General features: G+C 43.7%; 97 protein-coding genes (2 of these 97 cut by a window edge). 62 read left to right on the top strand and 35 right to left on the bottom strand.

What is annotated here, in order from left to right; all coding sequences use genetic code 11:
- Both GJQ68_RS08905 and GJQ68_RS08910 read right to left on the bottom strand, forming a co-directional pair.
- On the bottom strand, positions 1 to 688 hold the 5' portion of the coding sequence (locus tag GJQ68_RS08905; protein ID WP_162416960.1) for a glycoside hydrolase family 16 protein. It extends 167 nt beyond the left edge of the window; 688 of the gene's 855 nt are visible here — the first part of the coding sequence; the start codon lies at positions 686 to 688; the stop codon falls past the left edge of the window.
- Between the two features lie 41 nt (positions 689 to 729).
- Positions 730 to 1602, bottom strand: coding sequence for a sterol desaturase family protein (locus GJQ68_RS08910; protein WP_162416961.1), 873 nt, complete (start codon positions 1600 to 1602; stop codon positions 730 to 732).
- A 324-nt stretch (positions 1603 to 1926) separates the two neighbouring features.
- On the opposite strand from GJQ68_RS08910, the gene GJQ68_RS08915 reads away from it, so the two are divergent.
- The 4 genes from GJQ68_RS08915 to GJQ68_RS08930 all read left to right on the top strand — a co-directional run bounded on the left by GJQ68_RS08915 (position 1927) and on the right by GJQ68_RS08930 (position 7997).
- Positions 1927 to 3861, top strand: a complete 1935-nt coding sequence (locus GJQ68_RS08915) for a fumarate reductase/succinate dehydrogenase flavoprotein subunit (RefSeq protein ID WP_162416962.1) — start codon at positions 1927 to 1929, stop codon at positions 3859 to 3861.
- A complete protein-coding gene (locus GJQ68_RS08920) occupies positions 3861 to 4589 on the top strand; it encodes a succinate dehydrogenase/fumarate reductase iron-sulfur subunit (protein WP_162416963.1) in 729 nt (242 codons plus the stop codon). The genes GJQ68_RS08915 and GJQ68_RS08920 overlap by 1 nt, the downstream gene beginning before the upstream one ends.
- Before the next feature lie 10 nt (positions 4590 to 4599).
- Positions 4600 to 6132, top strand: a complete 1533-nt coding sequence (locus GJQ68_RS08925; protein ID WP_162416964.1) for a Ppx/GppA phosphatase family protein — start codon at positions 4600 to 4602, stop codon at positions 6130 to 6132.
- 125 nt (positions 6133 to 6257) lie between these two features.
- A complete protein-coding gene (locus GJQ68_RS08930; protein WP_162416965.1) occupies positions 6258 to 7997 on the top strand; it encodes a SulP family inorganic anion transporter in 1740 nt (579 codons plus the stop codon).
- Positions 7998 to 8190: 193 nt separating this feature from the next.
- Here the strand turns inward: GJQ68_RS08930 and GJQ68_RS08935 are convergent, their stop codons facing one another.
- Complete coding sequence (locus GJQ68_RS08935; RefSeq protein WP_235941248.1) at positions 8191 to 8790, bottom strand: superoxide dismutase family protein; 600 nt, start codon at positions 8788 to 8790, stop codon at positions 8191 to 8193.
- Positions 8791 to 9074: 284 nt separating this feature from the next.
- Here GJQ68_RS08935 and GJQ68_RS08940 point away from each other — a divergent pair, with 284 nt between their 5' ends.
- The 3 genes from GJQ68_RS08940 to GJQ68_RS08950 all read left to right on the top strand — a co-directional run bounded on the left by GJQ68_RS08940 (position 9075) and on the right by GJQ68_RS08950 (position 11253).
- Positions 9075 to 9692 carry an ArnT family glycosyltransferase gene (locus tag GJQ68_RS08940; RefSeq protein WP_162416966.1) on the top strand — a complete coding sequence of 206 codons (618 nt, stop codon included), beginning with the start codon at positions 9075 to 9077 and terminating at the stop codon, positions 9690 to 9692.
- A gap of 482 nt (positions 9693 to 10174) precedes the next feature.
- Positions 10175 to 10822: an ureidoglycolate lyase gene (locus GJQ68_RS08945; RefSeq protein WP_202927904.1), complete on the top strand. Its 648-nt coding sequence runs from the start codon at positions 10175 to 10177 to the stop codon at positions 10820 to 10822.
- Between the two features lie 221 nt (positions 10823 to 11043).
- Positions 11044 to 11253: a hypothetical protein gene (locus GJQ68_RS08950; RefSeq protein ID WP_162416967.1), complete on the top strand. Its 210-nt coding sequence runs from the start codon at positions 11044 to 11046 to the stop codon at positions 11251 to 11253.
- 250 nt (positions 11254 to 11503) lie between these two features.
- Here the strand turns inward: GJQ68_RS08950 and GJQ68_RS08955 are convergent, their stop codons facing one another.
- The gene (locus tag GJQ68_RS08955) at positions 11504 to 11716 is read right to left on the bottom strand and encodes a hypothetical protein (protein ID WP_162416968.1); all 213 of its coding nucleotides are present in this window, start codon (positions 11714 to 11716) and stop codon (positions 11504 to 11506) included.
- A 432-nt stretch (positions 11717 to 12148) separates the two neighbouring features.
- Between GJQ68_RS08955 and GJQ68_RS08960 the strand changes: the two genes are divergently transcribed.
- From GJQ68_RS08960 to GJQ68_RS08980, 5 genes are all read left to right on the top strand, one after another.
- Complete coding sequence (locus GJQ68_RS08960; RefSeq protein WP_162416969.1) at positions 12149 to 13735, top strand: PKD domain-containing protein; 1587 nt, start codon at positions 12149 to 12151, stop codon at positions 13733 to 13735.
- Positions 13736 to 13830: 95 nt separating this feature from the next.
- Complete coding sequence (locus tag GJQ68_RS08965) at positions 13831 to 15066, top strand: M16 family metallopeptidase (RefSeq protein ID WP_162416970.1); 1236 nt, start codon at positions 13831 to 13833, stop codon at positions 15064 to 15066.
- Positions 15063 to 15704, top strand: a complete 642-nt coding sequence (locus GJQ68_RS08970) for an O-methyltransferase (protein WP_162416971.1) — start codon at positions 15063 to 15065, stop codon at positions 15702 to 15704. The genes GJQ68_RS08965 and GJQ68_RS08970 overlap by 4 nt, the downstream gene beginning before the upstream one ends.
- A 4-nt stretch (positions 15705 to 15708) precedes the next feature.
- A complete protein-coding gene (locus tag GJQ68_RS08975) occupies positions 15709 to 17283 on the top strand; it encodes a LysM peptidoglycan-binding domain-containing protein (RefSeq protein ID WP_162416972.1) in 1575 nt (524 codons plus the stop codon).
- 45 nt (positions 17284 to 17328) lie between these two features.
- On the top strand, positions 17329 to 18312 hold the full coding sequence (locus GJQ68_RS08980) for a DUF3078 domain-containing protein (RefSeq protein ID WP_162416973.1): 984 nt from the start codon (positions 17329 to 17331) through the stop codon (positions 18310 to 18312).
- On the opposite strand, the gene GJQ68_RS08985 is transcribed toward GJQ68_RS08980, so the two are convergent.
- From GJQ68_RS08985 to GJQ68_RS08995, 3 genes are all read right to left on the bottom strand, one after another.
- Positions 18309 to 18758, bottom strand: coding sequence for a DNA polymerase III subunit gamma/tau (locus GJQ68_RS08985; RefSeq protein ID WP_162416974.1), 450 nt, complete (start codon positions 18756 to 18758; stop codon positions 18309 to 18311). The two genes, GJQ68_RS08980 and GJQ68_RS08985, sit on opposite strands and share 4 nt — an antisense overlap.
- Positions 18759 to 18883: 125 nt before the next feature.
- Entirely contained in the window at positions 18884 to 20029 is a 1146-nt protein-coding gene (locus GJQ68_RS08990) for a DNA polymerase III subunit gamma/tau (RefSeq protein ID WP_162416975.1), read from the bottom strand.
- 139 nt (positions 20030 to 20168) lie between these two features.
- A complete protein-coding gene (locus GJQ68_RS08995) occupies positions 20169 to 21029 on the bottom strand; it encodes a GNAT family N-acetyltransferase (protein ID WP_162416976.1) in 861 nt (286 codons plus the stop codon).
- A 160-nt stretch (positions 21030 to 21189) separates the two neighbouring features.
- On the opposite strand from GJQ68_RS08995, the gene GJQ68_RS09000 reads away from it, so the two are divergent.
- The 4 genes from GJQ68_RS09000 (at position 21190) to GJQ68_RS09015 (ending at position 25121) form a co-directional block, all read left to right on the top strand.
- Entirely contained in the window at positions 21190 to 22656 is a 1467-nt protein-coding gene (locus tag GJQ68_RS09000) for a DUF5687 family protein (protein WP_317174420.1), read from the top strand.
- A complete protein-coding gene (locus GJQ68_RS09005) occupies positions 22653 to 23351 on the top strand; it encodes an ABC transporter ATP-binding protein (protein ID WP_162416978.1) in 699 nt (232 codons plus the stop codon). Before GJQ68_RS09000 ends, GJQ68_RS09005 begins: the two co-directional genes overlap by 4 nt.
- Positions 23352 to 23423: 72 nt before the next feature.
- Positions 23424 to 24653 (top strand): sulfite oxidase, encoded by a 1230-nt coding sequence (locus tag GJQ68_RS09010; protein WP_162416979.1) that lies wholly within the window; start codon positions 23424 to 23426, stop codon positions 24651 to 24653.
- Between the two features lie 3 nt (positions 24654 to 24656).
- Positions 24657 to 25121 (top strand): hypothetical protein, encoded by a 465-nt coding sequence (locus tag GJQ68_RS09015; protein WP_162416980.1) that lies wholly within the window; start codon positions 24657 to 24659, stop codon positions 25119 to 25121.
- A 1-nt stretch (position 25122) separates the two neighbouring features.
- Here the strand turns inward: GJQ68_RS09015 and GJQ68_RS09020 are convergent, their stop codons facing one another.
- Positions 25123 to 26385 (bottom strand): DUF3748 domain-containing protein, encoded by a 1263-nt coding sequence (locus tag GJQ68_RS09020; protein ID WP_235941250.1) that lies wholly within the window; start codon positions 26383 to 26385, stop codon positions 25123 to 25125.
- A 273-nt stretch (positions 26386 to 26658) separates the two neighbouring features.
- On the opposite strand from GJQ68_RS09020, the gene GJQ68_RS09025 reads away from it, so the two are divergent.
- The 5 genes from GJQ68_RS09025 (at position 26659) to GJQ68_RS09045 (ending at position 32958) form a co-directional block, all read left to right on the top strand.
- Positions 26659 to 28815, top strand: coding sequence for a glycoside hydrolase family 31 protein (locus GJQ68_RS09025; protein WP_162416982.1), 2157 nt, complete (start codon positions 26659 to 26661; stop codon positions 28813 to 28815).
- Positions 28816 to 28949: 134 nt separating this feature from the next.
- Positions 28950 to 29396 carry a hypothetical protein gene (locus tag GJQ68_RS09030; RefSeq protein WP_162416983.1) on the top strand — a complete coding sequence of 149 codons (447 nt, stop codon included), beginning with the start codon at positions 28950 to 28952 and terminating at the stop codon, positions 29394 to 29396.
- 250 nt (positions 29397 to 29646) lie between these two features.
- Complete coding sequence (gene typA / locus GJQ68_RS09035) at positions 29647 to 31455, top strand: translational GTPase TypA (protein WP_162416984.1); 1809 nt, start codon at positions 29647 to 29649, stop codon at positions 31453 to 31455.
- 161 nt (positions 31456 to 31616) lie between these two features.
- Complete coding sequence (gene pfkA, locus GJQ68_RS09040) at positions 31617 to 32591, top strand: 6-phosphofructokinase (RefSeq protein ID WP_162416985.1); 975 nt, start codon at positions 31617 to 31619, stop codon at positions 32589 to 32591.
- 1 nt (position 32592) lies between these two features.
- Entirely contained in the window at positions 32593 to 32958 is a 366-nt protein-coding gene (locus GJQ68_RS09045; RefSeq protein WP_162416986.1) for a hypothetical protein, read from the top strand.
- Here the strand turns inward: GJQ68_RS09045 and miaA are convergent.
- Positions 32943 to 33857: a tRNA (adenosine(37)-N6)-dimethylallyltransferase MiaA gene (miaA, locus tag GJQ68_RS09050; protein WP_162416987.1), complete on the bottom strand. Its 915-nt coding sequence runs from the start codon at positions 33855 to 33857 to the stop codon at positions 32943 to 32945. The two genes, GJQ68_RS09045 and miaA, sit on opposite strands and share 16 nt — an antisense overlap.
- 47 nt (positions 33858 to 33904) lie before the next feature.
- Between miaA and GJQ68_RS09055 the strand changes: the two genes are divergently transcribed.
- From GJQ68_RS09055 to GJQ68_RS09075, 5 genes are all read left to right on the top strand, one after another.
- Positions 33905 to 34663 carry a response regulator gene (locus GJQ68_RS09055; protein WP_162416988.1) on the top strand — a complete coding sequence of 253 codons (759 nt, stop codon included), beginning with the start codon at positions 33905 to 33907 and terminating at the stop codon, positions 34661 to 34663.
- Positions 34656 to 35036, top strand: coding sequence for a response regulator (locus GJQ68_RS09060; protein ID WP_162342229.1), 381 nt, complete (start codon positions 34656 to 34658; stop codon positions 35034 to 35036). The genes GJQ68_RS09055 and GJQ68_RS09060 overlap by 8 nt, the downstream gene beginning before the upstream one ends.
- A 1-nt stretch (position 35037) precedes the next feature.
- Positions 35038 to 35316, top strand: coding sequence for a hypothetical protein (locus GJQ68_RS09065; protein WP_162416989.1), 279 nt, complete (start codon positions 35038 to 35040; stop codon positions 35314 to 35316).
- A complete protein-coding gene (locus tag GJQ68_RS09070; RefSeq protein WP_162416990.1) occupies positions 35313 to 36074 on the top strand; it encodes an MBL fold metallo-hydrolase in 762 nt (253 codons plus the stop codon). The genes GJQ68_RS09065 and GJQ68_RS09070 overlap by 4 nt, the downstream gene beginning before the upstream one ends.
- A 109-nt stretch (positions 36075 to 36183) precedes the next feature.
- Positions 36184 to 37641 (top strand): NFACT RNA binding domain-containing protein, encoded by a 1458-nt coding sequence (locus GJQ68_RS09075; protein ID WP_317174423.1) that lies wholly within the window; start codon positions 36184 to 36186, stop codon positions 37639 to 37641.
- A 90-nt stretch (positions 37642 to 37731) separates the two neighbouring features.
- Here the strand turns inward: GJQ68_RS09075 and pyk are convergent, their stop codons facing one another.
- Both pyk and GJQ68_RS09085 read right to left on the bottom strand, forming a co-directional pair.
- On the bottom strand, positions 37732 to 39162 hold the full coding sequence (gene pyk / locus GJQ68_RS09080; RefSeq protein WP_162342225.1) for a pyruvate kinase: 1431 nt from the start codon (positions 39160 to 39162) through the stop codon (positions 37732 to 37734).
- 12 nt (positions 39163 to 39174) lie between these two features.
- Positions 39175 to 39603 (bottom strand): IPExxxVDY family protein, encoded by a 429-nt coding sequence (locus tag GJQ68_RS09085; protein WP_162342224.1) that lies wholly within the window; start codon positions 39601 to 39603, stop codon positions 39175 to 39177.
- 148 nt (positions 39604 to 39751) lie between these two features.
- Here GJQ68_RS09085 and GJQ68_RS09090 point away from each other — a divergent pair, with 148 nt between their 5' ends.
- Genes GJQ68_RS09090 through GJQ68_RS09110 form a run of 5 tightly spaced genes read left to right on the top strand, consistent with a single transcriptional unit; the run spans position 39752 to position 45031 of the window.
- Positions 39752 to 39988: an acyl carrier protein gene (locus GJQ68_RS09090; protein WP_010855324.1), complete on the top strand. Its 237-nt coding sequence runs from the start codon at positions 39752 to 39754 to the stop codon at positions 39986 to 39988.
- 19 nt (positions 39989 to 40007) lie between these two features.
- Positions 40008 to 41261, top strand: a complete 1254-nt coding sequence (gene fabF, locus GJQ68_RS09095; RefSeq protein ID WP_162416992.1) for a beta-ketoacyl-ACP synthase II — start codon at positions 40008 to 40010, stop codon at positions 41259 to 41261.
- 2 nt (positions 41262 to 41263) lie between these two features.
- On the top strand, positions 41264 to 42007 hold the full coding sequence (gene rnc, locus GJQ68_RS09100; RefSeq protein WP_162416993.1) for a ribonuclease III: 744 nt from the start codon (positions 41264 to 41266) through the stop codon (positions 42005 to 42007).
- A 39-nt stretch (positions 42008 to 42046) separates the two neighbouring features.
- Positions 42047 to 43903: an NAD(+) synthase gene (gene nadE, locus GJQ68_RS09105; RefSeq protein ID WP_162416994.1), complete on the top strand. Its 1857-nt coding sequence runs from the start codon at positions 42047 to 42049 to the stop codon at positions 43901 to 43903.
- Between the two features lie 30 nt (positions 43904 to 43933).
- Positions 43934 to 45031 (top strand): prolipoprotein diacylglyceryl transferase, encoded by a 1098-nt coding sequence (locus GJQ68_RS09110; protein ID WP_162416995.1) that lies wholly within the window; start codon positions 43934 to 43936, stop codon positions 45029 to 45031.
- A gap of 11 nt (positions 45032 to 45042) precedes the next feature.
- On the opposite strand, the gene yidD is transcribed toward GJQ68_RS09110, so the two are convergent.
- Positions 45043 to 45255 carry a membrane protein insertion efficiency factor YidD gene (yidD, locus tag GJQ68_RS09115; RefSeq protein WP_394351292.1) on the bottom strand — a complete coding sequence of 71 codons (213 nt, stop codon included), beginning with the start codon at positions 45253 to 45255 and terminating at the stop codon, positions 45043 to 45045.
- 139 nt (positions 45256 to 45394) lie between these two features.
- Between yidD and GJQ68_RS09120 the strand changes: the two genes are divergently transcribed.
- The 3 genes from GJQ68_RS09120 to GJQ68_RS09130 all read left to right on the top strand — a co-directional run bounded on the left by GJQ68_RS09120 (position 45395) and on the right by GJQ68_RS09130 (position 49806).
- Positions 45395 to 46795, top strand: coding sequence for a BamA/TamA family outer membrane protein (locus tag GJQ68_RS09120; protein WP_162416996.1), 1401 nt, complete (start codon positions 45395 to 45397; stop codon positions 46793 to 46795).
- A gap of 78 nt (positions 46796 to 46873) precedes the next feature.
- Positions 46874 to 47707 carry a PorV/PorQ family protein gene (locus tag GJQ68_RS09125; RefSeq protein ID WP_162416997.1) on the top strand — a complete coding sequence of 278 codons (834 nt, stop codon included), beginning with the start codon at positions 46874 to 46876 and terminating at the stop codon, positions 47705 to 47707.
- Positions 47704 to 49806, top strand: a complete 2103-nt coding sequence (locus tag GJQ68_RS09130) for a helix-hairpin-helix domain-containing protein (RefSeq protein ID WP_162416998.1) — start codon at positions 47704 to 47706, stop codon at positions 49804 to 49806. Before GJQ68_RS09125 ends, GJQ68_RS09130 begins: the two co-directional genes overlap by 4 nt.
- A gap of 31 nt (positions 49807 to 49837) precedes the next feature.
- On the opposite strand, the gene mscL is transcribed toward GJQ68_RS09130, so the two are convergent.
- Positions 49838 to 50263 carry a large-conductance mechanosensitive channel protein MscL gene (gene mscL / locus GJQ68_RS09135; RefSeq protein WP_162416999.1) on the bottom strand — a complete coding sequence of 142 codons (426 nt, stop codon included), beginning with the start codon at positions 50261 to 50263 and terminating at the stop codon, positions 49838 to 49840.
- Positions 50264 to 50388: 125 nt separating this feature from the next.
- Here mscL and GJQ68_RS09140 point away from each other — a divergent pair, with 125 nt between their 5' ends.
- The 6 genes from GJQ68_RS09140 to GJQ68_RS09165 all read left to right on the top strand — a co-directional run bounded on the left by GJQ68_RS09140 (position 50389) and on the right by GJQ68_RS09165 (position 58042).
- Entirely contained in the window at positions 50389 to 52455 is a 2067-nt protein-coding gene (locus tag GJQ68_RS09140) for a S9 family peptidase (RefSeq protein WP_162417000.1), read from the top strand.
- A gap of 162 nt (positions 52456 to 52617) precedes the next feature.
- Entirely contained in the window at positions 52618 to 54045 is a 1428-nt protein-coding gene (locus GJQ68_RS09145) for a circularly permuted type 2 ATP-grasp protein (protein WP_162417001.1), read from the top strand.
- A gap of 15 nt (positions 54046 to 54060) precedes the next feature.
- On the top strand, positions 54061 to 55041 hold the full coding sequence (locus GJQ68_RS09150) for an alpha-E domain-containing protein (protein ID WP_162417002.1): 981 nt from the start codon (positions 54061 to 54063) through the stop codon (positions 55039 to 55041).
- Positions 55038 to 55778: a peptidase gene (locus GJQ68_RS09155; RefSeq protein WP_162417003.1), complete on the top strand. Its 741-nt coding sequence runs from the start codon at positions 55038 to 55040 to the stop codon at positions 55776 to 55778. Before GJQ68_RS09150 ends, GJQ68_RS09155 begins: the two co-directional genes overlap by 4 nt.
- A gap of 59 nt (positions 55779 to 55837) precedes the next feature.
- The gene (locus tag GJQ68_RS09160; protein ID WP_162417004.1) at positions 55838 to 56695 is read left to right on the top strand and encodes a transglutaminase family protein; all 858 of its coding nucleotides are present in this window, start codon (positions 55838 to 55840) and stop codon (positions 56693 to 56695) included.
- Between the two features lie 90 nt (positions 56696 to 56785).
- Positions 56786 to 58042 (top strand): metallophosphoesterase, encoded by a 1257-nt coding sequence (locus GJQ68_RS09165; protein WP_162417005.1) that lies wholly within the window; start codon positions 56786 to 56788, stop codon positions 58040 to 58042.
- Between the two features lie 26 nt (positions 58043 to 58068).
- Here GJQ68_RS09165 and GJQ68_RS09170 read toward each other — a convergent pair whose 3' ends face one another.
- The 13 genes from GJQ68_RS09170 to GJQ68_RS09230 all read right to left on the bottom strand — a co-directional run bounded on the left by GJQ68_RS09170 (position 58069) and on the right by GJQ68_RS09230 (position 74604).
- Entirely contained in the window at positions 58069 to 59739 is a 1671-nt protein-coding gene (locus GJQ68_RS09170) for a capsule assembly Wzi family protein (RefSeq protein WP_162417006.1), read from the bottom strand.
- Positions 59736 to 60890, bottom strand: a complete 1155-nt coding sequence (locus tag GJQ68_RS09175) for a glycosyltransferase (RefSeq protein ID WP_162417007.1) — start codon at positions 60888 to 60890, stop codon at positions 59736 to 59738. Before GJQ68_RS09175 ends, GJQ68_RS09170 begins: the two co-directional genes overlap by 4 nt.
- A 3-nt stretch (positions 60891 to 60893) precedes the next feature.
- Positions 60894 to 61430 (bottom strand): acyltransferase, encoded by a 537-nt coding sequence (locus GJQ68_RS09180; RefSeq protein ID WP_162417008.1) that lies wholly within the window; start codon positions 61428 to 61430, stop codon positions 60894 to 60896.
- The gene (locus GJQ68_RS09185) at positions 61427 to 62617 is read right to left on the bottom strand and encodes a glycosyltransferase family 4 protein (RefSeq protein WP_162417009.1); all 1191 of its coding nucleotides are present in this window, start codon (positions 62615 to 62617) and stop codon (positions 61427 to 61429) included. Before GJQ68_RS09185 ends, GJQ68_RS09180 begins: the two co-directional genes overlap by 4 nt.
- On the bottom strand, positions 62614 to 63717 hold the full coding sequence (locus tag GJQ68_RS09190) for a glycosyltransferase (protein ID WP_162417010.1): 1104 nt from the start codon (positions 63715 to 63717) through the stop codon (positions 62614 to 62616). The genes GJQ68_RS09185 and GJQ68_RS09190 overlap by 4 nt, the downstream gene beginning before the upstream one ends.
- Positions 63686 to 64909 (bottom strand): O-antigen polysaccharide polymerase Wzy, encoded by a 1224-nt coding sequence (locus GJQ68_RS09195; RefSeq protein ID WP_162417011.1) that lies wholly within the window; start codon positions 64907 to 64909, stop codon positions 63686 to 63688. Before GJQ68_RS09195 ends, GJQ68_RS09190 begins: the two co-directional genes overlap by 32 nt.
- Before the next feature lie 343 nt (positions 64910 to 65252).
- Positions 65253 to 65771, bottom strand: coding sequence for an acyltransferase (locus GJQ68_RS09200; protein ID WP_162417012.1), 519 nt, complete (start codon positions 65769 to 65771; stop codon positions 65253 to 65255).
- Positions 65768 to 67201, bottom strand: a complete 1434-nt coding sequence (locus GJQ68_RS09205; protein WP_162417013.1) for a lipopolysaccharide biosynthesis protein — start codon at positions 67199 to 67201, stop codon at positions 65768 to 65770. Before GJQ68_RS09205 ends, GJQ68_RS09200 begins: the two co-directional genes overlap by 4 nt.
- Before the next feature lie 175 nt (positions 67202 to 67376).
- Positions 67377 to 68489 (bottom strand): Wzz/FepE/Etk N-terminal domain-containing protein, encoded by a 1113-nt coding sequence (locus GJQ68_RS09210; RefSeq protein WP_162417014.1) that lies wholly within the window; start codon positions 68487 to 68489, stop codon positions 67377 to 67379.
- A 102-nt stretch (positions 68490 to 68591) separates the two neighbouring features.
- Complete coding sequence (locus tag GJQ68_RS09215; RefSeq protein ID WP_235941252.1) at positions 68592 to 71126, bottom strand: SLBB domain-containing protein; 2535 nt, start codon at positions 71124 to 71126, stop codon at positions 68592 to 68594.
- A gap of 345 nt (positions 71127 to 71471) precedes the next feature.
- A complete protein-coding gene (gene gmd, locus GJQ68_RS09220; RefSeq protein ID WP_162417016.1) occupies positions 71472 to 72611 on the bottom strand; it encodes a GDP-mannose 4,6-dehydratase in 1140 nt (379 codons plus the stop codon).
- Positions 72612 to 72647: 36 nt separating this feature from the next.
- A complete protein-coding gene (locus GJQ68_RS09225; RefSeq protein ID WP_162417017.1) occupies positions 72648 to 73601 on the bottom strand; it encodes a GDP-L-fucose synthase family protein in 954 nt (317 codons plus the stop codon).
- Between the two features lie 7 nt (positions 73602 to 73608).
- Positions 73609 to 74604 carry a mannose-1-phosphate guanylyltransferase gene (locus GJQ68_RS09230; protein WP_162417018.1) on the bottom strand — a complete coding sequence of 332 codons (996 nt, stop codon included), beginning with the start codon at positions 74602 to 74604 and terminating at the stop codon, positions 73609 to 73611.
- A 382-nt stretch (positions 74605 to 74986) separates the two neighbouring features.
- Between GJQ68_RS09230 and GJQ68_RS09235 the strand changes: the two genes are divergently transcribed.
- Positions 74987 to 75493, top strand: coding sequence for a UpxY family transcription antiterminator (locus GJQ68_RS09235; RefSeq protein WP_162342182.1), 507 nt, complete (start codon positions 74987 to 74989; stop codon positions 75491 to 75493).
- 124 nt (positions 75494 to 75617) lie between these two features.
- Positions 75618 to 77405 (top strand): glycoside hydrolase family 15 protein, encoded by a 1788-nt coding sequence (locus GJQ68_RS09240; RefSeq protein ID WP_162417019.1) that lies wholly within the window; start codon positions 75618 to 75620, stop codon positions 77403 to 77405.
- On the opposite strand, the gene GJQ68_RS23610 is transcribed toward GJQ68_RS09240, so the two are convergent.
- Positions 77395 to 77634 carry a hypothetical protein gene (locus tag GJQ68_RS23610; RefSeq protein ID WP_317174424.1) on the bottom strand — a complete coding sequence of 80 codons (240 nt, stop codon included), beginning with the start codon at positions 77632 to 77634 and terminating at the stop codon, positions 77395 to 77397. The genes GJQ68_RS09240 and GJQ68_RS23610 overlap by 11 nt on opposite strands.
- Before the next feature lie 375 nt (positions 77635 to 78009).
- On the opposite strand from GJQ68_RS23610, the gene GJQ68_RS09250 reads away from it, so the two are divergent.
- Complete coding sequence (locus tag GJQ68_RS09250) at positions 78010 to 78354, top strand: single-stranded DNA-binding protein (RefSeq protein ID WP_162417020.1); 345 nt, start codon at positions 78010 to 78012, stop codon at positions 78352 to 78354.
- A gap of 198 nt (positions 78355 to 78552) precedes the next feature.
- Here GJQ68_RS09250 and GJQ68_RS09255 read toward each other — a convergent pair whose 3' ends face one another.
- Positions 78553 to 79539: an aldo/keto reductase gene (locus tag GJQ68_RS09255; protein ID WP_162417021.1), complete on the bottom strand. Its 987-nt coding sequence runs from the start codon at positions 79537 to 79539 to the stop codon at positions 78553 to 78555.
- A 74-nt stretch (positions 79540 to 79613) separates the two neighbouring features.
- On the opposite strand from GJQ68_RS09255, the gene GJQ68_RS09260 reads away from it, so the two are divergent.
- A complete protein-coding gene (locus GJQ68_RS09260) occupies positions 79614 to 80003 on the top strand; it encodes a Dabb family protein (protein ID WP_162417022.1) in 390 nt (129 codons plus the stop codon).
- Between the two features lie 43 nt (positions 80004 to 80046).
- Here GJQ68_RS09260 and hslV read toward each other — a convergent pair whose 3' ends face one another.
- The gene (hslV, locus tag GJQ68_RS09265; protein WP_162417023.1) at positions 80047 to 80589 is read right to left on the bottom strand and encodes an ATP-dependent protease subunit HslV; all 543 of its coding nucleotides are present in this window, start codon (positions 80587 to 80589) and stop codon (positions 80047 to 80049) included.
- 93 nt (positions 80590 to 80682) lie between these two features.
- A complete protein-coding gene (locus GJQ68_RS09270; protein ID WP_162417024.1) occupies positions 80683 to 82335 on the bottom strand; it encodes a pyruvate dehydrogenase complex dihydrolipoamide acetyltransferase in 1653 nt (550 codons plus the stop codon).
- A 121-nt stretch (positions 82336 to 82456) separates the two neighbouring features.
- Here GJQ68_RS09270 and GJQ68_RS09275 point away from each other — a divergent pair, with 121 nt between their 5' ends.
- From GJQ68_RS09275 to GJQ68_RS09330, 12 genes are all read left to right on the top strand, one after another.
- Positions 82457 to 83425 (top strand): YheT family hydrolase, encoded by a 969-nt coding sequence (locus GJQ68_RS09275; protein ID WP_162417025.1) that lies wholly within the window; start codon positions 82457 to 82459, stop codon positions 83423 to 83425.
- 35 nt (positions 83426 to 83460) lie between these two features.
- Positions 83461 to 84159, top strand: a complete 699-nt coding sequence (locus GJQ68_RS09280; RefSeq protein WP_162417026.1) for an SOS response-associated peptidase — start codon at positions 83461 to 83463, stop codon at positions 84157 to 84159.
- A complete protein-coding gene (locus GJQ68_RS09285; protein ID WP_162417027.1) occupies positions 84159 to 85061 on the top strand; it encodes an MBL fold metallo-hydrolase in 903 nt (300 codons plus the stop codon). Before GJQ68_RS09280 ends, GJQ68_RS09285 begins: the two co-directional genes overlap by 1 nt.
- A gap of 649 nt (positions 85062 to 85710) precedes the next feature.
- A complete protein-coding gene (locus GJQ68_RS09290; RefSeq protein WP_162417028.1) occupies positions 85711 to 88050 on the top strand; it encodes a GumC family protein in 2340 nt (779 codons plus the stop codon).
- 33 nt (positions 88051 to 88083) lie between these two features.
- Positions 88084 to 88992, top strand: coding sequence for a beta-1,6-N-acetylglucosaminyltransferase (locus GJQ68_RS09295; protein WP_162417029.1), 909 nt, complete (start codon positions 88084 to 88086; stop codon positions 88990 to 88992).
- Positions 88989 to 90392 (top strand): oligosaccharide flippase family protein, encoded by a 1404-nt coding sequence (locus tag GJQ68_RS09300; protein WP_162417030.1) that lies wholly within the window; start codon positions 88989 to 88991, stop codon positions 90390 to 90392. Before GJQ68_RS09295 ends, GJQ68_RS09300 begins: the two co-directional genes overlap by 4 nt.
- Entirely contained in the window at positions 90389 to 91672 is a 1284-nt protein-coding gene (locus tag GJQ68_RS09305; RefSeq protein ID WP_202927907.1) for a hypothetical protein, read from the top strand. The genes GJQ68_RS09300 and GJQ68_RS09305 overlap by 4 nt, the downstream gene beginning before the upstream one ends.
- On the top strand, positions 91669 to 92694 hold the full coding sequence (locus GJQ68_RS09310) for a glycosyltransferase family 2 protein (RefSeq protein ID WP_202927908.1): 1026 nt from the start codon (positions 91669 to 91671) through the stop codon (positions 92692 to 92694). Before GJQ68_RS09305 ends, GJQ68_RS09310 begins: the two co-directional genes overlap by 4 nt.
- Before the next feature lie 26 nt (positions 92695 to 92720).
- Positions 92721 to 93815, top strand: a complete 1095-nt coding sequence (locus GJQ68_RS09315; protein WP_162417031.1) for a glycosyltransferase — start codon at positions 92721 to 92723, stop codon at positions 93813 to 93815.
- A gap of 11 nt (positions 93816 to 93826) precedes the next feature.
- Entirely contained in the window at positions 93827 to 94843 is a 1017-nt protein-coding gene (locus tag GJQ68_RS09320) for a glycosyltransferase (RefSeq protein ID WP_162417032.1), read from the top strand.
- A gap of 590 nt (positions 94844 to 95433) precedes the next feature.
- Positions 95434 to 96279 (top strand): polysaccharide deacetylase family protein, encoded by an 846-nt coding sequence (locus GJQ68_RS09325; protein ID WP_162417033.1) that lies wholly within the window; start codon positions 95434 to 95436, stop codon positions 96277 to 96279.
- Between the two features lie 17 nt (positions 96280 to 96296).
- Positions 96297 to 97280: a beta-1,6-N-acetylglucosaminyltransferase gene (locus GJQ68_RS09330; protein ID WP_162417034.1), complete on the top strand. Its 984-nt coding sequence runs from the start codon at positions 96297 to 96299 to the stop codon at positions 97278 to 97280.
- Positions 97281 to 97304: 24 nt separating this feature from the next.
- On the opposite strand, the gene GJQ68_RS09335 is transcribed toward GJQ68_RS09330, so the two are convergent.
- The gene (locus GJQ68_RS09335) at positions 97305 to 99887 is read right to left on the bottom strand and encodes a malectin domain-containing carbohydrate-binding protein (protein ID WP_162417035.1); all 2583 of its coding nucleotides are present in this window, start codon (positions 99885 to 99887) and stop codon (positions 97305 to 97307) included.
- Between the two features lie 555 nt (positions 99888 to 100442).
- Between GJQ68_RS09335 and GJQ68_RS09340 the strand changes: the two genes are divergently transcribed.
- The 5 genes from GJQ68_RS09340 (at position 100443) to GJQ68_RS09360 (ending at position 105702) form a co-directional block, all read left to right on the top strand.
- Positions 100443 to 101441 carry a 3-oxoacyl-ACP synthase III family protein gene (locus GJQ68_RS09340; RefSeq protein ID WP_162417036.1) on the top strand — a complete coding sequence of 333 codons (999 nt, stop codon included), beginning with the start codon at positions 100443 to 100445 and terminating at the stop codon, positions 101439 to 101441.
- Between the two features lie 10 nt (positions 101442 to 101451).
- On the top strand, positions 101452 to 102030 hold the full coding sequence (locus tag GJQ68_RS09345; RefSeq protein ID WP_162417037.1) for a hypothetical protein: 579 nt from the start codon (positions 101452 to 101454) through the stop codon (positions 102028 to 102030).
- A 243-nt stretch (positions 102031 to 102273) separates the two neighbouring features.
- Positions 102274 to 103857, top strand: a complete 1584-nt coding sequence (locus GJQ68_RS09350) for a toxin-antitoxin system YwqK family antitoxin (protein ID WP_162417038.1) — start codon at positions 102274 to 102276, stop codon at positions 103855 to 103857.
- Between the two features lie 47 nt (positions 103858 to 103904).
- Positions 103905 to 104072 carry a Lacal_2735 family protein gene (locus GJQ68_RS09355; RefSeq protein WP_162417039.1) on the top strand — a complete coding sequence of 56 codons (168 nt, stop codon included), beginning with the start codon at positions 103905 to 103907 and terminating at the stop codon, positions 104070 to 104072.
- 157 nt (positions 104073 to 104229) lie between these two features.
- The gene (locus GJQ68_RS09360) at positions 104230 to 105702 is read left to right on the top strand and encodes a DUF6600 domain-containing protein (RefSeq protein WP_162417040.1); all 1473 of its coding nucleotides are present in this window, start codon (positions 104230 to 104232) and stop codon (positions 105700 to 105702) included.
- A 62-nt stretch (positions 105703 to 105764) separates the two neighbouring features.
- Here the strand turns inward: GJQ68_RS09360 and GJQ68_RS09365 are convergent, their stop codons facing one another.
- Both GJQ68_RS09365 and GJQ68_RS09370 read right to left on the bottom strand, forming a co-directional pair.
- Positions 105765 to 106691 (bottom strand): sugar phosphate isomerase/epimerase family protein, encoded by a 927-nt coding sequence (locus GJQ68_RS09365; RefSeq protein WP_162417041.1) that lies wholly within the window; start codon positions 106689 to 106691, stop codon positions 105765 to 105767.
- 190 nt (positions 106692 to 106881) lie between these two features.
- Positions 106882 to 108513, bottom strand: a complete 1632-nt coding sequence (locus GJQ68_RS09370) for an Ig-like domain-containing protein (protein ID WP_162417042.1) — start codon at positions 108511 to 108513, stop codon at positions 106882 to 106884.
- Positions 108514 to 108710: 197 nt separating this feature from the next.
- On the opposite strand from GJQ68_RS09370, the gene GJQ68_RS09375 reads away from it, so the two are divergent.
- Complete coding sequence (locus GJQ68_RS09375) at positions 108711 to 110234, top strand: hypothetical protein (RefSeq protein ID WP_162417043.1); 1524 nt, start codon at positions 108711 to 108713, stop codon at positions 110232 to 110234.
- On the opposite strand, the gene porU2 is transcribed toward GJQ68_RS09375, so the two are convergent.
- Complete coding sequence (gene porU2, locus GJQ68_RS09380) at positions 110223 to 115253, bottom strand: putative type IX secretion system sortase PorU2 (RefSeq protein ID WP_235941255.1); 5031 nt, start codon at positions 115251 to 115253, stop codon at positions 110223 to 110225. The genes GJQ68_RS09375 and porU2 overlap by 12 nt on opposite strands.
- A gap of 4 nt (positions 115254 to 115257) precedes the next feature.
- Positions 115258 to 115343, bottom strand: the 3' end of a protein-coding gene (locus GJQ68_RS09385; RefSeq protein WP_162417045.1) for a putative type IX sorting system protein PorV2. Its footprint extends 1030 nt past the window's final position; the window shows 86 of its 1116 coding nt (coding positions 1031–1116); its start codon lies off the right edge, out of view; the stop codon is at positions 115258 to 115260.

The following is a 115343-nucleotide window of genomic DNA, read 5'->3' on the forward strand; positions in this document are numbered from 1 at the left end:
CATTGATCAACGCGTCATCCAGGTAAATTTTCAGGTATTCGGCCGTCCAGTCCAACCTCCAGATATGAAATTTATCAGGCCATTCCGGATCTTGTTTTAAAAGGTCAGATAGTGGAATTTTGGCTTCATCCCAAGCAGCCCGCTTTTCCGGATGGGCCCAGGCTGCATTGGCCAGGATAGTGGGTTCTCCATCTGCCAGGTAATATTCCATCACGTCGATTTCTCCGTTTGCCGGCCAGGGTCCTTCCACGCCCAGGGTCCAGATAGCTGGCCAAAGTCCGGAGGCTGTATCTATTTTTGCCCTTACTTCCATAAGTCCGTACTGAAAGGAAAACTTTCCCCGGGTATGAATACTGGAAGAGGTGTATTGCGCATAAGGCCGGTTCTTTTTCCAGTCCCGACTTCCTTCTTCAAAACCCGGGTTTCTTACCCGCTCCCGTCTTCCCTCGATAAGTAACAAACCCTTTTCCAAACGGGCATTATCAGGCTGGTACCACTGTAGCTCCTCATTCCGTTCAAAACCATGTTCAAACGACCAAAAGCGGTGATCCGGTACGCTTTCTCCTGTAAAATCATCTGCCCAAACGAGTCGATATCCCGGCTTTTCCGGAGCTTCTGCCCCAATCTGAGCTTTTAGGTCGCCTAGGATAAGAAAAAGTGCTGTGCTACTAATCAATAGGTATTTCATCCGAACATAAGGTTAGACAGGCTGAAAGATAGCCAAAAAAATCACCTTTTTTTCTTGTAGGGATAGGTAATTTGTTCCCAAAATGTTTTTGGGAATTTTTCCATACCATCAAAGCCTAAGGGGATATCCCTTCCCTCGTGAGGTATGTATGCGGTGCCAAATAAATAATCCCAAATACTTAAGGTCAGTCCGTAATTAACCCCATAAGATCCTTTTGGAAGGGTTTTGGCATGATGCCAGATGTGCATAATGGGGTTATTTAGCAAGTATTTCAAAGGTCCATAGGTTACTCGGAGGTTGGCATGATTTAGATGGCCAATGGCCGTGGTGAAAATATGCACCAGAAAGAACTCTGTCAAGCCAAACCCAATCATGGCCAGGGGAATGTACTGGACACTTTTATAGAGAATGGTTTCCATCCAGTGAAACCTCAGGTGGGCTGCAAATCCCATTTGCTCTACGGAATGGTGTACTTTGTGAAATTCCCAAAGTGCTGGAACCCGATGCAACATGCGGTGAACGTTCCATTGAATGAAATCAGCCACGATGAATAACAAGCCAAATTGTGCCCACCTCGGCCAGGAGCTGACCTCAATAGCTACCAGGTTGGTAATCCCAAATAAGCCAAGAAAATCGTTGAAAGCCTCCACGGCCACATTGGAAATGGCATTGTAGGCAATCAACGAAAAAAGGAAAAAGTTGAAAAACATGTAAAAGCCATCCAGCCAGAAATCTTTCCGCAGTGCCGGTTGACTTTTTCTCCAGGGAAAAACCAGCTCCAGCAGCCACACTGCCAGGGAAAGACCTACCAACCACCAGAAATAATTATTCCAGGAAGGATACATGATTTCATCCAATAAGTAGGTGAAATATCCATAGTAAGCATCGGCTATTATTTTAATGTATTTTTCCATTTTTACTGCTTATCATAACAACGTTTTGTTTTGTCAAGTTTGAAACCTTTCCTTCAGCAGCAGAAAAAACTCGCTTCACAAAACAGTAAACCGCAAGGGAATCCAAGCTTCGCATACATAAACTCAAACATACCAAGAGGAGTTTATTTTTTAGAAAACTTGGATTTAATTATACAAGGTAAAATTAGTAAGGAAAATTCGTTTAATCTGTGACAGGAGTTACAGTAGCCGGAGCGTCACTAAATGCATTCGCCTGGCACTTACATTGGGAACAATGGATATAATTTAGTATTATTAACCTATTACAGCCGTAAATAAATTTTCATGTATTTCAGCACAGACACCGCAACGACCCCATTACCTAAAATTCCGGAAGGAGACTTAAAGGATAAATGGAGTAATTTCAAAACCCAGGCACGTTTGGTAAGCCCCAATAACCGGAAAAACTACCGGATTTTGGTGGTAGGCACCGGACTTTCCGGAGCTTCGGCAGCCGCTTCGCTGGCGGAACTTGGTTACCAGGTAACTACTTTTTGTTTTCAGGATTCCCCCAGAAGGGCCCATTCGGTAGCGGCCCAGGGTGGTGTAAATGCCATGAAAAATTACAAAAACGACGGTGACAGTGTTTTCAGGATGTTTTACGATACCTTGAAAGGTGGGGATTTTCGAGCCCGGGAAGCAAATGTCTATCGCCTGGCCGAATGCTCTGCCTCGCTCATTGACCAGGCAGTAGCACAGGGAGTGCCTTTTGCCAGGGAATACAGTGGGTATCTCAGCAACCGATCCTTTGGGGGAGTGCAGGTTAGCCGGACGTTCTACGCCAGAGGACAGACCGGACAGCAATTACTCCTGGGAGCCTATCAGGCCATGATGCGTCAGGTTCACTTGGGCAAGGTTACTTGTTACAGCCGGCACGAGATGTTGGATTTGGTGACGGAAAATGGTACCGCCAAAGGAATTTTGGTAAGAAATCTGGATACGGGAGAGATCAGCCGGCATGCGGCTCATGCAGTGGTGTTGGCCACCGGCGGTTTTGGGAAAATTTATTATTTGTCTACCCTGGCCATGGGTTGTAATGGATCGGCTATTTGGCGTGCCCATAAAAAAGGAGCCTGGGCTTCCTGCCCCAGTTGGACGCAGATCCATCCAACCTGCCTGCCTCAATCCGGAAATCATCAGTCCAAACTCACGCTCATGTCCGAATCCCTCCGAAACGATGGGAGGATTTGGACCCCGCGGGTTAAAAATGAAGATCGAAAACCCGTGGATATTCCCGAAGAAGACCGGGATTATTACCTGGAGCGAAGATATCCTTCTTTCGGAAACCTGGCTCCACGAGATATTGCATCCAGGGCTGCCAAGGAGCGCATTGATGCTGGCCATGGGGTGGGCCCGTTAAAAAATGCCGTTTTCCTGGATTTCAAGGATGCCATTGCCAATCAGGGAAAAGAGACCATAGTAAAAAAATACGGCAACCTTTTCAGCATGTACGAAAAAATAACCGGTATTAATGCCTACGAGCAGCCCATGATGATTTCGCCTGCGGCCCATTTTTCCATGGGGGGTCTTTGGGTAGACTATGAGCTCAGTTCCAGCATTTCCGGTTTGTATGTTATCGGAGAAGCTAATTTTTCAGACCACGGAGCCAATCGTCTTGGCGCCAATTCCCTGCTTCAGGCTTGTGTGGATGGTTACTACATTTTACCGCAAACCCTGCCCCATTACCTGGCACAGCTAGTAAAAAGTGAAAAACCGGAAACGAATACCCCTGCCTTCGAAGAAAGTGAAAACAAGGTGAGAAAGCAACTCAGTGAACTATGCCAAATAAACGGCAGCAAAACAGTGGATCACTTTCACCGGGAACTGGGGAAAATTCTCTACGACAAATGCGGGCTTTCCCGGACCGAAAAGGGCCTTACGGCCGCAATCGAAGCCATCCGCAGCCTTAGGCAGGAATTTTACCAGAATTTAAAAATTCCTCCTAACCAAAACGGTATCAACGAAGAACTGGAAAAAGCGGGCCGGGTGGCTGATTACCTGGAAATTGGCGAACTAATGTGTATTGATGCATTGAGCAGGCAAGAATCCTGTGGGGCCCATTTCAGGGAAGAGTTCCAGACCCCGGATGGGGAAGCAAAGCGAAATGATCGGGAATATGCCTTTATATCCTGCTGGAAACCTGGGAATCCAAATCCGGTCCTTATCAAAGAACCGCTACATTTTGAGTTTACAGAACCCACTGAAAGAAGCTACAAATAATGAAGTTTAAATTAAAAATCTGGAGACAGGAAAGCCCATCCGCCGAGGGGAAATTGGTTGATTATGAGGTAAAAGACATCTCGGCAGACACATCCTTTCTGGAAATGTTGGATCAATTAAACGAAACGTTAATTCTCAGAGGAGAAAATCCGGTTTCTTTTGACTATGATTGCCGGGAAGGAATCTGTGGGCAATGCAGCCTATTTATTAACGGAAGAGCGCACGGACCCCTGGACCAAACCAGCACCTGCCAATTGCACATGCGTTCCTTCAAAGACGGGCAGACGATCTATATAGAACCTTTCCGCGCATCCGCTTTCCCTATTAAAAAAGACCTTCGTATCGACCGGCAGGCACTGGACAAAATCATTGCCTCCGGCGGATACATTTCGGTATCAACCGGCCAAGCTCCGGAAGCCAATCAAACCCGCATCAGCAGTGACGAGGTGGAAAGTGCCTTTGATGCGGCTTCCTGCATTGGATGTGGTGCTTGTGTCGCCTCCTGCAAAAACGGAAGTGCCGCCCTGTTCACCGCTGCAAAAATCAGCCACTTGTTTCAATTGCCTCAGGGGAAAATCGAGCACAAAAAACGAACGCAAAACATGGTAAAAGCCATGGACCAGCTCGGCTTTGGCGCCTGTAGCAATACCGGTGCCTGTGAGGTGGAGTGCCCGCAAGGAATCTCTATTCGCCACATAGCCCTGATGAACAAGGAATATTGGAAATAACCAGGAACAAATGAATCTGGCAGCAATAGATATTGGCACCAACAGCATTCACATGATCATCGTGAAGCTGCAACCCGAAAGTCGTTTTGATATTTTAATGCAGGAAAAAAGCATGGTCAAATTGGGAGCAGGCGTTTTTGCAAATAACGAACTCAGCCCTGAAGCCCTGGATACCGGCGTGGAAACCATCAAAAGGTACGTGCAACTGGCTGATCAATACGGCGTGGATGATATCATTGTAAACGCAACCAGTGCCAGCCGTGAGGCCAAAAACGGCAGGGAATTTCTAGACAGACTAATCCATGAGGCCGGTATTTCTCCCAGATTGATTTCGGGAAAGGAGGAGTCACGCCTGATCTTTAAGGCCGTAAAAAAAGCGATCTCCATCAAAAAAGAAAAAGTACTGGTACTGGATATCGGGGGAGGGAGTACGGAGGCTGTCGTGGGCGATGAAAATCAGGTGTATTTTGGAAACTCCATGAAACTAGGGGTGCTCCGTTTGCTAGACAGGGTGGGACATCAGGATCCCTTGTCTAAAAAAGAGCAAGAGGCATTAAACCTCCACATACGACAGGCAGCTTCAAAAATAATGGGAAAGGCATTGGAAACCGGTTTTGATAAAGTCGTGGGCACCTCCGGTACCATCCGATCGCTGGCAGAAGCCTGCCTGGAAAAAAGCCAGAACCCTTCGCCGGAAAGTGTCAACGCAGAAGAAATCCACCTAAATGACCTGATCAAACTCCGGGACAAATTATCGACCGCCAGTCCAGAAGCCCGTGCCGCCATTCCCGGCATCAGTTCCAATCGGTCAGATGCGATTCACCTGGGAGCGATTTTGCTGGTAGCATTGCTCGAACTGGCAAAAACCGATAAAATCACCATTTCAGATGCCTCCCTTCGGGAAGGCATGATCCTGCAATACATCGAAAAACACAAGCTGCAAATTGGCGAAGAAAACCAGGGGAAAAACCTGAAAGAAAAAAGCTGCTTCTGGCTAGCCAACCGCTATGAAACGGAGCTGGATGCCAAAAAACACATTTCAGGTTTGGCCCTGCAGCTCTTTGACCAGCTCAAGCACCTGCATCAGGCTGGGGATATGGAACGGAGTCTTCTTTACCATGCCTCTCTTATTTTTGATGTGGGACTTTACGTAAAATTCCAGGATTACCACAAACATTCCCGATACCTTATCAACAACAGCCAGCTCCGGGGGTTTACCAACGAAGAAGTGTTGCTTTTGGGCCACCTGGCAAGATACCATCGAAAAAAAGGCCCTAAAAAGAAACACAAAAAGTTTAAAAAACTAACCTCTTCACACCGTAGACAAGTCAAGCTGCTGGCTGGAATATTAAGGATTGCGATAGGACTGGATAAGACCAAAAACCAATGGGTGCAAACCGTCTATTGCCTTCCGGAGGCCTCCAAAATCCAGATACAGGTTTTTGCAGAAGAAAATATTGCCCTCGAACTATGGGAGGCCCAGCGGTTTTCGGATACCCTGAGCAGCTATCTGAAAAAGGACATTATATTGGTACCTGGCTGACGGCATTGCTGCTTGTGATAAAGATCACTTATTTTAAAAAGGATTTGAGTCAAATTTGTGGCTCTTAGATTCTATTGCACAAAAAATGCAATTCCAGTAATAGAAGTATACAAAAGAAGACTCCAATGGAAATAAAAAAATATCTACCCTTTTTGCAATGGCTTCCTCATTACGATAAAACGTATTTTAAGGGGGATTTATCTGCCGGCATCACAGTTGGAATTATGCTAATCCCACAGGGAATGGCTTACGCCATGTTGGCGGGGCTGGAACCTATTCACGGTTTGTATGCGGTCACCATTCCGCTGCTATTATACGCAATTTTTGGTAGTTCCCGCCAACTGGCAGTAGGACCTGTAGCCATGGTCTCCCTGTTGACTGCCGCGGGCATCAGCAGCCTGGGCCCTGCATCTCCCGCCGAATATTTATTGTATGCGCTGACCCTGGCTTTTTTGGTGGGATTGATTCAGTTTTCCATGGGAGCCCTTAGGTTGGGGTTTGTTGTCAATTTTCTTTCCCACCCCGTTATCAACGGCTTTACCTCAGCAGCAGCGATTATCATTGGACTGAGTCAAATAAAGCACCTCTTTAAAATTAACCTTCCCAACAGTGAACACATTCAGGAGATGCTACTGGCCATTTACCAAAATATAGGAGACATCCATTGGCTTACCTTTGGTATTGGAATGCTGGGAATTGTGATTATCAAGTTTGGTAAAAAAATTCATCCGTCCCTTCCTGCTCCATTAATCGCAGTGGTAGTAGGAATTTTGCTGGTTTGGGGATTTGGATTAACGCAAAGCGGTATCAGAATCGTGGGAGATGTTCCCAGTGGTTTACCTGGCTTTTCCATGCCCTCTTTTGATATCAATGGCTGGTCTACCCTGCTCCCCATAGCACTCACCATCTCCCTGGTTGGTTTTGCGGAAAGTTTTGCCGTGGCAAAAACCATTCAAGCAAAACACAAAAATTACCGGCTGGATGCCAATCAGGAGCTAATGGCCTTGGGAGTGGCCAATTTTGGTGCTTCCTTCTTCCAGGGATACCCCGTTACCGGTGGTTTTTCCAGAACGGCCGTTAACAACCAGGCGGGCGCAAAAACGACCATGGCTTCCGTGATCAGTGCCTTGCTGATCCTCTTGACGCTGTTGTTTTTTACCGGTTTATTTTATTACCTACCCAGTGCCATTTTAGCGGCAGTGGTGCTGGTAGCTGTAGCAGGTCTAATCGACCTCAAAGAACCTGTCAACCTCTGGAAAAAAGATAAAACGGATTTTGCCATGCTAATCGCTACCTTTCTGATTACCCTCACCATGGGTATTGAGACGGGCATTATTGCGGGCATGGTGCTTTCCCTTTTGGTAGTCATTTACCGAGCCTCCCGGCCTCATATGGCCCAACTAGGCCGCGTGCCCGGCACCAAGATCTATCGGAATATCAGGAGGTTTTCTGATCTGGAGATTAACCAGAACCTGTTGATTGTCCGAATCGATGGCCCCATTTATTTTGCTAACGTTGAATACATTCGAGACAAAATGGGCCAATGGCTAATCGAAAGAAATCAACAAACCAAAATGATCATATTCAACATGGAAAGTGTCACCAGCATGGACAGTACCGGAGCACATGCGCTTTACGAATGGATCCAAGATTGGCGGGCCGAAAAAATAGATGTGTGCATCACCGGAACAAAAGGCCCCATTCGGGACGTGCTGAACAAATGGAACCTCATTGAATGCGTTGGCGCAGACCATATGTTTATAGACGACCATTCGGCTACGGCCTATTTTGAAAAAACGCTGGACAGCAAAAACAGAGAACACCTGGCCCCCTATGCCTTGCAAAGTAATATCGAAAAGAAATGAGGTGCGGTTAAAAGTAGTTGGTGGTAACGGTTTGAGTTAAAAAAAAATAAATCCCGATGGACGTTCCACCGGGATTTATTTTTTTGGTTTGACGAAGACAATTTATGAGGTGATAGACACGCTCTAAAATAACGGTCCTTATCGTTAAACCAAACGCTCTTCTTTTTTAGTAGGATTTTTATATCATTTGGGATTAACTCCCAGCCTGAATCACACCACAAGCAACTCTGGCCCCTGCGGCTCCGGAAGGTTGAGATGTAAAGTCATCGGCATCGGCATGGATAATAACCGCCTTATTAACGATGTCCGAACCGGAACCATCACCGATGGTCCATCCTTCCACTTCCATTTCAAGCGTACCGACACCATCGTCTCCGACTACCATATTGTCAATATCTCCACTGTGGTATCCCTCTTCACCTCTTTTGCCATGAGGATCTCCCGTAGGATTCCAGTGCCCTCCGGCAGAAGTAGCATCCGCTGCACTGCAATCGCCATTCTCATGAAGGTGCAGGGCATGTTCTCCTGGACTCAGGTTTTCCACATCCATTACGAGACGAACCTTGCCATTTTCCAGACTCGTAAAGGTGGCGGTACCGGTGACATTGCTACCACTGGCCCCGGACAGGATGGCGACGGCGGATTTGGTCTCCATCTCAGTAGCCATCATATCCCCCCTACCCATTTCGTCTTCCATAGTTGTTTCTTCTCCGGAATTATTGTTCCCTGAGCCACAGGCAAAGGCAAAACTGGCAATTCCTATAACGAATAAATAATTTACGCTTTTCATCATGATCCTTTTATTTTGATTAATTAATGGACAAGGTTAAATACAGAAAAAAATGTGCCAATTGTTACTATAACCAAATTTACTTAAAATTGATTGGGGTGGCGGCTTGAAATTTTCAATGCCCGGCTCAGATAAAAGGAATCAATAGCCAAATTGAAGTAGTTCACTACATGGCATTCAACCTGATAAACGAAAAATCACGCATTCATACTTAATGATTTTTTAATATACCTTCGAATACGTTGATTTTTTTATTCTCTACCTTCAGAATCAATTTATTGTTGCTTATGAAAAAAAGGGTATACTGGCTAATACTCGCTTCTTTTGTTATTCACTTTAGCAATATCGGAGGATATAGTATATACGCACTAGATGAGGCAAAAAATGCCACGGCAGCCATTGAAATGTGGCAATCTAACGAATGGATTTTGCCCACCTTCAATTCGGAACCCAGGTATGATAAACCTCCATTACATTATTATGCCTTTTCCCTGGCCTACTATTGGTTTGGCATCAGTCCTTTCGCCTCCAGATTTTTTCCCGCTTTACTTGGTTTTTGCTGCATTTGGCTGGTTTATGGTTTTACCAACATTGCGTTGAACAAAAATTCAGCATTTTGGGCTGCATTTGTTCTATGTTGCACCCCTCATTGGGTAATTCAATTCCACATGGCCGTGCCAGACGCTTTCTTGATATTTTTTTTAACCTGCTCTTTACTTAGTTTTTACACCTATTTGGCCAGGGAAAAGAAGCCGATCCACCTCATTCTAATGGCTTATGCTTCTCTGGGTCTGGCCGTCTTGAGCAAAGGACCGGTAGCGTTGGTACTCACAGCCGGGATAAAAGCAACACCATCACAAGAAACAAGGCTACCAAACCATCTCCCAAATTCGTCAGGATTTTAAAAAACTGATCCAAAAAAGGGGTTCGCTGGCCATTGATCCATAATTCCCAATATCCCTTTTCATGTGCTGCCAAAAAAAAAGGTAAAATAAGAAGTAATAACAGATAGCAAATCAAACAGACAGAAGAAGACGAAAGACCGCTTCTCTTCGAAAATCCAATTTTCATGATTTTAAGAATAAATTACAATATTTAAATCGCTGAAAATTAGGCAATTATTTATCCGGGTGGGTTAGGGCAAAATAATCAAATCGTTAAAATTGACTCGTGTTTCTAGTGCCAGAGCGATGGCATTTTAAAGATAAAATAATAAGCGTTTTTTGTATTTCTAAGAAAAAAATAGGCCTGCAAATCAGATCAAATCATCCTTCGATTGACCGGAAATAGATAGGGTTTATTTCTTTAACATCCTTCCGTAATTGAATGCAATTTCTTTATTTTTAGGTCCTGACAAATCAAGTTACAACCGCTCCATTCCCCTCAAATGATGAAAATTGACTATAAAAATCCACAGATCCCAGCCGGAATCAAAACCATAAAGGTACCCTTGGTTCAGGCTACCGAAGCCTCCTTGGAAGGCTTTGGCCAGCTGGTAAGCAAAGAAGAATACCAGCACTTCCCTATAGAAATTGTCCGCTGGCCTGCTTCTGGCCGGAGGAAAATAGACGAGGGTACCGGAGACGAGGCCGGAACCGTCTCCGGTGACTTTGAATTTTACTGGGAGGGCGATTTTTTCAGAGGGAAAAACCAGGCCGTAGGTTCGGAGTACCTATTTGGTTGGAGTAAGTTACCGGAAATGGCGGATGCAACCTCCACCGAAAAGCCAAAAGAGGTATTGCTGTGGCATGCCAACTACCACCCTGACGGCGGGCAGTTATTTTTCCCGCTTGATGGTAAACCGTTTATAACCGCCCTGGCACTACCGGGCGACGAGGCCAGACCGGAGGATTTTGTAGCCTTTAAGGTGACTGGAGGAAAGGGCCTGTATATTCACCCAAATGTATGGCACGAAGCCATTGTGCCCCTGGAAAAGAAAGCTGTATTCTATGACGAACAGGGGGCGATCCATGCCCGGGTAAGCATCCATTTCCCGAATGAATTTGGAGTCCTGTTACGCGTCCCCTTTGAATAACTTCCCCAGCCAAAAAACCAGGGAGAACGGCCGCAACTACACCGAAAAGGGTAGCAGGAATGTTCTAAAAACAAAGTGAAAATTACTTTGGTAAAAAATTATTTAGTAACGGAAATTTATTATTTATTGTATTTTTATCATGCAAAAGTCCTAATTAGGCATCATTTTTGAGCAATACTAACCGAATTCAACGAATAAAATTTCACCAAAATAAACCCATCATGTTTGAAACCTATTATGTAAATACAAACGCCCAACCCAATGGGGACCATGAGGTACATGTGGAAAGCTGTGATCACCTTCCGGAATCGCAAAACAGAAAAGAATTGGGTAGATACACCAGGTGCCAGGATGCAGTGAAAACGGCAAAAGAAACGTACCAACGTTCCAATGGCTGCTTCTACTGTTGCCCTGCCTGCCACACCAGCTAAATGCTGCGCTCCTCTAACGAATCTTCTTAGTGAATACCCTTTCACAAAGACGGGGTAATTCACACCGATTAACTGAAAGTTTGCCCCGATAGCTGGCCAGGGAGAAAAGAAATAATTGAGAAAAATTAATTCGGAGCACTCCGATTTTTACCAACTTTCCTGGCATTCTGTAAAAAAATACCGCCCACCTGTCCCCCTTCTTAGCGGGCAAGTGAGCGGCAACAACCGAAATATAAAACCGTTCAAAAAGTCAAGCCAGGGCTTCCTGACCTGAAGCTTTGGAAGCTTTCCAAAGCAAGTAAACAAACCCCGCCTGGGGAACCAACACCAACATAAGCTGCGGAAGCAAGGCTCCCGAACCCCAAGATAAATCCAGGTTGAACATACTGGCAACCGCTAAGATTAGGGAAACCGAAACCAGCGCAAACAGATTGGCCAACATTAATTTTGTTTGATTTTTCATAGTAAAAGAATTAAAAATTAAACCTTAAATACAGGCTATTCTCACTGCTAAAAGCCTATTTCAATGCTAAGGTCGCTTATAAAAACATAATTACCAAACCCATAAAAACAATGAAAATCAAGTCTTTAGCCTCTTTTTCATTACAAAAAATAAATAATGTAAATCGATTTAGGTAAACTGCATTTCACTTCGGAAAAATAAAATAAAAAAAATCATTTTTTTATTTCTGCTTACGATTAAAAGCGAAAATTTCTCCAAAAAAGCCACTGACATCTACCAAGAAAAGCTTCCAGCCGAAACGGTGTCAAATCCTAAAATATTTTGGAAATTGAAATTATATTCCGCATATTTACTAATTAGTGAATTCAATATGTAATTTTTAAAATTATATAGAATTTTGTACCGTTAAAAATGGTTTTGGTCAGGAAAATAATGCTTTTGGTAGTTATGATTTTGGGGTTTTCCATCCTTGGATTCTCCCAAAACCAAAGCGAGCTTCTGGACCTGAGAGATTGCGAGAAAAGTTGCAGCTCCAGCAATTACACTGTCGAATCCGTGTACCTGAGTGATTCCAGTGGAACTCCGATCACCAATTCCCTGCTCACCTGTACTCCCGGAACGGAACAAACTACTTACATATCCTTCACCTACACCACCAGTTCTACTAGTGATGCACATAATGGGCGCTTGTTTGCCGACCTGCTGGTGGGGGATTCCACCCTCTTTTTAAATTATTATTTTGGAACGATCCCTTCCGCTAAAACCACTGCCGACACCCTAACCCTTGCTGCATTCCCCCTGACCTGGACATGTGGGGAAGTAGTTACCCTTCGAAACCCACTTTTGGCATGGACCACCAGTGCCTCCGCTGACCTTTCCGAATCCTACATCTGCAACGATTATCCTACTGCCCAGTGCCAGAATACCGTGGATATCGTGGTGGATGCTCCTTTAGCGGTGCAATTTGAATACAGTGCCGCCTGTCCGGTAAGTGGCAGCTCTGAGGTTACCTTTACCAGTACCACTAATGGAGGTCGAGAAGCCTACCAATATAGCTGGACCTTTACCAATGCCAGCAGCAGTACTTCCACCGCTGCCAATCCTGTCGTTCAGTTCACTTCCCCGGGCACTGCCGAACTGACTGTTACCGATGCCAATGGGACTCAAAACACCTATAGCTCGGCAGTGGACGTTCCGGTAACTACCGATCTAACGGCCACCATCACCGACCACACCGATGATGAAAACCCAAATGGAGCCATAGACCTGACCATGCAAAGCAGTGGAACCTATACCTTTGCCTGGACCGGACCGGATGGATTTAACAGCAGCCAGCAAAACATCAGTAACCTGATCGCAGGTGATTACTCCCTGCTCGTAACCGATGAATTCGGTTGTACCAGCACCTGGGATTTCGAGGTACTGTATTTTGGAGCCTTGCCCATTACCTGGGGAAAGGTGGAAGCACAGGTCCTGCCCGATGCCTCCACCGTCAGCCTACAATGGTCGACGTTAATGGAAAGGGAATCCAGCCATTTCGAGATCCAGCGATCCATTGGGGATGTAGCTAATTTCGAAACCTTGGGAAAAGTTACCAGTAAAGGGAACAGCAGCAAACTAACTTCTTACCAATTTGAAGACCCGCTAAAAGCCGACCATGCTTCTCAGCGGGCTTATTACCGGATTTGCCAGTACAATATGGATGGATCCTTTGAATATAGCCAGACGGTAGCGGCATTTTTACCTCAAGCACCAAAAGGAAAAACGGACTGGGCCGTATACCCAAACCCTACTCGTGGAAAGCCCCTGTATCTGAATTACTTGGGAACGGACTTGCCTCTCAAAACTCCTATCCGGATAGAAATCATCGGGCCCGCCACTTCTCTTGTCGTGGAAACAGAATGGATCAGGGCTCCATTAATATTGGATCAATGGGTACAGCGTTTCCCAAGAGGCTTGCTAATAGTAGAGATCCAGTATGCTGGTAACATCCAACGGCTAAAATTGATCCGTGAATAAATGCTATCGCAACAGCTGCGCTTCGGTTCAATTTTTTATTTTCCCGGTTTCTTTCCCCATATTTGCTGTTATTTTTGTGTCTTGGAAAGCGAAGCATGGTATATCAGATTAAGGAACTAGCAAACGGAATCAGAATAGTACACCAGGAAGTAAACAGCACCCGATTGGTGCATTGCGGGTTTATTCTGGATATCGGCAGCAGGGATGAAAATAAAGAACAGGAAGGCTTGGCCCATTTTTGGGAGCACATGGCTTTCAAAGGCACGAAAAAAAGGAAAGCTTTTCATATCATCAATCGGCTGGATTCGGTAGGAGGCGAGTTGAATGCCTATACCACTAAAGAAAAAATCTGTTTTTACGCAACGGTATTGCGGCAGCACTGGACAAAGGCGGCAGAACTACTTTGTGACATCACTTTTAACAGCACCTTCCCAGCAAGACAAATCGATAAAGAAAGGCAAGTAATCTTGGAGGAAATGGCCATGTACAGGGACGCTCCGGATGATGCCATACAGGATGAATTTGATAAGTTACTTTTCCCGAACCACTCACTGGGATACAATATTCTGGGAACCGAAAACACCGTCGGTCAATTCAGCCAGAAAGACTTCCTTAATTTTGTTGGCCAACACCTGGACAGTTCCCGGATCGTCTGCTCTGTAGTGGGGAACATTAGCTTCCAAAAAGCCATTCGTACGCTGGAACCGCTGCTAAGCAGCATACCGCCTACGAAAAGTTTTGCAAAAAGGCAGCCTGTCAACGGATACGAACCATCAACAGGCATTCAATACAAGGAGATTTCCCAGACACATTGTGCTTTGGGGAAACCTGCTTTGTCTATTTTTGATGAACGACGGTTTAAACTGTATTTGCTCAACAACATTTTGGGAGGTCCCAGTATGAATTCCCGGCTTAACATGGCACTGCGGGAAAAACATGGCCTGGCCTACAGCATTGAGTCCGTTTACCAGGCTTTTACCGATACCGGGTTTATAGGAATCTACTATGGAACCGAAGAAAAAGCAGCCGCAAAAGCCAGAAAGATTGTCTTACGGGAGATTCAAAAAATTCGGGAGAAAAAACTTGGGACCATGCAATTGCATATGGGAAAAGAACAGACTATTGGACAAATGGCCATGGCCGAGGAGAATTACTCCGGCCTGATGCTGGTATACGGCAAGAGCCTGCTAGACAAGGGGAAAATTGAATCCCTGGAAGAAATTTTTAAGAAAATCAGATCCTGTACCGCGGAGGAATTGCAGGATTTGGCCAACGAAGTGTATGATGTGGACCAATTCAGTTTTCTAACCTATTTACCAAAACCGATATGATAAGCGACGATTTATGGGAATATTGCGAAGCTTACAGCAGCCCGGAAGATGAATTACTTGCTCATATTGCCCGTCAGACCCACCTGAAGGTACTGAAACCGCGCATGCTATCCGGGCCACTGCAGGGCAAATTTCTGGAAATGCTCGTCAAAATGAGTGGGGCCAGTAAGGTTCTGGAAATCGGGACATTCACCGGCTATGCCACCATCTGCATGGCCCGTGGGCTCTCCGAAAAAGGGACGATTATCACCTTGGATATCAATCGGGAACTCGAACCCATGGTACGTGAGTTTTTCTCGAAGTCGGGGTTGGAAAACAAAATTGACTATCGATTGGGAAATGCCCTGGAACTGCTAGCCAAAACCGAAGAGACTTTCGATTTCGTATTTATCGATGCCGACAAACAAAACTATACCAATTACTACGATCTGGTCGTTGACAGACTGGAACCTGGAGGCTTGATTGCAGCTGACAATATTCTTTGGTCGGGAAAAGTCCTTGCCAGGAACCGGAAAAAGCTTGATAAAGACACGGCTGCCATCATGGCTTTCAATCAAAAAGTACTGGAAGATTCGCGTGTAGAAAATGTCGTACTACCCATTCGGGATGGCATCATGCTGGCAAGAAAGCATCCGTAACACCATGAAAATAACCTTTTTCTTTGGTTTCCTCTTTACCGTTTTAAGCCTCTCGATGGCAGTGGGACAGGTGCCGCAGGTACCTAAAACCATCTACTTTGCAGGAATGACGTTACGCCTAAATAGTGCCGTTCAGAACGAGATTCAGGCAGAAGTAAATGCACAATACCGAAGCCCTTCTCATTTTCAAACGAAGCTGGACCGGGTTAATCTCTACCTGCCCATAGTCGAGCGGGTTTTGCACGAAGAAGGGGTGCCTACCGACTTCAAATACCTGGTCATCCAGGAAAGTAGCCTGATTTCCGATGCGGTCTCTACTTCCAACGCAGTTGGCTTCTGGCAATTCAAACAAGGAACGGCTGAAGAAGTATCGCTTCGTGTAGACCGGGAAATAGACGAACGAAAAAACATTGTTTCCTCCACCAGAGGGGCTGCCACTTATCTAAAAAAGCACCAGAAATACCTGGACAACTGGGCCATCACACTCGTATCCTACCAAATGGGTCTGGGCGGTGCCAATAATTACTACAAGGGGCGCTATAAAGGGCAGCGCGAAATGGACCTGGACCGAAAAACCTACTGGTACCTGAAAAAATTCCTGGCCCATAAAATAGCCTATGAAGGGCAGCTGGGTAAGACCGTAAGCAACGGTGATTATCTGCACGAATACCCCGTCAAAGGACCTACCGATTTAAAGGCGGTCGCAAGAAGTCTCGGGCTGAGTGAAAATCATCTCAGGAATTACAACAAATGGGCCATTCGAGGAAAAATTCCCGGAGATCGTACCTATGTGGTTACGTACATTCTGAATGGAATTGTTCCGGAAAGACCAGTGCTGGCCAGCAACCCACCGGTAGCTGCCACTGATGGATTGATGCCGTTGCGAAAAAATGCTCAGGGATTCCCCAGGGTAACTGGCAATACAGCAAATGCCAGGCAGCCCAAAGAAATTAAAATAAATGGCATCAGGGGAATTTTAGCAAATAGTAACAGCCAAAGCCAGCTGGCCTCCCAGGCTGGAATAAGCGAAAGAAAACTGAGACGTTCCAATGATTTAAAACCATCGGATCCGGTAACGGAAGGCAGGTACTACTATACCCGAAGGAAAAAGAGCAAAGGAGAACCGGACAAACATATTGTGCAGGTAGGCGAAACGCTTTGGGGGATATCTCAGCTTTATGGAATCCGACTTCACTCCCTTATGGCAAAGAACCGGGTCTACCGGGATGAGCAACTTTTGCCCGGAATGGTGCTGCGCCTGCGGAAGTATTACAAAAGAAATGAATCGATTGCCAGGGTAAAATTAACTCCCCCTAAACGACAGGCAACGACCCCGCCGCCGCCAGATAGAAAAGAAATCAATACCACACCCGCACCCAACCCGCCTTCGAAAGCGGCCATCCCGGAGCGGACCAAGGAACCGTCTGAACAGGTATTGGAATATTTGGTTCAGCCCGGAGACACCCTTTACGCTATATCCAGAAAATATGGTGTCACCGTGGAAGAGTTGAAAGGCTGGAATCAAATTGAGTCGGACAATATCCTCTCTGTGGGACAAAAACTGGAAATTAGAAAATAAATCAACGGAAATGACCGTATATTTGCCATTCACCTGAAAAAAACCATGTCTTACCGGATTTGTTTTACGATACTTTTGTTGTTGGTTTTCCGCTTTGGATACGGACAGGATTTGTCCAAAGCGGACACTGTCATCATTGGTGGCGACACCCTGGTCATGTTGGGAGATTCCCTCATATTTACCACGGAAGCCCCTCCCATTTATTGGAAAACCGGAGGGAATTTCAATCTCAGTCTGCAGCAGGTAAGTTTAAGTAATTGGGCTGCGGGGGGAGCCAGTTCTTTTGCGTTAAATACCGGATTACAGCTTTCGGCGAATTACAAAAAGGACAATATTATCTGGGACACCCAATTGGCCATCAACTACGGTATCAACCGGCAATCAGGCCGGGCTTTTCCTACCCGTAAATCGAACGATAACTTCAATTTCTCCAGTAAATATGGGCGGCAGCTAAGTGAAAAGATTTACCTGTCCACCCAAATAGATGCCAGAACGCAATTACTGGAAGGGTACCGGTATTTTCGGCCTTCCGGAGCAGAAAGAGACAGTAGAAATCGCATTTCTGACTTATTGAGCCCGGGTTACGTGCAATCTTCAACGGGATTAAATTACCAGACTACCTTAGAAAACAACGGGAAATTCTCGGCAATACTTTCTCCCTTTACCGGAAGGTTTACCATCGTTCTGGATGACTCCCTTAGCAGAACGGGTGCATTCGGAGTAGTCCCCGGGGAGAAGGTACGTCCGGAAGCAGGGGTATCATTGGGCACATCAGCCGACATACAACTAATGGAAAATGTCCGCTGGAAAACCGACTTAAACCTCTTTTCCAATTATGAAAAGTTAGGCAATACGGTAGTAAACTTTAATTCTGTTATAAGCCTGAAAGTAAACAAATACATCACTACCCGAATAGAATCTATCCTTATCTATGACGAAAACGTGTTTATAGAGCAGGAAGATGGCTCTTCTGCCAGGGCCGTGCAGTTTCAAAATCTAATCAATTTTGGTATAGGCATTGATTTTTAAAAATCCGTTTCCAGACCAAACCGGTTTTTTAACTCTTTCAATGCGGGAGATTTTTTCAACAGGTAGCTCAGCTTCTCACTGGAGGTATACAACGATTTTGCCGGATCCACTGCCTCTGCTTTGACCTCAAAAATCACCTCCAGGTCTGGTTGATGCAATTTTCTCCGCAGAATTCCGGTCAATTCAGGTTTGAGCTTGGGAAAAAGGTCTTCTTGCAATCCTCCCTGCAGAAAAAAAACAACCTGGTGATTTTTCACCTCAAAGGGCTGTTGCAGCAGTGCCATTTCCATGTTTTTATGGCCGACTTTAAAGTCATCTTTCACCTCCTCCAGCGCATTTTTCACCTCCTCTTCGCGGAGTATTCGTTGGGGACTTTCATTAGGACGGCTTGCAATGGCCTCCTTTGGTGCTTCCTGCTTGACCTGTTGTGCCGGTCGATCCTTCATTTGCCGTTTCACATCTCCCAAATTGGAGGGAATGGGCTGGGATTTTTTCAGCGAGGAAGGCTGCTGTTCTAAAGGAGGTACAGGGGCATTGGAGACCGCTGTCTCGGGCCCGGAGGGTTCAGATGCTACGCTTTTTTTTTTGAGGGATCTTCGGCAAGGGCAGCCAGGTTGATCGCATGGGGAAGTTTTGCCAATTTCATCAAAACCAGTTCCACATGCAGGCGTTGGTTTTTACTGCTCTTGTACGCCATGTCTGCCTGATTGCAAATGGAAAGGGATGAAAGCAAAAACGAAAGAGAGGTTTGTGCGGATTGCTCTACATACCGGTTTTTTGCCGATTCAGAAACTTGTAGCAACTGGGCCGTGTCTGGATCCTTGCAAACCATTAACTCCCGGAAATGCTCGCTGAGGCCAACCAGAAAGTTATGTCCGTCAAAACCCTTTTTTAGAATTTCATCAAATATTAACAAGGACCTGGATATACTTTCCTCCAATAAGGCTTCTGTTACTTTAAAATAATAGTCATAATCGAGTACATGGAGGTTGTTAATGGTTTCCTGATAGGTTACTTTCTTTCCGGCAGAAAAAGTAACAATCAAATCAAAAATGGAAAGGGCATCCCGAAGTGCCCCATCTGCTTTGGTAGCGATTAGCCTCAAGGCTTCTTCCTCATAATCTATCCCCTCCTCCTTTGAAATGTATTCCAGGTGTTGACTGATATCCTGGATCTGAATCCGGTTAAAATCAAAAATCTGACACCTGGATAATATCGTTGGGATGATTTTATGCTTTTCGGTAGTAGCCAGGATAAAAAGGGCATGCTTGGGCGGTTCTTCCAGCGTTTTCAAAAACGCATTGAAGGCCTGGGTGGATAACATGTGCACCTCATCTATGATGTAGATTTTGTATTCCCCCTTTTGCGGCACGTACCGCACCTGATCAACCAGGTTTCGCATATCATCCACGGAATTATTGGAAGCAGCATCCAGTTCGTGCACATTAAAGGAACTATTGGAATTAAATGCTTCGCAGGAACTGCAGGTATTGCAGGCTTCTCCGTTTTCGAGCCGTGATTCACAGTTTATCGTTTTGGCAAGAATTCGCGCACAGGTGGTTTTCCCTACCCCTCTGGGGCCACAAAATAGAAAAGCCTGGGCCAGGTGTTCGTTTTTAATCGCATTTTTCAGGGTGGTGGTTATGTGGCTTTGCCCCACCACACTTTTGAAGTCCGAGGGTCTGTACTTTCGGGCAGAAACAACAAAATTTTCCATCGCTGCAAGTTATAAAATTAATCGAACTTAAATCCCCTCCCTCCGGGATTTTAGCTATTTACCAGCGGTAACTTACTGAGAATTCGCTACTTAAAATACGCTCATTCTTTCCCCATTATACTTACCAAAATCGCTTCCCCTATCCAAACTCCGGACCGGCTATCAGGTAGTATTTTTCCGGTATCCCTGAATAGCGGTTGTCTTGTAAATACATTCGAATCAGCTCCCTCCGCTGTTCGAAGCCCCGGTTTACCAACCAAGACATCAATTCTTGCCTGCTTGCGGCTATATCCAGCACCAGCGAAGGTTCATTTAAATGCGCAAGTGCCTGGTTGATCAATCTACAGGCTACCGATTCATCCTTTGCCACCAAAGGACCTAACTGTGTGAAATTGCTCCCTTTTCTACTGAACAAAAAACCTTTTATTTCACCCCTTTCTTCCAGCATAAATGCTCCCGCCGGGAAGGCTGCCAATAAATAACGGAGGACATTATCCCTGCCGGCTCCGAACACCATTGTATCCAATTTTTCCAGACCCGGAAGATTTTCCATGGAAACCGGGCTGATTCCCTCATCCCGGTCAGGTTCCTGTCGCGAAGGGTTCGCCTTTCTGACAAATCTCCACAGGGAATATTCCTTTTTAAAACCCAGCTGCTGGTAAACAAACCGACCCTCTGGCGTTGCATCCAGTTTGATAGTGGAAAACCCTTCTAACCGATGGAGGATCTCCCGCATCAACATCTTGCTAATACCTTTTCTACGGTATTTCCGATCTACTAACATCATTCCGATCCATGCCAGCCTGCTCTGATAAGTAACTGCAGTAACCGTACCCACCGGTTTGTCTTCGGCCACTGCCACCAGACAGAGGCTGGGCTGTTGTCTTAAAAAAAACTGCCAATCCTCCCTGGTTTGGTTCCAGCCCTCGGTGTTTTTCAACGCCAAGGCCCGGTCGAGGTCCTCAGGCATCATTTGTCGAATGTAAATTTCAGCATCCATAAGCTTTTATCGATTCTCAAAGATCTACTATTTAAGAGTAAAGGGGAAATTTTTAAGGGCTGTTGCCATTTTTTTTCTATTTTAGAAAAAATATCCGCTGCCAGAACTGGCAGCACTTCTAATAAACCCGAATTTCCAAATGCTGATAACCCTTTTAAAATTGGAACTATTAAAAAGAATGCGGAGCAGTTCCTTTGCCAAAAGTCTGGCTATCGGAGTAGTGGTTTTCATTATCGGCTTTTTTTTGCTAGCCTATTTATTTCTATTCGGCCTGGTATTAAACCGATTGGTAACGGAAATTTTGGGAATCCCTGATGCGGTACATTTTATAAATAGCTGTTTACTCTATTTTTTTATGCTGGAACTTATCTACCGGTATTTTATTCAACAGTTGCCTGTGTTCAGCCTGGAAAATTTCCTACACCTGCCGCTTTCCAAATCCAGAATCATACACTTCCTATTAGGAAGCAGTTTTATTTCCCCCCTAAATTCTATTTCCCTATTGATATTCGGACCATTTGCGGTGGTGGAAATACAGCAGGCTTACGGGCTATTTGCTGCCACTACCTGGCTGGTGGCTGTGGTGCTTACCAGTTGGTCCATTCATTGGTTTATTTTATGGTTTAAACAACGGTTTGAAGATAGCCTGACCGGAACGCTTTCCGTATTTTCCGCACTGCTACTGGGAATAGGGCTTAGCTATTTTGGCTTTTTTGATCTGGGTGCTTTTTTTGAGCCGGTCTTTACCTTTGCCCTCGAAAGTCCGGTGCCGGTTATTTTGCTGCTTACCGTTCTGATTTTGAGTTACTTCTTATGTTTTGCCTACTATCGCCAAAATGCTTATTTAGAAGAGTTGAGCGAAGGAGAGCACCTGCAGTTTGCCAACAGGGACCTGGGGTTTTTATCGAAATTTGGCCTGGCGGGAGAGGTAGCTAATTTGGAATGGAAACTTATTCTCCGGCACAAGAAAAGCCGTACCTACCTCACCTTATGTCTGGTATTTCTATTGTATGGCTTGATTTTTTATAACAATCCGGCCTACCAGACAGAGACTGGTTTTAGTAGTGCCTTCATTTTTGTGGGCACTTTTATCACGGGTATTTTCATGACGCAATACGGACAGCTTTTTCTAAGCTGGAATTCGCCGGCATTCGACTTTTATGTGCACCAGCGAAACGGTTTAAGGGCACTGGTGCATGGAAAATACCTGTTGTTTATAGGGATATCCTTAATGTGCTTCGTCCTTTCACTTCCCTATGTATATTTTGGGTGGCATATTTTGCTTATCCATACCGCGACCTTTCTATTTAACATGGGCATCACCATGCATCTGGTCATTTTTCTGGCCTTATGGAAACCCAAACCCATGGATCTGAATAAAAGCTCTGTCTTTAATTATGAAGGCATGGGGCTCTCCCAGTTTTTGATCATCATTCCACTGCTGGCTGCTCCCTATGCCGTTTTTCTTCCATTCGCCTATTGGTTTAATGATTATGTAGGCTTGATTGCGCTGGGGGCGACCGGTGCGTTTGGATTAATTATTTTTCCGCGAATTTCCTCCCTGATGGCTGAAAAGGTGATCGAAATGAAATATGAAATAGCATCCGCTTTTCGTCAGGAATTATGATACAAATAACCAATTTAAAAAAAATCTACGGTGACACTACCGTTTTGGATATTCCTAGCCTCAGCATTCCTAAAGGCCAGTGTTTTGGCTTGGTTGGAAATAACGGGGCGGGTAAAACCACCCTGTTCCGCACTATTCTGGATCTGGTCCGCACCACTGAAGGTACCGTGACCATAGACGACGAGGATGTCAGCAAAGATGAGCAATGGAAAATAAAAATGGGTGCCTACCTGGATGAAAACATGCTGCTCTCCTACCTCAGCCCTGATGAATATTTCCAGACACTTCGAAAAATCTACCACCTGTCAGAGGAGGATTTGCAACTCCACCTGAGCAAATTTTCGGACTTTTTTAACGGGGAAATCGTCGGCAATAAAAAATACATCCGGGACCTCTCCAAAGGCAACATCAAAAAGGTGGGCATCGCCGCCGCCTTGCTGGGCAATCCGGAAGCGGTGCTGCTGGATGAACCGTTTGAAAACCTGGACCCCAGCTCTCAGATCCGGCTAAAAAAGTTGATCCAAAAAGAAAATAAAGACCACCTGGTCACTTTTTTACTATCAAGCCACGATCTCAGCCATGTGACAGAAATTTGCGAACGGATCGTGCTTTTGGAAAAAGGGCGGGTAATCAAGGACCTACAGGACAGGGACCTCATGCAAGAGGAACTCAACTCGTATTTCAACGTAACCTAAGATTACCAGATTTCGGGGTTGAAAAAACCTGAAAAAAAGCCTATTTTGCTGCAAAAAATAAAAGGGGAATTCATGAAGAAGTCTTTCAACAGAAGAAAGTTTATAAAAAATGCAAGTCTGGGTTCCATGGCCGCCTTGCTGGGAGCAGAAATTGTTTATGCGCTTCCCGAGGGGTACACTCCGCTTGCCCTGCAGCAAAATCAGGACCCCGGAAAACTTTTCGGAAAACACAAAGAGATGCGGGTGCTAAATGATCTGCCCTGGAATATAGAAGCACAAGCCCATTTGCTGGACGATGCGGTCACCCCGGCAGCTAACATGTTTATTCGGAATAATGGTTTAATCCCTGAAGAAATAAATCCTGAAACCTGGACGCTGACCATTAAGGGAGAGTCGGTCACTCAGGAAAAGACTTACAGCCTCGAAACCCTTAAATCCCAATTTCCTACCCATACGTACCAGCTTGTACTGGAATGTGGCGGAAACGGCCGAAGCGAATACTATCCTCCCGCAAAAGGCAATCAGTGGACCATTGGTGCCGTTTCCTGTGCCAGCTGGACCGGAATCAGGTTACGGGATATCTTGCGGGATGTAGGAGTCAATGAGGATGCGGTTTACATCGGATATTACGGAGCAGACACCCATCTGAGTAGGGATCCTGACAAAAACCCGATCTCAAGAGGGATTCCCATGAATAAGGCCATGGAAGATCAAACCCTCCTGGCTTTTGCCATGAACGGAGAGGATATCCCAGTGGCGCACGGCCACCCCCTCCGTCTGATCGCCTCCGGTTTTCCCGCTTCGGCATCGGGCAAATGGATCCATACCCTTTCCATTCGAAACAAAGTCCATGACGGAGAAAAAATGGCACCTCCCTCCTATTCCGTTCCCTGCGAACCGGTTGAACCCGGGACGGAAGTACCCAATGAAGCCATGTGTATCATCGAAAACATGCCGGTAAAATCGCTGATCACTTATCCCAAGTCAGGAGCATTGATCGGAGCAGGGCAACCCCTGTCCATTAGAGGCCATGCCTGGGCGGGAGCCAAAAAGGTTCAAACCGTGGATTATTCCATTGATTTTGGTGCTACCTGGAAGTCATGCAGCCTACAAGAACCAGTTAACCCTTTTGCCTGGCAACGTTTTGAAGCAACAATTTCTTTTCCCGAAAAGGGCTACTATGAAGTCTGGGCCAAAGCCACGGATAGCGACGGGATCAGTCAACCCATGTTGACACCCGGCTGGAATCCGAAAGGCTACCTAAACAATGCCTGCCACCGAATAGCCATTAAAATTTCCTAATCCATGCAACACTTTCCTACCAATCTGCGGCTTTTGATGGGTGCCGGCCTTTTGATTTTAGTATCGATCGGAATTGGCGTTTATTTTCAAACAGAACCATCAGAATCCGACACCATTCCCAAAGACGGGGAAATCCGAAATGCTGAAGCCCCCCTTCAAGTGGATGGGATTGAAACGCAGGTCGAAAATGGCATCCATGAACCTACAGGTTTTATTGCTGGTGAGGGGCTGAGTCTGGTTATCGCTCATTGTACAGCCTGCCATTCGGCAAAACTTGTCACCCAGAACCGGGCGGACAGGGAAGGTTGGGAAAAAATGATCCGATGGATGCAACAGACACAAAACCTCTGGGATTTGGGTGAGCAGGAAGCCGCCATTTTAGACTACCTCTCTGAAAATTACGCTCCGGTACAAACCGGCCGGCGCCCGCCGCTTACCAATATTGACTGGTACGAGTTAAAGGAATAAGTCAAGGCCTATCTGCCAGGAAAATCTGGACATACCCGTCCACATAACGATTAAAAGCCAATCGATCACCATCCCGGGAATAAACCGGTGAAAAGGGTTTGGTGTCAAAGGAAGGACTGATTTTTTTCGGAACCTCCGGTTTACCCGTACCGTCTAGCTGACACAGATACAGGGCTTGGTTGCATACATAAACAAACTCCCTTTGTTCCGGGTGCCAGCGCACCATGCTTTGTACGGAGGTATCGTGGTAACTTACCTGAAAGGGTTCTCCCCCTGTGGTAGGTACTAAAAACACCTGCACGATACCGGCATCATCTTTAGCAAGAAAACTAATATGGGATCCATCCATCGAAGAACTAACCCAATGCCGGGGTTCAGACGCCACTCCGGGAAATTTCTTGTGTTCAGTAAAAGTAAGCCGCCTAACCTTCGCTCCTTTTGGAGGCATGGGCATGGTTTTATCCGTTCCTTCAAGGGGTCCGTTTTTGCCGGGTATATGGATATTTTCCGGCACATCTACCAAAAATACTTCGGTGACTTTCGCTCCTTTCTCGCTTATCAAATCTCCTAAAAAAGCCCTCGCTCGCTGAAAGGTCCCGTCTTGGCTGGGGTACCCCTGTTTACCAACCCACCAGTCACTATAAGCACGGCTGATTTCCCCAGTTCCCGGTTGCGGGTCGGAAACTACCTTTACCAACAATACTGAAAACCAGCTCCCCTGGATGTTTTCATCGGAATGGGCAGTATCCACCTTTACAGCCGAACTTAATCGCTTGGACACCCCCAGGGTCCGCAAATCGTGAACTGCTCCTGTTTTTTCCTCCAGGGCGACCATCAAGGCATCGTTGTAGGTAAATCCTATCCAATTTCCGTCCGCACTCCATTGGTGCCGGTGTGTTCCCCCACGTAAGGCCCCGGGAGTAAAAGGCTGTATCACATCCCTGCTATCCATCCAGTAGGCGTGATCCCCCCTCGATTCATCAACTATCTTCCCCAATCGCCGGTGTCCCGCATAGGGCTTCAGGGAGTCGGAACCCGGCAGACCGTGAATGAAGACAACCTGATTTTTTAAAGGATGGTAACTCACCGCTCCCACTCCCGGCCCGAAAGCATTGGCTCCCTCCACCTGATACACGATTTTCGTGCGTCCATTTTCAACATTTACCTTTTCGATATGCTGATTCCGGGCTATTCCGGAAGGATCCGGGCGGGTGTCGTACACAATCCATTGATCATCCAGAGAGAAATTCTGGTTATGATCCAATTCATGGTTTTTCTCAGCTGCTGTCAGTTGCCTTATTTTCCATAATTCTTGGGCAGGACAGCTTATGAAGGAAAGGAGCGACAGGATTGGTAGAAGACCAAAGAGTAAGTGGCGGGATTTTATTTGCATTGCGAGAGGAAGAACTGATTTATTACTTAGAATACGATTCCATTTACGATTTGTACCACCGCTGAGAACTACCCTCCCAAAATAAAAAGTTTCAATATTCGGATTTTTTTCCCATTTTACTTTTCATTAACCAACCCAAAACCGATGAAACAATCCATTTGCTGTTTGCTCCCGCTTTTTTTACTCGTATTACCTTCCTTCTCTCAGGATATCCGTTGGGAAGCCGTTGCCCCGGGAGTGTGGAAAGGTACCACCGGCACCCCAGAAGCCTATGATTTGTGGTCTGCGGCAGAACCCAGTCCCAACATGGCGTCCCTGGAAAAATTGGGAGAAGCGGAATTTCCCTTAAGCAAAGGAGAAATCATCGGCAGGCAACAGGACGGCAACACCTACTTGAAATTCCCGCTGCAAAGAGAGGAACAATTGTTTGGTTTTGGTTTGAATTTTAAAACAATCCATCAGCGAGGGCGGATTTTAAGGCTTCATGTGGACCATTATGGTGGTGAGGACAATGGCCGCACCCATGCTCCTGTTCCGTTTTATGTTTCGGATCAGGGTTATGGCATATTTATCAACTCAGCCAGATACCTGGACGTTTATGCCGGCTCCGCTTCCCGGCTGGACAGCAAAGACCCGGCGGAGGCCAGGGACCGGAATACCGACCCAAATTGGACCGCTAGTCCTTATTCGGACGGGGTAGAAGTACTGGTCCCGGCTGAGGGTGTCACCTTTTATATTTTTGCCGGTCCCTCCCCCTTGGAAGCGATTCAGCGATTTAATTTATTAAATGGCGGCGGCCCCATGCCTCCGCGTTGGGGTTTGGGATTTACGCAACGGGTACACCGCTTATACAATCAGGAGGAAGTAATCCGGGAGGTGGATGAATTTGAACAGAAAGGCTTTCCACTGGATTTTGTAGGCCTGGAGCCGGGCTGGCAAAGCAAATCCTACCCGAATACCTTTGCCTGGGACCCTGTACGATTTCCTGACCCTGAACTGCTTACCGAAACCCTTAATGAAAAAGGAGTGAATCTAAATCTCTGGATGAACCCTTATGTTTCTCCGGAGGCCACATTTTATGATAGGCTCAAACCTTTTTATGGAAGCCATACGGTATGGGCAGGAGCGGTTCCTGATCTAAGCATGGAGAGGGCGCAGGAGATTTATTGGGCAAATTTTAAACGCGACCATGTAGAAATCGGAGTGGGCGGTTATAAAATAGACGAAGTAGACGGGTACGACCGCTGGCTGTGGCCCGATGTGGCGACCTTTCCTTCCGGCCTGGCGGCCGAACAAATGCGACAGACGTATGGGCTTCTCGTACAAAAACAGAGTACGGAGCTTTTCAGGCAACAAAATCGCAGGACCTGGGGCCTGGTAAGGGCCTCCAATGGCGGTGGGGTTTCCTTTCCCTACGTGCTTTACAACGATTATTACAATCACCGGGACTTTATCACCGCTTTAATTAACAGCGGCTATTCCGGCATTTTATGGACTCCCGAGGCGAGGGCATCGGATACGGCGGAAGAGTGGCTCCGAAGGTTTCAAACGGTGGTATTTTCGCCCATGGCCATGATCAATGCCTGGGCCAGCGGCACCAAACCCTGGACCTATCCCGAGGTGGAAGCGGAAGTAAAAGCCATGGCACTTTTACGCATGCAGATGATCCCTTATTGGTATTCCAGTTTTGCACGGTATCATTTCGAGGGGATTCCGCCCTTTCGAGGGATGAATCTGGAACCCGGGTTTAACGAGGTGGATGGATCTTCCGGTTCTTTGGAAGGGCCTACCGACCTCGAATCCAATCCCTATGCAGAAGCAGTGAGAAAAGAAATGAAGGACCAATACATGGCGGGGCCTTCCCTGTTGGTCGCTCCTCTATTTTCCGGAGAGACATCCAGAAAAGTTATCCTACCTAGAGGCAATTGGTATGATTTCTATGATGGAAGTTTTGCTGGAAATGGAGAAATCATCGACGTGCAAGCCCGGCTGGACCGTATTCCTGTTTTCGTGAAAGAGGGCAGCATCATCCCCTTGATGGAGCCACGACTCCACGCTCCGGCAAAAGGGGAGGTCGTAGACCTGGAAATCAGACATTATGGTAGGGAACCGGCTACCTATCGGTACTACGATGACGATGGGTACTCCTTCGATTTTGAAAAGGGCGCCTACACCTGGCGGGAGTTCAAAGTAGAAAAAGACGCTCAGGGGCAATGGAAAGGTTTACTAACACCCGCAGCCGAAGGCACGCCAACTACGATCGGAGCAGTCCGCTGGAAATTCATGACATCCGAAGAGTAATCATCATGTCTGCACCGTTGTTAGAAGCATGAATCCTACAAAATTGTGACGTTAAACAACTAAAATGCACGTACCTTTGTTAGGTACCTATATTGGATTTGAATCTTCGCTTATTTACTAATCTTCTATCTTTTATGAAAACCTTTCCCAATAGCACTTCATTTTCGTCGATAAGCTTTATTCTAGTTTTGGTCTTTCTCAGTTTTGCCGCTTGCTCTACGAAAATCACCTTTCCGGTTTCGCGGGTCGTTCCGGCAGCAGAGCCTGAGGCCAAAATAAGTAAAACGAAGGAGGGTACCTACGAACTATCCTTGAACGTCTCCAATCTGGCCCTTCCCGAAAGGTTGAGTCCTCCTAAAAAGTTTTATATGGTTTGGATCGATACACCAGATCAGGGTATAAAGAAGCTGGGCGAAATTGCCAATAACAGTGGGATTTTCAGAAACCGGGGAAAAGCTTCCTTCGAAGCCAGCACCCTTTATCGGCCCAATATGATCCTGGTCACTGCCGAAAATAGCTTGGAAGTTGCATATCCCGGATCTCATGTAGTATTAAAAAGCAGGCCTTTTGAGGTGAAATAAAGGTGGATCAAAAATGCTTCCTTATGGATGTAAGGAGTTTAAGAAATACCTCAAATCCGCTCCCTAATCCTATATTCAACTGATAAATTAAAGGTTAAACCTGTCAGGTTTCATCTACCCAACGTTTATTGTTGGCTGAATATCAACAAAAACCTGACAGGATTGCGGAGTTTAAGAAATAATTATCAATCCGAACATTCGATATTTTTTCGAAATATTATTCGTACTTTTGCACCTTAATTAAATTCACATGCAGAGTATCCGTAATATTGCGATCATCGCACACGTTGACCATGGAAAAACGACCCTGGTAGACAAAATCATCCACATCTCTAAAATCTTCCGGGAAAACCAACAGTTTGAAGACTTGATCCTTGATAGCAACGATTTGGAGCGTGAGAGAGGCATTACCATTCTTTCTAAGAATGTTTCGGTAAGGTACAAAGACACTAAGATAAATATCATTGACACTCCTGGCCACGCCGACTTTGGTGGGGAAGTGGAAAGGGTGTTGAAAATGGCCGACGGGGTTATCCTGTTGGTGGATGCCTTTGAAGGGCCCATGCCCCAGACCCGGTTTGTTCTTGGCAAAGCGCTTGAACTGGGGTTAACCCCCATTGTGGTAGTTAACAAAGTCGATAAAGAAAATTGCAGACCTGATGAGGTTCAGGAGGCTGTGTTCGAACTGATGTTCAATTTGGATGCCACAGAAGAACAGCTTGAGTTCCAAACCTTATATGGATCCGCTAAAAATAACTGGATGGGCCCGGATTGGAAAAATCCAACGGACAGCATTATCCCCCTGTTGGATGCCATCGTAGAGCACATCCCGGAACCAAAAATCGATGAGGGCACTACTCAGATGCAGATCACCTCATTGGACTATTCTAATTTTGTCGGCAGGATTGCCATTGGCAGGGTAAAAAGAGGCACGATTAAAGAAGGTGCCCAATATGCCCTTTGCAAGGCTGATGGGAGCACCAAACGCGTAAAAGTTAAAGAGCTGGAGGTATTTGAAGGGCTGGGAAAAGTGAAAACCCAGGAGGTTCAGGCCGGGGATATCTGTGCGATAACCGGTGTGGAAGGTTTTGACATTGGTGACACCATTGCCAATCTTGAAAATCCAGAGCCCTTGCCGCGGATTTCCATAGATGAGCCGACCATGAACATGCTTTTTACCATCAATAACTCCCCGTTTTTTGGTAAAGAGGGTAAATTTGTCACCTCTCGCCATCTCCGGGAAAGGTTGATGAAGGAAACGGAAAAAAACCTTGCCCTTAAAGTAGAATCTACCGACAGTGAGGATAAATTCCTGGTATATGGAAGAGGTATTCTCCACTTGTCGGTATTGATAGAGACGATGAGGCGGGAAGGCTATGAACTTCAGGTAGGGCAGCCTCAGGTTATTATTAAAACGATAGATGGGGTCAAACACGAACCGATTGAAACCCTGTATGTAGACGTTCCCGATGTCAGTGCCGGTAAGGTGATCGAACTGGCTACCCAACGGAAAGGCGAATTGCTGGTCATGGAGCCGAAAGGGGATTTGCAGCATCTGGAATTTAAAATTCCTTCCAGGGGATTGATCGGCCTCAGGAATAATGTCCTCACTGCTACGCAGGGCGAGGCCATTATGAATCACCGTTTTTCTGCCTATGAGCCTTTTAAAGGAACTATTCCCGGACGGATAAACGGCTCGCTTATCTCTATGGATGCCGGACAATGTACGGCTTATGCCATTGATAAACTTCAGGACAGGGGCACGTTTTTTGTGGACCCCGGCGAAGAACTGTACACCGGTCAGGTAATTGGTGAGCACTCCAGAGACAACGACATTGTCGTGAATGTTCAAAAAGGAAAACAGTTGACCAACATGAGGGCTTCCGGTTCGGATACCAATACGAAAATTGCTCCTGCAAGGAAATTTTCGTTGGAGGAATCCATGGAATACATTCAGAAGGACGAGTACCTGGAAATTACACCTAAAAGTATCCGGATGCGAAAAATCCACTTGGATGAAAACGAACGGAGTAAAGCTTCTAAAATGCAAAATGCATAAGCAAGTAATGAAAGGATGGATATTTTCCATCCTTTTTTTTATGTGATGGTATTAGATTGCGCTTATTTCTTTATTTTTATATCCCAATCCAAGTCGGTTCAGGTAGCACAGCTTTCGGCTGTCTTTTAATTGATTCACTGAATTAAAATGAGAACATACCTATGAAAAAAATTGCAGTTTTTACCTCAGGAGGAGATTCTCCCGGAATGAATGCCTGCGTTCGGGCAGTGGTCAGAACAGGCATTTACCACCACCTGGATGTATATAGCATCATGTATGGTTATGATGGGATGATCAAGGGGAATATCAAAAAGATGCAATCTCATTCAGTCAGCAATATTCTCCAAAGAGGAGGTACCATCCTGAAATCAGCCCGAAGTACTGAGTTCAGATCAAAAGAAGGAAGGCAAAAAGCATTCGAAGAGCTTAAAAAACACGGAATTGATGGCCTGGTAGCTGTCGGTGGGGATGGTACATTTACCGGAGCCAAAATTTTCTTTGAAGAATTCGGTATTCCCACGGTTGGTTGTCCGGGAACCATTGATAATGACATTTTCGGTACGGATTATACGATTGGCTTTGATACCGCGGTAAATACTGCCTTGGAAGCCATCGACAAAATCAGGGATACCGCTGCTGCTCACGATCGGATTTTCTTTATAGAAGTAATGGGGAGAGACAGCGGGTATATCGCTATCGAATGTGGTATTGGCGGAGGGGCGGAATTGGTCATGGTACCTGAAACCACCACTACCATCCATGATGTGGTGAAATCCCTGAAAGGGCTCCGGAAATCCAAAACATCCAGTATCGTTGTAGTAGCCGAAGGAGACGAAGAAGGGGGAGCTGCGGATATCATGGAAAAAGTAAAATCCGAATTCAAAGGAGAGGACAAAGAATTTAAAGTAACCACTTTAGGGCATATACAGCGGGGCGGTAGTCCGACGGCCAAAGACCGGATCCTGGGAAGTCGAAGCGGAATGGCTGCCGTGGAAGGACTCATCAATGGAAAATCTAACTGTATGGCCGGAATCATTAACGATCAGGTAGTCTACACACCCTTTGAAGAGTGTATTACAAAAAGCAAACCGCTAAAAGAAGAGTACCTGAGACTTCAGGAGCTATTAAGCATTTAATATGGGATTTGTTCCGATTTTCATTACGCTGGGAGGGTTCATCTTTTTATTTGTGTTGCTCGTTCACCAAAACATGCGGCAAAAAAAAAGCACCTTTTTGTCAGCCTGGCAGGACCTGGAAGTTCAAATCCAACAACATCCGGACACAGCCGCTGGTAAATTGGATACGGGCGACCTGGAAGCGGCGGAAAAGGCCTACCGCTCCCTTCAGAAATCTATTCCTTCAGATGCCGAACGAACAGCGGATGCTAAAAAGATCAATAAATTGCTTATACGCTCGAAAAGAGCCCGGTATGAATACAATAATCTGGTTCGCATGAAACCTTATTCGTTCGTAGCCAAGCTTTTTGGTCACCGCCCTCTCTGATTCGAAATCCATTCTAAGATTTGGTTCCAATCCTCTGGATGAAACCAGGCATAATCCAAATCTCTCCTAAACCAAGTCAATTGCCTCTTGGCATACCTCCTCGAGTTTCTTTTTAATAATCGGATGGCTTCCTGTTTATCGTAGGATCCCTCCAGGTAACCAAAAATTTCTTTATATCCTACCGTTTGCAGGGCATTAAGCTGCCGGAACGGGAAGAGACGGGTTGCCTCTTCAAAAAGACCATTGCGAATCATATCCTCCATCCGGCTGTCAATTCGATGGTAAAGCTCCTCCCGCTCCCGGTTTAAGGCTACTTTTATCGTCCGAAACGGCCTGGTTTTCTTTCGCTTCTGTCTAAAACTACTAAAGGTCCTGCCGGTGCCCAGACAGACCTCCAGTGCACGGATTAAGCGATGGGGATTGTTTCGATCTACGGTCTGATAGTATGCCGGGTCCAGCTTTTCCAATCGTTGCTGTAGCATCGAAAGCCCCTGGGATTGAAAGTCTCGGTTTAATTGCTCCCGAATATCGGAGGGTATTTCAGGCATCTCATCAAGCCCCTCCACTACTGCATCAATGTATAATCCGGAGCCACCGGTAAGGATCAACAGCTCTTTTTCAGCAAACAGTTTGGTCAGTAGGCAAAGTGCTTCCTCCTCAAATGCGCGCACATCATAGGGCTCATGGATGGATTTATTTCCAATGAAATAATGTGGTGCTTTTTCCAGGGAATCGCGGTCTGGCTTGGCTGTACCTGCATTCATTTCCCGAAAAAATTGTCTACTATCCGAGGAAATGATAGCAGTATTAAATTTTTTGGCTAAATTTATGCACAAATCAGTTTTGCCTACTGCAGTTGGACCTGCGATGACCAAAAGTATTTTATTCAAGGAAGTCACTATTTGTCAGACCTAAACGAGAATCCCGAAGTTAAGGAATTTCAACCATGAAAAACAAAAAAGTCCTGATCGTAGACGACAATGCACTGAACCGCAGGGTTTTTGAAAACGTAATCGGACATAACTATTTTTTTGATTCGGCTTCTGATGGCATAGAAGCCATCGAGATGCTAAAAAATAATAGGTACGACATTGTCCTGATGGACATTCAAATGCCCAAGCTGGACGGTATTTCCTGCCTGAAAATTATCAGGGAAGAGGAAATTACCGATATTCCGGTGATCGCCATTTCCGCTTACTCCAACCAGGGCGACCGGGATTATTTTTTATCTACCGGGTTTGATGATTTCATCGCTAAACCCGTCAAGCCCAAAGATCTACTGGAAACGATCCATTTTCACTTGCAGCCGGGAGTTAGAAGAGCCGGAATTACTGGCGTGGAAGCTGATGAAGGCTCGGACTTTAACGAAGGGGTAATTGTGCAATTACTTAAATACCACACCATAGATAACATCAAAGCGGTGTACCATGATTTTCTGGACGAGGCGGAAAACCTCACCCAAGAGATTCGAATATTGGTAGATTTGGGAAAATTTGATGAAATTGGGGAGAAACTTCATATTTTAAAGGGAAATTCCGGTACTTTAGGGGTTTTGGTGATTTACAATGCTTCGGCAGGGTTTGAGAAAAAAATCAAACAGTCCAACCTAAAAGACCTGGAAGAAGACCTGGAAAATTTGGAATCGGGGCTAAAAACCTACCAAAAAATAATTGAGAACGATAAAATTTTTGCGAAATATGAGTGAACCCAAAAAAGTATTAGTGGCGGAAGACAGCTCAGTGATTATTAACTTAACGAAGAATGTGCTGTTATTTGAAAACTTTCATATCACGGCTGTGAAGAATGGGCAACAGGTTTTAGACAAGTTGGGCAAAGAAGATTTTGATCTGATTCTGATGGATATCAACATGCCAGTGATGGATGGAATTGCCTGTACCAAAGCGATCCGCCAGCTTTCTGATCCCGCCAAATCCGAAATTCCCATCATTGCCATTACCGGGAATTACAAGAATTTCACCTTGGACGACTTCAAGAAGGCAGGGCTGAACGATTATGTTCAAAAGCCCCTGGATTATGACCTGTTACTGGCTACGGTAAAGAAGCATATTTACAAGTAACATGTACATTAAGTATACCAAAGGCTATCTGGACAAACTGGAAGATATTTTTGCTGCCTCGGATTACCACCTGCGGTATGAGAAAGGTAATTTCAAATCCGGTTACTGCATTTTGAAGGATACTAAAATCGTGATTATCAACAAGTATTTCACGATGGAAGGCAAAATCAATGCATTGCTAGATATCCTGAAGACGCTTGATTTCAATCCCAGTAGCTTTCCCAATCAAAAACAGCAGGATTTTCTTACCGAACTTAAACAAACCGAGCTGAAACTTTGAAAATCACCTTTTTAGGAACCGGAACATCTCAGGGCGTACCCGTCATCGGTTGCAATTGTGAAGTCTGCCAGTCCCTGGATTTTCGTGACAAACGTACCAGAACATCCCTTCACCTGGAGCATGAGGGAAAGAGTATCGTCATCGATACGGGGCCGGATTTCCGAATGCAGATGCTCCGGGAATCCATCAATCGGCTGGATGCGGTGGTATATACCCACGAACATAAAGACCATACCGCAGGCCTGGATGATATCCGGCCTTTTAATTTCATGCAGCAAACGGACATTCCTCTCTTTGGAACGCCCCAGGTACTCGACCAAATCAAAACGGAATTTTCGTACATTTTCTCGGCCAACAAATACCCGGGCATCCCCCGGGTACTGATCAATGAAATCGGTAATCAGCCCTTTGATGTGTTAGGGATGCCCTTTAGTCCCATTCAGGTGATGCATCACAAATTACCCGTTTTGGGTTTTAGAATAAAGGACTTTACCTACATTACCGATGCCAACTATATTGCTCCGGAGGAAATCGAAAAAATAAAAGGAACGCGAATCCTTGTGGTGAATGCGCTTCAAATCAAACCACACATCTCTCATTTCACCCTGGATGAAGCCCTGGCGTTCATCGATGAAATCGGACCTGGAATGGCCTACCTGACACATACCAGCCATCGGATGGGTATGCATCAGCGGGTTCAGGAGCACTTACCGGAGAATGTAGAATTGGCATTTGACGGGTTGAAAATCGAACTCTGACATGCACCTGAACTACCATTTTTTCCGTTTTTTATGCCCGGCTTTGGAATCAAAAATCAAGGGGGCCACCCTTGCCGCTTGCTTTTCGCAAAATAAGGAGGAATTGATAATGGAATTCTATCCCCCTGACAAGACACCCTTTTTTATCCGGGCCTTACTCCTGCCCTCGGCTACCTGCTTGAGTTTTCCCGAAGATTTCAGAAGAAGTAAAAAAAACAATGTGGACCTGTTTTCCGACCTTGTTCATCAAAAGGTACGTCGGGTTTGTTTGTTGGCTTATGAACGGGCGTTTTACCTGGAATTCGAATCTGGCGTCCTGCTGCTTTTCAAGATGCATGGCAGCCGTTCAAATATCCTCCTTTTTCCATCCAAAGAAGGAAATCCCGAAAAATTATTCCGGAAAGACCTCCGAGAGGACCAGAATATAGCTATTGCAGAGCTGGAAAAACCCCTTTTACTCAATTGGGAACGATTTGTGGCAGTGGAAGGAAACGCTTCCCAGTTCCTTCCTACCCTTGGAAAACTCCCAAGAGCCTGGCTAAAAGCGCATGGTTACCTGGATGCCGATCTGGAAGGGCGGTACCAGTTGATGCTTCAGGTACTGGACCTGTTGGATAGTCCCCTTTTTTCCATTTTCCAAGAGCAGGACCAGTACCGGTTGACCTTACTCCCCTGCGAACAGGCACTGGAAACCTCAGCAGACCCGATAATCGCTGCCAACCTGTATTACCAGAAAGCAGTCGTCCGGCAGGCATTTGAGCTGCAAAAAAACAGGCTCTTGCGTTCCCTGACAGACCAGCAACGAAAAACCGAAAACTACCTGCAAAAGACGCGGGAAAAATTGGCCGCCATGGAAGCTGATCCCGCTCCCAGTCAAATCGCCGATATTATCATGGCCAACCTGCATCAAATACCTTCTGGTGCTGAAAACGTAAATTTGTATGATTTCTATACGGATAAAACGATTGAAATAAATTTAAAACGAGGTCAAAGCCCCCAAAAACAGGCCGAGAATCTGTACCGAAAAAATAAAAATAAGAAAATAGAATTTGAGCAGGTACGCCAAAACCTTCTCGGAAAAGAACGTTTACTAAAAGTACTGGAATCAGAAAAAGCGGAATTAGAATCCGTTCAGGACTTTCGCAGCTTAAAAAAGTTTATGAAGACCGGAAACCGGACTTCCGAGACTACCAAACCAGAATCCTTGCCCTTCAAAAAGTTTGAACTATTGGGGTATGAGGTTTGGGTAGGCAAGTCTGCGCGCTCTAACGATGAATTGCTACGCAGGTATGTCTGGAAAGAAGACCTCTGGCTCCACGCTAAGGACGTGTCAGGATCCCATGTTATCATCAAGAATCAGTCTGGCAAAACACTGCCGGGTCCGGTATTGGAAAAGGCGGCTTCTCTGGCCGCCTATTATTCCAAAAGCAAAACTTCCAGTCTTGCAGCGGTCATGTACACACCCTGCAAGTATGTTCGGAAAGTCAAGGGCTCTCCTCCGGGTGCAGTAGCGGTCGATCGGGAAAAGGTCCTGATGGTTCGTCCTGAAGGACCCGGGGACTTGTAACTCCTGCAAAAAAAAGAACTGTTTGCGCAGGCACAAACAGTTCTCTTAACTTTATACAAGGTAATTTTGACTGACAAGCCAGCCAACAAATTAATCCACTACATGAATTTTTAGCATGTTGGTTCTTCCTTTGGCTTTCAGAGGCATACTGGCCGTATTGATGATAATGTCTCCTTCGCTGACATGATTTTCCTCTTTCAATTTATCTTCGATATCTTGGAAGGTCGCATCGGTAGAAACGCGATTATCGTAATAAAATGCCCTGACTCCCCACACCAGGCTCAGTTGTGTTAAGAGATTCTTATTACGGGTAAAAACGAATATGTCTGCGGAGGGGCGGTGAGATGAAATTCGAAAGGCTGTAAATCCAGAAGTGGTAATGCCCACAATCGCTTTGGCTTTTACATTCCTGGATAAACGGCTGGCCATTAGGAGCAGGTTGTTACTCAAAAAGCTCTCGGTATCCTCGGGGATTTTATAGAGGTTGTGGTAAATATCGGCGTTTACTTCGATATGATCGATAATGCTACTCATCGCTTTGACTGCTGCGACGGGGAATTTGCCGGAGGCTGTCTCGGCTGATAGCATCACGGCATCCGCACCATCCAGTACGGCTGTGGCGACATCATTGGTCTCGGCACGGGTCGGTCTGGGATTGACGATCATGCTTTCCATCATCTGCGTGGCAATGATCACTGGTTTGCAGGCGATCTTGCATTTTTCAACCATTCTTTTCTGCCAGAGGGGCACTATTTCCATAGGCACCTCCACTCCCAGGTCTCCTCGTGCCACCATGATGGCATCGGTAGCCTGGATAATGGCATCTATATTTTCCAATGCTTCCGGCTTTTCAATTTTTGCAACGATCTTGCAGCTTTTGCCAGCTTTGGTGATCCGCTCGCGCAGATCGATAATATCATCCGCGGTACGTACAAAAGAAAGCGCGATCCAGTCCACTTCATTTTCCAGACCGAACTCCAGGTCTTCCAGGTCTTTTTCCGTCAATGAGGGGGCACTGATTTTAGTGCTGGGGAGATTAATTCCCTTTCTGGATTTTAAAATTCCGCCATGTACTACGGTACAATCCACATTTTTACCATCGGTTTTCAAAACCACCAGCTCCAGGTTACCGTCGTCAATCAGAATGCGGTCACCTTGAACCACATCGTTAGGGAGGTTCTGATAGACAGTGCTAACCAGGGAGGCATTACCGACTACCGGTTCACTGGTAATGGTCAACTGATCACCTTGTTTGATGAGTACCCCGTTATTTTCCACTTCTCCTACGCGAATTTTGGGGCCCTGAAGATCCTGCAATATCCCAATATTGAAACTCATTTCTGCATTTACCTCACGGATGGTTTTGACCACATCCGCATGGATGCTGTGATCCCCATGGGAGAAGTTTAACCGAAAGATATCAGCGCCTGCCATGACCAACTCGGTAACGGTTTCCTTGGTATTGCTGGCAGGTCCGATGGTAGCTAATATTTTGGTTTTATTAAAAATAGGTACTCTCATTTCTATATGTATTTAATATGTTAACAGGTTTTCCTTTGATTTTAACTTGTTGATATCAATTTTGACGATACTCTGTATACCGCTGACCCCGGAAAGGCCGTCAATATACGTATTTAAATCCACTTCATAGGTAAAGTCCTGGCAGACTAAAAAGTAATCCATACTCCGGAGTTCGGGCACCAGGTATCTGGAGTGACCGCCGACGGGATACGACTTATTTCTTAGCAATTGAATGTAGCCATGTTCTTTTTCCAATATAAATTGAGAAATAATTAAATCCGGCTGGCGAAGAAATTCCATCTGGTAATCACCGGTTTTTTTTAAATTTAACCCCAATGAACGATTGATCAACCAAGCCATTTTATAGTCCTTTAAAGGGGCTACAAGGCCTAAAAGCTCAAAATCAAACGTGGTTTCAACATGAAGTTTGCTTTTCTTCATTCAGGAAGAATTTAAAAAAACAAAGTTAAAAATTTTATTCCAACTTCTATCCTTGAAAGAAAGTTCTTAATTTAGTTTGTCTTTTTTTTTGACATTAAGGTATTAAATAATTTTCTTTGCGGAGTGTTTAAACTAAACTGATCACAAAATGTCTGAAATTGCACAAAAAGTAAAAGCTATTATCGTTGATAAGTTAGGCGTCGAAGAATCTGAAGTTACTCCTGAAGCGAGCTTTACCAATGACCTTGGAGCCGATTCGTTAGATACTGTAGAGCTTATCATGGAATTCGAAAAAGAATTCAACATTTCCATTCCGGATGACCAGGCTGAGCAGATCGGTACGGTTGGCCAGGCGGTTAGCTACTTGGAAGCTAACGTAAAATAACCCATACTTAAAATCATTTATGAATTTAAGAAGAGTTGTAGTAACAGGTTTAGGTGCCCTTACACCCATTGGCAATACCGTCGACGATTTCTGGAACGGATTGACAACTGGTGTAAGTGGTGCTGCACCTATTACCCGTTTTGATGCCTCCAAATTCAAAACCCAATTTGCCTGCGAAATAAAAAATCTTGACATCGCGCAATTTATAGACAGAAAAGAAGCCAGAAAAATAGATCCTTACACGCAATACGCCATGATAGCTGTGGAAGAGGCCATGAACGATTCGGGAATAGACCTGGATAGTATCGACCTCACCCGATCAGGCGTGATATGGGGGTCCGGTATCGGCGGCCTGAAGACGTTTCAGGATGAAGTCACGGACTTTGTGAATGGAGATGGAACTCCCCGGTTCAATCCTTTCTTCATACCCAAAATGATTGCCGATATTGCGGCAGGATTTATATCCATAAAATATGGATTTCAGGGCCCCAATTTTGCCACGGTTTCGGCTTGCGCTTCTGCTACCAATGCGTTAATTGATGCTTTTAATTATATTCGACTGGGCAAGGCGGATGTTTTTATTTCTGGTGGCTCCGAATCAGCGGTTACAGAAGCTGGTGTCGGTGGATTCAATGCCCTAAAGGCATTATCCCAACGCAATGACGATCCGGCCACAGCCTCCCGACCCTTTGACAAGGACAGGGATGGGTTTGTGCTGGGAGAAGGTGCCGGGGCACTTATATTGGAAGAATACGAACATGCAAAAGCCCGTGGGGCAAAAATATACGCAGAACTCATCGGTGGTGGTATGACCGGTGATGCCTATCACATTACAGCCCCCCATCCCGAAGGACGTGGAGCAGCCAATGTGATGAAATTTGCCCTTGAGGATGCAGGGATTAATGTAGATGCAGTAGATTATATCAATGTTCACGGTACTTCTACTCCTCTCGGAGACTTAAGCGAAGTCAAAGCCATTCAAAAGGTTTTTGGCGACCATGCCTACAAACTGAACATCAGCAGTACCAAGTCCATGACAGGTCATTTGCTGGGAGCAGCCGGTGCGGTAGAAGCCATCGCCTCTATTTTGGCCATGAGAGATAACCTGATACCCCCCACCATCAATCATTTTACCGATGATGAAGAGGTAGATGGAAAATTGAACCTCACTTTCAATCAAGCTCAGGAGAAAGAAGTGACCATCGCCCTGAGCAACACTTTTGGATTTGGCGGGCATAACTGTTCGATCATATTCAAAAAAATTAAGGAATAAATTTGAAATTACTTCGGTTGCTCAGAGTACAAGAGCTAACTTACGATAAGAAAGAAAAAAGGCTTGCTTCCGCTATCAAAAATATAGTGGGTAGCAAGCCTTTAAATTTATCGCTATACAGGTTGGCCTTCCGGCATGTTTCAGCCTCTAAGGAAATCAAGTCAGGAGTAAAAATAAGTAATGAACGCCTGGAATACCTGGGAGATGCCGTTTTGGGTACCATAGTTGCCGAGTATCTTTTTCAAAAATTCCCCTATAGAGACGAAGGATTTCTTACTGAAACCAGATCTCGAATCGTTAACCGCGAATCCTTAAACCAGGTTGGCCAAAAAATAGGCCTGCCCAAGATCGTAGAGACGGAAATGGACGGAAAAGTACCCTATTCTTTCAAATCCCTCTATGGGGATACCCTGGAAGCCTTAATTGGGGCGATCTACCTGGACAGGGGATACTATTTCTGTAGAAAATTTATCTACAAACGATTGATAGCTACCTTCTTCGATTTGGATAACATCATCACCACCACCATCAATTTCAAAAGTAAAATTATCGAATGGTCTCAGAAAGATAACAAGGAGATCGATTTTGAGTTAAAATCAGTAGAAGGCAGCCAGCGGTTCAAGGAGTTTACCGTAGCACTTAATATTGACGGATCTTCTTTTTCGGAGGGCAAAGGAGCTACCAAGAAAAAAGCCGAGCAGGAAGCCGCAAAAATTGCCTGCGAAAAACTTCAGATCATCCTTTAATCATGCAACCCCTCTAATAAGGGGAGAAAAACCAACCCTATGTCTCAACTACATATAGCCGGTGCCACCCTGAATCAGACGCCATTGGACTGGGAAGGGAATTTTGATACTATTCTGCAGGCCGTCCAAAAGGCAAAAGAACAACAGGTAGCCCTGTTATGCCTTCCGGAACTCAGCATCACCGGATATGGAAGCGAAGACCTTTTTTTAAGCTACTGGTACCCCAAAAAAGCCCTCCACTACCTACAAAAGATACTTCCCTTCACCAAAGACATTACGGTTTGTCTGGGGTTACCCTGCCGGGTAAAGGGAAAATTATACAATTGTATGGCCGTGGTAGAAGACCAGAAAGTCCTGGGGATGGTACCCAAACAATTTTTGGCTATTGATGGGGTGCATTACGAGTGCCGGTGGTTTACACCCTGGAAAGCGGGCGAGGTGATCAGCTTCGATTTCTACGATTCAGCGGTTCCTTTTGGCGATATGACCTTTGAAAAAAAGGGGATCAGGTACGGGTTTGAAATATGTGAAGATGCCTGGAGAGGTGACTTACGTCCCGGATTCAGGCTGAAAGACCGAAATACAGCTTTGATTTTTAATCCCAGTGCCAGCCACTTTGCGATGGGCAAAAGTGAGCAACGGGAAATACTGGTAAGGGAAAGTTCCGAAGTGCTGGAAGCAGCCTATTTTTACATCAATTTGCTTGGCAATGAAAGTGGGAGAATGATTTTCGATGGGGAAATCCTCTTCGCGAACCGTGGGGAAATCCTCGTCAAAAATCCGCTCTTGTCTTTCCAAAACTACCAATTGGTACATTTCGATTTCCCTCTTGAAAAACCCTTGCCCCCGGTAAGCAAGCCCATTGAGCACGACAAAAACGAAGAATTCACAGCAGCGGCCACTCTGGCGTTATTTGATTACCTGCGAAAAAGCCGAAGCAAAGGATTTGTGCTTTCCCTGAGCGGCGGAGCAGATTCCTCCACCATTGCCGTGCTGGTAGCGGAAATGGTAAAAAGGGGAATCAGGGACCTGGGGATTCCCCTATTTCTGGAAAAAATTCACCGTAGCGATGACATCGATCCCAAGAGTAGTACCAAAGATATAATCGGGAAGATTTTCCATACAGCTTACCAAAGTACCCGCAACTCGTCCACGGACACCTTGCAAAGTGCGAAGACGCTGGCTGGAAGTCTCGGTGCCACTTTTCACCACTGGTCTATCGATGAGGAGGTAGCTGGCTATACCCGGAAAATCGAAACCGCGCTGGGCAGAAACCTGGACTGGTCTGGCGATGATATTGCCTTGCAAAACATACAGGCACGGGCAAGATCTCCCATTATCTGGATGCTGGCAAACATTCACCAGGCACTACTGCTCAGTACTTCCAACAGAAGTGAAGGAGATGTAGGCTATGCCACCATGGACGGAGACACGAGCGGAGGGCTTTCTCCTATCGCGGCAGTATCGAAAGATTTTATTCTGCAATGGCTACGCTGGGCTGAAAAAGAACTGGGATACGAGGGGCTAAAAGATGTGAATGCACTTCAACCAACTGCAGAACTCCGTCCCTTGGAATCCAGGCAGACGGATGAAGAAGACCTGATGCCCTATCCCGTCATCACAGCCATAGAAAAACTGGCCATTCGTGATAAACGATCACCCGCAGACATCTACCTGATTTTGAAAGAAGAACTTTCTCTTGAATCGGCCCTATTAAAAACTTACATTAGAAAGTTCTTTGGACTGTGGTCCAGAAACCAATGGAAAAGAGAGCGGCTGGCGCCCTCTTTTCACCTGGATGAATTCAATGTCGACCCGAAAACCTGGTACCGCTTTCCCATTTTATCCGGAGGGTATCGGAAGGAATTAGATGAAATGGATAGTTTAGAAGAATAAAGTGAGGCAACAGCGTAAAAAAATAAGAAAATGATCAATAATGTGTTGTATTACGTGGTTTGGAGTCCAAACCCGGCGGTTTTTTCAGGATTCGACAGGTTGCGTTGGTACAGCCTGCTTTTTGCCCTTGGCTTTATCGTTTCTCAACAAATCATGATTCATTTTTTTAAAAATGAAGGTCATGATGAGCAACTGGTAGACCGGCTCACCATCTACATGGTATTGGCCACCATTTTAGGAGCGCGCCTTGGGCATGTGTTGTTCTACGAACCGGCACGCTACCTCAGCAATCCCATCGACATTCTCAAAGTTTGGGAAGGGGGACTTGCGAGCCATGGAGCAGCTATCGGTATTCTATTTGCACTGTGGCTTTATGCCAAAAAAACACCCGGACAGTCTTACCTATGGGTAGTTGACCGGATTGTGATCGTCGTAGCACTCACCGGGGCACTCATCCGGGTGGGTAACCTGATGAACTCAGAAATCGGCGGAAAAGCCACTGGAACCGACCAGGGTATTGTATTTGCACGCGATACCGAGGACATATTAGGCACCATGAACCTTCCGATAGAATCCATAGAAGCCTACAAACCGGAGGACCGGGAGAATGAATTGCAGGGAACCGGCAGGGTTCCCGTAAATTTTGATATACGCATCAGTAAGGGAGGGTTTGACGAAAGTAACTTAGCCTCGGTTTTGGAAAGGGATGTCAAATACGCCCTGACAAGGTTCAGCAGCTCCAAAAAATACATGGCTGAAAACCCTGAAACACCCCTAAATATGGACATCACGGATGGAGGGGATCATTACCTCGCTGTGGTCAAAACCTTTGGCATCGCCAAGCACCCCACTCAGATTTACGAAGCAGTCACCTATTTCCTGATCTTTATCTTCCTTTTCCTGGGCTGGAAACGATACAAGTCCGCCATCCCGGAAGGCTTATACCTGGGTTTATTCCTGATTTCTGTGTTTGGAATGCGCTTCGTGTGGGAATTTTTCAAAGAAAACCAGGTAGATTTTGAAGACAACCTGACCTACAATATGGGACAGGCATTGAGCATTCCACTGGTGTTGGCGGGTATTGGACTGGTTATTTATGCCCTTAAAACCAAGAAAATAAATCGGTGAAAAAGGAGGAATTAGGGAACGGGATCGTGCCCTTGCCCCCCCCATGGATGGCACCTACCGATCCTTTTCAATCCCAACCAGCCCCCTTTCAAGACGCCATGTTTCTGAATCGCCTCTTTCATATACTGGCTACAAGTGGGATAATACCGGCAAGACCTTGGGAATAAGGGGGATAGTAAATATTGATAGATCAAAATGGGAAAAATGGCAATATTTTTAACTATTTGCTTCACTTATATCGTATTTACTTCTAGTAAGGTAAATATCGTCATTTAAGTTCTGTGACCCTCGACAAAAAAACCGGCAATTTTGAAATATATTCCCACGTTTTTCTTTCAAATCCTGCTTTGCTACTGCTTTAGCATGAGTAGCCAGTCACTATGGGCGCAGGAAGAATCCGCAGGGAGTGCCCGGGACCCGTCCAATCCCCCGGATCAGGTAACGGTCAATAATATCTTTGTGGTAGGTAATGAAAAAACCCGGAGGAATATCATTCTGAGGGAAATGGATATCAGAACAGAAATCACCTACGACTGGGAGGAATTTGTCGAGCTGCTGCTGGCTGACCAGAAAAAAATATACAACCTGCAACTGTTTACGACAGTCACACTCACCCCCTTATTTGTCGGCGACGAGCAGGTAGAGCTACTGGTGTCCCTCAAAGAACGCTGGTACATACTACCCAGCCTCATCTTTAACCTGGCTGATAGAAACTTTTCAGAATGGTGGATCAACCAGGGCAGGGATTTTTCCCGGGTCAATTACGGTATCAAGCTTGATCATAATAATGTCGGAGGCAGGAATGAAAAACTCCGTGTAATCGGACAACTGGGTTTTACCCAGGCTGTCGACCTCAATTACAGCATTCCTTACCTGGACAAAAATCAGCTACATGGGCTGGCCGCAAAATTTAACTATTATACCAATAAAAACATCCCCATCAAATCGGTGGAAAACAAACAGTTTTTTTACCGAAACCAGGCAGAAGAGGTGCTACGAAAGACGTTCAATGCTTTTCTAACGTATAGCTTCCGGGGCAGCTTTTACAATTTCCATTACCTCACCCTGGGCATCCACAATACCCGGATCCATGAGGATGTATTGGCCGAAAACCCAAACTACTTTACCCATGACGGCCAGCGACTGAAATATTTTCAAGCGACTTACCGATACCGACACGACAATCGAGACAATGTGGCTTATGCCACTCAGGGCACCTTACTGGACTTGAGTTTGAGCCAATATGGGCTTTTTTCAGGAGATGATATTAGTGAAACAGAATTTTCAATTGTAGCCAGCAAGTATACGCGCCTGGGTGATAAATTTCACTTCGCAACCGGTATTTCCGGATCTGCTTTTTTTAGTCCAAGGCAACCCTATACGCTGGTAAGAGGGATCGGATACAAACCCGATTTTATTCGCGGCTATGAAATCAATGTGATCGAAGGGCAGCAGACCATTGTGCATAAAAACAGCCTTCGCTATGAATTATTAAATATTGCCTTCGACATTTCAGATTTCATGCCCATTGACGAGTTTTCCGTCATTCCGTTCAAATTATACCTAAGTGCCAATTTTGACCAGGGGTACGTCAGAGATGCCAACCGCATTCCTGAAAATGCACGGTTGACAAACCAATACCTGGCGGGATATGGCCTGGGCTTAGATCTTATTGGTATCTATGATGCTGTTTTCCGTTTCGAATATTCCGTAAATAATACCGGAACCGGTAATTTTTTCATCAACGTGAAGGCTCCTTTATAAATTACTTTTTTGTTTTTAAAATACATTTTTTTGTATTAAATTCATTTGTCGCTAGGTGTTTTCCCAACTTTTCGAATCATGGAGAAATGGATTCCGGCCCTTCTGTTTTTTTCCTTTTTGAGTGTCCTTACCGGGCATTCGCAAAACAGCATGGATCATTTCCCGAAAGGTGCCCTTAGCATGGGCATGGGTAACGCCAGCGTCACCCTCAATGATCCCTGGGCCGTCTTTAACAACATCGGCGCACTGGGAAAGGCCAAGCAGGAGCTGCGAGCCATAGCTGGCTATGACCACCGGCTGGGCTTATCAGAACTCACCACCCTCTCCACCGGCCTCCTCATTCCCACCAGTAACCTGGGGAATCTGGGTATCGGCATTTCCAGCTATGGCGGAAAGCTATTTAACCAACAGCAAGTCGGTGTTGGCATCGCCAGGCAGCTCGGTCTGGCAAGCCTCGGAGTCAAAATCAGCTATTTTCAAACCAATATTGAAGGATTTGGGCGCAGTGCCCAGCCGGTCATTGAATTTGGAGGTCTGGCTGAACTGCTTCCGGGCTTTTTTTTTGGCGCCCATGCTTACAATATCACCCGGGCGGCTATTAGCAAATCCAGTAAGGACTACCTGCCCACCACTGTAAAAGCAGGGATTTCCTACCGCCCCTCGGAAAATCTCCTATTGAATTTCGAGTCTGAAAAAGAATTGCTTACTCCTGCCAGGTTCAAAGCGGGATTGGCCTATGGTTTTGAGCAAAAACTATGGGCCAGAGCAGGTATCAATACCAATCCCAATCACCTGTTTTTCGGTATTGGTTTCATGCCCAGAAGGTTTCAGGTAGATTATGCCATGAGCCGGCATTTTCTTTTGGGCTATACCCACCATTTTTCCCTCAATTACAACCTTTCCGACCCTTGATAGCTCGATTCCTTCTTATATTTTTGCTGCCGGGCTGTTTTCAAATTCTTTCTGCCCAATCCTTACCTACGAACGATCTGGACATCGAACGGTTCATTGAAGAGCGCTTTGCCTTTCAGGACGAGGACATTCCTTATGAAGACCTCTATGAAAGTCTCCTGCAGGTTCACCTAAACCCCCTGGACCTACAAATAGTCTCCGCCGAAGAGCTGAGGTCGCTGCATATCCTTTCCCCCTTGCAGGTAGAAACGTTTTTGAGCTATCGAACTGAATTTGGCCCTTTGCTTTCCACATACGAATTGCAAGCCATTCCTGAGTGGGATTTGAAAACGATCGAAAGTATCCTGCCCTTTGTACAATTGAATTCCAGTCAAACGCTTCCGGGCGTTCCTGGTTTCAAACGGATCCGAACAGCGGAAAATGCCTATTTTATTCTTAGGCAACGAAGGGTCTGGCAAACCAGAAAGGGATTTAGCCCGCCGGATACCCTGCCTGGTGGCGCGCTGAGTAGCCGCTATCTCGGGGATCCCAATGACGTGTACGCCAGGCTGCGATTACAACAACCGGGTGATTTCAGCCTGGGCCTGACCGCTGATAAAGATGCCGGTGAACCATTCGTTTGGGATGGAAAAACCCGAAGGTATGGAATGGATTTTTTGTCTTTTCATTATTCCCTCTACAATAAAGGAGCTATGAAGATGCTCACCTTGGGCGATTATCAGCTTCAATTCGGGCAGGGACTGGTATTTGGGGCAGGATTTTCAGTCGGAAAAGGATCGGAAACGGTGTCTACCGTTCGAAGAAGTTCTCTGGGTCTCCGACCCTATACCTCGGTTTTAGAAACCGGTTTTTTTCGGGGAGGAGCGGTTACCTACCAAACAGGAAACGTTCAATGGACGGGTATGTATTCCCTCGCTCCCAGAAACGCAAGTATCCAAGTGCTACAAGACAGCCTGGAATCCTCCGATGGCCATTTATCTTCGCTTGTCCTTTCAGGATACCACCGAACAGCAAGTGAAATCCAAAAAAAAGCCCGGGCCAGGGAACAAAATATAGGGACAAACATCCATTACCAGCATCCAACAAATAACCTGCAGGCGGGTGCCAATTTTCTTCTCACCCGATACAGCCGCCCTCTGTTGCCCAGGGCAAGGATATACAATCAGTTCGAATTTCGAGGAAGGTCCAATTCCATCGGCAGCCTTTACCTTTCCTATAATGTTGCCAATCATTACTTTTTTGCCGAGTCGGCCCTTTCCCAAAGCATGGGAATGGGACAGGTAGTGGGCATCATGAGCAGCTTGAGCCGGCAGATAGATTTTTCCCTGGTATGGCGAAAATTTGACCGAAATTTTCATTCGTTCTATGGCAATGCATTTTCCGAAGGCTCCCGGCCCATAAACGAAGAGGGCTTCTACCTGGGGCTGAGCTATAAACCCACCCGAAAAATCAGCTGGTCTGCCTATTACGATCATTTTTCCTTTCCCTGGATGCGGTTCCGCATGTATGCTCCCTCTTCGGGCAGCGAGTGGCTTAGCCGGTTTACCTACACCCCGAATAAGCAATTGGTGTTTTTCTTCCAATGGCGAGAAGAAAGAAAAAGCAGAAACCTATTATCGGATGAGCAGTCGGATAACCAATATTTACTGGCCGAAGGCAAGCGAAAAAACTTCGTCTGGAACATGAGCTACCAACCTAATCAATGGTGGCAGGCAAAGACCAGAATCCAACACAGCTCCTATCAAATAAATGGAACCAAGACCAGAGGCTTTGCTATTTTTCAGGATTTAACGGGCAGTGTGGGCAATTGGAAATTCAGTGGAAGGGTTTCGTTATTTGATACCGATGATTTTGAAAACCGCCAATACCTGTTTGAAAAGAATGTGCTTTGGGCCTTTTCGGTCCCCAATTTTTATGGACAAGGGATGAGGGGCTATTTGCTGGCACAATACAAAATCAACAATCAATTGACCTGTTGGGCCAGATGGGCAAAAACGACCTACACCAATAGGGAAGGAATCGGTTCAGGCTTGCAGGAAATCCCTGGAAACGAGGTAACGGAAACCACTTTTCAGCTGAGGTACCAGTTTAACCGGTAAAGAATGAGCAACCTTCCTTTACCGGTTAAATTCATCCGTTTTGGTTCTTTAAAAGATCTCTGATTTCCTCTAACAAAACCTCTGTTTTGTTTACAGTAGGTGGCGGAGGAGTGGGTGCGGCTTCTTCCTTTCTCTTTAGGGTATTGATCAACTTCACCATCATAAAAACAGCAAGGGCTACCAGCGTAAAATCCACTACAAACTGAATGAAATTACCATACCGAATGCTCACTGCAGCCACTTCCACCCCAGTCGGATCCACGTAAGCCTCTTTTAGTACAATCATTAGATCTTTGAAATTTACTCCACCTAGCAATAAGCCGATGGGGGGCATAATGATGTCATTCACCAGTGAAGACACTATTTTCCCGAATGCACCGCCCATGATTACTGCCACGGCAAGATCTACCACATTGCCCCTTACAGCAAAATCCTTAAATTCTTTAATCAATCCCATGCTTTTGTTAGTTAGAAGTAGTAATTAGTACCTTGAAATAAATCGTAGCTCTTTTCAATATAGATCGTTAATTGAATCGTTTTTGAAATTAGCAGCGGAAAAATAAAAAATTTTAGATTAAAAATATGGCAAATCAATTTCAAATAAAAGCTCCAAAAGCAAAATTATCGCCAAAAACACTCGATTTTCATACCCATTCCAGGATAGACGATTATTATTGGATGAACGACCGGGAAAACCCGGAGGTCATCGCCTACCTTGAACAGGAAAATGACTATAAAGAACAATGCCTTGCTTCCGATAAAGCGCTGCAGGAGACCTTATTCGAGGAAATGAAAAGGCGGATAAAGGAAGACGATTCCAGCGTGCCGTATTTTAAAAATGGTTATTACTATTACCAAAGGTACGAAAAGGGGAAGGAGTACCCGATCTATTGCCGGAAAAAGGAACAATTGACCCATGAGGAACAGGTTATTCTAAATGTGAACGAATTGGCTGAAGGAAAGGAATACTTCCATGTCAATGCCCTGGCTATTTCTGAAAACGGGAATTTGCTGGCTTTTGCCTCCGATGAGGTGGGGCGCAGGATCTATTCCATTCACTTTAAAGACCTGCTCACCGGGGAAATAATCGGGGAATCGATAGCTGCCATCACCGGTAACATGGCCTGGGCAAACGATAATAAAACCCTTTTTTACACCCAGCAGGATCCAAATACCCTTCGGTCAAACAGGGTTTACAAGCACACATTGGGGCAAAAGCAATCGGATGATAAACTGGTTTTTGAGGAAAAGGACGAAAAATTCACCCTTCAGGTACAAAAATCCAAATCCAGAAAATACCTTTTCATGGCCAGCCAAAGCACCATCTCTTCCGAGTACCGGTTTTTGGCTGCCGATAAGCCCAATGAAAAATGGAAGCTCATTCAGAAAAGAGAGAAGGACCTGGAATACGAGGTTGAGCACTACGAGGAACATTTTGTAATTCTGACCAATGCAGACGGGGCAACAAACTTCAAATTGGTAAAGGCTCCCATCAACCAACCGGATAAACCCCATTGGGAAGAAGTAATTCCTGTGCGGGAAAATGTATTGTTGGAAGAATTCGAAGTATTTAAGCATCACCTGGTAGTTTCCAATCGCTTCAATGGCTTAAGCCGTCTGGAGATCCACCGCTGGGATGGGAGCCAAAAGCACACCATCCGCATGCAGGATCCTGCCTACACGGTGTGGTTGGGAAACAACCCTGAATTTTATACCGAGGTGCTACGCTACGGTTATAATTCCCTAACCACCCCCGCCTCCATATTTGACTATCACATGGACAGCCGGGAAAAGACCCTAATGAAGCAGCAAGAAGTGGTGGGTGGCCACGAGCCGGAAGACTACCAGTCGGAAAGAGTTTGGGCAACTGCACCGGACGGACAGGAAATCCCTATTTCCTTGGTATACAAAAAAGATTTATTTGCCAAAACGGGAAAAAACCCCTTGCTTCTGTATGCTTATGGTGCCTACGGGTTAAGTACAGATCCCTATTTTAGTTCGAGCAGACTGAGCCTTTTAGACAGGGGGTTTGTATTCGCCATGGCGCATGTGCGGGGCGGGCAGGAAATGGGGCGGCATTGGTATGAAGCGGGCAAAATGCTAAAAAAGAAACATACCTTTTCCGATTTCATTGCCTGCGCAGAACATCTGATTCGTGAAAAATATGTGCACAAAAATAAGCTCTTTGCCATGGGCGGAAGTGCGGGCGGCTTGACCATGGGAGCGGTTATGAACGAACGTCCGGAGCTCTTCTTTGGCGTCATCGCGGCGGTTCCCTTCGTGGATGTACTGACCACCATGCTGGACGAAAGTATCCCCTTAACAACCGGAGAGTTTGACGAGTGGGGAAATCCCAAGGATAAGGAATACTATGAGTACATCCTATCTTACTCTCCCTATGACAACGTAAAAGCGCAAGATTACCCGCACCTATTGGTCACCTCAGGGCTGCACGATAGCCAGGTACAATACTGGGAGCCGACAAAATGGGTGGCTAAATTGCGGGCCATGCGAACCAATGACAACTTGCTTCTCTTACACACCAATATGGAAGCGGGCCATGGGGGAGCCAGCGGGAGGTTCAGGGCATTAAAAGAATTGGCGATGGAATATGCATTTCTGCTTCGGCTGGCAGAAATAAACACATAGGTTAATTCTTACTGCTTGTTCCAATTTTGTCTAAAAATCGTCCTTTTAAAGTAAAAAATCAGGGTCTTTCCCTGAAATTCATTGTAATTTCAACAATATTTACTTAATTTATTGACAATAATTTAATAGAACGACCAAATCAACGGATTTTAACTACCCACCATGAAGGTAATCCACAACAACCAACAAGGTTTTTACGATGAAATGTTCGAAGAGAATCAGGAACTGAGGGGACATTACGACCGTTTCGGTAAATTTATTCAAAGCACTTCGGCCAAAAAACTCAGTCACCTTCAATATTCGGCTGACAAAGCGCAAATGGCCATGGGTATGACGTTCAACGTCTACCATGACAAAGAAGGCATGGAAAAGATTCTTCACCTGGACATCATTCCCCGGATCATCCCGGGACATGAGTGGAAGGTATTGGAAGATGGACTCAAGCAGCGAATTGATGCACTGAATCTCTTCCTTCAGGACATTTACAATGAGCAAAAAATATTTAAAGATGAGATCATTCCAAAGGAGCTGATTGTCGGGAGCAAAGACTTTCTCAAGCCTTGCATCGGCCTAACGCCGCCGAAAGGCATCTGGTGTCACATTACCGGTACCGATCTGGTCAGAGATAAGGATGGTGCTTTCTATGTTCTCGAAGACAACTTAAGATGCCCCTCCGGAGTATCCTACATGCTGGAAAGCCGGGAAATCATCAAAAGGGCCTTTCCGGAACTTTTCAATACACTTGGCGTTCGTCCGGTATCTGACTACAGTACCAAACTGCTGGAAATGCTGCAGTTTCTCTCCGATAAACCGAAACCAGTGATTGGGGTCTTGACACCCGGGGTATACAATTCTGCCTATTTTGAGCATTCCTACCTGGCCCAGCAAATGGGGGTAGAATTGGTATCAGGAATGGACCTTTTGGTAGAAAATAAAAAGGTATACATGCAAACCACCAAAGGACTGCAACAGATAGATGTGCTGTACCGAAGGATTGACGATACCTTCTTGGACCCGCTTGCTTTTAACCCGGATTCGATGCTGGGAATCCCCGGTCTTTTCGATGCCTATAAGGCCGGTAACATTGCCCTGGCCAACGCTCCGGGAACCGGAGTTGCGGATGACAAAGCCGTTTATGCCTACGTACCTAAAATCATCCGGTATTACCTCGATCAGGAGCCCATTTTAAAAAATGTCCCTACCTACCTTTGCCGCGAAGCGGAAGACCGGGAGTATGTATTGAAAAATATCGCCAACCTGGTCGTCAAAGAAACGAACGCGGCAGGAGGGTATGGCATGTTAATCGGTCCGAAGGCAGATGCGGAAGAACACGAAAAATTCCGAAAACTAATTCAAAATAACCCGAAAAACTACATTGCACAACCAACGCTTTCCCTTTCAACCGTTCCCTCCATCATAGACAATAAGTCTATCGAAGGCCGGCATGTGGACCTGAGACCGTATGTATTATACGGTAAAGAAATTGAGGTAATCCCGGGAGCCCTTACCCGCGTAGCCTTGAAGAAAGGGTCACTTGTCGTAAACAGCTCCCAGGGAGGGGGCAGTAAAGATACCTGGGTATTGTACTAACCAAGAAAAACCAATATGTTAAGTAGAGTAGCAAATTCCATTTACTGGCTGGGCAGATACCTTGAGAGAGCGGAAAATTACGCCCGTTTTATAGATGTTAATTTCAACCTGATGTTGGACCTCCCGGGAGACCTGAAGGAGCAATGGGAGCCCCTGGTACTGGCTACGGGAGACAAAGACCTCTACCAGGCAAAAAATCAGGGATACAACATGCAGGAGGTTATTTATTTCCTGGCCTTTGACACCAGCAATTCCAATTCGCTCATTTCATCCGTATCCAAAGCCAGGGAAAATGCCCGAATCGTGCGGGAAAACCTAACCAAAGAAACCTGGGAAAAGCTCAATGAAACCTATCATTTTGTCAAAAAAGCTTCGGAAAGTAAGGTTTGGAAAAACGAGGACCCCCGGCATTTCTTTGAATCCGTCAAATCTCAGATCCTACTGCTTTACGGTATCGCAGACAGTACCGTTGCCCGTACGGAGGGCTGGTATTTTCGCCAATTGGGGCAATACCTGGAACGGGCTGATAAGACTTCCCGTATTCTGGATGTGAAATACCATATTCTACTCCCCTCTCCGAAAGAGGTAGGCTCCCCACTTGACTTTCTTCATTGGATGGCCTTGCTAAAATCGGTGACGGCCTTTAATACCTACCGGCGGCTTTACGGGACCATAGATCCCTCTTGCGTGGTCGAATTTTTGGTCTTGAACAAATACTTTCCCCGGTCCGTATTTTTCTGCCTAAAGGAAGCCGAGCAAAGCTTATTTAAAATTTCAGGCACCAATGGTTCCGGATTCTCGAATTCGGCCGAAAAATCCATGGGAGAACTGCGGTCTAAACTTGAGTTTGATGATGTCAGCGATATCATCGCTACAGGACTTCACGAATACCTCGAACACCTTCAGGTAAAAATCAATTTTATATCCAATCAGATAAACGATAATTATTTCCAAATAAAAGATAACTTTGTAAGCCAAACTATGGAGCAAGGATGACATTTTGTATTGGAATTAAGACAAAACACGGGATTGTAGGGCTAGCGGATACCAGAATTACCTCAGGCAACGAAACCACGACATCAAAAAAATTATACACTGTCAATAGAAAAAAGCACTCGTTCTTTATTATGACATCGGGCCTGCGCTCAGTGCGGGACAAGGCCATCACCTATTTTGGAGAGCTAATCGAAAGAGAAGATGCCTCCTTTGACCGGTTGTACAAAGCGGTCAACGGATTTGCCGACCAAGTAAAAAGAGTGGCGGAAGAAGACATGGATTCATTGGAAAAATCGGGATTCACTTTCAATCTTTTTTCCATCATCGGGGGACAGTTGGAAGAAGACAAAGAGCCCCGGCTTTTCTTATTGTATCCGCAGGGTAACTGGATCGAAATCCGGCAGGGAACCCCGTTTGTCATCATTGGTAATACGGGTTTCGGCAACCCCGTGCTGCGAAGGTCGTTAAAGTATGAAGAGCCGCTTTATTTTGCCTTAAAAAGTGCCTTCCTAGCTTTCGATGCCACTCGAATCAGCGCAAATGACGTAGACTATCCGATAGACACCGTCATACTTGAAAACAATAGTTACCAAATTATTGAAAACCGGTTTGAACAGCACGAATTGCATCATTTATCTGAATTTTGGAATAACTCGTTGAAAGAAGCCATTCATAAATTGCCAGCAGATATCTTAAAAAAAGCTTTCTTTCACGAAGAAATAGAAGAAAGCGAATAGATTTCCCTCCATTTGATGCCCACAGATGCCGGGTTTCCTCTCCCTTAAAATGAAAAACCATGCGTCTAAAGATTGAACACCACACCACTTACGACTACCACCAGCCGGTTGGGCTTAACCCCCATAGTCTTTTTTTGAAGCCGCTTCCGAGAAACTATTTTGAGGTTAGCAGATTTTCACTTCAAATACAGCCCGAACCGGATGGAATGAATGAGCGATACAGTATAGAGGGCAATCCCTATTTCCAGGTTTGGTTTTCAAAAAAATCAAGTAAGCTTAGCATCAGCACCTCTTTTGAATCCACACACAGTCCGTTCAATCCATTTCTGTTTTTGGTGGATCAGGGTTTTATTAATAAGCTGGATCGAAATGCAGCGATTCCGTTCCAGTATCCGGAGGACGATATGCCTTTGCTCCAGGCTTATCTTGGGCATAGTAATAACTCCCTACTGAAACAGTATGGTCTGGCCAAACTTACCAGCAAAGATCCCATTCAGTTTTTAACCGAGCTGAATGCCTCCATTCATGCCGATTGGAAGCACATCATCAGAGAGGAAGAAAACCTCTGGCCTGCCACCCAAACCTTTGCTGCCGGAAGGGGTTCCTGCCGGGACCTTTCCTGGATGTTGATCGAAATACTGCGCCATTTGGGGCTGGCATCCCGGTTTGTCAGTGGCTATGCCTTTAATCCTGAACTGGACGAAGGGCATGAGCTCCACGCCTGGGTCGAAACTTTTTTGCCGGGAGCCGGATGGGTGGGCCTGGACCCCAGCCTGGGCCTGATGACCGATGAACATTACATTCCATTGGCCTGTAGTTTTCTCCCTAAAAACACCCTGCCGGTTCACGGAACCTTTGGAGGCGATCAGTTGCAAGAAGCCAGCTTGACGGCTTCTGTTCACATTCAGCCCTTATAGTCCACAAGCGATTCAGTAATTGCCGCTTTTTCTGCAAATAAACAAACCTTTTCACCCGGTTTGCGATTAATTAGGATAGCATAAAAAACCATGACAAAAGTGGGAGGTATCGTCTTTATTTTAATTTTATTAGTTGTTCTATTTTTTTTGAATTGGTACGTGTATCAGGGAGTTAAAACCCTGCTGCCTGAAACGTTCTTTGCAAAAGGAAAAATAGCCTATTGGGTAGTGGCTGGCGGGATCAGCCTGTGGATAGGGCTGACCTTTTTTATCATCATGCAGGAGGGCAAAATATCCACTACTTCTCAGAAATCGTTAAACTTGTTCCTGACGATAGCTGTGACCCAGCTTTCGATCATTGTATTTTTATTTGGAGAAGATATCTACCGGACGGTGAGTGCAGCCATCTCCTATTTTTCATCCGGATTTTCTTCGGGCCAGGCCGAAAGCCAGGCCGTTTACCCGGACCGGCGCAAGTTCGTCAGCCAAATCGCCTTTGCGGTGGCTGCCATTCCTTTCACGGCTTTCGTGTACGGGATTGTAAAAGGAAAATACGATTTCCGAACCCTCCGGAAGACCATTTATTTCAAAGACCTGCCGGAAGCCTTTGATGGGTTTACCATCACCCAGCTATCCGATATCCATGCGGGGAGCTTTACGGATATGGAGGCAGTAAAAAGAGGTGCTGAACTTGCCACCTCTCAAAATTCCGATCTATTTGTATTTACAGGAGACCTTGTCAATCACAAGGCAGATGAAATCGAGCCCATGCTGGAAGCTTTTTCACGAATCAAAGCTCCCTATGGACAGTATTCTATTTTAGGCAATCATGACTATGGGGATTATTCATCCTGGCCAAGTCCCGAGGCCAAAAAAGCGAATTTCGAGCACCTGAAACAGCAGCACCAAAAGTTGGGCTACGATCTGTTGCTGGATGAAAATCGGGTGATTGAGAAAGATGGCGAGAAAATCCGGCTGATGGGCGTGGAAAACTGGGGCGTGGGCTTTCAATCCAAAGGAGATCTGGAAAAATCCCTGCTGGGTGTGGGGGATGAGGAATTCAAAATTTTACTTTCACACGACCCGTCTCACTGGGACGAACAAGTTAAAAAGCATCCTAAAAAAATACACCTTACCTTAAGTGGTCATACCCATGGCATGCAATTTGGGATAGAGACACCGCTGTTTCGATGGAGTCCGGCACAGTACCGGTACCCCAACTGGGCGGGTCTGGCTGAATATGCTGGAAATTACTTGTATGTCAACAGGGGATTTGGATTTCATGCCTTTTCGGGCCGGGTAGGCATCTGGCCGGAAATTACGGTGATTGAATTACGGAGAGGGTGAAATCAGAAGCTAATTGGCCTAGAAACTCAAGGGTTGAGTTGCTGATTTTTCTGAAAAAGGTAGATAAGACTGACCTGCGAATGGACGGAAAAAAGGTGTTTGCCTTTGGGGAATTCCGGGGTGCTATTGGGGTCAAGCTGCCACTGGTAATTGCGGCCATTGATCAATTGAACTTTAGAGCTCAGCAGGAACTGATCCCATCGCTTGTCGAACAGGAAACCAATGCTAAGGTCTACCCAGGGTTTATTTTCCTCTGAGGAATATAGACTTCTGTAAAAAAAGTCCTGGTGATTTTCTAGTCTTTCAAACAATAACCCAATTTTATCAAATTTATCAACTAACCCCACCTCAAACGATTGAATATTTGATCCGGTACCAATGCCAACCCCTAACGCTTGACCATAATTAGCAAATCCTCGTACCTGATAGTGAGTATGCCAGGTTGATCCACCACCAGCACCAAAATATCTCATAATGCGGTTAATTGACTGCTGCTGCTGGGTGATTTCACCACGGAACTGAAGAAAATAATCCTCTATGCCCGGAACTGTAAACAATTTTTTAAACCCAAATATGAAAGCGCGGGCATGCTCAGGATTTAAAATTGCTTCCTTGAAGTTATAGGCATGGTCCCTTCTACCATATTCAAAATAAATTTCTCCTTTGGCTTTTTGGGACATGAATCGTCCAAAAACAGTAGCTTGCTGATCCATGGCCAAATTATCATAGGCGACAGAATTTCCATTTTCAAAAAATTTCTTCTTTTGAAATGCTTCAAAAATTGGAAAAATAGATCGAAAACTATTATCTCTGTTTTCATTGTATTGCTGGAAGGTCCTGGTAAACCCAACGGATAAGCCAGGAATCCATTTTGGAGAGTATGATATAAGCAATGCGTTCAAATAACGCCAATCACCTGAAAAATTTCGGAAGTACTTATTATTTAATTCGTCGTGCTGAGTGGGAGCAAAACCGGAATCATTTAGGCGACCAAGCAATAGTTGAGATTGAAATTCTCCCACAAACGTGTTAATTGGTGTAGCTGTCTTCATCGTCAGGTGGGGGAAGGATTGGGAGTTATTGGAAAAGGTTAATGAATTCCATTGACCAGGGCCCCACCAGATACTCTTGGTACTTAACCCGGTCTCAATCGGACCAAGGGAAAAGGTGATTTTAGATTGTCCCCACCAAAATCGATAGAAAGGACCTTCCCCAAAAAGCTCCGGATAGTCACCATGATTATAAAATAAAAACCGATCCTGGTTTACAATTTCAGGAAAGTCATCAGGGAAGCCAAAATAAGACTTGTTTTGTACATAAATAAACTCTGGTTGAAAATCGATATTGAATAAATATAACTTTGCAGTCAGTCCAGATGATATATAATTTTGTATACCTACACTAGAAGTCAATCCAAAGTCTCCCCAGCCATACGGTCTATTAGAATTAAATTTGTTGACAGAGAAAACAGGAATTGGATCCAGTCGGACCGGTTCTGAATTATTGACAACGGAATCAACATTAAATGGAAAAGGGCGCAACGAAAAAGAATTAATTTGGTCTACTTCGTCAGAAAGCAGTGCATCCCTACGAGCCAACTCATTAAAAATCGAGTTATTGGAATTTAGCTCTTGCCCATAATTTTTAGCACCGTTAATTAAAAAAAACAGTAATATCAATAAGGACCTATAGATCATTGGGAAACCATTCTTCTATAAACTTTCAATAACTCCTTCCAAATAAATTCCGATTGAAAATTTTCAATTACCCATTCCCTACCCGTTTTACCTAATTTAAGTCTATAATCTGTATCAGCGACTAATGGTTCTAAACCTTGAACCAGGTTATCTACAGAAATATCGCCACAGAGAATCCCAGAGACTCCATCTTTAACACTCTCCCTGCAACCAATAACATCAAAAGCGACCACAGGCACTTCCATCGCAGAAGCCTCGATTGCTACATTTCCAAAACCTTCCCTATGAGTAGGGAAAACGAAAATGTCACAAGCAACCAAATACGAATCAATGGTTTTAGACCATTCATGAACGAATATTTTGGGGTTTTTTCGAATTTCATCCATTACTTCTACATCCAACGGGTCAAATTCTTCAAATGTACCCTGCAATAACAAGTACAAATTATCATGGGATTTCAGAAGTTCTCTAAAAGCCAAAACCAACTCGTTAATTCCCTTGTCCTTTCTTAATCTGCCCGAATTAAGCAATAGTACATCGGTGGGTTTTAACGAAAGCGCTGCCCTTATCCTTTCTCCTGCTTCTGTATTGATTGGATTTTTGGAAAACAGTTTCAAATCGACACCATTACTGGAGCCCTTGCCGATTACGAATATCTTTTTGGGGTCACAAAGCCCCTTTCGGATAAAGTCAGCTCTGAGTTCATGTGAAATACAAAACACGTTTTTGGATGAAAAACAGATGAATTGTTCTATTTTTTCAAATACAAATCTTCTAATTCCGGTTGTGTTCTCATAAGCGCGGCCTCTTAGGGTATAATTAATGTTTCTATGAAAAGATAGACAAGCTGCTAAGGTTCCAAGTAAAGATGCTTTAGGAGTGGAGACACTAATGATATCGAACCGATTAAAAACAAAGAAGAAAATTAAGTTACCCAAACTATACAAATCGTAAAAAAGCGATGGAGTACGTCTTATTTTTATTACTTTGGTTTTAATGCCATCATCGTTCAGCCAATCATGTTCGATTCCAGGAGGAGCAATACCAGTGATTTCAAAACCATTTCTCATAAGGAATTTGAATTGGTCCTTATACAGACTATTCAAATTCATCGCCGTGCCTATCACAACACAAATTTTAATTTTTCTCATTTATTAAATACCTGGATTATCAGCCCTCTCTTTAATTACCCTGGCAGGAACACCACCAATAAATAAATTAGATCCAAATTTACCGGAAACAAAACTATTTGCCCCAATCATACAACCAGGACCAATGATTGTACCAGAAGAAATAGTACAGTGCGCAGCTACCCATGTTCCTTTAGAAATCAAGACGGGTGAAAAATGAGTACCTCCGTACCTAACAGACCCATCTTTAAATCCATGAGAAGTAGACACCACTATTACATAGGGAGCGATAATCACCTCATCTTCAATTACCACCTTACCTTTTCCGTTTATCCAGGTTCCTTTGGCCAAATACACATTATCACCAATAAAAAGATTGTTGATACCGAGCAAGGTGACATCTCTCCCAAGCTCAAGTCTCTTTGGATGACCTGGCAAAAATAGCGCTACTAAATACCCTCTAATTCTTATTGAAAATTTATTATCAGGCAGCCAACCTGTTATAAGCAACAAAAACCAAACCGGCAAATAGTATCTAAATTGGTATTTTATCTGATTCATTGGATGGATTCACGAAGATTTTGATAAAAGGAATACCTTCTTGTTGATAATTTATCTGAGGAGAATTGACTGGCTATTTTAAAATTTTGATCGGCTATATTATGCAACCTCTCGCCTGACAAATAAATTAAATGCCGCAGCGTTTCAGAAAGCGAATCAACGTTACCAGCTTTGAATAAAAATTCCGGAGACAAGAGCTCAGGGATACCGCCCACATCAGAACCAATACAAATGGCCCCTCGGCTCATTGCTTCAACTAATGATCTAGGCAACCCTTCCGTGAGACTGGGCTGAGCATAAACATCAATCTTATCGATCCATTGTAAGACAGGTTCGCCATTTGGAAGGGTGCCATCAAAAATAACATTAGAATACAAATCTAGTTCCTCAATCAGGGACATATAGTCTTCAGGGTTTCCTTTACCCAAAATCCTAAGCTCAAAAGCAGGCAATGAACTTCTGCGTTTAAGTTTACCTAGAGAATTGATTAAAACATGTAGTCCTTTATATTTGGTTTTAAAATTTCCTATAATCCCAAATACGAGCTTATCTTTTTGATGAAATGGAGTAGCATACCGAACAGCCCTTTCCTTCAACACGGCGGAATTAAGATTTGGGAGATCAACATCTGATGCATTTGTCGTAAATGCTAAAGAATTTGCCGGATATCTTTTTTGCAAAAAACGTTTAGAGACATAAAGGACAAAGCATGACTTTTTGACAGCCGCTTTCATGCGTAAAAATAAAATTGGTGCGTAAATTTTACTAATTATCCCACCATGATACCACAAAGCATCAAAAGCACAGCCAACGACTTCGACGGCACAAGGAACATTTTCCTTTTTGGCATAATTAAAGGCAATCAAACCATTTTCGCTGGGAAAACGAACGACCACTGCGTCAACGTTAGAAATCAATTTCCATATTTTGTCTTTTACTTTAAACACGTTTTTAATGGCACTCGGAGTAGAAATTTTATCCACCAAGTGAAACGAAACTTTTGAATGGGAACTTAGTACCAGATTATCTCCATCTATTACTGGTCCGCCATCTCTTCCAATAACCAGTATCTCATCGAAATGCTTCAGGTACTTTTCCCAAAGATAATAAGGAAAACCACCCGCAGAATAGAAATCACCTTTTGTATCCTGGTAAAAATAGTGATCATGAACAAACAATAACTTCATACTAATTCTTGTAAAAACTCGGAAAATCGGGATGAGGGATCAAATTCGGTTTTAGCCCAGGAGCTGACATCCTCTACATCATAAATGCATCCATCTGCATAAATACTCAAAATGGATTGACTAAATAAATCAGCATCTAGAGGAGGATGAAGGTAGGGAGAAACCACCGACGGTGTACTCTCCTTGATGGTGGGTATATCACTCGCAACAATAGGAATTCCAGCTAACTGAGCCTCAATCAGAGCGTTTGGTTGTCCTTCATTAAGAGAGGGGAATAGAAATACGTCCATCACCGATAAATAATTGACAACATCCTTTTGGTTACCGGGCAAGAAAAAATGATTGGTTAAACCTTCCTTAGTTAACCGTTCAGAAAGACCGCTTTCTACATCCTTTCCAACCAATAGAAATTTAACCTCTGGAATTTTTTTAACAAGAAATGCGGCTACATCCACAATTACGGAATGATTTTTAGCAGACCTATAGCTACCAACATGTCCAATTATAAAATCAGATTTCTTAAAACCCAATTTGGACCTAAAAGCAGATCGCCGAAAACCAGGGGGAAATGCAGGCACACCGTTATAAATAACTCTATATCTGGAACGCTCTGCCTCAGCCCATTGGGGGTGAAAGTAATTAAACGCCTCGACAGAATTTGAAAGGTACCGGGTAGCAGATAATCCCAAAAGCTTTTTTAGAAAGAAAATATACAATCGTTTAAATCTAGTGATTCTAAATTGGTATTTTGAGTCTCTATAAAAAACCAATCTGTTTGGTACGTTAGCCTTTTTGGAAGCATATAAAGTAAGTCCTGCAAAATCTCCCGTAAAATCGCAAACCGAGATCGGATTAAAAGATTTTAGAAAGAAAAAAAATTTGAAATACCCAAAAACATTAAAATAGGATAATCTTAGAAATTTAATCGAAACATTAAAATAGGATGAATATTCATTCTCCAGCTCTCCACCTAAACCTTGCTTACAAACAACAGCAATTTCATCAAATTTAAAATGGGAACACTGCAAAAACCTTAAAAGATAGGTCTCCAAACCCCCAACATTTAGATTACTTACTAAAAATACTACCTTTTTTTTCATTAAATAAAATAACTATATAATTAACATACAAAATTAAATAACCTATTATAACTATTTTGAAATTAAATAATAAGGATGACCTAGCAATATATAAAGAAAAAGAAAAGTAAATTAAAATAAATAACCAATAAAACAAGGACTTAGAATTATTAAAAAGAATAAACTCTCCTCGATAAATAAGAAATCCAAAAACAAACATTCCCGCAAAAACACCAACTGCTCCAAAATCAAGATACAAATCCGCAGCTACAGTAGTCCCATCACCGTATAAAGGATTCTCACCTTGGATTAAATAGGTAATATAATTAGCAGACCCATCATATATATAACCTTTGTCTGTAAGTTTAAGGAAAAAGCTGCTCCCGCCGGGAATTATAGAAAATAGTTGTTTAATCTGAAAGAACCCATATTTAAAACTAAAATCGGATGGAACGTTCAATATTGCATGATTAAGACATCTGATGGAAAGCGCCAATTCAACAGTTTGTTCGAGAGGTACAGATGTCTCAAACCGATTACTTAAAGACTCTTGGGATGTAACCTCATTATACTTTGCAATAATACCTCCATTGCTCTGAACTCTTCTTGCTTTACCTACAATCGTTAAAAAGGTTGCTCCAAAAATAACAATCAAGATTAAAAAAATAAATCTGAGATTAAAATACTTAAAGAAAAATAAACCAAATAGCAACAAACTATATGAAATTACCGGACCTCTATCACCTATATACAATGAAAATAAGATGTGCCAGAACGAAATGATAACTACGGGTAACCCTATTTCGTTAATATAAGATATTAAATCTATTGAATCAAACGTATTATGAATTCTCAAAAGTTTAATACAAATAATTGCAGTTAGCATAATATTGAATATCAAAAAGAAATACCCTCCAATCCCTTCCTCTAATTGATAACTACCACCTCTGTATGAATCATCAATAAATAGAAAAAGAAAATACAAAGCATAGGTAGTACAAATTAGAATTATATCACTACCCCTTTTTTCATAAAATTTTACTAAAAAACTCTTGTTTTTTGAATGTCCTACAAAATTATTGGAAGAAGAAAAATATCCAAATTGAAATGCTAAAAACCCTATTAAGGAAATGGATGCTGATTTATTAATAACTGAAGATGAAGCCCAAACGAAATCGAAAAGGTGATTTTTCAAATCAATTCCAAATGTCAAATAAAAAAACATTTGAAAGTGAACAACAGCATATCCAAACAAGAGTAAAATTGAAGGAGATATCCAAACAATCCGTGAATTAATTTGCTTAACTTTAATCAGAAAAATAACTGAAAATCCAATAAGAAAAATCAATACCCGGTATATATGATAATAATTGAGTTCAGACGAATAACTAAACAAAAAATAAAATTCTAATACAATTATTAAACTATATAAAATGTAAAAAAACTTGATTTTCATTACAAAAAACAAACTTCAATCATTAAAACAAAAACCAATTTAGTAAAATCCAAAACATTTATAAAGTACTTGTGAATCCATGTAAATATAAATCAAAAGATTAATTACATTTATTAACGTTGTTATATAAATTCATTAGATAAACTTTTTTATCGTTAAACGAATACTTCTTAATGGGAAGTGCCTCCTCAATTATCTTTTTCTTATAATCCGAAATAGGTTTAATTTTCTTTGCCGGTGATCCTCCATAAACATAATTAGAATCAAGATCTTTGGTTACGATGGAATTGGCTCCAATTACAACATCATCACCGATTACAACACCAGGCAAAATTATACAATTAGATCCAATAAAAACATTGTTTCCAATAACAATGGGTTTTATTATATCAGAATCAGGATATTCATTTCGAAACACCCAAATACCTCCATCATGGGTAATAAACGTGGAATTAGTAATACTTACGTGATTACCCATTTTGATGAGATAAGGCTCGGTGCCAAATTTAACGTCGCCTACAAACCGGCAATCCCTCCCAAAGGATACACCTATATACCGGGCATACCTTTCTTTTGTCCAAAACTTTCTTCTATAGAAATCGATAAATCGGTGTATCATAATTTATTAAAATATTTAATAACCTCTTTGTAGTTAATCATTTGGAAAACAACGGTTGCCAGCACGATAAAACCGAGAAATAAAGGAACCATCCACAGAAAAGAATAAAAGGATTGAGCAAAAAACTCTTGCAGTATCAAAAACATATAAACCAATGTGGTGAAAATAAATAATGATTTAAGCATAAACACTATTTCCTTATTAGACTCACTATTAACAATCTTCCTGGAAAAATAGAAGTTTACACAATAACTTAGAAGATTGGTCAGTATCAAACCCAAAAGCAGTATAACCAAGTCTTCGTAGACAATCCCAATCACTATTGTCAGACTGTGAAAAATCTTTTTAAATATTTCAAGATAAAGTATTTTTCTTGTTTGGTTAAACACCTTAAATATGGTTCTACTATACATATCCTGTATGTAAAAGAAGGAACTAACGGTTAAAAATTTCAAGTAAAAGGAGGAATCTATCCATTTGGCTTCAAATAGTATAGCAATTATTTTATCCGAAAAAATGAAGATCAATGAGAAAATGGTTCCCATAATCAGCGTAAGGATACTCACAAACCCAAAATAAACCTTGTAAAACTGGTTTTTATCATTCTGTATCTTGGAAAAAGATGGAAAAAATACACTTTGGATTACCATATTAATTAAATTATTGGGAACATCCTGAATTTTCTTAGCCTGATAGAAAAAACCCACCTGGGAGACGGAAAAATAAGTACCAATGATCAGTTGGTAAATGTTATCAAATGCAGAATTAAGTACAGAAGCAATGGTCGTATTTACCCCAAAGCCAAATAGTTCTCTAAAGGATTTAATATTAAATCTAAACGACAACATAGCGCCTTCGAAGCCCCATAGAATTAAGGTCATAAATAATGAGGTGAAAACCTGTACAAAAATTAAAGACCACACCTCTGCTCCAAAATAAGCACTAACGATTCCTATCGATGATCCAAATAATACCGCAAAAAATCTATAAATAGCTTTCTGGCGGAATCGTAAACTTTTAAGTAACCTCGCATTTTGGATTATCTGAAATGAATTGATAATTAAAATAAAGGATGCCCCAATTAATAAATATTCCAAAGTTGGATCTTGGTAAAACGAGGCAATAGATCCGGAAAATAGAAAGATTAAAAAGAATAAAACTAAACTTACTACTAAGTTAAAAATAAAAACAGTGGAATAGTCAATCTGCCTGGTGTCTTCCTTCCGTATCAATGCCCCGGAAAACCCACCTTCGGTCAATACATTGGATACCGTTATGAAAAACATAATGATGGCTACCTTTCCAAAATCCTCCGGAGACAACAGTCGCGCAAGCCAAATGTTTGTAAGCAGTACAATTACCAGCGTAATCAATTGGCCTAACGCAGTCCAAAACGAGCCTGAGATGATTTTTCTTACTAAAGAATTCAAAAATTTAACATTGATGTCCTAAAAATACTCTTTAAGCTAGTTCAAAGGGCTTTTCGAAATATGGAAGGCAAAAAGGTGTGTTTATCAAATGTTAAACTAACTGAATTATAAAAAAATAGATCAGCTAAAAAACCATGAGATGAATCGTCAAAACCACCGAAAATCACTTTGAAGGCTATACCTTTTCCCATTCTTCTTTCAAGCCACGCAGGGTTGAGGTACCGAAGACTACGCCTAAGGCGACAACTAAACCTACAAAGGTAAAAACGATTAAAATCAAAGGCCTTTTAGGTGCTGATTTTTCAGCGGGAACTGTCACTGGTTCGATTATAGAAAAAACAGGGGTATCTTTAGATACTTGGAGTTTTGCTTGTTCAAGTTGTTTGGCTAGTTCTGTGTAGATATTAAATGCAAAATTGTATTCGGCCTCAAGTCGTTGTAATTCGTTATTCACAGATGCAGAAACTATATTTTGATTCCTGTCTCTAAAATTAGAAAGTTCGGCTTGAATTTTTTGAAATTCTTCCTTTTTTTCTTCAAACTGGGATTCAGTAAATTTCAATTGTTCCCTTGCATTCTGAATTTTATAAGCAATGACTTCTTTTTGCAGGAGACTCTCTGTAAATTTCGCCATCTGGGCCGCCATTTTCGGATCAGGCATTATAAAAGATATAGAGGTAAATCCCTCTTTATCGTTTGATTTAACTTCCAATTGACCTTCCAATCGTTTAAATAAGTCATAATCCTCTTTACTCACGATCATTAGATTCTGGTCCGAAGCAGAGGAATCTGTGATGGGTGAATCATTTCGAAAAACTTTGATAAGTTTTCCCGGTAAACCTAAGGTATATTCCTTTACTATGCCCAAGATGCCAGGAGAATATATTTGTGTATAATATTTCTTATAGGTAACTTTTTCATTGGACCCGGGCAGTGAAATTTCTGCATCCAATAACATCTTTCGAAATGGAACAGAAGAAACTAATTTAGGGTACAAAATGGGAGGTATTTCAGATCCGCCGGACACCCCACCTAGGTTGATCCCTGCAAGGGAGGCCAACCCGCTAAGACTGCTCCCATTTTTTCCTGATTCGGCTGTCTGAGGAACAAAAGTTGAAGAAGCTGTATATTCCTTTTGCGAAAGTAATGCAACTAACAACCCGATCACCATAAAAATAAGTGTAATAGAAATAATCAGTCTACGGCTTATCCAAACGGCTTTAACCAGACCAATGAGGTCAATTTCATAATCCTCTTTCTCTTTATACTTTTTATCAAGTTTTGACATCTATTGACCTTAGTAGTTAACTTTTTGTCTATCCGGTTTATTATTGCTCTTGACTATTTAAAGGAAACAAACCAAAATGAAACGTCGATAAACGTTACTTTTTCACCTGGAAACCCTATCCACCAAGATAGCCAGGGTAGCCAGACTGGAGGCCAGGCCAATCCAACTCTGCACGGACATTGGCTGCTGATCCGGCTTTCTTGGAACAATGATTTCAGCCCCCGGCTCGATCTTAGGATACACATTGAAGAAGAGAAATTTCTTCGTTCTTTCCACATCCCCATTCGCATAAACCACGTAGGATCCGGCTTTCCTGGATTTTTCAGTAAAACCACCGGCATTTGAAATGTAGTTTTTGAATCCAGCACTTGCCCGGTACCTGGTAGTAGTCGGATAGAGTAGTTCGCCCCGCATCCGAACCGTCTGAAGTTCTTTGGGTATCGAAAGGACATCCCCCTCCTGAAGAATGAGGTCATTCGAGCCACCTGGATTTTGAAGTATAGCCATCAGATCGATTCCTACCATTTCCAAGGTCTTGATTTCAATTTCCACCGAATCTCGTTCAACAATCGATTCGATCGTCTGTTTCCTGAAATCATCAGAAATCAAGTTACCGTCATTTTCGGCTTGATCATCCCCTTTTTCACTGATTTCCCGTTCAATTCTTTCTAAGAATATCCTATCAAATTCCGTGTGATCCAAACTATCTCTTAGAATATTATTTTTTACTGAAACCAGGTTTCTAGTTTCGATTTCTTTTTCACTTGGGACCTCAAAAAACTCATTCCTTCTGATTAACGTGGCACCTTTGATATAGGCAAACTGGTTAAGACCTCCAGCTCTTGCCAGCAGATCGGAAATTCTCTCATTGGCATTGGCGATGGCGTATTCTCCGGGATAGGTAACTTCCCCTTCTACCCTCACCAGTTCTTCTCTCTGAAAACCGGGGCTTCGCCGAACAATTACATGATCAAAAGGCTGCAACTCCAGATCCGAATTTTCACCATTGATTTTTAGATTTTTATCAATGTCAATGCGAATGATCTCTGCCAGCTTTCCAGAAGCGTCATCTTTCACCCTTCTTGCAATTTCTATCTGGGAGGAGGTTGCCGATTCCTTAAAACCACCTGACCGAAGCACCAGATCTTCAACGGTCATATTCTCGCCAAATGTAAAGGCCCCCGGCCTATTTACTTCACCGGATATCTTTACAAAATACTCCTCTCTGATATCGTAAATACTGGCTATATTGAGTACATCTTCACTTTGCAATGCCACATCTTCGGCTTCCCCATTCACGATGGCTTCAATATCCAATGGCAGAATTTCAAGGGAAAAATCCCGTTGGTTTCGATACAAGGTTGCCCGATTTAGAAACGCATCTCCCCTAAGGCCATCCGCCTTTTCAATAAGTTGGGTCACCGTCATGCCAGGCTCCAATGAAAAGGTACCCGGTCGCATCAGGGCACCGGAAATCTGTACCCTGTTTGTAAATCGGTCAAGGATTTCACCCACTCTGTAAACATCTCCGTCCTGAGGTACAAAGACTTCAAAATTAGCCGCATCCACATCTTCTATCTTCCGTTCCGTAGCGGTGTTGCGGGTAATCGTAATCCGCTCTTTATAGGCATCCCCTCTGAATCCTCCTGCAAATGCGATCAGATCGGCCAAATTTTCACCAGGCTCCATTTCAAAAAGCCCTTCTCTCCGAACCGGACCCATTATTTCTACTCTGTTTCGGACCGGGGGTACAATTACGACATCGCTGTCCTTGAGCGTTATGCTACTGGTGTTTTTTCCACTGACCAAAAAATCGTACACATCAATTTCTGTCAAAAGCTTGTTGTCTCTATATACCTGAATATGTCTAAATGAACCGTCCTCATTGGGCCCGCCTGCTACAAAAAGGGCATTGAAAGGGGAAGCAAACGAGGGCAACTGGTAATTGCCCGGCTGATTAAGTTCTCCAACGAGCGCCACCGACACGGTTCTTATATTACCTAATCGCAACTCCATAAAGGTGTTGGGATCCGCCCCTGCCAAGCCGGAGTAAATTTGAGTCAACGCTGATTTTATTCTCGCGGTGGCGGCGGCAATCGTCGACCCGCCTACCTGTATAGGTCCGATGTTAGGAATCAAAATATACCCTTCCGGATTCACGCTTAGATCATACGACTGTTGCGAGGCTCCATACACATCGATCAACAATTGGTCTCCTCCACCGACGGTATAACTGGGAGGGGTGGGGATATTGAGGCTAGGATTAAAATTGAGTTCTTTGTTGTAAAACAGGGTATACCCGAATATCTTTTTTTGTTTGGGCGTTAATTTATAGAAAGGATCCTTTTCTCTGAAATCGTTGAAGAGGCTGTCACTTACGATTCCCTGCACTTGTCTGCCTCGGTTGGCGCCCTCCGAAGAGCTGTCGCCAGAGGATATTCCTCCGCTTCTTAAGGTGGCAATACGCTGTTGCAATTTTGAAATTTCGCTCATCGGCAAGCCTCGTTCCCGGGCCACCGCAATGAGCTGTTGTTCATTCATTCCCGAGGCCTCAGCTCTTTTGATCAACTGCTCTATTTGTGCATCTGAAAGGTCATCGGCCCGCACATTTTGAATATCCTGAAGGGATTGAGCCATCAAAAACCCATGGATGGAGACGAAAAATAAAACGAATAGAAGTTTTATGAGGCAAAAACGATTGATTTGCATCCTTGACTTTTTTCTTTGGTACACAGGACAATAATTAAAGACAAAGCTTCGCTTCCTCAGTCACATAATTGCGACAGAGTGAACCGCAAAATTCCTAATTTATTCTTTGATAAATATTCGCACAAAGGTAGTGATTCCATTTGGAATAACGCAAACTGACCTTTAAATATGAACACCTAGTAAACGGTGGCTTGGTCCCATTATTTTGAACATAAAAAAAGGCGGAATTAAAATTCCTCCTTTTTTTCACTTTCATTTAATCCTTTTTAGCCGTTACTCCGCCTGATTCAGTACCTTATGGCCACCCTTCATTAAATGGATATCCCGCTTGAATAAGTTCACATCTGACAAGACCATATCCTCTACAAGCATCTTTAGGTCATACTTTGGCTTCCAGTCTAGTTTGGTCATCGCTTTCGTCGGATCCCCAATTAACAAATCCACTTCGGTGGGCCTGAAATAAGCCGGATCAATTTTAACCAGCACGTCGCCTTTTTTTACTTTGAAATGGGAGGTACCAAGTATATCAAAGGCTTTTTCCTTATCGATTTCTACCAAAATCCCCTTCTCATTTATTCCTTCTCCTTCAAAGGCCAGCTTAAAACCTACTTCATCAAAAGCCATTTTAATAAAATCCCTCACTTTGGTGGTCACACCCGTAGCGATGACGTAATCTTCTGCCTCATCCTGCTGCAAAATACGCCACATGGCATCTACATAATCTTTGGCATGCCCCCAATCCCTTTTGGCATCCAGGTTCCCCATGTACAGATCATGCTGCAAGCCCAAGGCAATCTTTGCTACCGCCCGCGTAATTTTTCGGGTTACGAAGGTCTCCCCTCTCAGCGGTGATTCGTGATTGAATAAGATTCCATTACAGGCATACATGCCGTAAGCTTCCCGGTAGTTAACCGTGATCCAGTAGCCGTACAACTTGGCTACGGCATAGGGAGATCGCGGATAGAAAGGCGTGGTCTCCGATTGGGGTACTGCCTGAACCAATCCGTAGAGCTCAGAGGTGGAAGCCTGATAAATCTTGGTTGATTTCTCCATCCCCAACAAGCGCACGGCCTCCAATATTCGTAAGGTTCCTACGCCATCCGCATTGGCCGTATATTCCGGAGTATCAAAACTTACCTTTACATGACTCATAGCGGCCAGATTGTAAATTTCATCCGGTTTGGTTTCCTGAATGATACGGGTCAGATTCATGGAGTCGGTGAGATCCCCATAGTGTAAAAACAATCGCTTATTGTCGTCATGCGGATCCTGATACAAATGGTCAATCCTATCCGTGTTGAAAAGTGAGGCCCTTCGTTTGATGCCGTGTACAATGTACCCCTTGGACAATAAAAGCTCGGCGAGATAAGCGCCGTCCTGGCCGGTAATTCCTGTAATTAACGCCGTTTTCATAGAGTGTATATTATAATTGCTATTAAAAATAATTGACTAGTTTAATTTGACCTGTTTAATGCGGTCGACATTTTCAAGAAACCAGGTATACGTTTCCTGAATCCCCTGCTCCAGGCCAATGGTAGCCTGCCAGCCGGCTTCTTTCATTTTACTGACATCCATTAACTTCCTGGGCGTTCCGTCCGGCTTACTACTATCCCAGATGATTTCGCCCTGATGACCGGTGATTTTCTGAATCAATTCGGCTAGCGATTTGATCGTCAGGTCTTTTCCGGTACCCACATTGTACAGATTATCCGTAAAGGTATTTTCCAATGCAAAACACACCGCATCTGCCATGTCATTTACATGTAAAAACTCGCGAAGCGGAGCACCGGTTCCCCATAACGTCACCGGAATATTTCCATTGATCTTAGCCTCGTGGAACTTTCGAATCATTGCCGGCAGGACATGAGAGGTTTCCAGATCAAAATTATCGTAAGGTCCGTACAAGTTGGTAGGCATCAGGCTTACGAAATCTTTTCCATACTGCTTCCTAATAGCCTCGCAAGCTTTGACTCCTGCAATTTTTGCCAGGGCATACCATTGATTGGTAGGCTCCAGCGAGCCGCTTAGTAAGACATCCTCCCGAAGCGGTTGGGGGGCTAGTTTGGGATAAATGCAAGAACTACCCAGAAAAATAAACTTTTCTACGCCATTTTGTAGGGAAGAATCAATCAGGTTATTTTGAATAATGAGATTGTCCATTAAGAATGGATAGGGATAATTGTTATTTGCCATGATGCCCCCTACCCTGGCTGCGGCATCAATGACAATGGCCGGACGTTCATGCTTGAAAAATCGCTGGACCTCCAACTGATTTTTTAAGTCAAGTTCCTTGCTACTAAGGCCTACTAATTGTTGGTAGCCCTTCTTCTCCAGGGCTCTCCAGATGGCTGAGCCTACCATGCCTTTATGTCCTGCGATGTATATTTTGGCTTGTTTATGCATTGGGTACTTAGTTTAATAGTCCGGGATTTTCTTTTTCCAATTTCTCGTACACCTTTTTAACGTCCTGCGCATTGGCCCGGTTCAATACCAAAATGGCATCTGCTGTTTCCACCAATACCAGATCCTGTACCCCTACGAATTCCACGTGTTTCTCTCCCGTTCCCAAAACCAGGTTCTTCCCCTTTCTTTCCTTACTATCTTCCGGAAAATAATCAAACAATGCCTCAAATGATCCCATATCAGACCAGGTAAAAGTGGAGGGAACCACCCTGATTTTATCAGACCTTTCCATGACCGCATAATCCACACTAATAGAAGGAATTTCCATGCTTTGTTCTTTAGGTAGAAAACCCTCCTTTGCCTGACCCAGTGCTTGCTTGGATTTTTCATAAACCTCGGGTTCATGCATTTGGAGCTGCTTGAGATAGGTTTCCGCCGTGAAACAAAACATTCCACTGTTCCACAAAAAATTACCTTTTTCCAAAAACTCCCTGGCAGTGGCTAAATCGGGTTTTTCTCTAAAACTTAACACCTCATTTTCCTGGTGTTCGATGTACCCGAAACCCGTTTCCGGACGGCTTGGCACCAAACCAAAAGTCACCAGAAACCCTTTTTGAGCCAAATTCACCGCCTGGGTCAGTGCGGCTTCGTATCTTTTTTGATCCCCTATCAAATGGTCCGAGGGGGTAACCAGCATCACGGAGTCCGCAGGTAAGGAAAATGCAGCAAATGCAATGGCCGCAGCTGTATTTCGGGGGCTTGCTTCTACCAATTCCTGGAAAGGGATGTTTTTCTCATTTAAAATTTGCCGGGACAGGTGGTAATTATCCACCCCTCCCACTACCATGACCTGGTCACAGATGGTTGCGTTCCGTAGCACCGTTTTTTCAAAAAGAGACTGCTCCTCAAAAATGGGCAAATATTGTTTTGGTTTGCTTTTTCTGGAAAGAGGCCAAAGCCGGCTACCTACTCCTCCAGATAATACCACATTGACGATTTTCATGCGTTAAGTTTTTGCTTTAGCTCCACAAACCCAAGTCCAACGCTCAGGTTAGAATTTACAAAATATAATTCAATTAATAAACACAAAGACATTGACTGGACAGACTTTTATTGCGGTCATAAAAATAAAACTTAAATAATTGCTGTTAAGTTTGTTGTAAAGATGCAGCTTTTACTATCCGATTTACAAGCCAAAAGTAAATAAAAAAAAATAAAACGTTAAAAAATTATCTAAAATACACTTTAATAATTTTAAAAATCATTTCATTTGATTTAAAATTCCTGTCAAAAGAAAAAAGGGACGAAACAATGAAAAATTAGTAAGCCAATAATTAAATGATACCCAAAAAATTCGGTAATTTCGACTTTTAACCCTCGAATATATGACTGAAAAGTTGCACTGGTACGTCATGTACACGGCTCCCAGAGCGGAGAAAAAGGTAGCACAGCGATTAAAAGAAAAGGAAATTGAAGTTTACTTGCCTATCATTGATGAGGTCCGGCAATGGAGCGATCGAAAAAAAAAGGTGCAAAAGCCACTATTTAACGGGTACCTCTTTGTACATACCAGCAAAGAAAGGCTTTGGGAATCCTTACAGGTGAGTGGTGCGGTAAAATTCATTAATTTTTCCGGGGAACATGCGGTGGTTCAGCAACATGAAATTGATGCCATCCAACGCGTAATAGAAACCGGTGTGGCCGTGGAAGTGGACACCGGAAACATCGAACAGGGAGAAATGGTCCATATCCTGGGAGGTCCCCTGCAGGGATTAAAGGGCGAATGTATCCAAAAATCCAACCAGGATTATTTCATCATTCGCATTCCAAGTATCAACCAAAGCATGCTCGTGAAGGTGCCTCGCAAATTTTTGGAGGTGATCCGCGAATAATAATACCAAATCCTTAACAATCACCCTTGTTTTTTAATAACTTCGCCAAATTATAGGCCTGTTTCTTTTTATTATATTAAATAAAGTGCAATGGGCATCTTATAGACACTTAACCTGCTTTCTGATGGAAAAACATACGTATGGCACTGGCCTGATAGGTAATTGCAGCTATATCGCCCACATTGAAAAAAACACCAACATAAGTTGGCTATGTTTACCCCGGTTTGATAGCGATTTTCTTTTTGGTAGTATGTTGGATAAAGAAAAAGGGGGAGAATTTACCGTATTGCCACAAAATGGTGGCTTTACCTCTCGCCAGGAATACCTGGAAAACACCAACATTCTGGAGACTTATGTAGAAACTTCTTCCGGAGAGGCCTACAAAATCACCGATTTTGCGCCGCGATTTTTTAATTTTGACCGGTATTTCAAACCTCTAATGCTGGTTAGAAAAATTGAGCCCCTGCACGGAGAACCCAAAATAAAAATCAATTGCCAGCCGGTAGGAAACTACGGGCGACAAAAACTGACCGCCACCCCTGGCAGTAACCACATTCAATTTAGTGGCAGGGACCAACCCGTGAGGCTGACCACCAATTGTTCCATTACCTATATCACGGAAGAACAAGAATTCAGACTTCAACGAACGGTATATCTGGTTCTCACCTATGGTTCCCCGCTGGAGGCTCCCATTGAAAGCACCATCGAAAAGTTCCTGAATGCCACTTGCCAGTATTGGAGAAATTGGGTGAAATCCACCAGTATCCCTAACTTTTATCAGCGGCTGGTCGTCCGGTCTGCTTTGGTGCTAAAAATCCACCAATATGAGGATACCGGAGGGATCATTGCCTCGTCTACTTCCAGCTTGCCCGAATCACCCGGGTCTACCCGAAATTGGGATTACCGATACTGCTGGATGCGGGACGCCTATTATACGCTTAATGTATTCAATCATTTAGGCCATTTTGAGGAATTAGAACGCTATTTTGAATACATTCAAAACTTGCCGACCGATGATAAAGGCAGGTACCAGCCCCTTTATTCCATCTCCGGATCGTCCAGGTTACCGGAAATTGTGGCAGACCTGGAAGGGTATATGGGAAACAAACCGGTTCGTTTCGGAAACCAGGCCTACACGCACATCCAAAATGACCTTTACGGGCAGGTGCTGGTTAGCCTTCTTCCCCTCTATGCTGACAAGCGCTTTATAGAATCTGAGAAAAGCCATTCCAAGCCTTTTATCAATAACCTGTTGCAAAAAATTGAAGAAACCATGGACGAGAAAGATGCCGGACTATGGGAATTCAGAAACTTAAAACAGGAGCATTGTTACACCTTCCTGTTTCATTGGGCAGGGGCCAGTGCAGCCATCAAAATCGCCGACCGGCTTTCAGACGACGATATGCGGGCGAAGGCGATCGAACTGAAAAACAAGGCGATTAGAAAAATTGAAGCCTGTTACATCCCGGAGCGGAAAGCCTATGCACAGGCTATCGGTACCAAAAACATGGATGCCAGCACCTTGCAGCTAATCACCATGGGGTATTTCGGACAGGATATCGAAAGTGCCAATAATCACCTGAAAGCTTTGGAAGAAGATCTATTGGCAAAGGATTACCTGTTTTACCGGTACAAGCATCAGGATGATTTTGGGGAGCCAGAGACCACATTTTTAATTTGTGCCTTTTGGTACATCGAGGCGCTGGCTTGTGTAAACCGACTGGATGAAGCCATGGAAGGATTTGAAACGTTGAGTAAATATTGCAACCACCTGAAATTGTTTTCCGAAGACGTGGACCAACACACCGGTAGTCAATGGGGAAATTTTCCGCAGACCTACAGTCACGTGGGCATGCTGAATGCGGCTTACCGGATCGATAAAAAACTTGACAAACCAAATTTCATTGTTTGACGGCTTGCTTATCAAGGGCCGGATTCCGTGTACTAATCTCTTTGTTTCGGACCACCAGGATCCAATCCTGTTCCAGTTTTAAGTACCCGTAATCGTAACAATATCCGTAAACATTCCCTTTTTTATTGGTATAGGTATGGGTGCGGTATTTGAAAAGAAAGCCCTTTTCCAATAATTTTTCCCGGGATATCTTGGCCGTGTCCTCCGTATCTGGTAGGATACCAGCCAAGATATTCCGGTTCTTTTTTAACGCATTATTAATATTACGGATCAAGTTATTACTTCCTGACTTGATTTGATTATTGTAATGGTTTCTACAATAATCATCACAAAACTTCTTATCGACCCGCCCAGCCAATGGCTTTTCGCAACTTAGACATTTTTTTGGATGTATTGGCATAAAAAAGCTTTTTAAAGATAGAATTATGCATAATATATGTATAAAAAGTGATTTAACAAATATTAGTAGTCGTTTTTAAACGTTTACAAACGCTTACAAACGGTTTTAAACGAAAAACACCCGAATAAATTTGGGGCCTGTCTGCAACTTTGTCCTGTTCCAAATCGGAAAATTGTATTAATTCTCACTAAAACTTTACATGTCATGAACGCTATTAAAAACAAAGTACAACTGATCGGAAGACTGGGCGCAAAAGCAGATTTTAAAACCGTAAACGGCAACACCCCCATGGTCCGGCTAAATCTGGCTACCAACGAATCCTACAAAAACAACAAAGGGGAAAAAATTGAAGAAACCTATTGGCACAGTCTGGTCGCTTTTGGAAAAACCGCAGATATCATCCACAAGTATACCGATAAAGGATCTGAGATTTGCATACAGGGAAAACTGGTCAGCAGGTCTTACGAAGACAAAGACGGAAACAAAAAATACATTACGGAAGTGCAAGTCAATGATGTCTTGCTGATGGGCGAAAAAGTAAAAGCCTAAAACCAGTAGCTTTTTCAACTTACTTTTTGGTATTCCATTTTTTATGGAACCCGGTGGAGTCTGGGCGGCTCCACCGGTTTCATACCTTTTACATCGTCTTGATTCTTGCCATTAAGACTCGATCAACTTAAAAAATGATTCTAATAAAATCAGCGCGGTGCCATTTTTTTTTTTACAAGTTAGCCCCGAAAAAGAACCTTACCATTGAGGGTGAATTTCCGCCCTGAAATACCTATCGTAAAGGGCTTTTATGGCCTCCATTTCTTCTTTTTCAAATCCGGGCAATCCGGCTGCTGCCACGTTTGATCGAACCTGCTCCAATTTGGAGGCACCAGGAATCACCGTGGACACCGCATCAAACATCAATACCCAGCGGATGGCCATGGAAGCCAGTGGTGCTTTTTCTCCAAACATTGCCTTCAACTCTTTCACCGCCTGAATCCCTTTTTCCAGGGGAATTCCTGAAAAGGTCTCCCCCTTATCGAAAGCCTCTCCATTTCGATTGAAATGCCGGTGGTCCTCCGGATGAAAGGAAGTTTCCTCGGTGATTTTCCCCGATAACAAACCGCTGGCAAGGGGAACCCTCACGATGACCCCGCACTCATTAATTTTGGCTTGCTCGAAAAAGTGATCCGAAGGCTTTTGCCGGAACATATTAAAAATAATCTGGACCGTAGTTACATTGGAATAGCGCATCGCTTGCAGGGCCTCGTCCACCTTTTCTACACTTACCCCCATATTTCTTATTTTACCCTCTTTTCTAAGGTCTTCAAAAAGGCCAAAAATTTCATCTCTCTGATACACAGGTCCCGGGGGACAATGGAGTTGAATCAGATCGATGGTTTCCAATCCCAAATTCTTCAAACTTGCTTCTACATAGCCTCTTAGGCTTTCCGGGGTATAGCCCTCACTGACGTGAGGCTGTATCTGCCGACCGCATTTGGTGGCCACATACACTTCCTCGCTTCGCTCCCTAAGCACTTTTCCGACGGCAGCTTCACTTGCCCCTGCATCGTATACATCGGCCGTATCGATAAAGTTAACCCCTTGATCAATGGCCTCATGGATGATCCGGTTTGCTGCTTTGGAATCGAAGGTGCCTCCCCAGCCGCCTCCAACCTGCCAGGTTCCTAAAGAGACTTCTGAGATCATTAAATTGGTTTTCCCTAATTTTCTGTATTTCATAATTTGCCGGTAACGTTAAAACTCTATCAATTAATCCTTATATTTCTGAATCATTATTAATCCAAACGAAAAGAATGCTCACGAGAAGAAAATTTATGGCAGCGCTTTCAGCGATCGGTCTGGGAGCAGGAATTCCGTTTCAATCCAAATCAAACCCCCAATCCACTATGATCGTACATCAAGTATTTTTCTGGTTGCACCATCCCGAGAAAGACATGCAAGCCGTTTGGGAAGGCTGCAAGAAAATTGCCAGCACCAAAAGTGTGAAAGATTACAAACTCGGAAAACCTGCAGGTACCGCCCGCCGAGAGGTGGTAGATCACAGTTTTCACATTTCACTAACCGTCTATTTCGAAAGTGTGGAGGCACATGACCTATACCAGACGGATCCTGTTCACCTGGCCTTTGTCGATGATCACAAAGACAAATGGTCGCAGGTGAAAGTCTATGATTTTGAGGTCTAATCGGTTTCTGCTTTCAGGTATTGGTACCTGAGAGCGGCCCTTTTTAATTTTCTACCTTTTCTATAATCAGATTATGGTTGGTATAAATGCATATATCGGCCGCAATATTCAAGCTTTCCCTGACGATTTCTTCTGCGGTTAATTGGGGGGCGTATTTCTTCATCGCTCTGGCTGCCGCCTGTGCGTACATGCTTCCCGATCCAATGGTGGCGATGCCCAGGTCGGGTTCGATCACATCTCCGGTTCCTGATAGGATAAGAATATCCGTAGCGTCCGCTACAATCATCATGGCCTCCAGTTTACTTAACATCCGGTCGGTTCGCCAGTCTTTCGCCAGCTCCACAGCTGCCCGCTTCATATTATTGCTATAAGCTCCCAGCTTTTCTTCGAATTTTTCCAGCAAGGTGAAGGCATCTGCCGTAGAACCCGCAAATCCGGTAACTATTTTCCCTCCTTGTAATTTCCGAATTTTATTAACACTGCTTTTGGCAATGGTATTCCCTAAAGTAGCTTGTCCGTCGGCTCCGATGGCTACCTGACCTTCGTGCCGGATGGCTACTACGGTAGTGGATTTTAGTCGTTCCATTTTTAGATAATCTAACGTGTATGCATTTCGTTTTAAAAACAAAAAGCCCTATTCCTAGGACTTTTTGAACTTACAATCTTTTCCGGCCTGTCATCAGATAAGCAAGCGGACGGGATCTTCCAGAAGGTTCTTTATTGTTTGCAAAAAGGCGGAACCAATGGCGCCGTCCACCACCCGATGATCACAGGACAGGGTCACCTTCATCAGGTTGCCCGGTACGATTTCACCATCCTTCACGATGGGTGTCTGCCGGATCCCTCCGATAGCAAGAATACAGGCATCCGGTGGGTTGATAATGGCGGTAAACTCGTCGATTCCAAACATTCCGAGGTTGGATACCGTGAAGGTATTTCCTTCCCAATCCTTCGGTTGCAGCTCTTTGTTCTTTGCCTTCCCGGCGAGTGTTTTGGATTCTTTAGAAATTTGTGAAAGAGACTTGCTATCTGCAAATCGAATAACCGGCACCAACAAGCCCTCTTCTACCGCTACCGCCATTCCAATATGGACATGATCATTATACCTGATCTTATCTCCCATCCATGCTGAGTTGACATTCGGATGCTGCTTCAAGGATGCGGCCACCGCTTTGATGACCATATCGTTAAAAGAAATTTTTACCGGTGCCACCTCATTCATACTTTTCCTGGCCTCAATGGCTTTATCCATGTTGATTTCCATGGTCAGGTAAAAGTGAGGTGCCGTAAACTTGCTCTCGGCAAGCCGCTTGGCAATCACTTTTCGCATTTGAGATACCTTCTCCTCACGGAAGGATTCCTGACCTACACCCGCAGAAGTACTGGCAGCGGCTGCTGCAGGAGCTTTGGCCGGATCGAAGTTTTCAATATCTTTTTTAATAATCCGTCCGCCGTCTCCGGAACCTTTTACCAGAGAGATATCGATGCCTTTTTCTTTCGCCATCTTTTTGGCAAGCGGAGAGGCCTTTATTCTTCCATTGGAGCTGGAACTCCCCGTGTCCGCCGTCTTTTCCGGTTGGGATTCACTTTTCGGTGAGGATTTTTCTTCCTCCTTTTCTGCTTTCGGAGCCGCTTTGTCTTCTCCTGCAGGTTTTTCCTTTTCTTGTTTGTGCGCTTTTAATAAGGTTTCGTAATCAGCGTCCTTCTCGCCAATGATGGCAATTACACCATTCACCTCCACGGAATCCCCTTCCTCGACACCAATGTGGAGCAAGGTACCGTCATCATAGGATTCCAGCTCCATGGTGGCTTTATCCGTCTCCACTTCGGCGAGTACATCGCCGGATTTCACCTCATCTCCAACTTTCTTTAACCAACTGGCGATGGTTCCCTCCTGCATGGTATCACTCATTTTTGGCATGGTGATTACCGTAGCATTGATTTCGGATGTATCGATCTTTTCAGCTCCTTTTTTGGAATCGCTTTCACTTTGAGTCGTCTCCTGCTCTTCTTCCGGCTCTTCTTTTGACTCTTTGGAAGCCTCTCCATCTCCTCCGGATTTAATCTCTTTGAGGAGTTCGTCTATATCTTCGCCTTTTTCACCCAGTATGGCGATGACCCCATTTACAGGAACGGAATCCTTCTCCTCCACGCCTATGTGAAGTAAAATTCCCTCATCGTAAGATTCCAGTTCCATGGTTGCCTTATCTGTCTCCACCTCTGCCAGAATATCACCTGGTTTTATCTCATCCCCCACTTTTTTTAACCATTGTGCGATCACCCCTTCTTCCATGGTGTCACTCATTTTGGGCATTCGTATTATTTCGGCCATAAGTTAAATTATTCGAATTCATGTTTTCAGCAATCCAAAAATAGTTCTTAAAATAGGTTTATCAAATTTAATAATAGTATTTTCACGTAAGAAATGTTAATGGAACGCCCCCAGCTACCGAATGCTTGCCCAGAAAGAGTCTAAATACAATCCCCACCAATTTTTAATCAATGGTCACCTGCAAACCCTAATTCCCGCCCTTTTCAGAAAAAAAATACCTTTACCATTTGAGAGAGAACGGATTAGTACCGAAGACGGTGATTTCCTGGACCTGGATTGGCTCAAACAGGGAAGTTCAGAGGTGGTCATCATCAGCCATGGCCTGGAAGGAAATAGCCAGCGGCCCTACATGAGCGGCATGGCCGAAAACTTTTTCAACAAAGGGTATGATGTGCTAAACTGGAATTTTAGAGGCTGTAGTGGTTCGGTCAATCGAAAGCTGGTGTTTTATCACTCTGGGGCCAGCCCTGACCTGGAACAAGTGGTGCTTCATGCCGAAAAAAACTACCGATCCATCTATTTAATCGGCTTTAGTTTGGGAGCAAACCTGACGTTAAAGTACCTGGGAGAAAAGGAGTGGCCGGGCCATCAAAAAATAAAAAAAGCAGTGGCCATCTCCGTTCCCCTGGACCTGGATGGCTCTAGCCAGCAGATTGACAAAATCAATAATAAATTATATGCCTATCATTTTCTTTATTCGTTAAAGCGAAAAATACGGCAAAAAGCAGTGCAATTCCCAGAAATCGTTATGGGAAAATCCCTGCATCGAATACGCACCCTACGAAACTTTGACGATGCTTTCACCGCCCCATTGCACGGTTTTAAGGATGCAGCGGATTACTACAGGCAATGTTCTGCGCTTCAATTCCTACCCGCCATACGCAAGCGGACGTTGGTATTGAATGCCCGGAATGATCCTTTTTTGAGTGCTTCTTGTTATCCAGAAGAACGGGAGGCAAATCCGGCTTATATCTGCCTGCATTACCCCCGACAGGGAGGACATGTAGGCTTCAGTCCGCGAGCAAAAAATGAGCGTTATTGGTCCGAAGTCCGGGCACTTGAATTTATTCAGCGTGAAAACTATCTTTAAGCAAGACAAAATCCCTCAGCTTTTAATCAATCCTTATGTGTGGTAGATATTCTTTAGCCAAAACCAAAATAGATCTGGAAAACAGGTTCGCCGCCGAAATGCTGGAACCTTTTGAACCCAGATACAATATTGCTCCTTCGCAATTAGTGCCCGTCATCACCAGCGATAGCCCCAAGGGATTTTCCCATTTCTATTGGGGATTGACACCCGCCTTTGCCAAAAACAAACCAGTGGCCACCAAACTCATCAACGCAAGGGCAGAGACCATTACAGAAAAAGTAACGTTCAAATCGGCATTTAAAAAAAACCGTTGCCTGGTGCCTGCCGATGGGTTTTATGAATGGAAAAAAATCGGAAAAAAAACCAAAGTACCTTACCGGTTTGTCCGGCATGGAGAGGAGCTTTTTGCTTTCGCGGGTATTTGGGAAGAATACGAAACAGAAAAAGGGGATATTGCGCACACGTTTTTAATTCTGACAACTGCTCCCAATCAACTCACCTCAGAAATTCATGACCGGATGCCGGTGATTCTCAAAAAGGAACAAGAATCTAAATGGTTGGATCTTGAGACCCCGGAAGAAACCTTGCTGGAGATGCTTCAACCTTACCCCGACTCGGAAATGATGAAATACACGGTTTCGCCTATGGTCAATCAGGTGGCCAACGACACTCCCTATGTGATCCGAAAAACCCTCCCAATGGATCAATTTGGTAATTATACTTTATTCGGATAATGTACACGATAAAAACTTTGGACCTTCACTTTCAGAAAGAAGGTCATACCATTGCCAGTTTTTTGATTTCAGACCAGAATCACCATGTCTTGGTGGAAACAGGGCCCGAAAGCACCTGGCTCCAACTCGTATCTGAGCTTCGAAAACACCAGCTCACCCCAAACGATATCGATGCCGTTTTGCTCACGCACATCCATTTTGACCATGCAGGAGCTGCCTGGAAACTGGCTGCGGCAGGGGCAAAAATTTACGTGCATCCCATAGGTCTTCCCCATTTGGCAAGCCCCGAAAAACTCTGGCAATCCGCCGCGCAAATTTATGGGGAAGCCAATATGGAAAAACTCTGGGGCAGCATGGAACCCATTGAAAAGGAAAAATTGATCCCAACAGCAGACTTTGAGACAATAGGCATTGGAAAGATGGCCTTCACGCCGCTTCACACGCCGGGTCATGCCATCCACCATGTAGCCTGGAAACTAGATCAATGCATTTTTACAGGAGATGTGGCAGGGGTAAAAATTAACGAAGGACCGATCGTCCCTCCCTGCCCACCGCCGGACATTCATCTGGAGGACTGGAAGGAATCTATGGAAAAAATCCTGGCACAAAAACCGGATAAATTATACCTGACCCATTATGGGGCGGTAACAAATCCCAGTCAGCATTTTGACCAACTGAAAGAGGTACTAGACGACTGGGCCGAATGGATTAAAATCCATTTTCAGGCTGGGACTGCGAAAGAGTTAATTGAAAAAGGGTTTCTGAACCATACAGAAAATCAAATGACTACTGCTGGGACAAGCCCAGCGGTGCAGCGCCTGTACGAGTTAGCCAATCCGAGTTGGATGTCGGTCAGCGGGCTGCTTCGATACTGGAAGCTAAAAGAAGCAGGCAGGATTTGATTAGTTATATTTTTTCTTTTTTTATTTATTATTTATTGATATACAAACTATTTATTAATACACTTATTTTTTTAGGCACGTTTTAATCAACTGATTTTGGTTTTTTTATAAATTTTATTTAATTTTTTATATTTAAATATGTTTTTATTTTTTATTTATTAGCAAAATAATAATTTTATATTATTGTCTATTGCAAAATTTCATACTTTATTTGATTGCCATATAGCTGCTTATGGGATGCATCTCATCGAAATTCCTTTTACGTATTCTTACCACTTCTCCTGCACTATTTTAAGATGGGGTTCATGATCAAAATCATTATTTTTTTGAGTAGAAATGTATTGGAATTCTATTTTTTAATTTTACATTTGTAAAAATGTATTTCAAATACATAAAAAGGTTTTAAAATAGAATCGCAGCATATACTCTGAGTTTCAGAGATGGCAGGTAATATTTAAATATTTTAAGTCACCACTTTACTATTTAAATATTTTTTTTGAACAACCGCAACATTCCCATTACCGCAGCAGCTTGGGATTAAAATGGGATAAAGTCCGCAATTCCCCTAAATGGGATTGACCAGACGAAGTTGTGTACAAACAGCAAATAGTTAAATCGTTTTTTATTACACAGGCTTTTATTTTAGAAAATGGACATTAAGGAATTCTTAACCCAGGATATTGATTTAAGGAAATCAAGTTCCGTTCCCTTCGAATTTTATTTAAAGAAATACCTGAGGCATTGGTATCTATTTTTAGCAGGTATACTTGTCTTTTGCGGAGCGGCCCTGGCGTACATTTATTATACGCCCAATCAGTATGAAATTAGCTCCACGTTGATGATAAACAATAGTGAGGAAACGAAAAAAGGGTTTTCAAACAATACTGTTTTGGATGATTTAGACGGCTATCAGACCACTAATATTGTTGAAAATGAAGTGGAAGTATTAACGTCAGTATCCCTAATCAAAAAGACTTTGGAAAAAATGAACCTTTACAATACTTTCTATGTAGAGGATGGCTTTAGACGATATAAGGAACTATACGGGGATGCGGTACCAGTAAGGATAAACTATAGCAAACTTAACGAACGGCCTAAAAAGCTCACCGGAATGGTTCGATTAGAAATAGTGGATAACCAAACTTTTGTATTGGAAATCGAAGAGGGGATTAAAAGCCGCCATTCCTTTGGGGAAAAGTTGAGCACTCTTTTTGGAGAGTTCACCGTAAATTTACACGAGGATCAGCAGGTTTCTCATCCTAAAATCATTTTTTTTACGTTTAATGATCTTCGGGAAATGGCCGTTGAGTACAGCGAAAGCCTCAACGCTGAACCTACGAACAAGCTCTCTACTGTAATTTCACTTAGCCTTTTGGCCACTATTCCTGAAAAGGGGGAGCATTTTTTAGAAACCCTGGCAGAGGTTTACAATAGTGAGGCATTAAAAAACATCAATTCCACAGCAGCCAATACACTTGCCTTTATTGATGAGCAAATGGAAAAACTCACTACCGAACTTGCAGAAATAGAACAGGCGGTAGAAACCTACAAAAACGAAAACGCTATTTCTGACCTCAGTTCTGAGTCCCAGCTCTACCTTGAAAATTCCAGTACTACCAAGCAGAAACTATCGGAATACGAAATCAGCATTGAAGTATTAAATAACCTGGAGGAAAATTTAACCAGCAGTGTCAGTTCATCCAAAATGGTTCAGGGTTCCCTCTTGATAGAGGACGCTACCTTATCAGATCTGGTTAAGAAATATAATGAATTGCAACGGGAACGTCAGCAGCTCTTAAACGGGACAACTTCTGATAATCCCCTGGTAAAAAACCTGGACGAACAGCTCTACAGCCTTAGATCCGACCTTTTGGAAAACATTCAAAGTAGTAAAAGAAGTATCCAAATTGCTATAAAAAGCCTGGAGGAAAATGCTTTAAGAATCGAAGAAAGGGCTAACCGGGTTCCTCAAATTGAACGGGAATTGTTAACCATCACCAGACAACAGGCGACGAAACAAGAAAACTATCAGTATCTAATGAGAAAAAGAGAAGAGTCTGTACTTTCTCTCGCCGCCACATCCGTATCCAACGCACGGGTTATTGATCCTCCGATGGCTGGTCTTTACCCAGCCAAACCGTTAAAAAAGCTTGTTATGATACTTGCCTTTTTTTTAGGAATAGGCTTTCCATTTGGGCTGATTTTCTTTAACGATTACTTTTTCGGTAAAATCGGACAAAAAGATGAAGTGGAGGCAATGAGTCAGGTACCGGTGATGGGAGAAATATCTCATGAAAAGAGAAAAGACCTGTACCTCGGAACTACGCGGCGCAAGTCTCTGATCAGAGAACAGGTGAATTTGATTTGGACGAACATGAAATTCGCCTCCATGCGAAAAGCCAATCAGGTGATTCTAACCACTTCCAGCATAGGAGGAGAAGGCAAAACCTTTTTCAGCATAAACTTAGCAGCTGCTATCGGATTGTCCGGTAAAAAAACGGTGATCTTGGAGTTTGATCTCAGAAAACCTTCTATCCTAAAGCAACTTGGTATCAATTCAGAAAAACCTGGAATCAGCGAGTATCTTTCGGATGAAAACTATCTAACTCGTGATATACTAACACTTTCAGAAGATAACCCAAACATATTCGTCATTGGTGCTGGTAAACTACCGGAAAATCCAATTCAAATCATGAATAGTCCCCGGTTAGGGGAGCTTTTTGACGAATTGCGGAAGAAATTTGACCATATCATCATTGATAGCGCGCCTATTGGATTGGTTGCCGACGCATTTGCCCTTTCACCTCATGTCGATATGCTTGCCTATGTAGTCAGGTATTACTATACCAAACCCAATCACATCAAATTAATCAATGAGATCGCAGATAAGGGTAAATTTTCGAATCCCGTTTTGGTTTTAAATGATGCCAAATCCGAACATAGTTATGGGTACGGGTACTACTATGATAAAAAAACAGCAAAAATTTAACTCCTATTACAAACTTTAACTTTTTGACAGATTATGAAACATGCCATTCTGTTTTTGGCCTACAAAAACATCGACCATTTGATGGAATACATTGATTTTATGGATGATGACTTCCTGTTTTTTATACACCTGGACAAAAAAAGCAAATTTAGTAATGCTTCAATCGAAAGGCTTACCAGTCAGAAAAATGTGGTGTTCGTGAGCCGCAAGTATTCTGTAAACTGGGGAGGTTTGAATTTACTTAAGGCCTTACTATTGCTGGCCAAAGAAGCGCTGAAAAATAAAGAAGTCGGATACCTCCACAGCATGAGTGGTCAGGACTTTCCAATAAAGAGTAGCCAGCAAATAAAACTTTTTTTTGAAAGACATAATGGAAAACAATTCATAGAATACTTTCCCCTTCCCTCTTCCCGATGGGTAGGAGGGGGAATAAACCGCCTGGATTACTATAGTTTTTACGATGTTTTTAATAAAAAAACCAAATCGGGATCAAAACTAATCAGCATCCTATTGAAGATTCAGAAATTTCTCGGATTCAGACGAAAGCCTTTTGCTTTTTTTCCAAAACTTTACGGCGGATCAGCGTGGTGGTCGCTTAGCCGGTCTTGTGTCAGCTACGTTATTGACCAATTAGATCAAGACCCCCAGATAATGGTGCGAATGAAACATACCCATTGTCCCGAAGAAATTCTATTTCAGACAGTCCTTTTAAATTCACCCTTTCAATCCTCCGTCCACGGAAACACCATGACACTGGTGCTTTGGGAATGTAGAAATGGAAACAGCCCGGCCACCCTGGATCGATCGGACTTATCAAAAGTATTGAATTCAAATAAATTATTTGCCAGGAGGTTTGAGTACCCTGTCTCGAAAGAGCTCGTAAAACTAATAAAAAAAGAAGTGCACAAGCAGTCCGATTCTTTGATAACTTTTTTACCGTGATAAAAAAAATTTTTCATAACAAAGTCTTTAAGAACTTTTCATACCTAACAATAGGGAGTATACTGTCACAATTGATCAGTTTGCTTACAGTTTTGAAAATTACCAAAATCCTTCATCCGGATGATTACGGGCTGTACACCTTTATGATTGCTCAGGGAACTTTACTACTTACAGTGGGTGATTTGGGTATTCGCAATATCGTCATCCGGACCATCGCAAGGGATCCAAACCGGTCTAAAGACCTTATTTACAACGGCGCCATTTTAAGAACCCTTGCCTTATTGGTGTTGGGAGCTGTATACTTAATATACAATCATTTCCTCGGAAATCTGCAGGCAGAAGAACTGCTATTTGTCCTTTTATTTGCACTAATTTCCTGTTTTGGAAAACTGTTTGAAACGGCATTTCTGGGGCACCAAAAAATGCTTCCCCCGTCCGTTATCAATCTAAGCTTCAGTGTTCTTTGGTTTTTATGGATTTTTATTATTCCTGCTGCCATCGTGGATGTCCCCTTTCTCTTTTATTCCTTCTTGTTCCTAAATATCATAAAAAACCTGGTATTCCACATCATATTAAGCAAGCAGGGGCTCATTCTGGGGAAAATGGATGGTTTTTTAGCTTCTTCGTATTCCTTACTGAGAGAAAGCTGGCCCTATTTAGCTCTGGTCCTGGTGATGCTTCCTTATACCAAGTTTACCAATAACTTCCTGGACATTAATTCGACGCGAGAAGAAATTGGCTATTTTAACCTTTCCGAAAGGCTAACCGGACCCATTTCATTTGTGCTTGATTTCGGCTTGGTTGCCATTTTTCCAAACTTATCAGCCCTTTGGATTTCCAACAAAAGTAAATTCAAAAACTATATAAGCGTCGGGTTCAAGTATTACATGCTTTTTGGAATGCTATTATGCTTTCTTTTCACTCTTTTCGCAGAGGAATTGTTTGGGCTTATCTTTCCAGCAAGCTACCTTCCAGCCGTTTTGGTCTGCCAGCTTCAGGTTTGGTATTTATTCCTTACTTCTGTGGACAGCTTGATTGGAACCGTTTTCGGTGCTACCAATAACGAGAAAAAAATCCTTCGATTGGGAATAGTCAATTCCCTTTTCTCCACTCCGATACTATTCTTCAGCAGCCAATATGGAGCGTTGGGACTGGCATCGGGAATGATTTTTTCATTTGCTGTATTCCAGTTTTACCTCTGGCATGTTTTCGGTAAAACCCTCCAGTTCAAAATCGAGGACAGAGGTTTGATGTGGATCTCAGCAGCAGTGCTATTCGGGTTCTCCTATTTCATTGCAAACGAAATCGGCTTTATTTATAAATTTTTGGTCGGTGTGCTGGTATTGGCTCTCACCGGCATTTATTTTTTCCGGAATTATACACTCGCAAAATCGGCATGAAAGAAAAACTAACCATTGTCTATCTCTCCTTACTGGTAATCATCAGTTTGAATTTTTTTGATGCCAAGTTCATCAACCCAAAAATGGTCAATTATCTGGTTTTTTTGACCGTTGTTGGAACTGTTATGGTGTCTGCTTTATTCATGTTTGACCGGAAAGGTGGCTTTGTCCTTCCGGTGCAGATGATATCACTGTCAATCGCCTTCTCTATGGTGATGGCACTCTTTTCCTGGGGGCAAGGATTTAAAGACAGCTTGTTTGAGACGTCGCAATACATGCTTTGGCCCCTGTTTTTTTTATTACTTTACCTGAAGATCCCCATTCGTACTCTTGAAAAAATAATTCTTGCGTATGGTATTCTGTATGTTCTGCTGTATTTTTTTCAGTATGCCAATGCGCACACCGTGTTTTTCGGCAAACCTATTTCAGGAGAAGAATTTTCCGAGCAGCGAGGTGCCATACGCATCATTTTTCCTGGAGCGGGCATCTTTATCCTATCCATCTTCATTGCCATTACAAAAATCACGCAAAATGACCGTTATAAATGGCTTTATGGCGGATTAGCAGTGCTGGGGCTCGTCGTTCCGATCATGCAGGTCACCAGACAATTTATAGCCGGTGTATTTCTGATTTATTTTTATCATTTTTTTAAAAGCCAGTCTTTGCTAAAAAAATTCCTGATCCTGGGAGCTTTCGCCGGCGGATCACTCATCCTGCTAAATTCGGATATACCCATGATCAACGGGGTCATTGAGGTGCAGCAACGGGATGCGAAATTGGGCAAAAATTACATAAGGGTAGAAGCTGGGAAATATTTTCTTACCGAATTTTCTCCTAATACCCTAAGTCAAATATTTGGTAACGGGGCACCAAACTGGGGTATTTCTACCTACGGAAAATTCGTAGAAAGACTCAGTAATACACATGAGTATTTCCTCTCCGATGTGGGGATAATTGCTGTCTATGCCATGTTCGGGGTGTTCGCCATAGCGGGTTTTGGGCTGATGTGGTACAAAAGTTTTCTATTAACGGTCCCAAAGCAATACGTCTATGTGAAATACTATTTATGGTACCTATTGATTACCAGTTTTACCTGGTATTCGGTATACCATTATCATTATATCATTGCGACCATTTTTGCCCTTTATATTTATCACCGATCCAGCATGGAACAAAAAAAATGGGACATCGTCAAGCAGTTTTTAAAAAACCCGTCCGATAGGAAAGGGAGCAAGCAGCGGTCAGCTCCTGTGATGGACGAAAAGCTCATCAACCAATGAAGAACCCCATCTTATCCGTAATCATGCCGGTATATAATGGCGAAAAGTACTTACAGGAAGCCATAAATAGCGTTTTGAGCCAAAGCTTTACGGATTTTGAATTGATCGCGATAGACGATGGATCTAGTGATGGCTCAAAAAAAATCCTTAATAGCCAATCCGATCCGAGGATACAGGTTCTCAGCAACGGGACCAATAAGGGTATTTCATTTACCCGAAACAAGGGCCTGCAAATGGCAAACGGGGAGTTTTTAGCCTGGATGGACTGCGATGACCTCATTGCCCCGGATAGGTTTGAAAAACAATTGGCTTTCTTCAACACCCATCCCCAGGTAGGTATTTGTGGTACCTGGCTGACCCGATTCGGCAAAAAAAAATCCGATGTATCCAAATCCCCTACTGACCATGAGGTAATCAAAGCAATGCTTTTGTTTAAACCTGCTATTTGGAATGCTACCGCCATGTACCGATTAAATTGGATAAGAGAAGCTAAACTGGCTTTTGACCCAAGACTGGCTGTGGCCGAGGACTTTGACTTCTACTGGGAAGCCTGTCGGAAATTCCCGGTGGCCAACCTGCCGGAATCCCTATACTATTACCGAGATTCCGATTCAAGCATTATGAAAAGCTTTGATGGAGCAGAGGAACGAAGTTTTGCCATTCACAGGATTATTTATGAGAAATCACTTCGGGAGCTGGGCATTGTTCCTACTGAAGATCAACTACGCATTCACCGTAGCATCGGCTCCACTCATCTGTTTGAATCGTACGCATCCTACAAAGAGGCATTTAACTGGCTACTATATCTGAAGGAAAAAAACGAATCTAAAAAAATATACCACCCAGACGCTTTCTCTGAAATACTCGGAGACATTTTTTTCTTTCTCAGTAAAAAATCTTCTCAAGTAGGCTTACCTGTGTTTTTCCACTACCTGAAAGAAATCAGAAAAAACTATCCGGCAGACCTGTATCAAACCATAAAATTACTGGTAAGGTGCCTGATTAGATACAACCGTTTTTAAACGAACATTTTTTAAATCAAACTTAAATGAAAAATTTACTAATAGTCACCAAGTCTCAATACGGATACCACATCGATCCATACAAGTTTGGCTATTATCTGAAAAATGACTTTCGGATTACCCACTTGTCCTGGGATTTTGGTCTCCCGAAAATCACTGTGACGGGCGTAAAAACAAAGTACCTTAGCCGAGAAGGAACCAAGTTGATGCGGTTTTTCCGGTTTTTGAAGCGCATACAGGAGGAAATCAAAACCGGACACTATGACCTCATATTTTTGGTGTATTTCCCGGGTTGTTCGTTTTTGCGCTGGCAAAACCCACAACACACTTTCAATCTGGATATCCGCACAGCAACGGATACTGACAATTCATTGGTCAACTCTATTAAAGATCGGCTGCTAAAATGGGAAAGCTCCAAGTTTCCACACCTTTCTATCCTGAGCCATGGACTCGCTAGAAAATTAGGTTTTAAAAAATACCATTTCCTTCCTCTCGGAGGGGAACGATTCTGTACCAGGGATAAGTCCTTTGATAAGGCAAATTTACTATATGTAGGAACGCTGGAAAACAGGAACCTCATGGCCTTTATTCGCGGATTTCATTTGTTTTTAACATCTACGGATGACTCTCAATTTCCTGTTTCCTTAACCATCATCGGAGACGGTCCTGGAAATGAGCGTGCTGAAATTGATGATTACATTCGCGCAAATGGATTGCAAGGGATAATAAAAACTACCGGGTATGTGCATAACGACCTACTAAACGAGTTTTTTGAAAATTCTAACGTAGGGATATCCTTCGTGCCTATTACCCCCTATTATACGCATCAACCTCCTACTAAGACCTACGAATATTTACTTTCCGGCTTACCAGTGCTGGCGACAGCTACCGAAGAGAATGCCAAGATCATAAGCGATGATTGCGGTATCCTTGTTCAGGACACGGAGGAGTCCGTAGCAAGGGGACTCGGGAAATTGATGCAACAATTAAAGTATTTCGACTCAGAAAAAATTCGCCTGGTGTGCAGTGAAAACTCCTGGCAAAACATTGCCCAAAATAATCTGGGACCCTATCTGGAGTCGCTAAAGGTTACAAATAGAAACTCAATTCAGCTCAGATAAAGGCACCCATCATGAAAAGAAAGACGATAAACTCCCTCTACGTTACCAATATGTATCCTACTGAAGACCATCCAGTGGACGGAATCTTCATCAAGGAACAAATTCAGGACCTGTCTACGAAATTCTCTCTTCGGGCAGAAATTGCATTGATAGATTCGATATATAAGGGTAAAAAAGAATACCTGAAATCCATCTTTTCCATCCCAAGAACCATCCGGTCCAGGGCTTTTGATATTATACATATACATTACGGATTGTCCGGATTATTTCTTTTGTTTTTCAAACCCCAACAAAAAGTATTCATCACCTTACACGGAAGCGATATTCAAAAACGAAAGAAAAATAGTTGGCAGGTTTGGTTAACAAAAAAAATTCTTCCAAAAGCAGACCTGATTTTTGTCCAGAATGAAGCCATGAAAAACCTTGTACTTCCCTTTAATCAAAAGGTACAAATCGTTACTTGTGGGGTGGATGCGGATTTTTTCAAACCTGAAACGCATCCCAAGTCCCCGGGGAATTCCAAATTGGTATTATTTCCAAGCAGTCCAAAAAGAGAAGTGAAGGACTACCCGCTCTTTACCCGCGTAATAGATCGAGTAAGAAGCCTGGTTCCCTATCCGGTCAATACCGCTTGTATTGACCAATTAAGTCGATCCGGAGTAAAGACCCTTTTGAGCAAGGCAGATTGCCTACTTCTCACGTCAAAAACAGAAGGGTCTCCTCAGGTAGTAAAAGAGGCCCTGTGCTGTAACCTGCCTGTGATATCTGTAACAGTAGGCGATGTGAAGGAAATTGTAGAAGGAGTTCCCAACTGCCTTGTGGCCACTTCTCATGATGTGGACGAGTTGGCATATCTGCTAATCAAAATGCTTCAAGAGGAAAGGGGGGATATCCGGAATGCCTTTCTTCAAAAAGGAAAATACCAGCACGGAGATATTGCAGACACCATTGCCAACTATTACCTGCAGGCCTTGGACGAACCCCTCGCAGCAACCAATCCCATAGGAGTTACAGAAACAATATCCTGAAATCAACAAGAATTGAGAAATGAATTAGATCTGCTTTTACTAAGCAACTATCTATAACAAAAAGCTTCAACGAATTGGTAAAATTGATGATTGATACGGAAATGAAAACATTTAGGAAAAAAGTTCACCGGTCATACGGGTACAAAATGTCATTACCAATTTGCTTGTTGGGTTTGGTATGACCGACATACGCGTCACATTCTAACACCATTTTAATGAAAAATACCTGGCCGAAACCGGCTTTATCACAACGAATCTACCCCTGTTGCCAGGCAACTCGGAAAAAGCTGGGATAGAAATTCTGACCGTTTGCGCTTCCGCCAATAAAATTGGTGTCAAAATATCCGGAGGTGCTGAAACTAAGAGAATATTATTGCTAAAAAAGATGTAAGTTTAAAGTCATACAAGAAATAGCCCCGGAAGCCTTTCCGAGAGAAGTCTTCCAATATGTTCGTTTCATTGACGGAATCGATTCCATTCTATTTGGAACCTCTACAAGAGCCTCTATCTATCAGTCAAAATCAGTCATTGAAAGCTATTCGGTTTTGGTTCACGGATAGACCTTTAGAATAGACCATTTTTATGTTATTATGAAAAAAATTATTTTCGCTTTATTACGGTATTCAGGCCTACCTGCCTTTTTTAGGGAGGTTTTCCAGAGAAATAGCGTTTCGGTATTGATGTTTCATGATATGGACTTCAAAACCGCTGAGATGTCCTTTGCATACCTCTCCAAACATTATAATTTCATCTCTTTGGAGGAATTGATTGCTGCTATCCAAAATACTGATGGAAGCAATCTCCCAAAAAAGGCCATGGTCATCACTTTCGATGATGGCCATATCCGAAACTACGAATTGCTACCACTATTCAAAAAATACAAGGTACCTGTAACCATTTTCCTTTGTTCGGGAATAATCGACACCTTTAAACACTATTGGTTTTTGGAGGACCTGGATAAAAATACCCTCCGTCACTTGAAGAGTATCCCCAATGAAGAGCGAATCTCCTTTCTAAAGGCGAGAGGATTCGATGCGGAAGAAGAGCACTCTGATAGGCAGGCATTATCTGCTGATCAGATAGACGAAATGGCAGCCTGGGTTTCCATGCAGTCCCATACAGTTTCTCACCCTATTCTTAGCAATTGTGTAGACGCAGAATCAAAATGGGAAATTGCCGAATCCAAATCAGCACTGGAAAAAAAACTGAAAAAGCCTATCAAAGCCATTGCCTATCCAAATGGTAGTTTTACAAAAAGAGAAGTTAACTTCGCCAGAGAGGCGGGGTACCAGTGCGGATTAACGGTGAAACCAGGATTCAATTCCATCCGAACCGACCCCTTTGAACTTAAACGACTGGATCCCAATGATACGAGTAACATCAATGAACTCATTGTGAAATCTTCAGGAATTCAATCTATTTTTTCTTTTTTTTAGCTCCTTAATACAAACCAATGACTATCAATTATTTAATACTTGCTCATACCAACCCACCTCAGGCAAAAAAATTGGTGGCTGCATTAAATCAGAAAAACACTCGGTTTTATATCCACGTAGACCTAAAAACAAGCATTTTCCCTTTTCAATGTGCATTAAGCGAGTTCCCGAACCTCTATCTACTCCCTGAAAACCAACGTGAAACCTGCGTTTGGGGAGGGATTGGAATCGTAAAAGCGACCTTAACCATGCTCAAATTAATAGAAGAAAAAGGAGATAAAGGCTACGTTGTCCTTTTAAGTGGACAGGATTACCCGGTTAAATCAAAAGACTACATTACAGCCTATTTTCGAAAAAATGTCGGAAAAGATTTTATTTCCTGGTTTCCCCTGCCTGCGACTCAGTGGACCAGGGGTGGTATGGATCGGCTCAACCGTTACAAAATAAATCTGTCTCATAAAAAAGGAGATTTCGTACAACTCCCTTCGATTCATTCAAGGGAATTTTACAAATTTGAATGCCTGAAAAAGCTGGTGAAGCTAATCAGCCGAATGAAAGTCAGAGAGCTCCCGGTTCTATTTTACAAAAAACACTTTCCTTCCTATCTAACACCCTACGGTGGCGATACCTGGTGGGCACTGACAACTGAAACCACTTCCAAAATCCTAGCGTATATCCGAAATCATAGGGACTTGCTCACGTACATGGCCCATTCGAATCTGCCTGATGAAATGATGTTTCAAAGCATGGTTTTGGAGATCAATAAAGGAAATTTAGATAAGATACACCACTCATTAACCTATGCAAATTGGTCCGGAAAGGACGAAAATTCTCCACATACCTTTACCCCCGATGATATTCCCCGACTAAAAGGTCTCTCCCCTGATTTTCTATTTGCAAGGAAATTTGATTCCGAGCCTTACCCCGATCTTTTGGACCGCATAGAGCAGGAAGTCTGGCCTACCCAACGTGGGAAAAATGGAGCCAATAACCAGGTTTGATTGGCTCCATTTCTTTGATTTAAGTTATGATATTATCATAAATCGCAAACGCTCCACTGAATTATCCCATTTTACAATACTTATTAGGTAAATCCCTTCTTGAAACCCTGCCAAGGGTAAACAATAACGATCGTTTTCTTTTTGAAGATTTACCGGATTAATTTGGGACAACAAATTCCCCAAACTATCGTGAATCAGAAATTGCTTAAAATTTCCGGAATTCCCTTCCAGGTAGATCCGGTCCACTGCCGGATTAGGATAAAGAGACACCAGCACTTCCGAATTGCCATCTATATTCCCTTCATTTAAGTCCAAGACGTTGATTTCACCAGGCTTCATTCGGAGACTTGAACCGGAAGCGTAAGCAACACTGGCTATCGATAGACCCGAAAGCGTTGCTCTGTTGGCAGATGCTTTCAATTCAAGCTCCAATACCCCATCTTTTACCTCCACTTCCTCAAAAACCAATTCCAAAGGCTTGTTATTATTTTCTAGAAAAAGGTCCAATCCATCCTTAACTACTTTTCCCTCGATAGATATACTAAACACTCTTTTACCAGCACTTGCTTCAGGACCTCTTTTTCCGTACCAAAGTTCGTTGTGATAGGTTTTGACTACATACCTCCCGTTCGGAATGGGGATTTTATAGGTAAGATTAAGTCCATGTCGCTCCGTTTGAAACAAAGCATCCTTACCAGCTGATTTGTATTCATAGGTAGTTTGAGAATTAAAATTGTCAAAAGAGCCAATTTCTCCTGCAAATTCAGTAGTTCCAAAAACCACGGATTCAGTAGATCCGGTATTTAATGCCATTTGAAACCTGTTCTCAACGGGCCCCGGTTTATCTTGCAAATCCTCCTGAGGGATGACTGACAGGCCTGAAAGGGTAGCTCTGTTTTTCGAAGCAAGCATTCGGATATCCAAGAACCCATCTACGACCTCTATGTCCTTGAAAACTTGTTTCATAGGTTTGTTATTACTTTCCGTATAAAGATCCAAATTCTCTTTAACAGTCTTTCCCTCCAGTTGAATGGTAAATACCCGCCGCCCATCACTTGCAGTAGGTCCTTTTTTTCCAAACCAGAGTTCATTATGATAGGTGACTACTGTATATGTTCCGTTTGCTACGGGAACCTTTAGTCTGAGGTCCGCTGAATTTCTTTCCTGTTGGTAAAGTTTTGTTTCGCTCGCCTCAGGATTACTATATGTATAAGATGTTCCGGAACTCAACTTTGAATCTGTTTCAGATGAAAAAACCATTCCTTCAAAAATTACAGGCTCTCTACTCCCGAAACTATAGTTGACCCCTGAAGCTAAAGGAGGACTCAATACTTCATCAGGAATAACTTCCGGCTGTTCCGCCACTTTCTCTTCCTTTGGTAGAACAATAAGACTTACCTCTTCGGATTGAGTAGCCGTTCCATTCGAATCCCAAATTTTTGCTTTTACTTGATAGGTTCCCTCTGAGAGATTAGAAAAGGTGTGGTCAAAAGGGGCGGTTTTGGAGACTCCCGCCCAGCTTCCGTTGGTAAAAAATTCTACCTGCTCAACTTCAAGGCTAGCGTCTGTCGCCACTATTGTTTCAATCTTTACACTTTCGCCTTCCGTTAAGGTAAAATCATTTTCCGGTGCCAAGATTGACACATGAGGTTCTTCCAGTGGAGCGGGTTCATTTGACTCTTTGGGTTCACCTGGAAGGTGTATGGACAAGTCGTCTAAATAAATGTCGGTAACGGCAGGAAAGGTCTTATCGGCATAAGCATTAATACTGTACATATTGATGTCAACCTCCGGCCGCAGCGTATTGCGAAACTTCGTATCGATAATTAATAGGTCGTCCTGCCAAACCAATATGCGTCCTTTATCCCCCCTGTCCTGAATGATTCGCATCTGTATCTTTACCCATTTCCCTACAGGAAGATCCATTCCCTCCGGTGCTCTCCAAATAACATCCGGATCGCTTCCCCAAAATTTCTGAAGGTCAGCAAGGCTCAAATAATTGGCTCCTCCACTACCGGCACCCCCACGGACCTCAAGCCCGAGAACAAAATGGGGGAGATTGATCTGGTCCGGACCGGTACCCGCACCTCCGGGAGCAAATTTTACTCCTTTCGTTTGAATCAAATTAAACCAATTATTATTCCGGTCAAAGTCAATCCGATTCGAAAAGTAAACGTATTGGGTGAAAATTAAATCTTTATGATCCGCAATCTCACTCCAACGATAATTTCTTGTAGCATGCCCTCCCCCATTTGTGGTATTTATGGACATCTTCAATGAATGTTTTCCAGATCTTGCGACCTCCGAACTAACATAACTATCTCCTTTATTGCTGTTAAATTCTCCGCCGCCACCATTTAAAAACCACTCCGACTGGGTACCATCTTCATGGCCAGCACTCCAAAGTTGCTCTCCCAGGTTGATATTCGGTACAGAATCCTGGTGAAGTAAATTAAAACTAAGTTTATTTATATTTACATAACTATTTATTCTAACAGTACTAGTTCCATATACTGCTGTAACTAAAAACATTAAAAAAGCGAATCCTACTACCTTTTTAATCGACCCTTTTTCGGGGCTTTTTGACCCTTTTGCTGTTTCATTCATTTTATTTTATCTTTTGGTTGGTTTCTATTCTTTTTACAAAAAAGGTGTTGCTCTATTGCTTTGTGTACTTTGTATAAATAAATATTATATTTTGTATTTCATACACATTAATATCAAATACAAACTTTTAAACTACCATGAGTTAAATAAACAATATATTATTTCTAATTCCAATAAAACCCCGATAATTAATTATTTTAAACCTAAGGCTTTTTCTTTCGCTTTTATGAAAAATTATAAAATTCAATTTTCACTAAATGAATCTCAAAAACACAATTAAAATTATTTACGTCTTCGAATGATATCAATTGAAACCAAAAAGCCCCAAGGGTGATTTAAGCTGCATTGGCAAAAATTGAAATCCATAATCGATGCCAAAATTGATTTTTAATAATAATTTACCCTACTTGCCAAAAAAAATACCCCAATAACACCATGAAATCGAGCATGCCTGGCAGACAGGCATGACGCAATCGACACCCAGAGGGATGATTGTAAGCCATGCAACATTCTCCCGACTAGTCGGGGTGGCCATTAAAAATCAATTATAAACACATGAAAAACTCCCTAATAGCCGGGGCCGGACACTACCTGCCGGAACGAATCGTCACGAACGATGAACTTTCCACCCTTATGAATACCAATGATGCCTGGATCGTGGAGCGTACCGGAATCAAGGAAAGAAGGTGGTTTACCCCTGGTAAAGATACCGTTACCAGCATGGCCAAACAGGCATCCGAAATGGCCATCAAAAATGCCGGAGTAAAAACCTCCGAAATTGATTTTATCATTTTTGCTACCATCACCCCCGACTACTTTATTCCCGGCAATGGCGTCTTGCTTCAACGGGAGTTGGGACTACAAGGGATCGGAGCACTCGATGTCCGTAACGCCTGCTCTGGATTCGTTTACGCCCTCTCCATCGCCGACCAATACATCAAAACCGGTATGTATCAAAACATCCTGGTGGTGGGAGCAGAAATACAGTCCTCAGCCCTGGACAAAAGCGACGAAGGCAGGTCCAGCGCCGTCATATTTGCCGATGGTGCCGGTGCCGTGGTACTCCAGGCAACGGATGAGCCCAACCGGGGGATTCTTTCAACCCACCTCCATGCCGATGGTGATTATGCTGAAGAACTCTATGTAAAGGATCCCGGCAGCAGTAGAGAAGTCCGGATTTCAGAGGACTTAATCCATTCCGGTTCGTTCAACTTAAAAATGAATGGCAATGCCGTTTTCAAACATGCTGTTGTCCGCTTTGATGAGGTGATCCGGGAAGCACTCGCAGCTCATCAATTGGGTCCGGAAAATCTGGATCTACTCATTCCTCACCAGGCCAACTTGCGGATCAGCCAGTTTGTTCAGGCCAAGCTCGGCTTGGAAGACGAGCAGGTATTTAATAACATCATGCATTACGGAAATACGACCGCAGCCACCATTCCAGTGGCAATTTCGGAAGCATTAGAACAACAAAGGATTAGCCCTAACGATCTGGTCTGTCTCGCCGCTTTCGGCAGTGGCTTTTCCTGGGCTTCCGCATTGATCAGGTGGTAAAAAATAGCTTATGAACCCTACCCATTCCGAATTACTTTCCATCACCCGGGACCGACAACTTTTCGAAAAAATAAGTGCTGCAAAAAGGCTCATCGTCAGTATTTTTTCTGACGTGGGCAATCAACTCGCAAGCGTCGACCTCAGAGAAGTGCATGCCAGGGAAAAAGGCATCAAAATTAGTAAGGGCAACGAATTGCGACAGTGTCCCTATCAGGTTTTAGATATTGTCAGAGATTTTGACATGGATAAAGGTCTCAATATTCGAATTTTGCATTGGTGGGGTCGAGGGATGTTTCTGTTCCTGTTTTTTGGTAAAAACCATCCGGCCTTAAAAAACCTCTTTGCCAAAAAAAGAAACTTGGATGAATTTTCGGTTTGCCTGACGGACCGATGGGATTACAGCGAAATCATCGATCATCGAAAAAATAGAAATGTCAATTCGCTAAACCTTGATAATCACCTACAATTTTTTGCCCACCTGCAATTGGTAAAACCCATTTCCGTGGGGGAAACCGAAGCGCTAACCGATACAATTCTGGCAGAGATCATCACCTTACTTTCTCTAATTGGAAGCGCACAAGAAAAGTAAATCCAACCTCCCCAGGAAATTTATTGAAAGAAAAAAAATAAAATAAACCAAACTTTTGCCAAGCTAAATAAAGTTTTTTAACTATATAATGTAAATTGGAACCAATATTAGGCGCAATCCGTAAGACCATATTAAATTAGTAAACAAACCCATGAAATCAAGCATGACACAAGCGACCCGCAGAGGGATGATTATCAAACATGCGAGATTCCATTTGACCGCTAAGAAGCAAATTATAGACAAATGAAATACGTAATTGCCGGTCTCCTGACTTTCTTTTTTTTGGATTTTGCTTTTGGACAAGGCCAGGTTGTAAACCTGTACAACAAGGACTCCACCCTCATGGGAAACGGAGTAATGGCAAACAACAAGATGGATGGACTTTGGAAGTTTATCAATCCAAAAACAAATACACTTATTCAACAGGGAACCTTCGATAATGGTGTAAAAGATGGCCAATGGATAAGCTATTATTCCAATCAACAAAAGCGCATTATCGCCGAGTATAAGGACAACCGACTAAATGGTGCTTTTCAGGAATTTGATCTTGGAGGAGCTCTGGTAAAAGAAGCCGTGTATCAGGACAGTGTGCTAATCGGCCCCTACAAGGAGTATTACGGCAATCAATCCCGATCAGGATATGCCAACCCGAAACAGGTAAAAACCGAAGGAAACTACGTAGATGGGAAAAGATCCGGAAATTGGGTTTTCTATTATGAAAATGGTGAAAAAGCGGTAGAAATAGCTTACAGCAAGGGGATCAAAGACGGGAGTTATAAGGAATATTCCCCTTATGGTGAGTTAATTGTCGAGGCAAACTACGAAAACGATCAACCTCAGGGTGATTTTAAAAGGTACTCCCCGTCTGGAAGGATTCAGGAGGAAGGAAAATACCAGGATGGAAAGAAAATAGGGGAATGGATCCAGTACTTTCCAGATACCAGAATCCTAGAATCTGAAAAAAACTATGACAGATCCGGAAATAAAACCGGAACCTGGACCTATTATTATGAAAACAGAAGGACCGCCCGGATCGAAAGGTATGAAAACGACATTCCGGTGGGACTTTGGGAAGAGTATTTTCCGGATAAATCAGTTTCCAAAAAGGTGAATTATGACCTGGGAGTACCGGTCGGCGACTATATTGAAAACCATAATAATGGAAGGCCATCGGTAAGAGGGCAGTATGAAAATGGGTTTCGCACCGGTATTTGGAAAAGTTACTACCCCGAAGGCAAATTGTATTCCATAGGCGCGTATAAAAATGACGTTAAGTCAGGGTTATGGAAGTACTTCAATAAAATTGGGATTTTAATTGCGGAAGGTAACTATCAGCTGGGAAATGAAGCCGGGCAGTGGTTTTATTACTATGATGGCGGTCAGCTGAAATCGGTAGGGAGCTATTTACTAGGCAAGGAAGACGGGGTGTGGGGACTTTTCTATGACAACAAGCAGCTCACACAGGAAGAGTCCTGGGAGTTTGGCAGGCTAATGAATGTCACGGAGTACAATTCTTATGACGGCTCTCAAACGCTGGACGCAGGCACACTTAAAGATGGAAATGGCACCCGGATAACCTATTATATCAATGGACAGAAAGAGTCTGAGGGGAACTACCAGTCTGGGAAACCAGACGGAACCTGGAAATATTATCATGACAATGGCAGGTTGGCATCCGAAGGGCAAATGGTAGAGGGGCAGAAGGAAGGAGCCTGGAAATACTATACCCGGTCAGGTAACCTGGAGGATATTCTAAACTTTAAGGAAGATGAGGTAGTCCCCGAAAACATGCCGGAAGAAAGTGATTTGTTCCAGGATTTTAATTAAATCCAAACAACCAGCTACCAATCCTGTTGTATAGTCAAAAAAAAGATATGTTTGGATTATTCAAAAAGAAAACAGAACTGGAAAAATTACAGGACAGCTACAAAAGCCTGTTAGAAAAAGCGCACAAGGCGTCTCATCAAGATCGCACCCTATCCGATAAATTAATGGCCGAAGCAGAGGAAGTAGCAAAGAAAATTGATTTATTGAAAAAATAGCTGTTTTAAATTACAGTATAACATTCTTTATTTATTCGTTTTACCACTTTATTTGTATTTAATATTCAAAAATCGAATTGTATTTTTGTTTTTTATCGATTTTGAAACATGGTACACTTATTGTCGTATTTAGATATACAACCAATTGTTAGGTGCCATGAAAACATACAAATTGAATTCATCCCGGCTAGAGAAAATCTCCTGGTACGCCTTTCTGCCCCTGTTGGTATTTATACTTGGGGTTACTAATGTAAGCCAGGCGGCTCCCGTAGCCGTTTCTTTTCAGGTATTTTATGACGAACTCAGTCCCTATGGAGATTGGGTGGAAGATCCACATTACGGATTTATATGGATACCTTACGCAGAAAGGAATTTCCAGCCCTACCGTACCAATGGCCATTGGGTGATGTCCACTTATGGCAACACCTGGGTCTCCAACTATGATTGGGGATGGGCACCTTTTCACTACGGTAGGTGGTTTTTCAGCGATTTTTATGGCTGGGCCTGGATTCCGGGCTACGAATGGGGTCCTGCCTGGGTCAATTGGAGATCCGGTAGAGGTTATTATGGATGGTTTCCATTGGGTCCCAGAACGCAATTTTATGCATCCGTCCATTATCCGGTTTATTCTCACTGGGTATTCGTGCCCAGAAGAAGGTTACTTAGCAGGAATATTTATCGGTATTACCTGCCCGGAAGAAATATAAATCTCATTTACAATCAAACGACGGTCATCAACAATACCTATGTCTATAATAACCAACGCTATGTCGCCGGACCTAGTAGAAGGGAATTGCAGCAGGTGACGCGTAGAAATGTACCTGTATTTGAAGTACGAGAAGAGCGAAGACCCGGAAGATCCGCTATCAGGAATAACAGCGTACGCCTTTACAGGCCTGAAGTTCAAAGGACACAGGCAAGCAATAGAAGTCAGGTATCTTCAAGACCAAAGAATTATATACCCTCCAGAGAGTATACTGCCCGCAGCAGTCAGCAAGTCAGGTCGGAAAGACGAATTACGCAACCCAGCAGTACTACTGGAAATAGAGTACGGTCAGAAGTGCTTCAGAATAATCCTATTCCGGATAGCCGCTCTGCCAATCGTTCCGTAAGTCCGTCTGCAAGATCGAGTGCGGCATTGGATCAAAGTAGGAGAACCGTTGCTCCAAACCGGTCAATGGACCCAAATAATCGGGTATCGGGTGCCAGTGAGGCAAACAGGAGGGTGCAAACATCTCCGGGAAACCGCAATGCGACCATCAATCGCCGGAATAACTCACCGGCATCCCAAGCGGTGCGGCCTACCCCCTCTTCGCCACGGGTGACGAGCAGACCTTCCTCCTCCACAGTGCAGCGACAGGCAAGAACATCCCCGCAACGGATGCAGTCGGGCAGCCCCTCCCAGGGAAGGGTAACTAAATCCACTCCCCGGACCAATACCTCCGTAAGGAGATCGGCTCCGGCCCCGGAAAGTAGGAATGTCAGGCGCAGCACGGCACCGAGCCCTACCAGAAGTTATCAAAATAATAGAAGGAGTGAATCACCCTCAAGGGTAGCACCCCAGACGCAAAGAACCCAAAGAAGTGCGCCATCAACCAGGAATCAACGTTCCCGGAGAGGTAATCGATAATATCTTTTTCAAAGAAGAAAAGGCGGCTGTTAACCGCCTTTTCTGTTTCATATTATTCCCTACTAAATAGATACTTGGTCGACAGCACCCTTCATCTTCATTAGTCCCGTTTTCGCTACCTCCAGCGGATCGTTTTTCCAATAAACCGGATTAAACAGCTCAAGAGAAAGGACTTTATCTCCCCCCATCCGTTTCAAATCAGCAATAATCCCCGGTAGGGGAGCTACTCCGTCACCGGGATAAATCCTATCCTTGTCTTGTTGTTGCTCTCTGGGGATATTAGCCGGGTAGTCATTCATGTGAAAAAGCTCTATGGCATTGCCATGAATCAATTTCAAACCTTCAAATCCCGAACCTCCACGAAATAAATGGTAGACATCAGGAAGCAATCGGGTATCCGGGTCATTGGCCACCGCCGCCACCATTAGCACCTGGCCCAAGTGGTGAAAAGGAGCAAATGCTCCCCAAAATTCCAATTGAGGCATCACTCCTGTCTTTCTTCCCAGGTTCAGCAAGGCCTTGTATTTTTTTCCAGCCAACATTAAATCAACAGGCGCTTCTGCGCCGATACCCGGCGCAGCTACTCGCTTACAACCAATTTCAGCCAGCATATTCATTTCCGCTTCCATTTGCTTAAAGCCCTGCTGACTTTTAGCTTCGTCTGTTGCCATCCACGGAGCAAACCCAATCGCATTTTCTACCCGAAGCCCATTATCCTGAATTAAACGCCGAAGTTCCGGCGGAGAATGCCCCTCAGCGAGATATTGCTTTACATCTTCTACCCAAACTTCTATACCATCGTAACCGGCTTCTCCTGCTAATTCTATGTATTTACGAAGTCCTGGCTTCTGTCCCCGGATCGTACTGGTATTCAGACAATAACTAAATTTAGCTATTTCAGCTGATTGGGAGAATGAAGTGGATGGGGCTAACGCCGCTACAGCGCCAAGCCCCAACCCTTTTAACAAATTTCTTCTACTGGTTTTCATATGTACTCGATTGGCAATTGGTGTTGAATGGATTGGAAAGCTGCCTTTCAGGCCTTTAAAACTACAAAATATTTCCACTAATTCAGCCTGGGTGGTTCGTCTAAACTCAAAACTTTTTGAATTTGAACATTTGTCCCCCGACCTTTACAAGGTAAATACCCTCCGGCAATGAGGCTATTTCAATCCGAACCTAACAGGGAACCGGTTTGTCAATGGACAGCAGCCCTGTGCGGTCATTGCCAGAAAGGTCTACAATTCGAATTTCACTTTCACAGAATTGCAATCCGTCTATCCTGATCTCAGTGGTAGCCGGATTGGGGTAGAGCAGTGGCCTCCTTTCCATAGGATTAAAAAGCTCGGCCGCCCAAATTTCAGAATAGCTTGATTGCCCATCCCGATCTACCTGATGTAGCCTGAAATACATCCTGCCAACCCCTTCAACCGGAAGAAAGTGGCTGTAGTGTACCTGTGTGGTCGCATCTCCCTTTCCATCCACCCGGTCGAGTACCTGCCACTTTTTCCCGTCAAAAGATGATTGGATGTCGTAATAAGAAGCGTTTATTTCATTTGCTGTTGCCCATTTTAATGCTACCCCCTTATTTTCTATTACATGACCATAAAAACGAACCCATTTCACCGGTAGGGTTACCTGATTCACTTCTATCGTTACAATCGCTTCATCACATTGCAAGCCACCCTCTCCGCAAATCTCGTAGGTAAACTGATCGGTTCCGAAAAATTCCGGGTCGGGAGTGTATTCGATCGCTCCGGTATCTGAATTGATGGATAGCGTCCCGTTTTGGGGGCCTGCCAATATACTTAGATAGGCGGGATCAAGGATTTCACCAGGCAAATCATTATCCAAAACAGTTAATACCACCGGTTCTTCCTGATTGGTAAATCCTTCGTCATTATTTGCTGCCACAATATCAAAAACACCCACTTTGTATGCGGCAAATGCGAGGTCACTGCTGCCATTTAAGCGATAGCGCAAACTTCTAACATCCTGGTAGTTTCCCATATTAATACCAAAGGATTCCAATTCCGCTACCCAAAGTCGGAGATCCCGGGAACTTTTGGTAAAGGCAGCAGAATTGCCATTCAATACATAAAAATCAGCTGACCATTGCCCCAAAATATCAATGGTAGTATGGTTGATACTTAACGAATTCCCTATTTGAATGCCATTTTCATCGGTAAGAAAAATTTCATCCAAAGTAGCACTAGGATCAGCAAACTGGGTCACTAGAATATCTGGAATACCATCGCTTATTTGGTCGGGATCAATGATCCCGGAAAAATCAAAAATCACATTGCCAGCCGCTATATTTGCGACTCCTGTGCCGTAGTCCAGCCCCTGAATCCCATCGGTAAGAAAGGTAGAAAGATTGGGCGGTACGGCAAATGGCGGTGGATCTGAAATGCCGCCATCTACCCCATCGTAAAGCTGCGCCAACCCAATATAAGTCCCTGAACTTTTTGGCTGAATATTTCTGACTGGAAAGGCCTGATAAATCTGTTCGGAATGGGGAACACCTTCAGACACCAATCGTCCATCATCCACACCGGTCGAATAGACCGTTCCTTGCCAGGTAAATCCCAGCAAATGATGTGAATCATCCGGCTGCACCGGATTATTAGCTCCTACTGCCGAGGTCCAATACCCATCAAAATCAGTATAAATACGCGTCGCTCCCCCGTAAGTTTGGCCGAAATTATCCGGTGGACTTACAAAAATGAACACTAGGAGATACCCAAAACCCCTGATTACTGAAAGATTTCGTTGAATAAATAAATTTATTAACTTGATCACAAAGACCATCGGTACCTTTTTTTATCTTCCCTTCCAACCAATGCATACAAAGAAGTGAATTTCTTATAAAAGAAATTGCTGATAATACCTTTATAGTACAATACTTATTTGAATTAGGATATAAATTTACGTAAAAAACAGGCAATATTCATAAATAAATTACATAAATTACAATCTGATAAAAGAAGGTTTCTTTTCGAGCGTAAATGAATGCAACCAGAAAACTCCTAATGGAAGAACGAGATACAGGAAAGCAAACGGCTCCCAAAAAAGAAAATAAATACCCTTTGACAGGACTTGCCGTACTGGTTAGTTTGTTGATGGGAGCATCCATGGTTAGTTTTTGGAAATTCGGATCCTACCTCAGCCCTGACACACTAAGTTATTTGCGAATTATCCATGGCTTCCCGAACCTGCTAACCTCTTTATCTCCTTTTTATCCTTTCCTGCTGGATCAGCCCCCCTTATCGTTTTTGCCGCTATTTGAAAAACTACTGATCCTAAATTTGATCGCGATCGGTTTATCCTTTTGGATGATTTATAAGATCGCCCTGCATGCCGGAAATAAATTTCCCTGGGTACTTTTGAGCTTCGGATTGAGCCTGTTGTCCTGGTGGTCCTTCCGGGTGTTAGGCAGTGCGCATGCAGATAGCCTGTTTTATGCGTTGTTGTTGATTTGGCTTTACTGGTTCATTTGGGGGGACCAGGACGAAAAATACTTTTTTCCAGCGATGGCTATCCTATCAGCACTATTGATCTGGGTGAAACTAAACGCCTTGTTTCTCATTCCTCTTTTGATCATCTGGACACTTATTTCCGGAAAAAAAGGATGGCTCCTGGTAGCACTCTCCTGTCTGATATCCTGGGCGGGTTACCAGTGGGCCATGCCGGAAAATATTCTACATTTTCATGTAACTCAGCCAGAGGCCAAGGGGATCGGGCCATCATTGTATCTCTTTTATGAAAACCTCGCCACCTGGATGCAGGTTACCCTGGGATTGTTTATTTCAGACACCCTGAGTCAATACATCCCCAGAGCACTGGCCTTTGCCCTGGGGGTCTGTTGGGCAGTATTTTTAGGGTTATTCCTGGTATTTCACCGACGAAAAATGGAAAACAAACTTTACCCCCTGCTGCTTTTTGGAGGTATATATTCCCTGTTTTTTATTGCCTTCCAGCAATGGACCGGATATAGGGAGGTCAATTCCCGGACTTTGTTTCCCTATTTGTTAGTAATTTCCTGGGCCTTATGGATTGTTCTCATCCGGGCCGAAAAAACGCAACTATTGCTCGTAATGGCCCTACTCATCGCTGGCCATACCTTTACCGGACACCTGCTACTTTGGAAAAGAGACAGCGTCGCCTCCCTGACCGAAGCAAGATCCTTTCATCACAGCAGCCTCAAAGACAAAATTGCCTCACTGCTTCCTCAGGAGCAGGCGGTCATTCGGACGGATTATCCTGAAAAACTCATGCTCTCATTTATGGATCGGGAGGTAATTCGTCTGGATCCTGCTTTCCGGTTCGTGGATGGAAAAAATGAGCCGCTAAGTGCTGCCGAAAGAAAAAAGGAAAAAGAAATGGCCTTGGCCTCTCTTATGGAAGGGAAAGAAATGTTGGTGATATTCAAACCAGATTCTTACTGGAAAAACGTTGCTGAAAACGACTCGGTATATGCCCTAATTGAAAAGGACGTACTCCTTTTGGTCGGGAGTAAGTTACCGCAGTAAATACATTTTCCCATATCCCTTTTTAAAGGCTCTATCTCCGGCACTTTCCCGTAGCTCCATAAATTGGCCGTTTTTCCTGACCAACACCCGGTAAATGTATACCCCGTTAGCTAACTGATCTCCAAACGCATCTTTTCCATCCCAGGCATAGGAGGAAATATTATTGCCAATGGTCACGGGTCCCAGCTCATCCTGAAAGATTTCCTTAACCACCTTTCCACTAATCGTCATGATCTGAATTTTTATCTCGTCCGGAATTTCAGATCCGGTGAGGGTAAATACAAATCGCACACTGCTGCTAAAGGGGTTGGGGTACGGATAAAAATGGGTAATCCGGCTTTCATTAATAACCTCAAAGTTTACCTCATAAGGCTCGGACCCGGCTTCATTACCCGATGCATCCGTCGCATTAATGCGAAGGGTATACCTCCCATCCTCCAGCGGGCCGGGTTGATATTCAATTTTAAAATCCGAATTCTCGGTGGCTTCAAACCACTTTACCTTCGGATTGCTGAAGGGGATTCTTTCAAAATCACAGGTTTCACAGGGTTTGCGTAGCCACAATTCCATACCAACCGTGTCCTGCTTCAATGAAATCTTATTTTCGTCCTTGACCAATGCGGAGATAATCACCGTGGGGGAAACAATGTCCCCGTTCATGATATACCTGCCATCAAAGCTAACGTCAAGAACAGGGTTTAAATCGTCCCCCTGAACCGTGAAAAAACCAGGCAAATCCAGCACATTGTTTCGGTAAAACTGCTCGGAAAAAATCCTCGGGTTGGCAAATACATTCAGGGAATTTTTGCCCGCTCTGCCTTTGGAATCAAAGGGTATGGTAAAGGTCGCCGCGGAATCAGCCTTTACAGCAGGAATTTTTTTGCTGCCCGTAACAATGGTACGTTGATCCTGGTTTTGATAGGTATAGGCAACGGTAATGGAATCCGGAAAATCGTGCTTCGAAATATTGACAAAATCGAATTCCAATTCGTCTTCTTCTCCCTCCCGAAGCAGCGATTCCGTTCGTCGGTCTTTCAAGACCAACACCCCCTCCGGAACTCCGGTATAATTCACCTGCCATTTGGACAGTTGCGGCAATTCATTCTCCTCCAGCTCTTCGAGCGCATACCTCAATCGGAGGAAGGGGTAATTTTCAGCATCAAAAACAGATAAATCCACCTCCTTTTGCTGAATATTTGAACGTAGGGACACTTCCCCGCCATCCGGAGTAACTCCCACTACGTCCAAACTACTAAATTCATTAGCTAGGAGGCCGTTTTCGTTGATTTCATTGAAAAAACTGACCCAATCCGAAGCCGGCCCAATCCGTGGTGAAAGAATTCTTCCGGAAGGAAAATAACCGGTAATGTCAGTCTCGAAGGTAATCACCTGAGACTCCCGGGGAGAAGTGGCTTCGGGATCAGGTACCACTTCAATGGCCTCCCCCGGGTCCATGCCTTTCCGGCCAAATAAAATGTATGGATCACCGGACTGTAAATTACGCAAGGTAGCTTCATTGGCCCCTAATTCTTTTAATTTAAGATAAGCCTCATCTGGCCAGTCTGAAAAAGTAACGTTCCCAACTGAAAAAATAATCACATAATCATCGGCCTTCATGCCATCCACAAAATCCAGCAGCATGGTCTGTCCCTCCCTGACGATATTCGCATTTCGAATACTTTGGATTACCTGAGGAACACGACCGCAGGACCTTGGATCCAGCACATCTATGGTAACCAACGGTACAGGCAAGTAGGGTTCAAGCGTTTGGTGGTCAAAAGCCATCAACCCCAGCGACCCATTCGGACAAAAGCGATTGAAGGTATCCAAAATATAGGAAACTCCGTTGAGCATGATTTGCGTATTTTCCACGCTATACCCCTCTGTTTCTCTTCCAAACGTAAACACATCGATATTCAATGCCGTCTCCTGAAACTGCCATTCCTTCTCCGACAAATTGAGGCGAATACGGTCCAGCTGATTTTGAGCAAATTGAGGAAGTTTTCGCTGGGTCCAGCCCTCCGGTCCCTTATCTATATAGGAAAAACTACTTTCATTCCAGGCATCATTTTCACCCTCTCTTGGGTTTAAAAATCGTGTTCGCCAATAAAAGGTAAGCGAGTCCTGAAGGGGCAGATCAGAAAATAGGTCTATTTCCCAGCTGGCGAGATTATCGGTAGTAATCCTCACCTCCCTTCTTTTAGGGCTGCTAAAGTTGGCAGCTGTATCCAATTGGATGACCATGTTCCGCTCTTCCCTGGCCAGACCCGGCATCTGGGCAATTAACTCCAGAGAGCGTTCGCTAACGATCCCATATTCCAGGGGAAATAAATTAAGCGTCCCACTCAAAGGAACAAAAAAGGATACCGAAACCGAATTGTTGGCATAGGTCAATTCCTCCAATTGGCGATCCTTATTCACAGACAGGGTAAATACATTATCCCCGAATGAATTGATCCCCCGGTTGGGAATGGTTAGAAATAAACTATCCTGTCTGAAAACAGGCTTTAAATTTTCGGTTTCCAGAGCCACCACCGAACCGTCCGGCAACCTCCTTTCGATATCCAGGGTCACCGAATCCAGGGATGCCCGCCCCAGATTTCGTACCAGCAGGGATAATTCCAGGGAATCGGAAAGGGAATTCAACGGGTCCCCTCCTACACCCTGAAGCTGAACTTCTTCCCGATAAAGGGCATAATCCGCTTTCTTTGCAGGAAACATTCGAACCGCAGGATCGCCCAGCATGATTATCTGGTTAGCATGTGACTGGTTTACCTCCGAATCACCGTATCGGGAATAAAGCAATTTTTCCGCTTCTATTTTTACCTTTCCCAAGCTTTGGTGGATCAGTGAAGAGTCAGCGAAGGCTTTGGCATAAAAGGACTCGCTATACCTTCTCAAATACACATCAATCCCAATATCGGCATGGGCAAGAAAATTAGAAGCCCCTCTTTCAGGTGTTACGATCCAGTCTTCCCCAAAGGTGTAAGCATCGCCATAGGCATTCCCTGCATCACAGCCATTCAATAATAAAACGGGGTATTTCCCCTGGTTTCGATAACCCATTTCATTGACGCTTACAAATCCAATGTCAATATCCGTCGTGGAAGGTGCTGCGTGACCAAAAAATGTTACCAGCCCAACCCCCTGGTTGATCTCATCCGAAATATTAATAAGCTCTGTGGTTGAATTGGACCGTTTTCGGACCGTTTCCACTTTTCCTCCCAGGTAAATATCTTCCGCTACTGCTTTAAACCCGTTTAGAAAATTAAAAAACCGTTCCAGTTCAAAGGCGGACCGTCCTCCACTGAGATGAATGAGGTTTTTTTGCCAGGGTTCGCTGACACCGAGGGCATCTTTTTCCTTGACCTTATCCAAATAGGCGGCCACGTCATCCGGAGTTTTTGCTGGAATACGGCCAATACCGATTTGTTGTTCCAGTGGGGCTTCAGGGTCCAGCCCTACCGCGTACCGATTGTCAGAATAGGGCAGGCCAAAAGCAGGTATCAATTCCTGAAATGCAAAAAGAGAAGGATTATTACGGTAAAAATACGTCTCTCCTCCTTGCCTCCGGGTATTGATCATTCCATAGGCTCTTCCTATTAATAGCAAGTATTCCGGATGAAAGCGGCCTTGGTAAACTTTCAAAAAATTGCGAATACCTAAGGGCGTTTTTTCTCCGTAAGAAAACTGATCGTATAACTCCTGGACGGTGACCGTCAAGGTATCAAAACCACCTCCGGCCGGAGTTGCCCGGTAGGAAGCGTAAGCCGTTACAGGGTCCCCATAATTGGCGGCAGGCCTCTTGAGAAGCTCGTGGGAGATGATCAGGTAGTTGGCATTTTGATCCAAAAAATTCCGGAACCGCACCCGTTGTAAAACATTAGGCTCTATGACCTGCTCCATCCGTTGAACCAAGACTTTGCCCGGCCTTCCGCTGACACCCGCCGGAAATTCCAACGTACTCCCCGATTGGGACAGTTCCAGTTTAACCGGGTTGTAAATATCCTCTATTTCATAAGCAACGTAATTATCATTTACACCGGATACACTTACCTTTTTTCCACCATCCTCAAAGCCAAAGAATTCCCTATCGAAATCACCCGGGTTTATCGCCGCCTGATAATTCACCCTTGCATAATTGATGGAAATGTTATCCACGGCATTGTTTTCTCCCAAAGAAGTAATACGGATAAATAAGTTTCCGTCCGGGGAAAAATCAGAAACCCGTAAATCCTCCTCAACAATCCTACTTTGAAAATCCGCGAAGCTATATTGACCCAATTCCCTCAATTCGTTGACTGAAGGGCCTACTTGTACCGACGATAAATGCGGGGTTTCGGATCTACCCAGTAAGCTTAGTTCCACCTTGGGAGTCCCCTGATCCACTACCCTTCCCAGGTCAGTAAACGCAATGGACCTACTCGAGCCCCTTGATAAGATAGCAGATGTCCATCCCTGTCCCTGATCATATACAGACAACCTTACCCCGGGAAAATAGATCCTCCCCATCGCATATTGCTCGGAAAACTGGATCAATTCGGATTTTTGGTACGAAGCCGCTTCCTCCCTACCGCCTTCCATTGAAATCTCGCCCATCCGGCTACCCATTTCTCCGGGAGAAATGGTTAAAAAGTAGGCAGTGGTATCGCTATAAGTGTTGTAATATGGATTTGGAATCCAGTCCGGGTTTTCGTACAACCCCTCATCCAGACTGGCATCATTTCGCCTGCCGATAAATTCCAGGTAATCAACCTGGTCAAAGCTTCCGTCGGATTCTCCCTGAATAGTTACTGCCACCTCTCTACCTCTATGAAACACCCGGATTTCTCTTGGGTCAATTGACGCTACCGGAATACCCGAAGCAGAAAGCGTGGTATAACTCAATCGGTACACCCCGTCGGTAGCCGTAGGTATTTTATAATAGTCCCGGTCATAATCAATCCATTGGTTGACCTGCCCCTGTACCAGAAAGGGTATGGAAATCAAACCTATAATCAAATAGCATTTTCTAATCACCAGCTTAATTGCTTTCCCAACCTCCATAAATCCTAAAATCCTCTTTTAACGGGTTCAACGAAACCTTTACACTAAAAACATGAGAGAAGG

The sequence above is a fragment of the Cyclobacterium roseum genome, from assembly GCF_010119225.1.
GTDB lineage: Bacteria > Bacteroidota > Bacteroidia > Cytophagales > Cyclobacteriaceae > Cyclobacterium > Cyclobacterium roseum.

Bases quoted from the DNA above. Each gene is read 5' to 3' on its own strand.
- GJQ68_RS09075 (WP_317174423.1), top strand. From the start codon at position 36,184: ATGGAATTCTATCCCCCTGACAAGACACCCTTTTTTATCCGGGCCTTA.
- GJQ68_RS09270 (WP_162417024.1), bottom strand. From the start codon at position 82,335: ATGGCCGAAATAATACGAATGCCCAAAATGAGTGACACCATGGAAGAA.
- gmd (WP_162417016.1), bottom strand. From the start codon at position 72,611: ATGAAAACGGCGTTAATTACAGGAATTACCGGCCAGGACGGCGCTTAT.
- GJQ68_RS09060 (WP_162342229.1), top strand. From the start codon at position 34,656: ATGAGTGAACCCAAAAAAGTATTAGTGGCGGAAGACAGCTCAGTGATT.
- GJQ68_RS08945 (WP_202927904.1), top strand. From the start codon at position 10,175: ATGATGAAAATTGACTATAAAAATCCACAGATCCCAGCCGGAATCAAA.
- pyk (WP_162342225.1), bottom strand. From the start codon at position 39,162: ATGAGAGTACCTATTTTTAATAAAACCAAAATATTAGCTACCATCGGA.
- GJQ68_RS08950 (WP_162416967.1), top strand. From the start codon at position 11,044: ATGTTTGAAACCTATTATGTAAATACAAACGCCCAACCCAATGGGGAC.
- GJQ68_RS09325 (WP_162417033.1), top strand. From the start codon at position 95,434: ATGAAAAAAATTATTTTCGCTTTATTACGGTATTCAGGCCTACCTGCC.
- GJQ68_RS08960 (WP_162416969.1), top strand. From the start codon at position 12,149: ATGCTTTTGGTAGTTATGATTTTGGGGTTTTCCATCCTTGGATTCTCC.
- GJQ68_RS09335 (WP_162417035.1), bottom strand. From the start codon at position 99,887: ATGAATGAAACAGCAAAAGGGTCAAAAAGCCCCGAAAAAGGGTCGATT.
- mscL (WP_162416999.1), bottom strand. From the start codon at position 50,263: ATGGGATTGATTAAAGAATTTAAGGATTTTGCTGTAAGGGGCAATGTG.
- GJQ68_RS09290 (WP_162417028.1), top strand. From the start codon at position 85,711: ATGGACATTAAGGAATTCTTAACCCAGGATATTGATTTAAGGAAATCA.
- GJQ68_RS09165 (WP_162417005.1), top strand. From the start codon at position 56,786: ATGACAAAAGTGGGAGGTATCGTCTTTATTTTAATTTTATTAGTTGTT.
- GJQ68_RS09025 (WP_162416982.1), top strand. From the start codon at position 26,659: ATGAAACAATCCATTTGCTGTTTGCTCCCGCTTTTTTTACTCGTATTA.
- GJQ68_RS08925 (WP_162416964.1), top strand. From the start codon at position 4,600: ATGAATCTGGCAGCAATAGATATTGGCACCAACAGCATTCACATGATC.
- fabF (WP_162416992.1), top strand. From the start codon at position 40,008: ATGAATTTAAGAAGAGTTGTAGTAACAGGTTTAGGTGCCCTTACACCC.
- GJQ68_RS09005 (WP_162416978.1), top strand. From the start codon at position 22,653: ATGATACAAATAACCAATTTAAAAAAAATCTACGGTGACACTACCGTT.
- GJQ68_RS09375 (WP_162417043.1), top strand. From the start codon at position 108,711: ATGAATGCAACCAGAAAACTCCTAATGGAAGAACGAGATACAGGAAAG.
- GJQ68_RS09350 (WP_162417038.1), top strand. From the start codon at position 102,274: ATGAAATACGTAATTGCCGGTCTCCTGACTTTCTTTTTTTTGGATTTT.
- GJQ68_RS09190 (WP_162417010.1), bottom strand. From the start codon at position 63,717: ATGAAAAAAAAGGTAGTATTTTTAGTAAGTAATCTAAATGTTGGGGGT.
- GJQ68_RS09145 (WP_162417001.1), top strand. From the start codon at position 52,618: ATGAAGGTAATCCACAACAACCAACAAGGTTTTTACGATGAAATGTTC.
- GJQ68_RS08915 (WP_162416962.1), top strand. From the start codon at position 1,927: ATGTATTTCAGCACAGACACCGCAACGACCCCATTACCTAAAATTCCG.
- GJQ68_RS09235 (WP_162342182.1), top strand. From the start codon at position 74,987: ATGACTGAAAAGTTGCACTGGTACGTCATGTACACGGCTCCCAGAGCG.
- GJQ68_RS09260 (WP_162417022.1), top strand. From the start codon at position 79,614: ATGCTCACGAGAAGAAAATTTATGGCAGCGCTTTCAGCGATCGGTCTG.
- GJQ68_RS08955 (WP_162416968.1), bottom strand. From the start codon at position 11,716: ATGAAAAATCAAACAAAATTAATGTTGGCCAATCTGTTTGCGCTGGTT.
- GJQ68_RS08985 (WP_162416974.1), bottom strand. From the start codon at position 18,758: ATGAAGGATCGACCGGCACAACAGGTCAAGCAGGAAGCACCAAAGGAG.
- GJQ68_RS09170 (WP_162417006.1), bottom strand. From the start codon at position 59,739: ATGATCTATAGGTCCTTATTGATATTACTGTTTTTTTTAATTAACGGT.
- GJQ68_RS09370 (WP_162417042.1), bottom strand. From the start codon at position 108,513: ATGGTCTTTGTGATCAAGTTAATAAATTTATTTATTCAACGAAATCTT.
- GJQ68_RS09280 (WP_162417026.1), top strand. From the start codon at position 83,461: ATGTGTGGTAGATATTCTTTAGCCAAAACCAAAATAGATCTGGAAAAC.
- GJQ68_RS09355 (WP_162417039.1), top strand. From the start codon at position 103,905: ATGTTTGGATTATTCAAAAAGAAAACAGAACTGGAAAAATTACAGGAC.
- GJQ68_RS09240 (WP_162417019.1), top strand. From the start codon at position 75,618: ATGGAAAAACATACGTATGGCACTGGCCTGATAGGTAATTGCAGCTAT.
- GJQ68_RS09230 (WP_162417018.1), bottom strand. From the start codon at position 74,604: ATGAAAATCGTCAATGTGGTATTATCTGGAGGAGTAGGTAGCCGGCTT.
- GJQ68_RS09340 (WP_162417036.1), top strand. From the start codon at position 100,443: ATGAAAAACTCCCTAATAGCCGGGGCCGGACACTACCTGCCGGAACGA.
- hslV (WP_162417023.1), bottom strand. From the start codon at position 80,589: ATGGAACGACTAAAATCCACTACCGTAGTAGCCATCCGGCACGAAGGT.
- GJQ68_RS09125 (WP_162416997.1), top strand. From the start codon at position 46,874: ATGGAGAAATGGATTCCGGCCCTTCTGTTTTTTTCCTTTTTGAGTGTC.
- GJQ68_RS08975 (WP_162416972.1), top strand. From the start codon at position 15,709: ATGAAAATAACCTTTTTCTTTGGTTTCCTCTTTACCGTTTTAAGCCTC.
- GJQ68_RS09295 (WP_162417029.1), top strand. From the start codon at position 88,084: ATGAAACATGCCATTCTGTTTTTGGCCTACAAAAACATCGACCATTTG.
- GJQ68_RS09150 (WP_162417002.1), top strand. From the start codon at position 54,061: ATGTTAAGTAGAGTAGCAAATTCCATTTACTGGCTGGGCAGATACCTT.
- GJQ68_RS09315 (WP_162417031.1), top strand. From the start codon at position 92,721: ATGAAAAATTTACTAATAGTCACCAAGTCTCAATACGGATACCACATC.
- GJQ68_RS08990 (WP_162416975.1), bottom strand. From the start codon at position 20,029: ATGGAAAATTTTGTTGTTTCTGCCCGAAAGTACAGACCCTCGGACTTC.
- GJQ68_RS08940 (WP_162416966.1), top strand. From the start codon at position 9,075: ATGAAAAAAAGGGTATACTGGCTAATACTCGCTTCTTTTGTTATTCAC.
- GJQ68_RS09110 (WP_162416995.1), top strand. From the start codon at position 43,934: ATGATCAATAATGTGTTGTATTACGTGGTTTGGAGTCCAAACCCGGCG.
- GJQ68_RS09140 (WP_162417000.1), top strand. From the start codon at position 50,389: ATGGCAAATCAATTTCAAATAAAAGCTCCAAAAGCAAAATTATCGCCA.
- GJQ68_RS09320 (WP_162417032.1), top strand. From the start codon at position 93,827: ATGAAAAGAAAGACGATAAACTCCCTCTACGTTACCAATATGTATCCT.
- nadE (WP_162416994.1), top strand. From the start codon at position 42,047: ATGTCTCAACTACATATAGCCGGTGCCACCCTGAATCAGACGCCATTG.
- GJQ68_RS09360 (WP_162417040.1), top strand. From the start codon at position 104,230: ATGAAAACATACAAATTGAATTCATCCCGGCTAGAGAAAATCTCCTGG.
- GJQ68_RS09090 (WP_010855324.1), top strand. From the start codon at position 39,752: ATGTCTGAAATTGCACAAAAAGTAAAAGCTATTATCGTTGATAAGTTA.
- GJQ68_RS09180 (WP_162417008.1), bottom strand. From the start codon at position 61,430: ATGAATCAGATAAAATACCAATTTAGATACTATTTGCCGGTTTGGTTT.
- GJQ68_RS09285 (WP_162417027.1), top strand. From the start codon at position 84,159: ATGTACACGATAAAAACTTTGGACCTTCACTTTCAGAAAGAAGGTCAT.
- GJQ68_RS08965 (WP_162416970.1), top strand. From the start codon at position 13,831: ATGGTATATCAGATTAAGGAACTAGCAAACGGAATCAGAATAGTACAC.
- GJQ68_RS09225 (WP_162417017.1), bottom strand. From the start codon at position 73,601: ATGCATAAACAAGCCAAAATATACATCGCAGGACATAAAGGCATGGTA.
- GJQ68_RS09065 (WP_162416989.1), top strand. From the start codon at position 35,038: ATGTACATTAAGTATACCAAAGGCTATCTGGACAAACTGGAAGATATT.
- GJQ68_RS09345 (WP_162417037.1), top strand. From the start codon at position 101,452: ATGAACCCTACCCATTCCGAATTACTTTCCATCACCCGGGACCGACAA.
- GJQ68_RS08970 (WP_162416971.1), top strand. From the start codon at position 15,063: ATGATAAGCGACGATTTATGGGAATATTGCGAAGCTTACAGCAGCCCG.
- GJQ68_RS09160 (WP_162417004.1), top strand. From the start codon at position 55,838: ATGCGTCTAAAGATTGAACACCACACCACTTACGACTACCACCAGCCG.
- GJQ68_RS09055 (WP_162416988.1), top strand. From the start codon at position 33,905: ATGAAAAACAAAAAAGTCCTGATCGTAGACGACAATGCACTGAACCGC.
- GJQ68_RS09210 (WP_162417014.1), bottom strand. From the start codon at position 68,489: ATGTCAAAACTTGATAAAAAGTATAAAGAGAAAGAGGATTATGAAATT.
- pfkA (WP_162416985.1), top strand. From the start codon at position 31,617: ATGAAAAAAATTGCAGTTTTTACCTCAGGAGGAGATTCTCCCGGAATG.
- GJQ68_RS09255 (WP_162417021.1), bottom strand. From the start codon at position 79,539: ATGAAATACAGAAAATTAGGGAAAACCAATTTAATGATCTCAGAAGTC.
- GJQ68_RS09030 (WP_162416983.1), top strand. From the start codon at position 28,950: ATGAAAACCTTTCCCAATAGCACTTCATTTTCGTCGATAAGCTTTATT.
- GJQ68_RS08930 (WP_162416965.1), top strand. From the start codon at position 6,258: ATGGAAATAAAAAAATATCTACCCTTTTTGCAATGGCTTCCTCATTAC.
- GJQ68_RS09200 (WP_162417012.1), bottom strand. From the start codon at position 65,771: ATGATACACCGATTTATCGATTTCTATAGAAGAAAGTTTTGGACAAAA.
- GJQ68_RS08995 (WP_162416976.1), bottom strand. From the start codon at position 21,029: ATGGATGCTGAAATTTACATTCGACAAATGATGCCTGAGGACCTCGAC.
- GJQ68_RS09330 (WP_162417034.1), top strand. From the start codon at position 96,297: ATGACTATCAATTATTTAATACTTGCTCATACCAACCCACCTCAGGCA.
- GJQ68_RS09250 (WP_162417020.1), top strand. From the start codon at position 78,010: ATGAACGCTATTAAAAACAAAGTACAACTGATCGGAAGACTGGGCGCA.
- GJQ68_RS08920 (WP_162416963.1), top strand. From the start codon at position 3,861: ATGAAGTTTAAATTAAAAATCTGGAGACAGGAAAGCCCATCCGCCGAG.
- GJQ68_RS09275 (WP_162417025.1), top strand. From the start codon at position 82,457: ATGCTTGCCCAGAAAGAGTCTAAATACAATCCCCACCAATTTTTAATC.
- GJQ68_RS09010 (WP_162416979.1), top strand. From the start codon at position 23,424: ATGAAGAAGTCTTTCAACAGAAGAAAGTTTATAAAAAATGCAAGTCTG.
- GJQ68_RS09015 (WP_162416980.1), top strand. From the start codon at position 24,657: ATGCAACACTTTCCTACCAATCTGCGGCTTTTGATGGGTGCCGGCCTT.
- GJQ68_RS09045 (WP_162416986.1), top strand. From the start codon at position 32,593: ATGGGATTTGTTCCGATTTTCATTACGCTGGGAGGGTTCATCTTTTTA.
- GJQ68_RS09365 (WP_162417041.1), bottom strand. From the start codon at position 106,691: ATGAAAACCAGTAGAAGAAATTTGTTAAAAGGGTTGGGGCTTGGCGCT.
- GJQ68_RS09155 (WP_162417003.1), top strand. From the start codon at position 55,038: ATGACATTTTGTATTGGAATTAAGACAAAACACGGGATTGTAGGGCTA.
- GJQ68_RS09185 (WP_162417009.1), bottom strand. From the start codon at position 62,617: ATGAAGTTATTGTTTGTTCATGATCACTATTTTTACCAGGATACAAAA.
- GJQ68_RS09085 (WP_162342224.1), bottom strand. From the start codon at position 39,603: ATGAAGAAAAGCAAACTTCATGTTGAAACCACGTTTGATTTTGAGCTT.
- GJQ68_RS09120 (WP_162416996.1), top strand. From the start codon at position 45,395: ATGAGTAGCCAGTCACTATGGGCGCAGGAAGAATCCGCAGGGAGTGCC.
- typA (WP_162416984.1), top strand. From the start codon at position 29,647: ATGCAGAGTATCCGTAATATTGCGATCATCGCACACGTTGACCATGGA.
- GJQ68_RS08935 (WP_235941248.1), bottom strand. From the start codon at position 8,790: ATGATGAAAAGCGTAAATTATTTATTCGTTATAGGAATTGCCAGTTTT.
- GJQ68_RS08910 (WP_162416961.1), bottom strand. From the start codon at position 1,602: ATGGAAAAATACATTAAAATAATAGCCGATGCTTACTATGGATATTTC.
- GJQ68_RS09305 (WP_202927907.1), top strand. From the start codon at position 90,389: ATGAAAGAAAAACTAACCATTGTCTATCTCTCCTTACTGGTAATCATC.
- GJQ68_RS09310 (WP_202927908.1), top strand. From the start codon at position 91,669: ATGAAGAACCCCATCTTATCCGTAATCATGCCGGTATATAATGGCGAA.
- GJQ68_RS08980 (WP_162416973.1), top strand. From the start codon at position 17,329: ATGTCTTACCGGATTTGTTTTACGATACTTTTGTTGTTGGTTTTCCGC.
- GJQ68_RS09175 (WP_162417007.1), bottom strand. From the start codon at position 60,890: ATGAGAAAAATTAAAATTTGTGTTGTGATAGGCACGGCGATGAATTTG.
- GJQ68_RS09215 (WP_235941252.1), bottom strand. From the start codon at position 71,126: ATGGCTCAATCCCTTCAGGATATTCAAAATGTGCGGGCCGATGACCTT.